The organism is Legionella bononiensis (assembly GCF_016786215.1).
Classification (GTDB): Bacteria; Pseudomonadota; Gammaproteobacteria; order Legionellales; family Legionellaceae; genus Legionella; species Legionella bononiensis.
Genome location: NZ_JADOBG010000022.1, coordinates 173,014 through 288,356 on the forward strand (window position 1 = coordinate 173,014; position 115,343 = coordinate 288,356).

Sequence of the window (115,343 nt, forward strand, 5' to 3'; positions counted from 1 at the left end):
TTTCTCCTGCCAGTAAAATTCCATTGTCTTCTTTTGACGTGACGCAAGAACAGTGGGGATTTCCATTAAATAGGACGCTGTTTCAATATTCAAAGAAAAAGGCAATATATTCCTATCATTAGCAACATACAATGCTTGAGGAATGGAGACAGTATCCATAAAGCCATAATGCAAAGTTAATTCACAAATATTTTTACTTAGACATTTTACTTCAAATTGATTGGCCGAAGAGACGTAAGGGATATTTTCGACAGTAAAATTAACAACGAGAATATGCTCTGGTAACACTTGATTAAATTTCAAAAAATGCAGAAGGCTACCGCCACTTTTATCATAAATATCAGTAATAAAGACTATGGTCTTTCCAGGCAATTTAGTAATACTTTTATAATCAAGTTGTTTTAATACCTTTGATAGCTCATCTTTTTTTATATAATAATGTTCACGCAAATAACGCATTCCACTTTGCCATGTGTACATGATGAATGCACATGCTAACGCAAATGTAATGGGAACCCATCCTCCTGTGAGTAACTTCTGAATATTAGCGCCCAGGAAAGCAAGATCAATAACTCCAAAAAACGAAAACATAAGAATGATAATGAAGGGATTCCATTGCCACTTTTTGATCGCAAAATAAGCAATTAACATACTGGTTAGTATCATGACCAAGTTGACTGCAATTCCATAGGCATGGGCTAGCGCATTCGAATTTTTAAAAGTAAGAATTAAAATCATCGTTCCAATAGCCAGAATAAAATTCATTTGTGGAACATAGATTTGTCCTTTTTGGACATCGGAAGTTTGTTTAATAGGTAAATGAGGATATAAACCTAATAGAACTGCTTGTTTTGTTAATGAGAAGGTAGCAGAAATGACCGCTTGTGAAGCAATGATCGTGGCCATAGTGGCGATAATAAGAAGAGGAACTAAAAACCAATTAGGTGCAATCAAATAAAAAGGATTTACAATGGCTTCAGGATGATTCAGTAAATAAGCCCCTTGACCAAAATAATTAAGTAATAAAGCAGGTAACGCTACCATAAACCAACTGATACGTATGGGATATTTCCCCAAGTGCCCCATGTCGGCATAAAGAGCCTCCCCTCCGGTAACAACCAAAAATACTCCACCTAAATGTGCATACCCCTTCCAGCCATGTTCGCGAAAAAATTCAATGGCATACAAAGGATTAATGGCTTTAAGAACGATGGGATTATGAAGAATTTGCGTCGTGCCCAATAGTGCCAGGATTACAAACCAAATAAAAATAATAGGTCCAAATACAAATCCAATTTTTGCAGTACCATAAGATTGAACAGAGAATAAAGCAATTAAGATAATTAACGTCAGGGGCATGACCCAATTTGATAAAGAAGGGGCAATAACATAAAAACCTTCAATGGCGCTGATAACAGAAATGGCTGGAGTGAGCATGCCATCACCTAGCATTAAACCCGCACCAAAAATACCAATTAAAAAAGTAAACCTCGCTTTGTCGCCAAGAAATTGCTTTAAAAGCGCTAACAATGCCAGAATACCACCTTCACCATCATTGTCTGCACGAAATAAAACAACAAGATATTTTATAGAAATAACAAATATAAGTGACCAGAAAATAAGAGACAAAACACCGAGTACATCTGTTAAATTAATGGGTAGCCCATCCAGCGATTCGCGAATAGCATATAAAGGGCTGGTTCCGATATCGCCATAAACAATACCCAATGCAGCTATAGAAAGAGCAAAACCAGTAGGGCTTTCTATCGTAGACTTTGTATCACTCAATGTAATATCCTTATCTTTCTAGTCGCCATTATTTTCTTCCGTTAAGTTAACCCTCTCTTAACGAGGCTGATCATTTACATTAAACCACATACTATGTATTAAATAAGATAATTAATCAGATATTCAATGATACTATTGTTAATCTCGCAGTAAAGTTTACTGACTTCGGATTAACAGTACAAGCATGGTTGCAACTCTCATCACACATTCTGATACACTGCCCAAAAGGAAATGGCTATAGGCGTGACGTCCGTGCGATCCAATAAAAAGTACAACTGTATGCCATGCATCTGCTTCTGTTAGAACTTTTTCAGCAAGTCACCCTTCGGAGAGCTTGAGCACTACCAAACGAGTTTCAAAAACGATACCTACTGACTTTGTTTCTTCATTTATTTTATTAAAAGATCTTTCCTTCTTCCCTAGAAGTATTCCAAAGTATATCAAAATCAATGTGTCTTTCAGTATGTTTGACAACCGCTTCTTTAATAACATGAATGATTTGTAACTTGGGCTACTGGTCTTAAGTTAATCGAATAGCTTCTCGTAACGAACATCCAACTACATTTTTATTCACAAAATGGGTACTTACGAAGATTTAGCAAAGGCTTATACCCAAGCCTGTGTCAAAGAGGTGTATTTATATAACCGCAAGACGATGTTGAAAAACAGTTTTATGGGGAGCTGTCTGCGCACTGAAAACGCTCCCACATGACGCTGATTTTAATTAAAGTGATTAATCCCGAAAATTTTCAAACTGCAGTGGTAATTCAATATCTGATTTTTTTAATAATGCGATCGTTTCCTGCAGATCATCACGTTTCTTCCCTGTGACCCGTATTTTTTCTCCCTGAATGGATGTTTGAACTTTCGCCTTGCTTTCTTTAATGTATTTTATTATTTCTTTGGCTGTAGGTTGATCGATTCCTTGCTTAAAAGTCATGTTGAGAGAATAAAATTTACCGATATGAACAGGCTCATCTTCGATATCCACTCCAGCAGTAGTCAGATTACGCTTGGTGCAATGATTGCGAAATAAATCTTCCAGCTGCCGTACCTGAAAATCCGATTCTGATCGCAAGGTAACCGTGAGCTCTTTAAGTTCAATTGTTGCCTCAACACCGCGAAAATCAAAACGGGTTCCCACTTCACGGGTAGCATTATCTACAGCATTCCGTAATTCAACTTCATTTATTTCAGAAACAATATCAAATGATGGCATAGCAAATCCATAAAAATCAAAAATCCTAATTTAACAAAAAACCTGTTGCTGTGGAAGGTAAGATTGATGTGCAACTAAAGAACTATTGCTTATTAAATAAAAGAATGTTATCAAATTAATTGGTATAAAAATAACCTAGTTGGTTATAGATATTCTTACCAGGCTGTAAAACAACCTATCATAAACCAGGCAATATCCTTAGGGTTATTTGCTTTCTCAAGGAGTGAGAAGTATGGGAAAGGAAAAGAAGGAACATTTGGCATCATATAGACCAACTCCAAATAAATCTCGATTTTGGCTTCATTCTGAATCGTGTTATACGGAGCAGGAATTAAACTTTCGTGAATGGGTTTTAACGATTCGCGCAAAATCAGGAATACATCCGGATTATTTGGCTAACCCCAGCTCGTGGTTTGCTGAAAAAGACCAGGCATTGGTTAATGTCTATGAACATGCGTGGTTTTATTCCGACTCGTTCAAAACGCGCCACGTATTAACCCGTGATGATTTTCATGTTCAACCCATTGATTCCCAACGACTGCAGTGGCCATCCTTGTATGATCTGATGCAAAATGTAGGGGACTATCTTCTGTTAAGAAATCAGGAACTGCCTTCAGAACATTTAAATCAACCCATGAATTTTGTTCTTCTGGATGTAAACAACATTCTTAAAGGATTAAGTCAAAATACCAACATCCAGCAAGTTCAAGATCAATTAGAGGCTCTCACTCATTACTTACGGACAATTGAAAAAAATATTTCGCCTCTGGAAGGCTCAGATCGTTTGTTTCTGGCTAATTTTCGCGGCGTGATTGATAACAAAATTCACCCTCATTTAACCCATTTAGTAGAATCTCAATTGCTCAGAGAACGACTTGGAGAATTATCAAAAACCATTAAAAAATTGTCTACGGACAGAAATAGAATTTTACATTTCGCGCTCAATATAAATCCCGTTAATCCCCACCCCTATGATTTTAATCTGGAACAAATTGCCGATACCAAGGCTTATCCCACACAGTCTGCAAAAAAATGCGGCAAACAATCTACCGAATTGGTTGCAGAATCAGCACCAGTACTTCACTTAACGATGGAACAATTAAAAAATTGTCCTGATTTTCATTTGATTTCAATGGATGAACATGTTTTAACTCATTATGCCAGCGCCATTTCAGATTTGGATGAACTTGATAGATTTCAAAAAGTAGTCGCTCAAATCATGGATCTATTGGGACAGGCAGGAGAGGTCTATACAATCCATCAATTTAGAGAACAAATGCTCTCTCTGCTCAATCAAATTGATGTTTTTATCGATGAATCTTCCCACCATATTGATGCTATTCTTCAGGATAATACCCAGGCGTATCATAAAGCCATACAGCAAGAACAGGATTTATCTGTATGGAAAAGACTGTTCACGTCCGAACAGGAAAAACTGCAAACTTTTAGAAAAAATCATGATACTTTATCACAATTTCCTTCCAGCAGTTCTGATCTGCTAAAAACAAACAAAGCACTTAAAAGTCAGGTTAACCAGGTACTCTCCCATCTCAATGAACCCAGAATAAAAGACACCTCTTTTGAGATGATTTCAGGACAGGCACAAGAATTGGACAAGCTTATGGGAACAATGCATCAATGGGTTAAAAATCAACATATCAAGCAAGGACGAATCGGTCCCAGTGCTCCTGAATCTCTAACTCTCGCCGCAAAACCTGAAACACCTCCATTAAAATCAATGCCATCCCAAAACACTTATCATCACTACCCTACACTATTCGCACCAACATCATCCACCTTGACCGAACCAATCTGCGATGCAAATTCCCATATGTGTCCAGAACGATATACGCCTCCGGATTATTCTTCAAATTCAATGGCTTATTTAGGATTAATCTCATTGATCCCCATCAGTGTCATTTTATTAATTCTGCTGTATGAATGGCAAAAGCCTAAAGCGGCTCCTGTTTATGGTACCAAAAAAGAATTCAATAAAATCAAGGTCGATATTGATGATTTATTAACCAAAATCAAGGAATATGAGCATATAAATGATACTGACCTGACTGAGGAATACGATATTTATACTGACGAATACATCCAGTTAACCAAGAAGGCTTTATCAGGAACTTTTGATTGTGACAACCTGAAGGAACTGCTGGAAAATCTGCAGCAATTTTATCAGGATCTATGTGAATCATCAGATGAAGATGTATCTGAATCAACCGTTTCCACAATTTAAAACCTTGAGTTTTAAATAAGAATAAGCTCCGATTAAATGGGTTATTGGTCTATGAACAATAACCCAATCAATCAATTGTCCTTCATCTCCTAATCAAGATATCTTGCAGACATTGAGCATATCGTTACCATCATTTGAACTGCTTGAAGATTGCTGAGCTTGTGCGTTTTCAAGTATGCTTAAAAAAACGCCAAAAGCCTGCAATGAGTCAACCCTTGGTGGTTCAGAACTGGACTCAGAGGATTCCTTAGCCGCATCAGAACGTAATCCTTCCACACCTTCAATGACTTTCTTCATTTCTAACAATACGGTTAAGCCCTTATCCTGCATCGCCTGAGTTGAATTACTCTCAGTCTTCACAATTAATTCCTGGATTTCAACCAATCTATCCCCAATCTCCTTTACACGTTTTACTACTTTCCTTTGATCTTTTGTGGGTTTACGTTGGGCGTTGATCATGTTTTCAATCACTTTTTCATTATCAATCAATTCATCTCTCAGTTCAATAAACTCCAATATAAGACGTTGCTGTTCCACAACATCATTTCTAATTTCATCAAATGAACGTACTTCTGAGAAGTTCTGTATTCTGTTTAATGAATTACCTATTAATTCAAAATTCACCTTTGTTAAATCAACGATCGCTCTACGTTGATTACGAGGTAATCTTGGGATTAGCTGAGCAACCCGTTGTTCAATTGCATTTTTATAATAACGAATTTTTGGATCGTCTTGAAGCTGCTGTATCATCTGTTCACCAAGCGTTTCTTCAAGATATTGCGGAGCTCTTTCAGGTTCATTTAAATGAATATGATGTTTTAACATGTCAATCCTTCTCTGATTTGAGCTGATTAACATGGTAATCTCTGTCTTGAGATCAGAAGAACAAGTCGATTTTGCAGCTATCAGACGAAGTACCTGATTCAATTGTTTATAGAACAAATGATTGTTAATAGTAAGACTGGCATTTTGTTCCAATACCTCTCGCAAAGCATGATTAGGATTCAAAAGCAGAATAGCAGCAAATGGCAACCCTGAACTGGCCTCTATATCCATCAGGGAAACCCCATTTTTAACCAGTGTATCAAGGCATGTCAACGCTCTTGGGTCTTTTATTGCATTTCTGAAACAATAATCAACTATAGAGGGGTACACTACGTCCGCAATAGTAATATTTTTTAAATGAATTGGAAAAATTTTATTTTTAAGTAAAAAATCCAATAATTTATCTTTATAGTTTTGTAACGCTAAGATAACTATCTTTTCCGGCAACATCTGATAGAAAGTACTTAATTTAGCTGCTTGCTCATAGTTTTCTCTAATTAACACTCTAAGCAATAAGCCTATGCCCAATTGCTTGATGCTGTTTTGAAGCGCTCTTAAATCATTTAAATCCTTTAGAGTAACCTCATAATGATGCTTGGATTCCAATACCCACTCAAGTCCTAACGCATCCAGGTAGAGTTTCTCTACATTATTCACCAGTAGTTCATCTCGCATAGTTTGACATACAACAGCACGCGAACTTAACTGCTGAATAACAGTTGAAAAACTCTCTTTACGCTCAACCTCTGCAGGCAGAGATTTTTTAGAAGCATGACTTTTAAAATGGGTGACTTGATAACCTGTGCCATTTTTTTCTGCGGTTGATTTACGCTCAATTTTTTCAGTTTTTTCATCTTTTTCACTGGAAGTAGCTTCTGCATCCATCGAGCCGATATTGGTTTCAGTAATGCGTAACCAGTTAATTTTACCCTCTATTGATGAAGGATGATTAGAATAGAGAACTATTTGTTTTAATAATTCGATTTGCTGTTGAAGAGTACTCAGATAAGCTGCTTTATTTAGCTGTATATTTTCAGATAAAACCAGAATCCTGGCTTCCAGCTCATCGTACTCTGCTTCCAATGATTTAAGGACTAAGGCCTGAGATTCTCTTAAATTCGCAACAAGTTCCCGGGTAGCATTGACAGCCAACATAAGAAACGCCGCATCATGTTCCTGACAATTAATTGTTTTAAATTCATTTTCCGCAATAATTTCTGCAAAATAGGGCTGATTAAAATAATAATCCCGTGAATCAAAAAAAACATGTAATCTGTACTGAATGCCTTCTTTTTCAAAATAAGCCGTATAATGATATTGGCTTTTATAATCCAATTTTCCAATAGGTTCTGCATAGACACTAAGATGGTGACCGATTAAACGGTACTCCCCGATAACCAGCTCATCTTCTAAAGGTAATTCGAATAAGTAATAATCAGTGCCTAACCTATGGGTACGCGCCAATAGATTAACATCCTTTGGGAGCTCAAATTGAGCTAAACGTTTTCTGGCATTGATTAAATTATAAAGAGCATTTTTGGACATAGTTGAATCTCGGCGAACTTTGAGATCAAAAATTATACTTTAAGGAGATTGAGTAATCAATAAGGCAGAGATATAAATCATATCCCCAATCAATCAGATTAAAAAATCACACCACTTTATATTTTACATACACTAAACCACTTAATGCGATTAAAGAAAATGCAGCACCAGCGCAAAAAGTATAAGACGCCCCAAGTTTATCCCATAAAAGCCCTGCTATAATACTTGCCAGAAGCAAAGCAACACCGCTCAATAAATTAAAAACTCCATAAGCAGTTCCACGTAAATGCGATGGAGATGTTTCTGCAATCATGGCGGCAAGCAATCCCTGAGTTAACCCCATATGCAATCCCCAAAAACCTGCACCTGTCAACACAAAATACCACTGATTGCCAAGAGCTAATATCAGATCAGCAAAAATTAAAGCAATTAATCCAAAAGTTAATAAATGTACATGCCGCATACGATCCGCCAGCCAACCAACAGGATAGGCAGACAAGGTATAGACCAGATTCATCACAACCAACACCACAGGTACCAGAGCAAAAGTCATCTCTCCCTGCAGAGCGCGTAAAATCAGAAAAGCTTCACTAAAACGAGCCAACGCAATAACCCCGCCTACAATACAAACCCACCAGTAAGCTTCTGGCAACTGTTTTATATAATGTAAACCCACGGGATTGGCCGATTCTCGCTCAGAAGAGGACTGAGCGTCTTCAACGCCGAGTACAATTAATAGAACAGCAATTAAAGCAGGAATTATGGAAAACGCGAAAACTGCTCTGAAATTATTGGCAAACAATAACATCAACCCAAAGGCTAGCAATGGTCCCAATAGAGCACCAACAGTATCCAGAGATTGCCGCAAGCCAAAAGAAGCTCCACGCAAGTGCACTGGAGCCAAATCAGCAACCAATGCATCTCGAGGGGCTCCTCTTATTCCTTTTCCTATTCTATCCATAAAACGAGCGACAAAAACCAATCCTACTGATGATGACAGTGCGAATAATGGCTTGGTCAAAGCGCTTAGACTATAACCCAATAAAACAATGTTCTTCCGTTTACCCAGATAATCGCTGAGTACCCCTGAAAACACCCGAACAATCAATGCAGTGGCTTCAGCAATACCCTCTATAAGTCCTATAGTGACCATACTGGCACCTAATGCAGTCACCATAAATACGGGTAAGAGGCTATGGATAATTTCAGAAGAAATATCCATTAGCATACTGACAAAACCCAATACCCATATTCCCGAGGGAATTTGGGTCAGTGTTCGTAAAGCATAATGCTTTGTCATAAATCAGTCCTTTGAATCAGGGTTGCTTGTTACAATGTGTTAATAAACCAATGAAGACGAGACATCTGATGATAAAAAGGTCACTAGTCGATCCAGTTTATCGTCAATAATCATTGATGTTTTAGATTGACCATCACTTGAACTGGCCGCTGGTTGCCACTCATTTTGAATTACAATATGAGCTGTGGTCATATGTGGCGCGATGTATTGAAATAAACACAACATTTGCTTGGACTTCATTGCTTTGATGTGTTCAGCCGATTTCCCTCGTACAACGCTGTCCCGCTCTTCTTTTCTCGTGTAGTTATCTTTTAATTGTGGCGAATGTAAATAGACTTTTAATTGTTCCGTGTCTCTTTTGAGGTACCGCGAATATTCTCCAGCAAAAATACCCTCAACTATAATGACATCCTGCGGAGGAAATTCAACCTCTCCGCCAGGAACTCGATCACTGGGTTCCATATCATAGGTCGGTCTTGCAATAGTCTTTCCTGATTCCAAAGCGATTAGATGATCGATAATCAATTCCTGCTCCAAAGCTTCCGGAATATCGAAATTCTTAGGTTTATTGGGATCCAATCTGCTTTTAGGAAGATAATAATGATCCAGGCTCAAAGTAGCAACACTGAACCCCCGCTCTTTTATCAAGAGCTCCATTTCGGTTGAAACTGTTGATTTCCCAGATCCCGTTGCTCCAATTACAAAAATAAATTTAGGCACGACAACCCCTTCTGAACAAAAAAAACGCATTATAGTCATGATAAATTAAATTACAATACACCATTCTGAATCTGATACAAACCGTTCAGGGACTGTTGACAATTCATCAAATAAATCCTGACGTCTCGATATGGGTTCGCGGGATCCAAAGATTCAGTATCATTAACAGGCATTATGTGTTCCTCAAGATCAAATCGGATCTCGAGAGCCCATCGCGGGACGTCGAAGTCATTAGTGTCATCACACTCTAAACGTACTGTCTAATTAATAGAAAAAGTGAATTACTCTGATGTGGATAAATTAAATTCATATTTAATCAACAAGATCAAGGGGTAATATGCAATTTACTTAAGTTATTGATAAATAATGCTTAATTTAATTTATAATCAGCCTGACTCAAGCTCAGGTTATCCACAAATTCTGTGCATAACTTTGTGAATAGCCTGTAAAAGTACTTGTATAATCTGGAAATACAGCTCTGCTCTAGGGATAATCAGACTGCGTATCCTGTAAAAATGGCGAGTGAAGAAGATCGACTATAAATTGCTCACAAGTCTCCAATTGCCCCATATCAACGTATTCATTGGCGCGATGAGCCTGCTCTATACTGCCCGGGCCACAGACTATAGTGGGAATTTGTGCTTGCTGAAATAATCCAGCCTCTGTAGCATAAGCAACCTTTAGCACTTTATCGCTTTGACAAATGATTTGTGCAGCCTGGACAATACGTTCTGATGGATTAGTGTCCAAACCTGGTGCTTTTGCTATAGTCTCGAGGTTAACATCAGCGGCTTGCTGCTCCTGTTTCATAACGGGCCTTAATTGCTCATCAACAAAGGAAACAATTTTTTGATGGAGTTCGTCAGGGTTATCTACAGCCAAATTTCTAAATTCAAATATAAAATCACATAAACTGGGTATCGTATTATAGGAGTTACCGCCTTTAATCAGATTGGTAGTCAAGGTGGTATAGGGTACATCGTATGAAGGATCCTGAAATCCCTTATTTTTATACTCTGTAGCAATTCCTCTCAAATAACTGATCATGGTTGCAGCATGCTCAATTGCATTGGAACCTTGATCTGTCAAAGAGGAATGTGCTGCAACACCATGGATCTGGCAGCGGTAGGATTGCTTGCCTTTATGCCCAATAACCGGTTGCATGGATGTGGGCTCGCCAACAATACAGGCATCAGGCTTGTAATTCAGCTCTAATATTTTGTCTATTAAATGAGGAGCACCCAAACAACCGATTTCTTCATCATATGAAAAGGCAAAATGTACAGGAAAAGACAAATTCATATTCATTAATTTCGGAATTAAAGCCATTACAACTGCAATAAATCCTTTCATATCACAAGCACCACGTCCATAAACGCGGTTTTCCTTAATAGTAGCCTGAAATGGATTACTGTCCCAATTTTGTCCATCAACAGGAACAACATCGGTGTGACCAGACAAAACTATTCCACCATTCATCCTGCCGTTCTTACCAGGTAGAGTAGCTAACAAATTGGCTTTGGGTTCTTTGCTGTCGTGGATTAAAACAGGATTAATTTTATAATCACTAAAAGCATTAGCCAAAAACTCAATGAGTGATAAATTCGAATTGCGCGAAGTAGTATCGAAAGCAATCAGTTGAGCTAACCAGTCGAGATGCGTCATAATACTCCTTTTTAAATGGTGACTAATTGATCGGAATGCATTACTTCCGATTTGTTTGGCTCCTGATATGCAAGAGCAGCACATAAACTGATGGACACAGCTGTCATTAAATAATAAGTGAAAATCATAGGATTATGAGTCTTCTCAATTAATGCAGTAATAACAAATGGAGCAAATCCGCCAAAGAGCATCACCGCTAGATTATAGCTAATCGCCAGACAGGTGGATCGTATAAGAACGGGAAACATCTCACTCACTACAGCGGTCATTACACCAAAATAAGCCCCAATAAATACCCCCAAAATACTCTCAACCAGTATCAGGGTACTTAAAGCAGGATGCTGATTAAGCAGAGACAGTAAAGGATAAATAAGGCTAATATACAACAATAAGGATCCGAGTAAGATCGGTTTTTTGCCTATTCTATCCGACAGGGCGCCAAACAAAGGAATGGTGATTATGCTGATTAAAATACCTGTCATCGGCCCCAGATACGCTTCCTTCATTGATAAATGTAAATACAATTTACTAAACGTGGGCATGTAACTGAATAATGTATAAACAGACCCTGTACAGCCAATTACAAGACCTAGCGCAATAACTAATAAACGATTTTGTTGCATAATAATACTCAATAAACTCAATGTCCTGGCAGGTTTCGAAGTCCAAATGATTTGACGCTGCAACCGGCGCCTGAGCAACCATCCAATGGGTAAAATGAACAGGCCAATAGCAAAAGGAAACCGCCATGCATAGTCGTATAAGAACTCTTTAGAGCACGTTACCGTCAGAAAAAAACAAATAGACGATCCTAAGAGCACTGCTAATAATTGCCCCACCATTTGAAAGGAAGTATACAGACCTTTTTTATCTTCAGGCGCCAATTGATTCAGCAGGGAACTGGCTATGCCAAACTCCGCCCCAGTAGCCAATCCCTGAATTAATCGAGCCCCTACAATCAACACAGTAGCCCAAAGTCCTATGTGTGCAAATGACGGAGTGAAGGTAATAAGGATTGTGGCAAATGCCATTAGGTTAAAAACCAACATGAGCGCTTTATGATGCCCCTGTTTGTCAGCCCATAACCCTAATAATACTCCGCCTAAAGGTCTGACAACCAACGCAACACCAGAACTTGCCATAGTTGCTAATAAAGAAGTGATTCGATTTTGATTTGGGAAATAAGCTTGCGCGATAAACAGAAGCATGAAGTTATATATCATGAAATCATACCATTCCATGGCGTTACCAATGCAGATTGCGGCAATGGTTTTTAATGAATTATTTGAATTTGACATGGTTTAAAATCACTGTTTTATTTGTGTATTTATAAATACGACACATCGGATCACTGAAGACGCCAATGTAGAGTACCGTGTTTTTTCTATTATTTAAATGAGATCAAATTAAAGAATTTCATCGTATGAGTTATTAGGAAGACGGGCTTTACAAAAAAAATTGTCGATAATGAAGAAACCATCAGGAGTACACTTAATTTAATTTACCAAATAATACTGATAGGAATTTGGGGTTATGGTTTTTCGATATTGGACATACCATTCATGGACCCTCCGCCTTCGCGGAGGGTGACGGTGATGGCATAGAAAGGGTGACGCAATTTCACGTCACCCTCCGCAATCTCATGTCACCCTCCGCGTAGGCGGAGGGTCCATTCTTTATCATTTTCCTCATAACCGCATTATTCGTCTGCTCGCCACCCCTTTTAATGAGATTTGATGTTATACCAGAATAAAACCTTCCTTTTTTATAATTTACAATGTGCTGATAGGAATATTGGTTTATGATTTTTTAGGTATTGGACTTACCGTTCATGGACCTTCCTACTTCGCGGAGGGTGACGAAGATGGCATGCAGAAGGTGTCAAGTGACAGCCGAGGGTGACGTATAAAAAATGAGAATCGTTAAAAGACAAGCCGCTCCAGGTGTGTGAGTTATGGGGCACGTGTCAACAGACCCGAATGAAGTAACAATTTATTTATAACTTTAATGACCGATTCGAGATAATTTTACTGGTAATTCAATGCTAACTGATTTAAATTATCCCTGTTTTAAAATAATAATATACATGGAATGAGTTACTAAATCATGAAAAAATTAACCCTGCTCTCTTTGTTATCTGCATTATCGTTCAGTTCTGTGATCCATGCCGGAGGTATGGGCGATTCAAATTTCTGCTGTGCTGCGTTTTTTTCCCTTGAAGGCGGATATACCTGGAATACAATAGATGGATATGATTTTGCTATTGTTGGCACTAATACTGTTATCACTTCACAAATTACCAATGATCAATATACTGCCCGTTTAGCAGCAGGCATGCTGAGCATGTTTGATGATCAATTTGGAGCAACTGGAGAGTTAGGTTGGGGATACTATGGAAAAACCACTCTTAACCCCGTAGGATTCGGTGCAGCCGCCCAGGCGCCTGCTAATTTAACCATGAGCCACACAATAAGCGGATTTGATGCTTTATTAGGTATTGCTTACATGCAACCTTATTACAGTTTATCCTTAAAGGCAGGAGCCATGATCCAAAACATGCAGACGCACACTACTGCCGTGTTCTCCCCAGCCTTTGCATTTCCGCTGATCAACAGCTACAGCGAAAAGAACAACCAGACAGCGGTTTTACCAGAAATAAAATTAGGTGCAGCCTATAACTTTAATGAAAATTGGGCTTTGACCGGTTCTTATCTATTCGCCTTAGGCTCAAATCCCAAAACAACCGGGGCGTTTAACCTGAATACCTTGACCGGAAGTTTCAATCTGAACAATCAAAATCCAACACTAAACTCCCTGTTAATCGGTGTCCAATATACCGTTTAACCTGAAATCTAAACGATAATAAAAGGCTCCTTGGAGCCTTTTTTATTGATGAATGATTCAAAACTGCCGAAATCACTGGCTAGAAAAAAAGCAGATATTTATTATAATCAGTAATGAATTGTTGACTGTTACGGTACTGAGTCAATGCCCGGTTAATTTCTTCCAACAAAGTTTGATCCTTTGAGTTTACAGCAACAGCCACTAAAGATTCAAAATGTAAGGGGCTACCAAAATCTTCAATCAAATCTGACGAGTTGTTACTCCAATAAGATGCCGTGTAGGTATCAACAAATGCAAATCCAATTTTACCTCTGTTGAGAGCGTCAATCATTTCATCATCCTGACCATACAGAGAAACAATTGGGTTTTTGATTTTTAATGTATTGATGTGTTGTTGGTAAGATTCATCAGTAATGCCAATTTTTTGATTATATAGAAGATCAATTATAAATGGATTTTTTACATATTTTTTTAATCCAATCACGTGGGTTATATTAATTAAATAAGGAATGGAAAAGTTAACTTTTGAAGCACGCTTATCTGTAATGACCAGATCACTAACGGCGAGATCTACGGTACCATTTTCGACCTCATCCAGCAGTCTATCCCGTTTAAATGCTATCAGTTCACAATCAAATCTCAGGGTTCTGCAAACGTACCGAATCATGGAAACGTCAAATCCATCAAAATGAGTTGGATCTAATTGGATTACAAATGGAGGATCAAAATGAGAAACGCCAATTTTTAATGTTCGTCCATAAGTGCATAATGGCAGCAGAAATAGTAACATTATTATGCAATATTTTCTCACCATCGCATCATCCTTGGTCTTTTGATTTAATTATAGAACATATTAATCAAAAAATACCTGATTCATCAAAACTTTAAATAACAGAGAATTCCTATGTTCGTAAAGTGACACGCCCCGCAATTCCATAAACATTATGAATACAAGAGTACCTTAATACTCGCAATCTTCAACAGTTCTGATTTGACTTTAATGGATCTCAATTTGTATAATGTGCCTCCTTTTAGATCAAAAACACAATCCAAGGTAGTTACAATGCCCTTTACTTATAACAGCATCTTTGATGGTCCTAACGTAATAACTAAAAAAGATTTATGTGAGCTATTAAATCTTGACACCTCAAGACCCAATCTTGCATTCAGTCCTGCCGAAATAAATAAAGCCTATAGAGTTCGGGCCTTAAGATTTCATCCTGATGGCCAACAGGCTCGATATGAGCAACCTATTCCTGTGCCGGTCTGTAATACTCTAATTGGAGACATTAAGTTAGCCAGAGATTACATGCTCGCTGGTGAAGACAATATTCCAGGCAAAGCATTTAAAGACAATCTCGCTCAATTTGAACCATCAGACTGGATAAGTACTCTGACTGATATGCTGAAGGCGACGAAAGATGGATCTGTAACCCTGACGCAAACAGTAAGTTGGCTCTATTTCTTCAGCAGCAGTCTTTTGGTGACCATACCCCTGTCAACCTATTCCGATGGACAATTAAATTTTCGTTATATCAATACTTTTTCGAAACAATTAGCTGCCATTCGACCATTTCTAAAGGATATTGACGGCAGTTCAGTTGCGGTATTTTTACTGATCCTCCGTGATTATATTAGCAGTGCTGAACAAATAAACACGGAAGAAATCCTGGCTCGAATTAAAGAAATATCCCCAGAACTTCTTGATTCCATCGCTGAACAGAAGAAACTGGATGCACTGCTTCTGGCAATTGCTGAAGCCGGTCAGGAATTAAAACTCACCCTTACGGATGAGTTCATCAATCAACTTCAATACATCATTGGTTTTTGGCCACAACTTGTTGCTAACATGCCGACATGGAAAAACATTATGAATGTTTTTTTCATCTCAACACTATTTACCGCAACCAGTTTACCCAAGTTTTTCAATGCATTAAAAGTAATAGCCGAAATAATCATTCAACAAAAAGGCTGGATACCGTTTTTGTTAACCGCCCTGCCCTTGTTGCTATTAAGTGCTTTAATGTTACCCGTTAACCTTGCAGTGCAACTGGCTCTTCCTCTTGCATGGATTAGCTTAAAAGCAACTTATCACATAATAACCAACGGTTTTCTTGTGCTGTTTTCAGGCATTAACCTCTTGTTATCACTGCTGCCAAACAGTAATAACTCCACTACAATGGCAGCATTCTCACTCTTTGAGGGAAGCTTTAATTTAATTGTACGATTAAGCCTTAACATCGCGATTGAAACGCTGGATTCTGTTATTTTTGTATTAAGCAATAAAAGTCCACTAAGTTCACTACAGACAAGCTTGAATACAGGTTTTGATTATATGCTGGATTCTTTACGTCCTGAAATCAAACCGACAGAACAGTTGGAGCATGAAAACGAAACACGTGCTTTAGTGCCATTTGAAGGTCAGACTGAAATTCCAAAAGTGCGAACTCAAGAGCCGGCTCAACAATTTGGGTTCTTTCCTAACAGTAAATTATTCAATGACGAAGACGTATGGCTTAATAATCTGCTTAACGACATTTCAGCAGCAGAGCGTACTGAATCTGAAATGGCCAACAACTTAGCCGTCCAGTAACTTATATTCCCAGCAACTCAACTAAATAGTCCTCCTTTCAGGAGGATTATTTCATGTCAATTCCATGCCTAATTGATTAAATATTCACCTTGTGATAACATGTGTTTTTTTTAATCTTTATGGTCATAAATAAAAATGATAGCACAACATGATACAACTATTATAAATCAAGAAAATGACAAAAAAGCTCTTAGTGACGAGTTAAAGCAATTAATAAACTATGTTCAGTTAAGGGGAAATGAATATCATGCTGCAGATGAACCATTTAAACCATTCATATTGGGCACATCGCTAAACGCAATACAAAAAAGCCTGAATAATCCAGTTTTACAAAGGATCAACTCAGCTCAAACCATCCTGAGATATTTGGTTGAAGTCATTAAATTACAAAGAACGATACAACCCCATCTGACCGAAGTACACAATCCCCTGATTACTAAAATAATTGACAGTGAATTTATTCTGTTGCAAAACGTTATAACAATGACACAAAGTGACAGCAGTTCCCTGCCATTGGATCAGTCCTGGAGAATCTTTGGCAAGATGAGTGAACTCTTTACTCAGTTAACCTCTGAAGAACTGCCAACTACCAAAGCGACTGAAGTTAAAGAAGCGCTCGATAAGGTTCACGCTGACTTATCTTCACGAGATATTCAACAAAAAATTGATAAACAACTTGCGCTTTTAAATTCCCTGCATGCGGATACCGATATTGATTACGATGACTTTATAGAGCTGATAACCTCTATCAAGGAACAGTTAATAACATTAAAACAAGAAGCTCAATCAGCCAATCTTGTTTCATCAATCAATCTGATCTCCGAGGCGTTTCAACAAATCGATATAAAATTAGCCCTGTTTATAAAAAGAGAGCTGGATAATGCCATAGAACAGATACAAAAAAATCCCTGGGCCACCGTATATAAAAAACAACAACTGTACTTCGATATCCTCAAGCCACTGAGTAAACTCCTTGGTGTGTTTACACAATTGGAATTGTCGGAAGCAGACAAACGAAACTATATTCATCATTTACATGCAGGATATGAATTATGTCATGATGACGATTTTTTAAATCTTCTCGAACGATGTGCTGGTTTATTCTACAGCCAGGATGAATCACAATTACGACCAATAACCCTCTTTATTAATCAAACCCGAGAAAGCGTTAATCCTGCTCGTTCAATTCTTAAAAAGAAACGTGTTCATTTTAGTGAGATAGATCAGACAGAGCCTGTTGAGTCCACCAAAGAAACAGCGCAACATATTCCCAAAAAACGCAGGCTGAAAGATTCAGAATCTACCGAACAACCCGATTCACTTATAATAAAATCATTTGTTGATATCCTGACCCCCGTACTTAAACCAGGTGAAATGACCTCCAGAAAATTTACCGCGGCAATGTTCTGCTCTCTTGGTAAAGACATCTGGGCACTCAAGGAATTAAATGCCAGTATCAAAATTACAATAAACTATGAATTGGTACAGCGTGCTCTGAAATTGTGTCCACTTACTGAACAGAATTTATTAAAAAGCCTTCAAGATCAATTATCCAGGTTACGCAATAAGTTTCAAAGACAGCTCGAAGATTTGGATAAATTTAGTTCGACAAGTACCCAATCCTTTACGGATGATGCTTTATCTCAGGATGATTTTAAAAATATTCTATCGGACATTGTGAATCAATTAAAGATTTATACTGAGCCAAAGTTAATTGATGGTGTTGTTGAACTGTTGATCAACAAATGGATGGCAGGCTTAAGAGCGGATGGGTTTATCTTAGCCAGGCATATAGAGCAAATGGAACAAGGAATCCAGGGACGTAGCCAAAGCAGTGTCATAACTTCTGCAGCTCAAACATCAACCCAACCAAGCAGTACCAGGACCTTTAAGTGCCTCAGCGATGCACTTACTCATGCAACTGCAGCTGAATTTAATCAACACCTGACTCACCTAAAAAGCAGAATGACAGATTCTACTACCTATCTGAATTACCTGGTTAACAAAATAAATGGTAGTACCGTATTACACAAAGCTCTGAAAAATGAACAGTTCAACAATAAGGAAAATCTGTTAGCCTACATTAACGAAGTAAAATCTTTATTTGGTGCAGATACACCTTCATTCCACTCATTCCTGGTATCTCAAACATCATCAGGTTTTACCTTTTTACATCAGATTGCAACTCTTGGTAATTTATCTTTACTCAAGTCATTTACTGATCTGCTCAAAAATGAATTAGGGAGCGAAGGTTATGTAAAGGCACTTAGAATATTTACTACCAAAGGATATACTCCATCTTGCCAATCCAGAGTAACACACCATGAAGAGATAAATACTTTTCTTAATAATGAACGTAAAAACTATCCAGTGATTACTCGACGTCATCCTGAACGAGATGCATTTTTTAAACCTCATATTGAAGCAGTGATGACAAATCCGGTTCAAGTTAGAGCGGAGCATTTCGCGAGCTCAATGTAATTAATAATTGCTTTCAGTATGGTATGCAAGAAAGCACAGCTGTAGTACAGCATACCATCGTATCAAAGTACAGGAAACGTCATCCCGAACACCGTGAGAAACTTAAATGAAGAGGCTTTGTAGTTTCACACGATGTTCGGCTTGTTTTGTTCACGGGCCAAAGAGAAGTTATGAAGTATACTTAAAACCGACTTCTCACTCTTTTACGCAACGAAACGACATCATGTAATCCAAAATAATCTGAACAGATTCATCAATGGTCTGTATCGAAGTATCAAGCGTCAATGATCTGGACTCCCAGGGTTCATAATGACGATCAATCACCTCCTGCCAGCTCGGAAGCGTTTGATCAGGAATATCGGATTTCCTGGATTCTATTCTATTTTTATGTTCATTTTGGTTGGAACAAACAAACTCAACTTCAATAAAATCAGCTTTTGCTGCTCGCGCTACTTTTTGCCATTCCTGTCGAGTGATACCCAGTGGATTTACTGAGTCTGCAATGACGCTTATACCCAAACGTAAATTTTCTTCAGCAAGCGCGTAACAGATCAAATACCCTTCTGGTCCAATAAGCTGCCCCTTATCAATAAAGCCTTTCAACACCTGTTCTACTGTATCCACACGCAAATACATGGCGTTTAAATGACTGGCAAGTCGTTTTGAAATAGTAGTTTTTCCTGTTCCAGGAAGCCCGCCTATAATAATCAGCATTAATTTACCTATTTACTTATTGATAATTCATCATCTAATATGATTTGGATAAATCGCTTAAACGTTGTAATTCACCTAGAGTGTACATGAAAAACTATTTTTGTTTACTGTTGTTTCATTTAATTCTATTGGTACTGCTTCCATTAAATCTTTATGCCACAAATCAAGAGACTAACACATCCGATACAAGTCAACCTCCAAGTTTAGGAAATTTTGGCTTACCCTCCTCACAACAACCCAGTCCACTGGTTTCATTTGGACAAAATATAATCAACAAAGGACAACGTCAACTATTTATGGAGCAAACCTATATACAAGCACCAGTACAACACTTTACAACGGGCACCCCTTCTTTTCTCTACGGACTTTATGACACTGCATCACTTTTTATCAGCTTGCCTGTAGCAATGAGTTATAAAGAAGACCTGGATCATTCCTCCGGTGTATCTGATGCATTAATTCAATTAGAATATGCCTTTTGGAATACATCCAATAGTCAATTTACGACACAAGCTACTGTTGTAGCCAATGCCACACTTCCCACGGGCTCGCTGGAGAAATCACCGCCTACAGGTGTCGGCTCTCCTACGTTTTTTTTAGGCAGTACCTACAATTTCACTTCAGTAAACTGGTATGGTTTTGTATCACCAGGGGTCATACTCACCCCAATGCATAATTATTTCAAACCAGGGACACAATATTTTTATCAGACAGGATTAAGCAGAACGCTTCTTAGCGCACCCAATAAATATATTTTTGCGACCTTAGTGGAGTTGAATGGAATAATCACCGAAAAAGCCACACTATTTGGTCAGTCTTTGCCCGATACTGGGGGAAAGATTTTAGGGATTACTCCATCCCTCTGGTTTTCAACGAAACAGTTAACCCTTCAGCTGGGTGTTGGATTACCCTTGGTTCAGCATTTAAATGGAGATCAACCTCAAAACAATTATATTCTTATTGGTAATATAGCCTGGATTTTTAACTCCTGATAACTGATGAACTAAACAGTTTGAGGACCACATTCAACAAGAGTCAAGGCGTATCAAAAACAGGCATATAACACTGCCATAAGGTTATACGAGAGGTTTTTTACTGTTTTTCGCTGGCAATTTAAAGGATTTATCCGCTTTTATTAATTTCTGGATTTCAGCAAAAGGCACAGGCTTGGAAAAAAAGAAACCTTGTATTTCATCACAGCCCATATCCATCAGGAGCTTAACTTGATCTGCGGTTTCTACTCCTTCTGCAACCACGGTGATATTCAAGCTATGAGACAAGGCAATTATCGCGTTTATTATTTTAATACTGTGGACATTATCGGGTAACCCTTCAATAAACGTTTTATCAATTTTAAGAGTTTCGGGACAATAATTTCTTAAATAATCAAATGAACTGTAACCTGTTCCAAAATCATCCAGAGTAATATGAACGTTCAACTGTTGTAATTCATTAATTACTTTTACTGTTTGTACCGTATTGCTCATCAATAACGTTTCAGTCACTTCAAATTCTAGAAATCTTGAATTGATAGAAAATTCTTCCAATAGTCTTTTTATTTTTTCCACCAGATTATACGAACTGCTGAATTGACGTGCCGTTAAATTTATTGCCGTACGTACAGGATGTTCACTTCGTACCATGTCTTTAAACGCTGCGCTTAAAACCCAGTCACTTACTTCAAGGATTAATTCAGATTTCTCACAAACAGGTATAAAATAGTCAGGTAACCGCAATGTACCTGTAGGGTCATGCCAACGAATTAAAGCTTCAACACCGGTAATTTTCCCAGTTTTCAAGGAAATTTGGGGTTGATAATATAACTCCAACTCATTATTTATTATGGCCGCATGCATGGCGCTTTCTATTTCAAGCTGCCGTGCTGGCAGTGTAAGGGTCTCTGAAGTAGCAAATTTAAACTGATGACTTCCATCCTTAGTTGATTCTATGAGTGCCCATATCGCATTGCTTAATAGCTGAGTACTGGTAACACCATGCTCTGGGTATTGGCTGATACCAATATTAGTGGTTAAAAATAGTTCCAGATTATTTTCTCGGAATGGTTTAACAGTGATCTGAAGTAAGGCTCTCACAAAGTCAATAATCGAACTTTGATCTTTTAAAGTATGCGATAAAAAGCCAAAAACTCCTGGCTGTATTATCGCGATCATATCAACAGATGACAATGACGCATCAAAATACTTTTTAGCCAAGTTTTGGAACAATTTGTTACCCACATCATAACCCATTGTATTATTGATAAGCTGAAGGTTATTCACTTGCAATTTAATAACCACAAAAGAAGGAACTTTATGTTCAATAAATTCATCAATTTTTTTCAAAAATGAATGACAATTATAAAGACCTGTCAGAGGATCGTAATTATCAATATGTTTCATCTTATTGATCAGTAAAATATTTTGAATGTATTTACTAAAATTGGCGGTGAATTCCATGAGTATTTTGAATACATCAATATTTAAATTCAATTCTTTTTGATTATAAAAATTCATTACCCCAATATGCTGATCGGATACCAATAAAGGGATTCCTACTATTTCTTTTAATCGCAGGGTTTCACCATCAATCCGTTGATAAGGATGGTTCAAATCGGCAGGATCGATGCTGTATTGAATAGTGTTCTGACCTAAACACCTTATTTGAAATGTTTTTTCTGAATCCTCGCTTAATGATAAAGTTCTTATTGATTTAGGTTTTATAGCTAAATCGTCCTTAAGCCAATTGGCCAAACAGGTTAAAGTATTGTCTTTATCATCCAATAACCAAAATTCCCCTATATCATAACCAATAGCAAGACTGATAGCTTTCAATATGTTCTGAGCAAAAAGGCTAATGTCCTGGGTTTCACTCAAGTTCTTATGCAACTCGGCCAATAGTTGTTGATGCATCATCAGATTGTATTTTGCGGTCACATCTGTAGCAACTCCAAGTATTGCCAACAGATTTCCTTTAGCATCCTTTAAAGGAAAAATCTGATCCGATATTTGCCGAATAACTCCATCAGCCCGCAAAATTTTAATTTCTACTATAACATTTGAAGCACCTTGTTTAATTTGCTCGATAGCATCCAGTATCCTGGGTCTGTCATCAGGTATCACCAGATTTAACCAACTATTCGGCGCCTGATACAATGAGTCAACTGACTGACCACAGATTTTTTCAAAAGCGGGACTAACATAGGTTAATTCATGTGAATCAACAAGCATTCTCCATAAAACAAGATCAATATTTTCAGTAAATTCAGTAAACAACTTTTCTCGTGTTTTCAACTGTTCCTGTAGTTCATTAGAATATTGTTCAAGCCGATCCATGATTAAAATAGCGATAAATACAACAAAAGTAATCAAAACTAAAAAAATGATAATTGCTACGATCATGGTGAAATTTTTACCATAAAGTTGATACTTCACTCCTAAAGCAATTAACTTGATGGTAATGATGGATGCAATAAAAATGAGAGGTAACAAGGTTCTGGCTAATCGCCCTCCAACAGTATCCCCCAATAAAATGAAACTGACCCCAACCGTGGGTCGAGCAAACAATAAAGTGCCGCAGATCAGCAAAAAAGCAATGATGGTATGAATGGCCAGGTTAATACTAGTTACGATCAAGTAATTAGGCTCAACAATAGCAAAATTGTATAAAACACTGAACATGGTTATTGGAAAAATCAGACACATAAAAACCTGGAAACTCCAGTTGGGCAGAACCCTGGAATCAATACACAATATAGCCATGCTTGCAAAAACCAGATTAATGGCTGTACTAAACGCCATGCGCCCCGGAAAATATAAGGGATATATTGGATTCTCAATAAAAAAAAGCTGATCAATACCTAGGTCTTTAGCGAACAAGTACTCATATAAGGTCAATAAAGCGATTATCAACACAAATGTCGCAATACCTTTAGTGATAAAGCGATTGAACACCCCCAAATTTCGGTCACTCAGCAAAAATAATGCGATACCAATTAAAATCATACAGACAGAAGTATTAAATTTCATTGTTATCATATTGGAAACAATACTTTTTAGAATCTGAATGTCAAAAATCCAACCACTTGCACCGATACAACCCAAAATAATGATTCCTAAAGACAAGGTTTTAGTAATTATTTTGCATTGTTGCAATGAAAGTATTATTTTTTGCATACGTAATCCATGACGTCCTTTAATGCAGCAAAACTCCGCCAGTAAAGTATAAAAGGTACTTAAATCATTAATCAGGTTCATTTAATTATAGTATAGAGTTCTGCATTTATTTTTTGAGCCTGGTGGAGTAGCCTGTATTAGACGAAGTCGTAATACAGGATCAATCTCTTCAACAATCCCCTGCTCTTATATATTTGATACAGTTATTTGAATATTCATCGATTGATTAAAACGAATGATTGAGGATAAATGGAAAGCATCGGAGCTTTGTAGAAAACACCCTGTATTACGACTTCGTCTAATACAGGCTACATAGAACACTTGTCAAAAGCCCCTAATTACTTTCTGTTTCAATATTTTGAGAACCGATACCTATAATCTTCCAGCCAGTAGTTGGGATAAAGCGTGCATCAACAGTAAAAACGTAGATGGCATTATTTGGATCGATTGCAAATAATGGCCAACTCGGCTCTCCTTCTGTTGCTAAATACTGATCATAAGTATACTGTTCGGTCAACAAGGTGGTTTTAATTTTCGCCCCTGAATTGATGCGATGGTGTAACAGATCAAAAGTAACATCTTGACCAAAAATAATTCGCCCGCCATGTTTAAAATGGATCTTATCTGCAATTTGCTCTTGTTGCGTATCGGTGGTACGTATTGTAAAGATGCTATCCGATCCAAATTCCTGCCTGTAATGTTTTGCAGCCAGAATATTTAACTCCAACTGTGGCGTCATCACCAGCAAATGCTTTATAGGCATCAAATTGATATTATCTTCTGCATGCATTGAAACAGGATTCCCCCAATAAGTGGTCAACCCGTTCATTTTCGCCGAGCTAATCAGCGACCAATCCTGATCCGCAAGGCAGACATAAATAGTGTTCTCAACCAGCTGCTTTGCAATAGCTTGAGCAACCGAATTAGCACCTATGATTAGAAATCCTTTGGGCTTTGGCTCCGCAACCTTGAGTTTTATAGCCAGAAATTTAGCAGTGATACTTTGAAGCAAAACAGTCCCTACAATAATAAAAAAAGTTAATGGGACCAATAATTGCGATTCCGTATTACCTAAATTCTCTAATTTAAGAGCAAAAATGGCTGAAATAGCTGCGGCAATAATTCCCCGTGGAGCAATCCATGCGATCAAGTGACGCTCATTAAGGGTTAATTTTGAACCCCATGAAGACAGATACACATTAATAGGACGGATGATGAATTGAATAACAGCAAACAAAGCTAAGGCCGGCCATCCTAATGAGATAAAGGTTGCCAGATTGATACGTGCTGCCAAAATGATGAAGAGAAAGGAAATCAATAAAACACTAAGGCTTTCCTTGAAATTTAAAATATCATCCAGTTCAATATTTTTTATATTAGCAAGGCAAATACCCATTAACGTTACAGTAAGCAAACCCGAATCATCAACCAGATAATTTGACACTGCAAAAACGCCACAAACCAAGGTTAGCACAGCAAAATTTTGCAATTGCTCTGGAATCCAATATTTTCTCAAGGCAGTACCAAAAGCAAATCCACTCGAAATCCCTAACCCAACACTGATCAATAAAACTTTGCAGAATACCAGCAAATCCCCCCAAAAACCGGTGTTTATGTTGTCAGAAATAATATATTCAAACACTAAAACAGCCAGCAAAGCGCCAAGAGGGTCAATTAAAATTCCTTCCCATTGCAACACATTAGCTATATTCGCATTAGGCCGCAATATTTTAAGCATAGGAATAATCACTGTAGGACCAGTAACCACCATTATTGCAGCAAATAAAAACGACATGGCCCAGGTAAAATGAAATATAAAATGAGTAGCCAGAGCGATTAGGACCCAGGTTAACATAGCCCCAAATGTAATCAGATTTTGGATGACTCGTTCTAACCCTGGAATATTTTTAAACTTCAGAGTCAAACTGCCTTCAAACAGAATGATTGCCGCAGACAAAGAGATAAATGGATTCAGCATGGCTCCTAATTGTTTATCGGGGTTAAGCCAATTTAAGATGGGACCTTCGATAATACCGCTCACTAATAAAAAAATAATGACAGGAATTTTTAAACGCCAGGCTAACCATTGACACATCAGTCCGGTTATCAGAACCAGGGCAAAGAGCAATAAAGCATGTTCAGCCATTGACGTCTCCGATAAGAATGGAATCCTGATCTATCATTTCATCAATCACCCTTGTTTTGTGCGATTAACAATTCATTGTTCCAATCCACACAAACTCCTGCTTACCACAGCTTGTACCTGAATGTTCTACATCATCGAATCCTATACAACTAACTGCCTCCATCCTCTGCTTGCTTTGTTTTTAATGCCGTCTCATGCACTTTCATCCAGATTAACAATTCATTTAAAGGCATGGGTTGCGCAAAATAATATCCCTGGACGATGTTGCAACCCCATTTATTTAATAAATTCAGCTGTTCATTACTCTCAACGCCTTCTGCAATAGATTTTATACCCAGACCATGCGATAGCTGAATCGTCGTAAGAACGATGGTTGCATCATCTGGATTCAAGTCCATACCTTTGATAAAAGAACGATCTATTTTAAGAAATGAAATAGGCAACTTTTTTAACAAATGAATGGAAGAAAAGCCTATACCAAAATCATCCAGAGCAAATTGAATTCCAAGCTCATGCAAACGGTTCATAGCACTTATTATGTGTTCTATATCATTCATTAATGAGTTTTCGGTGATTTCCAAACAAAGCTCATTGGGTTTTATTTGAAATTTCTTTAACAGAATTTGAATAAAATGGGTAAATGAGGTGTTTTCTATTTGTTTAATTGAAATGTTCATGGCTAAAAACAGATTGGATTTATTTTTTGAAATTTCTCGATACTCTTTAAAGGCCTGTTGCAATAACAATTTGCCCAGATCATAAATAATACCCCGATCCTCAGCGATTAATAATGATTCAACCAGGGAAAAATCTTTTAGATGTTCATCCTCCCATCTTAACAAGGCCTCTATTCCTAACAATTTATGGTTTACTGCGTGTAACATGGGTTGATAATAAATTCGGTATTTTTTCTCTCTGATTGCCTGATGTAACCAATGCTCAATTTCATTGTATTTCACTAATTTTTCATTTGTAGAATCGCTATAAAAAGAATAAGTGTCTTTACCTTTTTGTTTTGATTGATACATTGCAATATCTGCATTCTTAAGCAATGTCTCTGAATCTATGCCATTTTTTGGATATAGTGCTATGCCGATACTTAAAGATGCTTTTACATAATGATCATCAATTTTTATTGGTTTATCAAAAGCAGATAAAATACGTTTCATGATCCGGGTCAAATCATTAACTTTATGAGTCTCTTCGCAAATAAGGCCAAACTCATCACCACCTATTCTCGCAAAATAATCGGAATCGCGAAGATGTGGTGTTATTTTTTCAGGTAAAATGGTTAATAGTTTATCTCCATAGACATGACCCAAGGTATCATTAATCAATTTGAAGTTATCGAGATCCAGAAAACAAATGCCAAATTGCTTTTTTGCTCGTTGAGCACGCGCAATAGCATGCTCTAGAAATTCAAAAAAACTCAATCGATTAGGTAATTTAGTTAGGGGATCAACATGCGCCATATTCATCAACTTTGCTTCATTTTCTAGTCGTTCCGTGATGTCGCTGAAAATAATAGCAGCTCCATTAACCTCGTTATCCACAATAATAGGAATGCAGGTATACTCCACCCAAATGTAACTGTGATCTTTTTTCCAAAAAACAGCCTCTTTTGTTCTTATTACTGATTGCTCTTGAATGGCACGATATACTGTAAGACTTTCTAATGGAGGAGCGTGATCATTGATTATCCTTTCAATAAGAATCCTATAAATGGATTCATCTTTTAGTTCATTGCTGGAATACCCCAGTAACTGTTCAGCCGTCGAATTGATAAAAGCAATTTTGTAATCAAGGGTTATCCATATGACCCCTTCCCCGGTTGCATTGAGCAACAGCTTATTTTTTGCTTGTTCTGTTTGCAGTTGCGTTGTTCTGGCTTCAGCAAGAAATTGAATCAAATAACGTTGGCCGTAAAGAATAAATAAAATCATGTTCATAAACACGCAAAAAAACAGCGTTGTGGTCAAAGATAACCATACATGCCAGGAATATTCCAGATTAATGAAATAGGGTGATGAAGTCGCATTAAATCCCCAATTCTCCCCAGCAAATAAAAAATTAGAGGACATATGAAATAATCGTGATTGATTCATAAGAACTTGTTTATTATAAATTTCATACTCTGTTTCCCTATAGGGATCATCTGGTTTATTGGTAAGGGTAAGATTGGAGTATTTTAAAAAATTATTGAATTTTTGATTAAATAACTCCTGGATATCGATTTGTAACAAAATAAATCCCGCAATTTTATTTTTATTGACGACAGGTGTAACAATATAAACACCGTCCAATCGATTATTTTTGGATGTGATTATTGGAAAAACAAAAGACTTATCTTTAATAATGTGTTGTTCCACTTTATTCAGATTAAGAATTGAAGACAGATCATCTCCTTTTTGAAAAGCTATTCCTGTGCTTAATAATGAAAAAAGTACCTGGTCAGACTCTGATTTTTTACTTAAAGAATCATGATTCCCCGGGTTCATTTTCGTAGCAGGAAATTGATATTTTATATTTAATTCATTGCGATCAACTACTTTAGGAACCCATAAAATGGATTGTATATGTGAATGTTCCTTTACTATTAAAGTTGCCAGGCTCTGAAAGTCTTCATTGCTTAGTTCAGGAACTATTTTAAAAAACAGAGCCATTTCTTTGCCAATTTCCGTCGTTAAATGAAGCTGATCAGCTAAGATAATGAATTTATATTTGGTTAATTCAATAAATTTAGATTGCACTCGCTTATACTCTGCCTGGCTATAAAAAAGATGGGCCAGAAAAACAATACAGAAAGTGAAGCATAAAGGGATTAATATAGGTACTACCCTGCTTCGCCACAATTTTGCCGGTTGGGCAAGGGCTATCAGTATGACGGGTGTAAATATGAGCACTCCTGTGCTGTCCCCCGTCCACCAGGTAACCCAGCTCGTCAGAAAATACTCCGATGAAATGGCTCCTATCAAAAATAAGCCAACATTACTAAACGTTGAATTCACGATGCAGGAAACAGGACCAGTAAGAAGCGCAAAAAGCAAAATATCTTTAGGAAGATGTAATGGATTATCTAACTTGATAAAATATTTTATAAGCCACCACCCAAATAAGGCCTGAATTACTGCTCCCGTTCCTGTGATAACACCTGTAACAAGGACAAACAGATCAATGGCATTTCCAACGTTGTTATAAGTAATATAAATATTGAGAATGAACGAACCAATAAAAATACCAGGCAGCGTTTTTAGACCATAAACAAGAACAAAACCAAGCGCAATTCCAGAAGGAGGCCATATTGCTGTAGCATAGCCTGGAGGCACAGCAAGCATTAACCCAATGTACCCTGTTAGAATATATAAAAACAGGACAGCCAAATTATACTTGACTGAACTGTTTAAAAGAGAAGCTCCGTTCATATCAGTCAGACTCTTTGATATGAATGGTCAGTATACTATTAAATGATATTTCGTTCATGAAGCAAAATACCTGATTTTTATATTGAGATATTAATAGTTTAGCCGATAATTTGATGTACCATATTAAACCAGAGAGAAAGTCATGGCGGGAGGCATCGATTGAACATAGATTTATTGAATCAAGATGAGTTTTATGAACTGACTTATTCTAATCTAAAACTCGATAATAAAGTTATAGAACATAAATTATTTGAACAATGCACATTCAAGCAATCAAGCTTTATAGAAACGAACTTTATATCCTGTAAGTTTGTCGACTGTGAGTTTAGTTCCTGCAATCTGAGTTCTGCTCAATTTAAAAATACCGCTTTGAATGAAATTGTATTTGAAGAATGTAAAATGATTGGCATCAATTGGACTCAAGCTAAATGGCCTTTAATAAAATTATCCAGCCCTATTAAATTTTATAAATCCAATATAAGTCACTCCAGTTTTTTTGAATTGGAATTAAGGGATCTGGTTATTGAAGAGTGTAAAGCACATGATGCCGATTTCAGAGGGTGTGACTTATCCAATGGAGTTTTTATTCTTACCGATTTTCAAGGCAGTCAATTCATGCATACCACACTTTATTCTGCTGATTTTACTGATGCCATTAATTACGCTATAAATCCGATTGAAAATAATATTCGCAAAGGCAAATATTCCATGCCCGATGCGATGAACCTATTAAATTATTTTGAGATTGAACTGCAGGGAAATTAATTTTAGTTTTGGAAACAGGCAATATGATGAAAACGATACGCTCCTTCTTCGCAATTATGCTAGATCCGGCCATAAAAAATGATATGTCTACTTGTCTATCAGCTTTAAAACACGCTGTTCCGGACTCCAATTTAAGATGGGTTAAAATCGAACATCTCCATGTCACCCTGCAATTTTTAAACAGTCTTAAATCAGAATGCGTTCCTCAATTAATAAAAAAAATGCAAAATACACTTAAAAATACCCCTTCATTTCAATTGGAAATCGGGGCATTACAATGGTTTCCAACATCATCACATCCTAAAATCCTCTCATTTACTGTTGGACCCCACTCAATTTTAAATGATCTATCAGCATCAATTGGCCATGAATTAACAGCACTGAACATACCCATTGAAAACAGGCCATTTCGTGCTCATATGACTTTAGGACGATTAGCATCCCATCACCTGCTGGCAGAAACTGTGGATTTGAGCCAGATAAAATTACCACCAATCCCATCAATCACAATCAATGAGTTGTTTTTTATTGAAAGCAAACCTCAAAGCGAAGGAAGTAACTATTCTCCATTGGCACGTTTTAAATTAAGGGAAGAATGACTGAACATAAAGTAACAAATCACCTTAGCCTTTTATGCAGATAACCGGTACCAATCGGGCAACTTTGTTGGCCAGCCCAGACTGATGAGCGGAATCCACCACTTTATCAACATTTTTATAGGCGCCTGGAGCTTCCTCGGCTACTCCCCGAAATGAGCCGCTTCGAATATATATTCCCTGTTCAGCAAGCGTTTTGACTAATTCACTTCCACTCCATTGTTTCATCGCTTGATGGCGACTCATGGCACGTCCGGCACCGTGACAGGCGGAGCTGAATGATTTGTGTTCGGAAGTCTTGGTACCTGTTAACACGTAGGATGCGGTTCCCATGCTTCCACCAATAATCACCGGTTGTCCCACATGAGAAAATACATCGGGTAATTTGGGATGACCTGGCCCCAGTGCCCGTGTTGCTCCTTTCCGATGTACAAACACGCGTTGAGATTGTCCATTAATCTCATGGTACTCTTCTTTACACGTATTATGAGACACATCATAGATCAGATTTACTTTTATCCCTGGTAATACATCTTGAAAAACTTCGCGCATAAAGTGTGTAATGATTTCACGATTAGCCAAGGCACAGTTTATTCCCGCCCGCATGGCACCTAAATAACTCTCCCCAATTCGTGAGTTGATGGGAGCACAGGCCAGCTCTCTGTCAATAAGTCTAATCCCTTGCCGCTCAGAATTGATTAACATGGAGCGCAAATAATCCGTCCCAATCTGATGGCCTAAACCTCGTGATCCGCAATGAATACTGACGACGACATCCCCCTCTGCCAAGCCCAAAGCAGCAGCTGATTTTTGACAATAAATCTGACTGACTTCCTGAAGTTCCAAATAATGGTTTCCAGAGCCTAAAGTTCCCATTTCATTTTTTTGACGTTTTTTCGCCTGATCCGAAACATATTCAGGCATGGCGCCTTCCGTACAGCCATTATCTTCAATACGTTCTAAATCCGCTCGCTCACCATAGCCTTGTTTTATAGCCCATTTCGCACCGCCACGTAGCATATCATCCAATTGTTTTATCGTGAGATGAATACGGCTCCGACTGCCAACACCTGCCGGAATATGGGCATACAATGCATCGGCCAATTCTTCCTTGACTGGTTCCAAATCCGCTCTTTTTAAGCCAGTCGATAAGAGCCGTACCCCGCAAGAAATATCAAAACCAACCCCGCCTGCGCAAACAACACCTCCTAGTTCGGGATCAAAAGCAGCAACCCCGCCTATGGGAAAACCATATCCCCAGTGCGCATCAGGCATAGCATAAACACTTTGAACAATTCCAGGTAAGGTTGCTACATTGGAAAGCTGTTCATAAACCTTCATATCCATATCCACGATTAACTCTTCAGAAGCAAAAATAACAGCCGGCACCAACATGGGACCATGTCTGGGGATTTGCCATTCAAATTCATTAATTTTCTTTAAAAGGGTTAGGTCCATTGGCTTTTTTCTCTAGATTAAATTAATTATTTAAATTAATTAGACATCCACAATACATTGTGCTGTCCATACATCGTGATCATAAAAAACGTTCAGTTCAGTATAAGTTGCTCCTTTCACTTCAACTGCAGGGTGATGTCGCTCCCTGTCAACAACCTCCCCCTTAATAATAGCCTCTAATCCATGATTCTTAATGGTGACTTGAAATTCACAAAATAACATATTATGAATATCCATATAGTATATAACCGTGTTTAACCAATCTACGAAGAGGATTTCAATATCTGGAGCTTGGCACACCACATGAAAAATTGAATCGGGTTTGATTAGATGAGAATCCGTTATCACATGAGTTAAGGCTAGAGCGCCCATTTCAAAAGCATCTGCCAAAGTAGGCCCTATTCCTCTTACCCCAATGTCAGCATCGTGAGTAAAATGCTCCCATCTCTTTTTTACCGTCATAAAACCACCAGCCTCAGAAACAATCTTATGTATCATTCTTCGCAAGCGTGCTCAATTCCCTTTTCGCTTGATTGAGTAATTCTTTCCTTTCTGGAGATAAGTTCTTACCTGCACGATTTATATAAAAATTCAGCATAGACATGGCCGATTGATACACCGTTGCATTTCTACGAGTACTGTTCGATGCAGACTGTATTAATGATGCTGCAATTTTTTGAGGATCATTCCAGGTAAATACCCCCTTTTCCAGATTAAGAGCATGACTTTGTTCTGTAACCTTTTGTGACCATTTTGTATTGTTCATTTAAATTGCCATACTATAAATTTATCCGCTTGATTGTATGGGGTGTCCATCTGCTCGTTTGAGGTACTCTGACTTACTTTGATGTGTTCATATTTTTTTCATAATCACTAATCTATAATTGTAGTATACATCACTGAAAATGAAATTTAGGTCGATTATCCAAAGGTTAAAAATAAGATTTCGCTCATTCAAATCAAATAGTCAGATTTTAAAATTTAAAGAATCACTTCAAATTTTTGAAACTAACCTTTATCCAGGATGCTTTGAATTATGACGAGGGAAACAAACCAACAGGCAGTCGAAGAGCAAGTTCTCTCAATTGTCCGTGAATTCATGACAGATCTTGGTGCTGAACGAGGACGTCAGGCCGTTACCCTTACAGCTTCTCTTGATAGAGACATTGGTATTGATAGTCTCGGAAAAGTCGAGCTCTTTCGCCGTATTGAAAAGGAATTTTCCTTACAACTTCCTGAACGTGCCCTGGTAGATGTTGAATCATTAACTGATCTGACTCAAGTAATCATTGAAAGTTCCCAAACCTTGTCAAAACACAAAGCAAAACACGTTACCGCCCCTCTAGAAATTACAAATATTGATTTAACTTCGGCTAAAACATTAACCGAAGTACTGACTGCTTACGCCACAAAAGAAGCCAAAAGACCTCATCTTTTTTTACAAAATGAACAAGGTGAAGAAGAAATAATCTCGTACTCACAATTACTAAATGAGGCGGATCATATTGCCCAAGGCTTAAATTATAAAGGAATAAAGCAAGGAGATACGGTTGCCATCATGCTTCCAACCAGCGCAGAATTTTTTTATGCATTTTGTGGCGTGTTATTTTCTGGGGCTATACCCGTTCCAATTTATCCACCATTTCGTCCAGACCGCATTGAAGAATATGCAAAACGAGAAGCACGGATTTTACATAATGCTGAAGTCAGAATATTAATTACCTTCTCGGAAGCAGCGCCACTCAGTAAGATTTTGGGTACTTTTGTACCCAGCCTTAAAGAAGTAACCACTATTAACCAACTCAAAATGACTACCGGCTCTATGCCCATGTTGGATTTAGATCCACAAAGCCCGGTTTTAATTCAATACACTTCTGGCAGCACAGGAGATCCTAAAGGGGTTTTGATAAATCATAGCAACATGCTCTCGAATATTAGAGCAATAGGCAAAGCAATACCGGTTGAACCTACTGACGCTGTTGTTAGCTGGTTACCTCTATATCATGATATGGGACTGATGAGCTGGCTTGGATCCATGTATTTTGGCGTTCCGATAACGATACTGTCACCTCTTACGTTTTTAACACGACCTGAGCGTTGGTTATGGGCACTGCATTATCACAGGGCGACTCTTTCAGGCGGTCCCAATTTTGCATATGAGTTATGCGTAAAAAAAATCAAACCAGAAGACATTGAAGGACTGGATCTCAGTTCCTGGAGATTTGCATTTAATGGTGCAGAAGCCATAAATCCCAAAACTATGGAGAGCTTTAGTAAAAAATTCTCGCCATATGGCTTTAATCTTGAATCTTTTGCACCTGTTTATGGATTAGCCGAAGCGACAGTAGGTCTAACCTTTCCACTGAAGAGGCGTAAACCTCTAATTGATAGAGTTCAACGTGACGTTTTTGAACAGACCAATAAAGCGGTTCCTGCATCACAAAACGAAAGAGCACTTGATTTTGTAGGCTGCGGTCTGCCATTAACAGATCATGAAGTTCGTATTGTGGATGCAAATGACAATGAAATCGAAGAGCGTTCAGTTGGTTCTATTCAATTCAAAGGCCCCTCTGCAATGCAGGGCTATTTTAATAACCTTCAAGCCACTCAAAAAGCATATCATCAAGGATGGTGGGATACCGGTGATTTGGGGTATCTGGCCGATAAGGAGCTGTTTATTACAGGTAGAAAAAAAGATCTCATCATCAAAGCGGGCCGGAATCTATATCCAGAAGAAATAGAAGAAATTGTGAATCTCATTCCCAATATTCGTAAAGGCTGCGTTATCGCTTTTGGAGTGAGCGATCAAAGCAGTGGAACAGAACAATTAATTGTAGTCGCAGAGACGAATGAACATAAAAAGGAAACTCAAATTGCTCTTCGTGCGGCAATCATCGACAAGATGGCAATCGAATTAGGTATTGTACCGGATCACATTATTCTTGTTCCACCTAAAACTGTCCCTAAAACATCAAGTGGAAAATTGCAACGCTCAGCGTGTAAACAGGCATTTATTGAAGGAAACCTCGTCAAAAATAGAAGATCAGTACAATGGCAAATGGGCACGTTAGTATTGATGAGTGCCTGTAAAAAAATATATGATATGTTGTGCTTTTCAGGAAAATTGGTTTACACATTCTATCTAGGAATACTCTTCCTGCTGACTCTCTTTCCTGCCTGGCTTGTCGTGTTACTGGCCTCTCATCGAATGGGCGCTCGAGTAACCCGTTGGGGAGCGAGATTGTGGTTCAGATTGGCAATGTGCCCTATCCGCATTGAAGGATCCAGTAATTTAACGGATGATAAACCCAAGATATTTGTATCCAATCATGCTAGTTACACCGATGCATTGCTCTTGTTAGCTGTCCTGCCGCCTGGAGTTGTATTTACTGCTAAAAAGGAACTGCTGAACACGCCAATAATTCGAACGTTTATAAAAAATTTGCGGTATTTAACTGTAGATCGATTGGATTTTATGAAAAGCATAGAAAATAAACACCAGATAGAACAAGTCATTCTGCAAAAAAATTCGGTTGTTATTTTTCCGGAAGGCACGTTTACTTACGCAACTGGATTGCGTCCCTTTAAATTAGGCGCCTTCACTCTGGCGGTTGAAACCCAGACTGACCTGTGCCCAATCGCAATTACAGGTACCCGTATCTTTTTACGAGATGGCAGCTATTTGCTCAAGCCTGTTCCTATTCGCGTTATAATTGGAAAGCCCATTACTCCTGAAGAAAACAGTTGGGAGGAAGTCATTCGTCTTCGCAATCAGGTTCGTATAGAGATTGTAAAGCATTGCGGCGAACCCAATATCGATTTGGTCGTCGCAGGAGTTGAACACGATTCAAATAAATAAGCGAACCCTGTTTAGTGAACCAACATTTCGATCGGCGTCTTTCAAGTCAGATCAATGAGTAAGAATTTTATTCTAAAGTAGGATTTGAACGTATAAAGGAACTGGCTTTGTCATATATTTCCATGAGTAAACCGTCTGTTTGAATTACACTTACTTCACCAGTGCCATCACTCAATAGATGAAGAATCGTTTTAGCGTCCTCAATTTTGTTTTTTCGATCAAATTTTGATTGGTTACTGAAAAAAGAATAGACCTGTCTAAAACCTGTAAAATTATCCTCATATTCGCGCATATAAATATAATCTTTTACAACTAAAATTAACTCTTCTTTAGTTGAGGCCTTTCTTAAATTGGCGTTGATCTCTTGTCGAGTAAGTGGTTTCTGTATGTTATGAGAATGAGCATCTCGAGCTATAGAGAAGATTGGGTCAAATGCCTCATTAATATATTGACGAGCCAACTTTTTTGATTTAAACAGTATATCGCTTTCTCCAGAGCGAGAGGATTGTTTATCCATAAGAGAAGATCCCGTTAAAACATGAGACTCGTCGACTATCACAACTTTGGCGTGAATTGAATTTTCGCTCATGTTTTGAACCAAAGTACCATCAGGTTGGCAAGCCCAACGCAAAGACAATTTCTCACGTACTTCACTCGTTGTAGCTTTGGACAAGAGATAGTTGATGCTGTCAACGTTGGTGCCACCAGCAAACGGTAATTTCTCTGCACTTTCTCCATGATACCGCCCAAGGAGCAATTCAACTTGAACTCCTCTCTTAGCGCAACGTAACAAGGCATTAAGAATGTCCTTGTCATTTAAATTATTTACCATGATTTTGACGGAAGATTTTGAGCTATCTAATAAAGTGAGTAAAGCGCTTTTGTAGGGTGAACGATGACGAATAAAAGGACTTGCTGATGGGGTCTTACTCAATAAAAGACTTCTTTTTCTATCATTTTTCTGGTCATTTTGCTGGTCATTGCGTTCAGGATGGGCATGAACCAGTTTTTCTTTCTTGCCAGAATGACCTAGCCGTACGGTGTCATTATTCCAAAGAGATACAAATTGACTACGAAAACCGCTAACGAGCCCAGCATCTTTACACACAGTAGCGACTTCTACCCAGTTTTGTTTATCGTCCATGGAATTGGCGAAGGTTGGGTCGCCCGTTAAAATAGCAGCGTCCTTGCCATCACATAATACCAATTTAGAGTGGCTGGAGTTAAAGGCTTTATGCTCATGAAATCCAACTTGAACCTCAAAATGCTCGCTATTTAGTTGAAGCAAGTAAGGAGTATCAATTGGAGATTTTCGACCATCACCTTGAATTAATGAAGATAATCCGGTTTTTTTATTAATTATTATTTTAACCTTAATGGGTCTTTGCTCCCTATCCGCTTTAGCTTTCAAATCGGCGAGAGCATCAAGAATTTTCAAACCGGCAACCGAATCATTCTGAAACTTATAGAAACAAAGAAATACTTCCGAATTTGCGGATTTTATCAATTCAGAAATGTTTGAAAACATGGCGTTTCCGCGAACATACGGTCCACTGACAATCTCGGAAGTTTTTTTAGTGGAGTAAGAAAACTCCCCAACAAGCGGATTATCGCGTGCTTTCTCTCGCCGTAGAAGCTCATATATTTTACTTACTATGCTTTTATCAGGCATATTATAACTCGACTCAATACGCTTGCGCCTAACTTCTCAATAAATCCTGAAATTTCGTCATCCTGAACGAAGTGAAGGATCTCCAAATGCAGGCACAGCACCACTTCCAGGAGATCCTTCACTGCGTTCAGGATGACGTTTCCCGAGGCTATTGAGAAGTTACGCTTGCGCTTGGCAAAAATACATCTCTTTGATTAAGTATAATACACAATAGCGAAAATATTTCTTATGCGGTGTTCTATTAAGGTTCCTGATGAACAACAGTTATTAATTAACTGGATTAATATGAAGTAGATGCTTTATTGGATTAAAAAGGCCAGGAACCCGGACTTGATTGCCTAACTCAGGTTAAAGGATTCTTGTACTGTTGCAAATAGGTACGCCCCAGATGATATGAAGCATAATCAGTGATGTGCCCTTCATCTTTAAATACAGGCACGCCATTAATATCGGCCTTACACCGCCCATTGGGGCATAAAACCTTTTGAGGATCAATCAATACCAATTGAGGGTATTTCTGTTCCATTCTCGCAAAAAGTTCATCGAACCACTGCTGATCCTTTGGATTCAGATTAAATTCACATTGCTGGGGATAATACTGGCTTCTTCTTTTTATGTGCTCAAAAAAACATTCATGCGGATTTCTTTGCGTCGCTGCGATGGATTTTATTAATACCGGTTTGGCGCCCGAGGCAACAATTACCTGCAAGGCCTCATCCAGAGCCTTCTCAATACGCTCTTGAGTCAAAGCATGGGAACGTTCGTCACCAACATGATTAATTATTTTATCCCCCAGATAGGCGTACCAATTCTCTCCAATAATGACGTAATTAAAATGATTCTCTCGAATCATAGAATAATACCGGGCTGTTTGATCATGACATACCTGATACACTCCATTTTTAATAAACATGTCGAACTGGTATATTCCTGGTAATGCGAGACAGGCTATTGTTGCATGAGCAAGAACAGACACATTGGCTTCCTGAGCAATGGTATCAAGAAATCGCCAATGATGATTTGAATAAGAATCACCGATTAAAAACCCCGTTTGCTTTCTGGAGTTTTTAGCGCCCAAAACACAATCTCGATTGATTTCAATATTTTTTTGTTGAAGACATCGAGCTCTTTGTTCACTGGAATATTGATTTAAAGTCTCATAAACCATGGACGTTTCAGTAAATCGCTGAGGTAATCCTTCATTTATTTTGATTACATAATCACTGATATGAATTAAGCCAACGGGTAATGCGAACAGAAGCATTGCGCTGTATTTAAAGGGCGTTTTGTTTGCCCTGCCTGCAGGCTTTTCTATAAAGCGCCAGGAAAGATAAGCAACAATAAATACGATACAAAAAGCGGATAATAAAACCAAAGGGGTCTCTTCTATATTGAGATATCGAATCAAAACAAAGACGGGCCAGTGCCAAATATAGAGAGAATAAGAGAGCAATCCAATAAATACTATTGGTCTTATAGAAAGAATCTGACTCCATACAGGTTTAGGCTCACAGTGCCCTGAAGCAATCACTATTCCAGTGGCAAGACACAATATAAAAGCATAGCTATTGGGAAATCCCAAACTAATGTCCTGACGCATAGCTATATAGAATAGTGTGAGAATAGCCACAGTACTCACGACATTAATAACATATTTATTCAATGACCAACGATGCTGACTTAAGGCAACACAGGCACCAATTAAAAATTCAAATATACGACTCACCAATTGATAATAGGTTTTCATTGGCGCTTGTGATGAGTAATATAAGGATAAGACAAAAAATAATAACGTAAGAACATATACAGAACGAACTATCTGGCGTGGGCCACAAATTTTATGCAAAAGAAAAATGACCATCGGGAGAATCAGATAACATTGCCATTCAATGGATAAGGACCAGGTATGCAACAAAGGTAATTGATTACTATCGGGTGAAAAGTAACCAGTAGTGACCTTTTCAAAAAATGAATTGGATAGAAAAACAGAGGTTTTACGCGCGCTTTTACCAAAGTTAATCAAATCATCCGGTAAATAAAACAGCAATGTCATCAGTAGACTGACTGCAATCAAACAAATAAAAACGGGCTGTAAACGCCATAGCCTTCGATTATAAAATGAAATAAAAGAGAACTTGTTGTTTTGTAACGAATCATGAATGATGCTGGTTATCAAAAAACCGGAAATCACAAAAAAAACATCCACGCCGACGAAACCAGAAGGAAACAGGCTCAGGCCACTATGAAAAAATAAAACAAATATAATGGCAATTGCCCTTAACCCATCTACATCTGGACGATATTTCACTCGGAGTCTTCACTTATATTAATTACATGATTTATATCATAAATTGTTTTTTTTGAAGAGAATTTTCAACAAGGGTTTAATTTCCTGAATAGCCTTTCAGCATTTAAACTCTCTCACATCAATCAATTTATTTTTCATTGAAACACTCATTTCAACTGATTGTGCAGGTAAATTGGCATGAACTATCCTGCTCAGTGCTCCAGGAAGAACCCGGTGCAACATAACCGAATATATGGCTGCACAATTCTTCCGGCAAACCTTTTTCTCTGATCAGTTTAGAAATAATCGTTCTGTATTCAAGTATTTCTTTAAAATCGACCAATAATAACACATATTTTTTAAAATCTTGAGTTGCTCTAACGATAACCTGCCCATTGGTACATACCTCAATTTGCTGAGGATAATACCCGTGTAATTGAACGGTTTTCATTGTTTTCAATCTCATATTGAACAAAAATAAATTAACATGAGATGCCAAAATCACTAAATGCTCACTGTCCGGTAAAGGAAATACACCATTAGTCCAAAATCCATTGGTAAACAAGTTATCCGAACATTGGATGTCTCTCCAGCTCCATCGCTCAATACACTCTGTTCCTTTCCAGACCTGAAAATCAAGACCAGAAGCATGATAAGTTAATACTTTACCATCAGGTAACCCTACAAAGGCACTTAAAGAAATACTGGAATTATTGTTCTGCTTTATTGGGTTGATAACCCCTATCACCCTAAAATCCAGGGGGTCATTTCGGATTTTTTTAAACAAAATAACTTTAAAATAATCAGTATTCTCCCCTGTTACAGAACAGGCAAAATGTCCATTAGCCAATTTAACCAAAGGCCCTACCTGATAGTAGGAATGCTCCATGGCAATAGGGTCGCTAACAATATTATCAAAAATCATGGACTGCAAATCATGCATTACTATATGAACTGCACCCTCTTCCTCATTCATTGTGTTCTCGGTTTTGACTGCTGTAATCGCTTTAAACTCCGCCAAACCATGCAATTGAGGATAGATACACCATTGACGATTAAATTGGTTCGCAATTTCAAAATTCACGGTATCCAGAATCAATAAATCATCCGAATTTAAATTTTTTAAAATCAGGTGGTTGTTTGATAATCGTCCAATAAATCCATACGGTTTATCGAGAGATTTGCACCTTTTAGTTCGATTGGTATCAAGATCAAACAAGTACAATAACGTTTGCTTTTTATCCTCCACAATGTCAATAAACAACAGACTCTGATTGGAAATACTATGCATGGAACATGAGTTATTTATACTTTGAAATTCAGTAATTACCTGAATAAGCGGCTTGGTAGAAGAGCATTTTTTAAAAAACATAAAATTAATATCAAACAATTGAATCAACTATTTTTGCACACAATTACTCCTTGAAACATCAATTTAACTCATTAAACTCATAAATTTAATTACATGCCTAATAAACAAGCTTTATTAGCTCCTGAAATCCCCTGTTTCATACTCTGTTTTTCGTGCATCACAACCTGCTTTTGGGAAGAACAGATGAATTCAATTCAAAATAAAGCGAGTAAAAAGAGTGGATTAAGCTAAAAATAAATAAATTAACCAATTTGCATTTTGTTTACACACATTTAAAAAAATAGCACTATACTTATTTTGTAGTACAACAAATAAAATACTAAGGAGGATGCCATGAATACACATTCTATGTGCTTTTCAGGCTTTTTACGTACAGGTCTTATGGTTGGTTTGTTATTTTTAGCTGTGGGTTTTTCTTCCATTGCAAATGCTGCTCAAGGTTGTGGCTACGGATATCATAGAGCAATTTACAATGGAACCTGTGTATTAAATCATCCAGGGGCATTTTCAACTATGGCACCTGCTCATCCCGGATGTTGGAGAAATGCATGGGGTGCGTTGCGTTGCTATAGATAAGCTTTAGATAATGCTAACGTCAGGCTTTTTTCTACTGGAATGAACAATGCCAAGTGAATTAAAGCTCTGACGTTTAATATTCCTCGTGATAAAACCTCTATTCAACACCATCAAGTTGTAAGTTTTTTGTAAAATTCCAGACTATAATGTGCAAACAAACTCCTTGTGTGTTTAAATAATGTACTTTTATGCCTGTTCAATTGAACATTGAACTTAACATTGTATGGAGAATTGACACATGAATTATGTAAAATATCTCAGTTTAGGGTTATTACTTGGTATAACTCTCGACGCAAATGCCTATTATACTCAACAAGGTCAAATATATGACAATGAAGGCAATAAAGTCATAATAAATGGTCTATCCTGGTCCGGCTTTCAAGATACTAATGTATTTCAGGGTCTGCAAAACAATCCTTTTTACAGCATGACAACAGATTCCAATTCAATACGCGCAGGCTTGATGGATTTAATAGTACACCCTGGAGATTATGCTGATTCAGGTGTAGACCAGCAAAACGCGGTTCAATTTAAAACCGTTCGATTACCTATTCAACCAGGTGTTCTTTATGACGATCAATCTGAAGTAGATTTAAATAAAGCGCTTTCAAATAAAGAAAAACCCGAATCAGGAAATGGTTTATTCTGTAAATCATGGCAGGGAAATGGTAACGCATGTGAAAAGGCAGTAAGCCCAAAGCAAGCCTTCTGGATCGTGCTTGAAGAAATGAAAAAGAACAACGTTAAAGTAATGATAGATATGCACCACCGTTATGGATACGGTGATGGTATGCGTGACGGAACGGTTTATGACATGAATCAGTATGCCAAAGATTTAACACTTCTGGCCAACGAAATCAAACAACGTGGTCTGGATAATGTAATCGGTATTGATGTATTTAATGAGCCCTACCAGCTCAACTGGTTCAAAGGTAAAAATAATCAGATCGCGTGGACACAGGTTATCGCAACCGCGGCAAAAACAATTCATCAAACCAACCCCGATCTTTTAATATTTGTTGAAGGCTCAGGAGGTGGTAACGATGATGCGGATAATCCGGTCATTTGTATTGCCAAAAATGAGGTTCCAAGTTCCTCCAATGGCTTTGATCATTGGAATGATCCGGGTAATTGTGGTGATGCGCAGGAAGTAGTCTCATTTAAAGGGAACTGGGGAGAAGATTTTAAGCCTCTGCTCAATAAAGAATTAGCCAAAAAAGGAATAGCTCAATTTGATTCCGATAAATTCACTAATGAATTATATAAGCAAGTTCCTGATCTGAACTCGAATACTGTAGATTGGTTATTGGGTAATGACAAAGCCGGTACGAATGGTCATGTGGTTTTTTCACCTCATGTATACCCCAAAGAAGTAGCTGGTTGGGAAACAGAACCTGGAATTGCGAGTACTCTACGCTTTGACTGGAGTTGGGGCTTCTTGCACAAAGCAGGATTCCCTATCGTATTGGGCGAAGCATCCTGGAAATCCGCTGCTGGAAAAAGCTTCTTCACCCAATCTTTAATGCCTTATCTGGCAGAGAGCGGGATCGGAACCAATAATGTCTATTTTTGGGCAATAGGTTATCTGGGCGATACCGTTAGCGCCATTAATCCTAATTCAGGAGCTTTGGATTTGGATGTACAACAGACTTTGAAGCCCTATTTTAATTAAGCCGTAACAAGATGTCGTCTTTATGAGTGAAGTGAAGGATCTCCAAATGTAGGTACAGAACCACGTACAGGAGATTCTTCATTGCATTCAGGATAACCTTTCCCGGGTTATCAAGAGGGTACCAATTGGTAGACTAACCCTTTAATTCTAAAAAGAATATTTTTACATACAAACACACAAATAAATGATTAAATACGCGCTCTTCATTTTCTAAAAGGAATCAGTATGAGTAGCCGATTTATGTTAATTGCGCCCTTATCATTAGCTTTAAGCAATGTGTTTGCAGGGACTATGGGACCAATTAATGATACTACTGGATTTGGTGGCTTTTACGCCGGTCTGGGTACAGGATTTACAACAGTAATCAGTCATGATGATTATACCATCACTCGACCAGGTTTTGGGACGATACGTCAGGGAACTCATAAAGTAACTAATTCTGCTGTTCTGTTTTCAGGACAGGTTGGTTATGGTCTCATGTTTAACCAAAATACTTATCTAGGCGGTAAGGCTTCTATCTACTACACCCCAATGGAAAACTCCTATCAAATCAGTTATTCCTCAGCCAGAGGCCCTAATCAATTAGCAACAGGTCAAGATTCATTCTTGCGTTCATTCAAACCCATTTACAATATTGATGGCGTTTTAGGATATGAAATGTTTTCTCATTTTATGCCCTTTGTTGAAGCAGGCGTCAGTTTCGCCAATGTGAAACACCAATTTGTTTTCGAAGGTGCTGTAACTAATTTAACAACTGGCGTAGCCAATAATTATGTAGGATTAGCTAATCTGGACAGTTATAAAACGGGTTACAATGTAGGTATCGGTGCCAATTATTTAGCTACTCCAAACTGGATTCTTTCAGGGGAGCTTGTTTATCACGATTTTGGTAAAAACAACTTCAACATTACTAATGTTATTAGTCCAACGAACCTGGCGACTCATTTTAGACAAGAATCCAATCAGGCCGTATCCCTCTTGGCTACAGTTTCGTATTTAATCCCAAGTTAATCTTCGCTCCAGCAAGCATATACCATCAGCTCGCTTCTCCCTTTTTAAGGTAACGGGGCTGGAGATGAGGGTTGCTGTTCAGCAACCAGCAAGCATATACCATCAGCTCCCTTCTCCCTTTTTAAGGGAGAAGGGCTGGGATGAGGATTGCTGTTCAGTAACCAGCAAGCATGTACCATCAGCTCCCTTCTCCTTTTTAAGGGAGAAGGGTTGGGGATGAGGGTTGCTGTTCAGCAAACGTAAGTTGGGTAGAGACCTGACATCGTACCTTTGTTTTCATTTAGATCTCTTGTCGGGTCACGACCCAACCCTCTAGCTTATCCGAAATGATAGTTAACCCCAACTCTCAATACATTTCCTGTAAATTCAGCTTTGGATTTTACAGAAGCCGCAGCAAAAGCCTCCGGGGGATTAAGCGCTACATTTTGAGTAAGCGTCAGATAGCTGTGCGTAGGGCCTAAATTATAATAGATATATTCTGCTTTCACACTCCAGCAGGGAGTTATTAGCCACTCTGCGCCGCCGCCGCCAGCCCAGCCACCTAAAACATCATGTATCGATGCATACCCAGACATCGGTGTAAAATTAGCTTGCGTATTAGTGACTTCATAAGTTGTATTCAATGTTGCGCCACCATAAGCAAATGCACCTGCTCCATAAACCAATACATTAGGATTTAATAAATACCCTAAACGACCTTTAACAAGTCCAAGGTAATCCAATTTCTTGGTAAGAGAGATATTGGCAGTATGAGTAACTCCTACCATTAAAGGGGTTGTTGCTGTACTAATAAAATTAGTGGTACTGCTCGTTGGACTTATGGCATCCAAATCTGCATCAATTCCAATAACCAGTTTATCTAAAATTTGAGCATTATACCCAATTTGCCCCCCTCCTATAAAACTGTCCAATGAGTTATAAATCTCATGAGTGCCGAGGTAAGCAATAGATTCGGACATTAATCTGGAAAATGGATTAAAAGCAGGATTTTCATACGAAGCAATCCCTAAATTCCTGATTACATTGCTAGCGGACCATAGGTATCCCGCATTCGCACCAATATAAAAACCCGTCCAGCCAGAAGGCTCTTCAAATACAGCCCCTCCAGTACCCGCAAAAGAATGTGTTCCATATAAAGCCAAAGATAAGGAAAGAATAGTCCATGTTTTTTTCATTAATAATGTTCCAATCAAATTAAAATGGTTAGGTAGTGTACGTTAGCATGCTCTCTGTCCAGAGAGTGTTCATTACCGATCAAAATTGTGAGTTAATTAAGTGACTGTTGAGTCTAAAATATAAAATAATTTAGATCAATCAGATATCTATCATACTGGCTTATGAGTACAGAGAAATCATCCCAGGATGCTTAAGAAGTATGCGTTAATATTATTTTCTTCTCATGAATAAGCTTACACGCGGCATCAACAACCTGCGCATCATATAGAATACCTCTTCCACGCTTTATTTCAGCAATTGCCACATCAACTCCCAAAGCGGGTCTATATGGTCTGTATGAGGACATGGCCTCCAATACGTCTGCAACGGAAATAACAAGTGTTTCAGGTAGAATTTCGTTCCCTTTTAAACCACGAGGATAACCACTTCCATCCAGTCTTTCATGATGTTGTAAAATAACCTCGGCAACAGGGATGTTAAAATGGATGTCTTTTAAAATATTATAACCGGCCTCAGCATGACCTTTGATTAATTCCATTTCCAAATCAGTCAACTTGCTGGGTTTGGACAGTATCTCAGCAGGAATTGAAATCTTGCCAACATCATGAACCAAGCCAATAAGCTCAAGAGAAGCACAACGGTCAACGGACCAACCCAGCTCCTCACCAATTGCCTTGGCAATTAATCCCACTCTGCGCTCGTGACCTGCAGTATAAGGATCACGCATCTCAACCATATTGGAAACTGCTGTAAAAGTTCCTTTAATTGCTTGTTCCAATTGGCTGATGTAATTACTGATTTGCTCTTTTGCATTTTCAATTTCAGTAATATCCTGCACTAACGAGATATATTCAATCTTACCCTCCCAGTTTATTATTGTTGAGTCAGATCTTAAGGTTATATACACCCCATCCTTTCTCTTGAAAGGAAACTGATAAGAAATACTTGATTTACCCTGATATAAGTCGTTCCATTGACTTTGTATGTACTTTTTGATCGACTCCTCTTCGATTAAATCCAATAAATTTTTTTGTAACAAATCGTCTTTGCTCCAGCCAGTTATAATACAGAATTTTGGATTAACGTATAAAAATCTGCTTTTATCCCCTACATAAACACCAACACCAGTCTGATCGATAATGGCTTGAAAATGTTGCTCACTTTCCTTAAACCGAACTTCAGCACTGGCGGCTTTCTGCTTCGCAAGTATTTGGTTTAAGGCACCAATTAACTGCGAGGCTACAGAATCCAGAAGCGTACGCTCTTCTGGAAGGAAAATATTCTCAGAAACAGGCGGGGGAACAGAGTAATACACCACGATTTTACCCACGTATTCTTTATCAATAAATAAATCTTTATCAATTTGAAAAGAAGTTTTATCTGCGCCAGCATCAGAATAATAATCACCCCATTTACTTTCTATTTTCGTGACGATCAAATCAGGGAATTGAAACGCTTTAGGGATCTCCATTACTGATTTCATCAATATCTCTTCAATCGTTTTATCTGCCATGGAGTCTATTAATTTCGATATAGTGTAAAGACAACTTATTTCCTTAAGCCGTTCCCTTGAAGCAGATAATAATTTGCTGTGCTCTATTTCAAGTTGTTTACGATCGGTGATATTTCGAATCACCTGCACCCATGAGTTTGGAAACATATCTGAACTTATAGGAGCAAGACTGCATTCCAGCCATAAACCATCTATCTCCAACTCTAACATGAACATGTCTTTTCGTATCGGAAGCTGAGAACATACTGGACACTGTTCCGGGTTAATCCTCTTGTCATGGAACACATCATGACTCGATAATCCAACCAGGTCCTCGGCTTTTAAATGACTAAAATGGGCTGCGGCACTATTAGCCTGACTTACAAGAGTATTCGACTGAACAATCATAGTCGGATCTGGAATGTTATCATAAGTACTTGCTGCTCGAGCCAACATGCTAAAAGGCTCTCGTAAAGTTGACACCACCAGGGCAACGTAAATAAACCAGTATGAAAATATCTTAAGCAAATGGCCAATAATGTTTTCCAGGCCAAATAAATCAGTATAGTGAGAAAGGATGATATCAGCGAACATCAAAGTAGTGATCGACATAGACATAAAATACAATAAGTTTCGCGACATCATACTCTTGTTATGCCATAGCACGATCAATGCTATAAATAGAATAGACGCAACGCCCCATTCACTGATAATCTTGAACCAGGTTAGCCCATAATTTTCAATGTAGGTTTGTGGAAAAAAACCAGTAAACACAGCAATGAGAATGCAGCTTGTTAAAAAGCCATAAAAAAGATTAATGATCCAGATTTTAAGTGAATGTCTAAAAAAAAATGGGGCTATGAGAAAAGAAAAAGCTTGTAAGAAACGAGCGGATATCCACAATTGAGTACTCTCATTCCCCCCGCCTCCAGGAATCAAATTCATTCCTTTATAAACGAGGATGTGTGTTAAATCCAGACCGGCACACCAACCAGCAGTAATTGAGATAAATACAACAAATTGATTGTTAGTAAATTGAGTGGTTGTAGTAGCTACCGTCATTGCGGTAAACCCAATAAATACCGAAAAGACTTCTACCACCGTATGAAAAACGGTAAAACTGGTATAGTAATAAATAAGAAGACAAAATGAAGACAACAATACTGGCGGGATGAACGCGCGATAAAGCGTTGTGTGCACGATACTTTGAGGAATATCTGTTCTCAGATTATCCATAAAGTCCTCTGTTCATAACCCTCAATTGATCTAACTCAGGATCAAGCATGGCTTGATCCTGCAGGGAAATTATTATTTCATCTCCAAATTATAGTTCAATTAACCCCAAAAAATGGAACACCGATTAATAATGGAACCTCTAGAAAATCAACATCCATGAATCAATTAAATCGCAAATCCAATCGACCCGATACAGCCTGCTTTTCTCTATACGCCAGGATTAAAAAGCCAATAATTCCTAATGCCAGAGTAACTGGAATGATCCCTATGCCGTATGAGAAAGCACGAGTGACCTGAGTTCCTCCATTGGAATTAATGACGTACCCGATGACTGAATGAAAACCATAACCAAAGCTCATGATGATCATATTGGCAACAGCAGTGGTAAGACCCGCCAGGTTATCAGGTACGTAAGTTGAGGCTTTATAAATTGCCAATATCTGATAAGCGCAACACATGCCCACCAGGATAAAACTCACTGAAATGGTGGTTACCGTTAATACACCCATCACAAGAGCACTGAATGTCAGGCACATTACTGCACCCGCTGCAATAATCGTACCCAAGTAATAACCTGATTTTTCCGCGATCAGACTTAAAACAGGAGAACCGAAACACATCCCTATAAAAATCATGGAAGGAAGATAATTCGCTGTGGATGCATCAAAACCATAAGCCTGTTTCAAAAAACCTGAACCCCATACATCTGAAAAACCTTCAAGAGGCCCAAGCATCAAACCCGAAAAACAACACAATAGAATCACTTTACTGTTAGTAAAGACGGCTTTTATATCGGCTATAACTGATTCCTGATGAGACGCTTCAACATCAGGGACAATAAAATAAGTAATACATGCCAAAACCAGACCAAGAATAACAAACAGCTCCACTACCATCTGATAGCCCAGAGTATTGCACAAATAACTCACTGGGCCACCTCCATAAACCGCACCGATAAGCCCTATCATCACAGAAAGACTCAACATACGTGGAAAGTGCTGTTCCTTAAAGGTCATACGTATTATTTTAAATGTTCCCAGAATAGCCGCTGAAGAACCAATACCGATTAATGCCCGCCCCATCAAGGGATAGATCCAGTGCTCAGCAAATAAGATAGGAAGTAATCCAATAACTGTCAGTAAGATGCATACAGACATTACTTTCCGTGGACCAAAGCGATCAAGCATGATGCCTATGGGTAAATGCATCAAGGAGTAACCTAAATAATAAATTCCCGAAAATTGACCAAATACAGCAGCATCGATATGAAACTGCGTTGTAATATCACCCATCATTATGCTTGGCATTACTCTTAGAACGTATTGATAGGCATAAAATATGGATACAATAATCCATACAAACCAGGCAAGAATTCGTGAATTTGACATAGTTCCTCTCAAGAAAAGCGATTAATGTGAGCATCGTGACCAAACAACTGTCATCAACTGATTCTAACTGATTTCTCTTGAAATTAAATTGCAAATTGTGACTTTTTATATATTATTTTGAATTTTTATTGCACTGAAATGGAAATTATTGATTGTAAATTCTAAAATATAAATTGTATACCTTATTTTTTATTGAAAAAGGCCATCAAATGGATCGTACAGATAAAAAAATTCTGGAACTATTACAAACTGATTCTCAGATCAGCAATCAAGAATTAGCAGATTTGGTAGCTCTTTCGCCGTCCTCCTGCCTTCGCCGTGTTAAATTATTAGAAGCTGATGGCTATATAAAAAAACAGGTCGCTCTCCTCGAGCCAGCCCAGTTAGGTTTACATTTAACCGTCATTGTGCTTGTAGGATTAAATAGTCATCAGCCAGTAATAATGAATGCCTTTGAAGAAACCGTTCGCTTTCTTCCTGAAGTCATACAATGTTATCTCATTACGGGTCAATCAGCAGATTATCTATTAAAAATCATTGTTCCTGATTTACAGGCATATCAATCGTTCTTACTAGGGAAACTATCCGCCATCAACGGGGTTGACACGGTTCACTCCAGTTTTATATTACGAACGATTAGTGACACTACCGCCCTTCCCCTGGATTATCTTGATAAAGGAATCGTTTAATTCACAATCCACAGCGAATTAAACAACAGACACCTCCAATTCACCCCAATATATAAAATATTAATTATCATTATTTGAGTTTTTATGCGTTCTTTAAGTAATCCATAAGGTTAATTCAGTACAATAGTACGTTCTTTTTAACTGTGTAGCCTAATTTAAGTTATTTAATAACAAAATTAATCTGGAATAACAATGTATAATCCAATGATCCACGCCTCAAAAACAGGTAAAACATATCCTTCAACTACAGTTCAATTTTCAGTGATCAATAAAATTCATCCTATTGATTTTAAAGGTATTATTGGAATTTATGTATGCAATTCACAACTATCTATTTACATCGAAACAAAAAATAAGATAAACGCTTATACAATTAATCCCGATAAAAATAACATAGGCCATTGGCACTCAGAGACACTTCCTCGCAACGCCGATACCGCCGATACCTTTGATTTATTAAGAGAAACTTCCGAACATTATGCCGAACTTAGCGAGCCACTCACTAACCTGGAACCTTTTAAAGAAATCATGAACCAGGAAACCCTGGTAGGCTTTAGTACTTTAAAAGATATCAATGAAACCATTCAATTAGCATTATCTGTTCTCAATAACCACATCACTTTTGAGTATAAACCAACACCGTGATAAACCGCTATTGAGTCCCAAATGTACAATTTATTCGGTACAGTTATTTTTCAAGAGAATAGGGAAACGTCATACTGAACTGATATATCCCCACGAAACAGACGCATTATCCTGTCAAATTCCCAGATACCGCGCATTAAGCTCAGTACGTGGGAACAAAAGACAAAATGAAACTCCAATTCTTAATGTTAAAATCAATCATCAAATCGTTTAAAAAACGCTACTTGCTCCTTAAGAACATAAGGATGTGCTTGCACATGGTCAAGTGTGTCACTGATTGATTTAATGTATACCTGATCACTGTGTTGACTAAAAATCTCATAAGCGATTTCAGCGCCATGATATGGGACATCATGATCCCCTTTTGTCCCTATCATCAAAAATGGAGCATTAGGTACAAAATCGTAGTGATTGAAATTGGCTTTCAGAACATCAATATGTTCATCCGTTTGGTTAATAATTCCACTAAAGAATGTGGGTTGCAATATCAGCTGGGGATTCAAGGGCAAAGCCTGAAGAATTTCCGGAACCGTATGATGACCATCCAATAAAACAGGAATTAAGGTATTATAAGGTGGCGCAAAAATTTCATTAAAATCGGTCCAATAATGGCTGTATGTTTGCAAGGTATAAAAGAAATAAGCCAGATATGCTGTTGCGCGAGGACCTGGATCCAGCATGATAAAGCGCATCGTTTCATCCCAATCATATGGAGCTGATCCCGAGGCAACCGCTGTAACAGGGAGATTGGGATATTGGTTTACCAATAACTCAAACATAACATTAGTTGAAAAACCACCTTCAGAATAACCGGCAAGATACAGTTTATCACTTATGGGATAATTTAAGACATGAGCCAGTTCCTTTGCAGCAATCAGCATATTCACGCTGCTGCTGGCAAGGGTTTCCCCCTGAACATAAGGATGAATGGGTAATTCATTATCTCCAAGCCCCAGGTAATCGGGCATGGCAATCAGATAACCCGCGCTGTTACCAAATGCAGCCAGATACATATAATTTTTTTCATTATTACGAGAAGGAACATCATTCCGTTCAAAACGTGTACCATGTTGATAACTGACGATCCCAACCTTTTTTGATGGTGATACCGGCATGGCAACCAAGCCGGAAGCAATAGTCAGGTTTCCATAAGGATCGGGTGTTTTATAATTAATTTTATACAGTTGAAGATTATAGTGGACTTCCAAAGTATCTAAAGGAGGCATTTTATTTAACGCAATCCGTGCTGTATCCTTGGAAAACTCCCCCATGTACACGTAATGTACCAGTGTTTCATTGGACGAAATGGCATAACTATTTAAACTGAAAAAAATAAAACTCAATACATAATAAATACCCTTTAATAAATCGCGTGTCGTCATAATCGTCCCTGTTTCAAAAAAATGAATAGTACACTTTTATCCTGAAGAATCACATAGTTGAACACTTAAAGATGGTCCTCTCAAAAACATCAGAACGTTCTTCATATTGTAATAAGTGAAGGAACTCGGTATGCAGGCACAACGCCACATTCAGGTTAACGTATAATATGAATAAAATGCCATCATCCGAAGTACAGAACATTCAACTCGCCTTAAGGCTTCTTGAAACAATGCTAAAGGTCTCATTTCAAAGAATATCGAGATCCCCCTAGAATCCCTTCTCCCTCCGGGAGAAGGTGCCGACAGGCGGATGAGGGGATCAAACATTATTCATTAAATAGTAAGTGAAGGTCGGGTCGAGACCCGTCAATATCTCTTTGTTTTCATTTAAAACTCATGTTGGGTCGCGGCCCAGCCTTGTTAGGTTTTTAATAGATAATTTTAACGGTTTTAAGACCCCCTCATCCGCCTGTTGGCACCTTCTCCCGGAGGGAGAAGGCCTTTCTACTGGGATATCGACACTCTTTTAGCAATGTGGCAAGCAAACAAATACTGAGCCATTTGGAAGAGAACTTTAAGTACATTTGTAATTACGCTTTTCCAGATTTGCTGAAATACTATGTTACATTACAACAATAGAAACAGGATCATTTTATATTTTTGTTTTTATTCCGCAATCGAATTCCATTATCCTCGATATGGATTACACCCTCTTTATACAGTTGACCAATCGCGCTTTTAAAACTTTTTTTACTGTCTCCGAATGCACGCATAATATCTTGTGACGAACTTTTATCATGCAATGGTAAAAATCCATCGTTTTGCTGCAATTGAGCATGAATTCTCGCTGCCAGTTCACGAATGTTATCATGACCCAATTTTCTTAGAACAACATCAACTTTTCCATCTTCCCGCACCATTTTGATATAACCAGGTATCCTTCGGCCATAATTTAAAGTCTGGAATATATCACCAGAATGGATAAGCCCCCAATGACTGTCATTGATAATGACTTTATTGCCCAAATCAGTAGGCTCAGCAATAAGCAGACTCACTTCATCGCCACGTTTAAAATTAATAGGTGTTTTATCCAGACAATGATCCAGTTTGGAGCTGGCAATGATGCGGCCTTTATTATCCAGTTTAAGTGAAACAATATAGGATTTACCTTGCTCCATAGGGCGTTGCTGTTCAGGTACGGGTACCAATAAATCCTTATCCAATCCCCAATCAAGAAAAGCGCCTACTCGATTGACATCAATTACCTTTAAAAAGGCGCAGTTACCTAATCTGGCGCGCGGCCTCTGAGTAGTAGCAATAATTTTGTCATCGGAGTCAAAATAAATAAACACGTCCAATAAGTCATTGACCTTGGTGTCTTCAGGCACAACCTTGTTCGGCAATAAAATATCCCCCCAATCTTCACCATCAAGATAAAGACCAAACGATACTTCTTTAATAACCTTTAATTTATTAAACTGCCCAACTTTAATCATATTTGACTCACTTTTAAAATAAGCGCCAAGCTTACCATACCATGCCTTACTTAAGTCAAAAAAGCCGCAATTATGTTGCTTTTTAGCCTTTATCCAGGGCAATACCACTAAAATGAATTATAAATAACCGAGAAAACCGAGCCGCGCCCGTAAGGAAGCGGAACATAAACCACATGAATTACCCGGTGCTCTCCTTATTAAGCTGTAATAAGTTCAGTAGTAATCAATATTTTAGAAGTTAACGTGCGATGAACTGGACATTTATTTGCCATCTCCAACAATTTTTGCCGTTGTTCTTCCGTTAAATTCCCTTCTAACTGGATCTGGCGATTTATATGATCAATTTTGGTATTTTTATTCTCACACTCAGCGCAGTCTTCGGCATATATTTTCTCATGCTGTAATGTCACAATAACTTTTTTTAATGGAATCTGTTTTAAATCAGCATACATTCTCAAAGTCATGGAAGTGCAGGCTCCCAATCCCGCAAGTAAAAAATCATATGGGGATGGCCCCGAATCGTTGCCTCCATTTGCAAGGGGTTCATCTGCTTTTAATGTATGTTCACCAATCCTGATTTCCTGAGCATACTTCCCAGTTCCAGATTCCGAGACTATAGTTTCCATGTTGTAGTATCCTTTGTTTATCCATTCAAATTCAAAAACCTGCATCAGACTCACAAAACCCTATACATTATAATGTATCAGGTGTTTCTTGTTTTTTATTCTTCGAAAACACACTCGCCAGTTTACTGGTCAGTACATAAAAAATGGGGGTGAAAATCAAGCCAAAAAAAGTAACACCTATCATGCCGCTAAATACCGCCACACCAAGAGCCTGACGCATTTCAGCCCCTGCTCCCTGTGCTATGACCAAAGGGAATACGCCAAGAATAAATGCAACAGAAGTCATTAAAATAGGCCGTAATCTGAGTTTAGCCGCTTGAATGGCTGCCTTCCAACGATTGACTCCTTTACTTTCAAGTGTTCGGGCAAACTCAACAATCAAAATCGCATTTTTGGAGGCCAGACCAATTAATATAATAAAACCCAGCTGGGTCATAATATTATTTTCCATGCCCAGGATTTTTATCCCTATCATCGAGGAAAACAAACACATGGGGACAATCAGAATCACCGCCAAAGGCAAGGTCAGGCTTTCATACTGAGCAGCCAAAACCAGATACACAAAAACCACTCCTAACAGAAAAGCAATAAGAGCTGTATTGCCCGCTGTCTTTTGTTGATACGCAATTTCGGTCCACTCATAACTAATCCCTTCGGGTAAATACTCATTGGCCAATTGTTCCATCGTATCCAGAGCGTCTCCTGTACTGTAACCAGGTGTTATGTCTCCTAATAAATCAATCGCCGGATACAGATTATATCGAGGTATTCTTGATGGACTCACAATGTTTTTAATTAATGCTACGAAGCCAATTGGAACCATATCATTCTCATTATTGCGAACTTTTATCTGATAGATATCCTCTATTCTTTTACGGTATTCATCTTCAGCCTGAACAATCACTCGATAAGTGCGTCCCAGATAATTGAATTCATTTACAAATACTGAACCCAGATACACTTCAAGTGCTTCAATCACTCGAGCAATGGGCACACCAAGCTGTTCAGCTTTCTCTTTATCTAAATCCAGATAGACTTTTGGTGTACTGTTTTCAAACAATGTAAATACAGAGGTGGTTGCTTTTGCCTGATTCGCTTTCTCAGCCAGGGTCATTACCGCATCATACAATACTTGGGTTCCACGCCCCCCTCTATCCTGGATCATCATTTTGAATCCACCTGCATTACCAATTCCCCGAACAGGAGGAGGCGGTATTACAACGATAAAAGCATCTTTAATCGTACCCAGTTCTTTCCTTAACTGCTCTAATATCTGATTATAACTCAATCCTAGTTTCCTTCGCTCGTCAAAGGGCTTTAATACAGAAAAAATCGCGGCAGAGTTGGATGAATTAATAAAAGTGGCCCCGGAAAATCCGGTAAACGCAACGGCATTTTTAATTCCTGGAATCGCGAGTATTTTATTTATCGCGTCTTTAACTACCGCGTCGGTTCGACTGATGGAAGCTCCAGGAGGTAATTGGATGGAAACGATAAAATAACCCTGATCCTGCTTGGGAATAAATCCTCTTGGCACAGAGCCAAATAACAACACCGTTACCGAAATGAACAGAATATAGATAAACAACATTTGACCGGTGTGATGAATTAATTTAGCGATAAATCGCCCGTAAAATCTGGAAATAGAATCAATGAGACGATTAAATCCATCAAGACATAAACGTACAGGATGTTTCCAAATAACCGGTTCTGATTTCTCTTTATTATGCTGATGCGGCTTAAGCAACAAAGCAGCCAGCGAGGGACTTAAGGTTAGAGAGACAAAAACAGAAATTATCGTTGCTACAGAAATCGTTGATCCAAATTGTTGATAAAATCTTCCGGAAAGCCCATGTAAAAATAAAGTGGGTAAAAAGACAGAAACCAGAACCAGACCAATTGCTACTAAGGCGGAACCGACTTCTGACATGGTTTTATGTGCCGCGTCACGTGGACTCATGCCCGAACTGATGTTGCGTTCCATGTTTTCAATAACGACTATGGCATCATCTACAACAATTCCAATTGCCAGAACCAAACCAAACAACGTTAAATAATTTAACGAAAAACCTATAGCATCCATAACCGCAAAGGTTCCGATCAGAGATATTGGAATCGCAATAATAGGAATAATCGCGGCACGCCAGGATTGTAAAAACAGCAAAATAACAAAAACTACAAATAAAATCGCCTCAAAAATGGTGTGTTTTACAGCAGTGATGGATTCGGCAACAAAATTTGTCGGATTATAAACAATATCATAGACTATTCCTTCCGGAAAAGATTTTGACAACTCCTGCATGGTAGTTAATATCTCATTTGCAGCCTCAATCGCATTGGTTCCTGGACGCTGGAAAACTGGTAATGCAATTGCTGGATTTTTCCCCAAATATCCTTTTGTGGCATACTCCTGTGCCCCTAACTCTACCCTCCCAATGTCTTTTAGGCGAACAAGTCGACCATTCGTTCCAGACTTAATGATGATTTGAGCGAATTGTTCTGGCTTTATCAGACGTCCTTGAGTTTCTATATTATATTCAATACCCAATTGAGATTTCTGCGGTTCTCTATTAAGGGTACCGCTGGCAATCTGCACGTTCTGCGACGTTAAGGCTTTAACGACGTCATTGGCAGTAATATCATAAGAGTTCATCAAATCCGGATTAAGCCAAATCCGCATCGCATATTCACTGGCCCCCACCAAACGGATATCCCCCACTCCGTCGATGCGTTTAATTTTATCTCTGATTTGCAGTACAGCATAATTACCCAAATACGTTTGATCGTACTTTTTATTCAAAGAGTACATATTGATAACCAACAATAAATCCGGAGAGTTTTTTACAGTTTTTATACCAATACGTCGTACCGCTTCTGGCAATCGAGGTTCCGCTATCGCTACCCTGTTTTGAACAAGCACCTGAGCCATATCCAAATCAGTACCCATTTTAAAGGTAATCGTCAATCGCATTTGGCCGTCATCACTTGATTGTGAATCCATATACAGCATGTTTTCCACGCCATTAATTTCCTGCTCTATTGGAGTCGCTACAGTCTCGGCCACTATTTTTGCGTTAGCACCTGGATAAGATGCGGTAACCTGAATAGTTGGAGGAACAACTTGAGGGTATTGTTCTATAGGCAAATTAAAATAGGCCAAAGAGCCGACAATTACGATGATAATTGAGAGCACAGAAGCAAATATGGGTCTTTCTATAAAAAAATGGGGCATTTTCATTAATAAAGTCCCGTCGTATTTTATTGTTTACTCAGACAATTTAATCAGATTCGGCTTCACTTCCTGTTCAGGTACTCGAATTCGTTGAATGCCGCTGATAACAACGTGTTCATCTCCCTTAAGACCAGATTTAATGACATAAAAGCCACTATCACGTAATGTACCTAATTCAACATATACACGCTGTACCTTATTATGTTTATCCACGATGTAGACATAATTCTTTGTTTGATCGGTATTGATTGCTTTATCAGGCAGAAGAAGAGCCTCGTACTCTCCACTCCCCATTAATCGGGCCCTGCCAAAAAAGCCGGGATAAATGATGTTATCAGGATTGGGTATAATGGCTCGTCCAAGTATGGTTCCAGTCCCCTCATCAACCACGTTATCAATAAAATCCATTTTGCCTTTGTGAACAAACTGGGTTTCATCCTGTAATTTGATTAAAATTGTATGGGAATGTGTATCTGCTCTTGGAAGCATCCCGGACTTATCCAGCCTGATGTATTTAAGTAAATCATTTTGACTGGCTTCAAAATAAAAATGAATGGGATCTAGAGATACTATTTTGGTTAAAATGGTATCATTCATTTTCACCAGATTACCAATACTCACATAGTAACGACTAATTTTTCCACCAATTGGTGCAGTAATATGAGTAAATTCAAGATTTAATTTGGCTTCATTAACCCGGGTAGTAGCTACTTGCATCTCTTTATATCGCTGATCAATAGCCTCGGCAGAAATAAAACTGGATGCCTTGAGTTTTAAGGCTCGCTCATATTGCTTTTTAGCCAGATCTTCCTCAGCCACAGCGACTTCCAATGCATATTGAAAAGGTCTGGGATCGATTTCAAATAATACATCCCCTTTTTTAACGATTTGACCGTCCTTGAAATTGATTAAATTTAAATAGCCTGTCACTCGAGATCGAATATCGACCTCCTCTATTGCCTGAAAACGGCCAGTATATTCATCCCAGTCAACAATCTTTTTACTTAAGGGCAAAGCCACATCAACTTCTGCAGGTGCTGATGGAGCCTTGGAAGTTGAGTTATTACAGGAAACTGCCAATAAACCTATTATGGCCAGCAGTACCATTCGCAATCTGCTCATTCAAATCCCTCTGAATTCTTTACTTATATTAATCGTAACCAATATAAATTAAGATTAGCTCAGATTTCATAACTTGGTATGATTTGTAGTTATTTGCAATCATTAACAATCCCCATCTGCAACGAGACTTGATGCATAGCCTAAGTCAAAAACACAGGATCGTTCAAAAATAACAACATGTGATCATTTTTAGTGTTTTCATGTTAAAATAGTTCGGATTTTGTATTAATTGGATAATTGTTATGTTTTTTAACCGATTCAGTATCTTGTTTATCGCCTGCTTTTTCATGCTCTTTCAACAATCAACGCACAGTCATGGACTTATAGAACAACCAGGCTCACGTGAATATTTTTGCGGTAAAGTAACTCAGCCCCATCATATTGAACCAGGCAATACCATTCCTTTTAAAGAATGCCGACCCATTTTGACAAAAGAAGATGGCAGTTACAATCAGGATGTGTACCAGTTTATGAGCGTATTAAGCCATACTCGGGGATATTATCAAAACGACACTCTGCCACAACATGTTTGCGGCTTTAACAACGAAACCTTTAAAGGCAAAGCCTCTCCCTGGGATGCGGCGATTAACTGGCCAACAAATAAAATAAGAACCGGCGAACAAGAATTTGTATGGGATGTTTCGTATGGTCCTCACTTTAGTGATACAGAACATTTTCGCTATTGGATTACCAAACCAGATTATCAATTTAAAGAGAATCAACCCTTACAATGGAGTGACTTGGAAACAGAACCATTTTGTCAATTCACATGGGATGACGAAAATCCAACTCAAGACAAAAATACCATTTGGGCGGATAAAACAAACAATAAATTTCACATGACATGCCAGGTTCCTGAGCGCTCTGGTCGTCATGTGATTTATGCTGAATGGGGCAGAAACCAAAGCACCAATGAACGTTTTCATTCCTGCATTGATGTTGTCTATTAAATACAAGTTTATTTTTTAATCCTTCCCTGCTTATGGATAAGCACTTGTTTCTTTGAACTTCTTCATTGGCGTATAAAGTGCCTTTTTGAACATGAAAAGGATTTATTACTCTATACTCAAATAAAGATTCTCTCACTAAGTTCAGAATTACGTAATAAAACAACCGTCATTCCGAGTGCAACGAGGGATCTCCTGAATGTGGTGCGGTGCCTTTATTTGGAGATCCTTCACTACGTTCAGGATGACGAAAACAGTGTCATATTACAGGAGAACCTTCAATATATTCAGGATCAGGCTTTGACGAGTTATTGAGAAGTTACGAATTTAACATATACTATCTACTCTGAACTTATAGGGAAATTCACTATGTTAACAATTAAGGTAATCATAGGCAGTTTACGAAAAGAATCACTTAATAAAAAACTCATACTCGCTTTAGACAAGTTAAACCACCCTAATCTTGAATTCAAAATTCTGGATATACACCAAATCCCTTTGTATAACCAGGATATTGAATTAAACCCACCTGAATCAGTAACCAATCTAAAAAATGAAATTGCCAATGCTGATGGCATAATAATCGCTACTCCGGAATACAATCGCTCAATACCGGGTGTTTTAAAAAATATTATTGACTGGGGTTCACGACCTTATGGCAAAAATTCCTGGGCTAATAAAGCCGTTGCCATAATAGGAACAAGTCCTGGAAATGTAGGAACCGCAGTTGCTCAATCGCATTTACGCAGCATACTGGTTGGAATCGACATGATCGTCATGGGACAGCCTGAAGTATACATCACATTTAAAGAAGACTTGATTGATGAACACTATAATATTACAAATGAAGGGACTAAAAATTATTTACAAAAATTCCTTGATACGTTCAGCAATTGGGTAGAGTTTCATCACTCAAAATCCTGATAAAATGCAGGACTGTAGCATAACTACAGTCCTTTTCTCGCCGAATCAGTGAATTGTTGTACTGGTAACAGTAACGATTCACATCCCGTCAAAAAAACGTCCAACATAAGTTGCTGTCGGTGAGGTGCCATATGCCATCAATGTTTCAGCTTGTTCATAGGTAATTACCGTTACCAATGGAGCCTGCTGTATAATGGCGTGAACCTGACCCAGATGGACCATACTGTTTACATTATAAGTATTTTCGTAATTTGGCGAACTTGTAGGCGTTACATAAAAATCATTATTTGCACCTAAAGTAAGGTAATTGGTAATTTTATAACTTCCTGTTGTTAAATTATACAAACTACTCCAGTAGGTTGGTGAAGTATTGATTCCAACAGGAACAAAAGCCCCTGCATATAAAGCCGCATTAGCTACATAAGTGGCCTGAACATCCGTATTGGCCTGTGGAGAAGCAGCCAATAAGGCTCTTAAGCGCACATATCGAGAAGGTGGCATTGAATCGCCAGGTAAACCCAGATAACCACTGCCATTCATAAACTCACCATTGACTTCGTAATATTGATTATGCGTTACGAAAATTGATGATACTAAATCGTAATTTTGCTGTTGCCAGGTAATTTCAGGGCTATTTCCCATTACCTGCAGATTTCCCGTGGTAGTAACCTGCATCACACCACCAAGAAATTCAATAACAGCTGATGCCCCTGTTTTATCTTCGATATGAAAATGCAATGGAAATACTTTACGTACCCCAGCTCCTACACGAATAGTTCCCATACTCACTTGCACATTACTCAAATTAGTCAATGCTTCAGCAACACTTCCTGAAGTTCCTAAAACATAATTGATAATATCAAACACACTCAGGGTTGGCATATTGTTGATCTGATGTCGTGGATAGACTGTGATATTAGGTAAATACAATGCCCCTACATAAACTCCGGCCGTATTCAATCCATCCATCAATTGTGTGTCTGATGCAGGTTTACCTATAAATTGATACGTATTTATCCAGGTAGCTGCTTTATTATAAGCATCTAAATCGACATCGATACTACTGGTATTCACATCACCCACCTCACCATAACGAATAGGAAGAGGAAGATCGTCTTCAAAATCCAGAGTACGAAAGCCAATGACATTGGTTATCACATTATTTGTATAAACTGGAACGAAAGCCGAACTGCATGCACTGGCCTGTTGCATTATTAAACCGGCACAAATGCCCCCAATTAGTGTCTTTATCAATTTCATGTACATTCCTTGTTATATACTCATGCAGCTCTTGCGCAGCGAACAAAAAGATCAAGAAATTTATTATCAAGATTATGAATACTGCTGCTTCCAGGGTTAAAATAAAGAGCCCAGGCTGTTCCGGCTGGATTTACGGAAAATTCAGTGGAGCTCCAGTAATAACCTGATAAACATTGAAGCCCTGAGCATTGACTGCTAATTAACTGACCTAAATTATCAACCATGTTAGGTGTTCCTGGGATGCAATTAGCCCAAGGCTCATTTATCGCCGGTCCCATCTCACAAATGGAGGGTAAATACCAGTTCGAATAACAGGTACTTCCCTCAGTACAGGGACTATTTCCAGATGAGTCAATCTGATAATTGGCACAGAGGGACGCAGCAAACGAATTAATTGGCAATTGTTCTGGCGGCCCTTTTAGTGTGGTCACTATAGCTGCAGTATTACAGGCTCCATCATAGGAACCGGAACAAGGTGAAGTGCTGTCATCATAAACTCCGACCGTTACTGCACCAGAGCCATTATCCCATACAAGTCCGCCATGTACGCTTGCGGTATTATTCTGTTTTGCAGCCACTTTAATACCCACACTTTGTGATATCGGTGTCGTATCATCAAGAGCAAAAACAAAGCCTTGTTGATAAAAGTTGTTATAAGTAAGCACAATAATATTTGCAGTAATTGGAGCGCCGCTATCGCCTTGCACAGTCAATACAGAGGGGGTTGGTTCTATAAGTGCTGAACTGGCTGGTGTACTTGGAGTGTCACCCGGAGTAATAGTCAATACACAACTTCCTCCGGCCGGAATAGTACCGCAGGTTGTAGGTGAAATACGTGTGTTTGCTGGTAGCTGAGGTGAAACGGAATAACTCACGTTGGCTATTGCAAAAGATGCGTGGTTCGTAATAATTAACTGTCGAGCCTTTGATGCAGTAAATAATAATCCCTGCTTCGCCAATATCAAGGTTGAAGAGGATAAACTAAGCGATCCAACGGATACCTGCAGTTTTTCGTTAGGTGAAGGCAATGAGCACGATGAATGACTGGAACCGATACAAACAGTCGGCCCCAAATCATGCACACCGGGAGGCAATTGACTGGCATTAATCTTCAAATTAAGTGAACAGGAAGCTCCTGGCCCCAAGGTAAAGGGACTCTGACATGGGTTATTACTGCCTCCGGTATCTTGAGTCATTCCTGCAACAGGTTGTACGGTCAATGTTTTAGTACTGGATAATTTGTTAGTGACTACATACGTCACTTTGGCTGTGCCGTTTATAGATAATCGAACAAAGTTACTCCCAGGCACTGATGGAACAATGGTAAATTTAGGCAGTGAAGCCAAAGCCGTGTTTGTAATTAACAATGAAATGAAGCTAAAGCACCCCATCCAGAACCAGTTATTCTTATTCATTACACCATCCTTAAGCCATGTAAGTAAGATTGAACATCAAAGAATGGGTATAGAGGTTGGAAAGGGATAAACCTCCATTCATTGTTTGCTCCGACGTTGGCCCTAGAGTACTTTGCCCCCAATCCGCAAATTCATAGCCGACTCCAGCAGACCAATGCTCACTCCATTGTTTTTGTATCCCTGCTCCCAAAATATACGACAAACTTGATTTCCTCTGCTCTATGAAGCCGGGGGTAGGCGCGTTTTCAGGAATTTTGGGAGTACTGATGTATGCATAGGAGCGATTAACGGCGATCCCGGCACTGCCGCTGATATAAGGTTGAACACTCCAGGAATCAAGTTGTGCTAACAACTTACCCTTAACTCCGATAGAACCAGTATTTACTTTATAGCTGTAAAAGTAATCATTAAAATTGGCGTCCGCGTTTTCCCAGATGTCGCCATATAATTTTGCATTGCCAGAGGCCCCAATAGCAAAACCAAACTGCCCAAGAATCCAAGCATTAAAGGGGCGCTGCAGACCAATAAACAGGGAACCAGTTGCCAAAGCATTTGTATTTTTATTGGCAGCATAAGTATTTTCAATTTCGGGTTCCAAGACCAATGTCTGAGTTGAACCGGCTCTTGCCCATGATGGCCCTGCGCACAAGGAAATCACCATTGTTTCTGAAAAATTTGAAGCCGATTTTAATGTATTACCCTGACTTCCCGCCATGGTAACCTGGGCATATAATCCAGATAATACTCCCACCAACACTCGATACTTAAATCCTTTTAACACCCGTATTTCCTTACCTTTTCATTTGCAAAAATCGTTATAATTAAAGAAATACCCATTAAAGTCAATAAGTAATAAGTTAAACATCCTGTTTCATAAAATTAGAACTGATGCTCGTTATTTCATCGGAGGTTCTGTCATGTGGAAGAGATAGGAGTGTTAGTACCATCAGGAAACGCTTTTTTAATGGCTATCAATGCATCCTCAACCGAATTTGCATTGCGTATCGCCTCAAACATAACCAATCTGTTATTGACACAGTCAAGTGCTTTTTCCGGATACAGCTCTTTAAGTTCCCTGTTTTTATTTATTCCTATATTTGCGATATGTTGAATTTCTTTAAAATCCTCTTTTTTATCGAGCGCAGCTAAAATGGCAAATAAATTAGGATAATATTGAATTTTAAACGGCATCATAGGTTCAACAAAGTGCTTACTCCTTATGATTAAAGCCAACTCTCTATAAGAATCAACCCCACTGCTTTCAGAACGTACCGAAACTGTATTTGGATTCTGAAAACGCTGATTTTCACTCGGTTGTTCAACAGAGTCGGATAATTCATTCTCATGATTGAACGATTCAAACAGAGGCTCATTTTTAAATATTTGCATCAATTTTTTATCTACGGGTTTTCCATCCAAAACGTCCAATAAGGCGACTACTGCATCGAGTTTCTCCATACGGGAAAATTCCACATTAAAAATGGTGGTATATTCGGGTTCAGTTGCTTTTTTATTGATATATGAGTTCACTGCATCAATAACTATTTGTAGCTCATAGTCCCTAAAAATATAGTGATCTTCCTCATCAAATTCCTCCTTGAAATAATCACGCATTATATGTTCTGCAGTGTCAAACGGTTTCTCCTGTGAGTGTTCCAAATCAGGTTGATTATCGAGTATGTACTGCTCCAGAATTTTTGGATAATTTGCGTCGTTTACTTCTCTCAAAGTAAGAGTTCTCAGCAAATTGATGCATAGAACTTTAATTATTGGAGGACAAGCCATGGTGTTATAGTGTTCCAGATAACTAATAATATCTCTGAATTTGTCCCGCCAGTTATCAGAGTTATTGTCAATCAGACTACGCGACATAGTCAGGATATCTACCCTGCTTTTATCAATAGAAGCACACATCAGAGCTATAGCTATTCGAAAATTCAGGGACAAGATTTGCTTTTTTTCATCCGATGACTCTTTTGGAAAAGACCCAATCTCATTTAAATTCGTTAACATCTGCAAACATCGTGAATCAGGAAGTGCTCCATACTCCAATAATGCCTTTGTTATCTCAAGTTGGCCTTTGGCTATGGCTGTATGCAAAGGGAATGTTCCGTTATTCGGGGATGCGCCAGCATTTAGCAGTATCCTGATCAAATGAACATCGCCACTTTCTACAGCAAGATCCAATGGAAACTCAGGTGAACCTGATGAAGAATGTCCCGAAGGACGATCTGGATTAGCATTGAACTGCAAAAGGGCATTAATTATCAGCACGTCTCTGCTTTTTAAAGCCACGTTCAAAGGCGAACTGTCGTTTTGTTCAAGAACCCGATTAGGATCTGAACCAGATTTTAACAAAAGTGTGACCAGGTCTGACTGTTGAATCTCAACTGCAAATTGAAGAGGAGTAAGTTTCCTCCCGTTAGTGTCAACCAGCTCCAAATCATCTGGGAGAACTCCCTCACCCAATAATCGTTTGATAGTCAATAAATCATTATTTAACAATGCGGTAATAAACTGTTCATCAGGTACAGTATTAATATTCTGTGCTTGTGTGGACTGCTCGTGCTTACTATATGACATATACAATGCGGAGTGAATCAATAATAGTCAAATTATAGCAGATAGAAAATCGAAACAATTTCTACCTGTTTCCAACTCGGCCTAAGTCCCGAAGGAGTAATTGCCTTTAAATCTTAAACAGAACGAACCGAATCAAGCAATGCCCTACCCTTCCTCGATTGTGATTAATTTGACTAACATGGTTCTGATTACGGCATTGAGTTCTCTTCAGGGTATGGCAAGAAATTTATCAATAATACTTATCTGGTTTTGGAAGGACTTTATAATCTCAGTACTAATAAAGGACTGGAATTTACACTCTTATACAACATATAGAACCGCATCCGATTCCCACCTTGGAGCAAATCAAACTCGGTTTGCGATCAGAAAGAACCATCATGGAACATGTGTTTAAGTGATTGAACCAGCAAAGAAAAACCGAGCCGCGACCGTCAGGAAGCGGAACATTTTTCTCCAATTTCAATCAGTGAAACGCGATCTTCCTGGACTGGTATTTAACTAAAAAAGTTAAACCAGATTCTCTCTTTCCTGCTCAATCCAGGCTAAGAATGCCTCGCGATCTGATTTGGACAGACTTGAAAACTTATTTTTAACTGACTCAATAGGTTGTAATTTTTTTCGCAAAGGTTGTGGTATGGCTTCTTTGAGTTTCATTTTCCCTTGAACTACATGCTCATAAACTTCTGGATTATTTACTTTTAACTTCAATAGCTGTCCATCAGTTGATTTGGAGCGAGACGGTAAATAAGTTATTGTATTTTCATGTGCAAGTTCCATGCTGATGGTGTCCTGTTCCGTCAGATCACGATGCAAATCTCTAATTGGAATTTTTTTTTCTTTTGCAAACATTCTGACGCTGGTATCAACCTCATCAAGTACATCACCCCAATAAGCAGCGTGCTGATTTCCTTTGTTCATGGCCGCTCTTAACAACCACAACAGTTCATTATTAGTTATACCAAGGCCATCTGGTGATTGACCAAGAACATACTCGCCAAAATTTTTATAGGAATCCGTTCTTTTTTTCCAAAGTTCATGTTCAATAATTTGCGAAATAACATGAGGCAATTCATGAAATATCAGCCTATTTGACTCGCTGATGTAGTGACTTGCCATTGCGTGTAGCTCATCCTCAGTCAATCCAGGCTTATCCTCTGTCGCCCTGTGTGCTAAATGTTCTGTGAATTGCATTCGTACCTCACTTTGTCGATTTTATAAGTTTCATAAATCACTCTACGAGAACTTCAGGTTCAGTCTATGAGTGAAGACAACTGTTATCTCTTGCCACTGTTTTTTGATTGGCATTCAATAGTTACAACACTTTTGGTGTATCCATAAAAAATTGAGCCTGAACACGAAAAGTCCATGGACTCAACTGTTCTGGTTTTTCTACATGATAAAATGCCTGTGTGGAAAGATTAACATGAATCTCTTTATTTATCCTTAAGACCTTTCCAACGCCACCGCCCACTGGAATTATCCATTGATGATCCCTATGTTGCCAATCCGCGGTAATGATAGGTGATGAAGTTAAATAGAGTCCAGAGGAGAAATTATAATTAATAATGGGTTGAATAATAAATTGATTCGTTCTTTGATTAAATTCGTCTTTATTAGTCCACAATTGAGTCAGCAACAATACACTAACTACTCGCTTCCCTATTTTAACCAACGCTAAAGAAGGGCCAGCCCCCCATTCCCGAACTCCAAGACGTGAATTAGATGCTGTAGGAACTACAATCACCGGACCTACTCCCCATCGGACTTTACTCCGATGTTTCGGTGAAAAATAGACTGATGAGAGCAAATTACTTGTTCCTTGAATCCGTTCCTGTCCATGAACCAATGGAGGCTGAAAAGCTACTGGAACATAGGTACGAGTAATTATATTCCAATTGGAACTCAGATAAAGAGGATGAATGAGAAGAGCATTCACTACAGCCAGGTTCTTGCGATAAACACCAGTAGAAGGTGAATCAATTTCCTGTATGGATAGACTCTTTAATGGAGCCAGAAAATCCTGAACTTCTTTGTTTACAGCGATTTTTTGCGACCCATTATGATGCACACCGGGTTTCAGGTCTTTATTCAGGTTCATATCTTGCGCCACGCAAGGTACATTAAAGATGCAACACAGCGCAAGAAGTAATAAACCAAACCTCGATCCTGAAATTTTGCCAATTTTTAAATAGTGATGCATCACCATATATTTTCATTTTTAGTTGTCGACATTCAAGGTTAACAAAAATTTAGACTCGGTGCATCAGCATCTAGTTACTGTTTTCCATACGATAAACTGGCTATTTATAATTCACAATGAAGTGCAAACGATCATATGATATCATTTAAACTATATTACTTCTATTGAGATAATTCATGCCTATTCGCCAACTTAAAGAAACCGATAAAACACAGGTCCTGGAAATTGATAGAACTGTCTTTGGAGAAAGTGATGGAGGTTGGACAAGTGACGACTTTGATCATTTTTTTCGTTACGGTTCGTGTTTCATCTTTCATGAAGAAGATAAACCTGACGAAATAATAGGATACATTTTTTCCGGGCAAAATAACCACGGAACTTATATAAGCAATATTGCAGTTAAAAGTGGGTATGAAGGACGAGGTATTGGCAGAGAACTAATGAAAGTAGTGATGCTAAAAGAAGCGGAACGTTCTAAAGACAAGACATTTTCAACAGCCTTACAAGTTCGAGCAGATAATGAACGTGCCAAAAATTTCTATGAACGTCTGGGATATAAAGTAACATCAAGTAATGGAACATGGTTACAAATGCAAGCAACAGCATTACCAGCCTTATTCCTGGAAGCCCAAAACCCAACAGCCAGTCTCAGTGATAAACAAAGACAAGCAGTAATCATAAGAAATATTGATGCGCTGGAGAGTAGTGACTTAAAAGTTGCTCTTGAAGGCATGGAACGAAATGACAAAGCACCACAGGAGTTTAATGAATTAATTACTCTCGTGAACTCTCCAGATGAATTAAACTTCATGCAATTAGAACGTGCGTTGTATCTATTTAAAAATGAACGCGTACGCAATTACATCTATGCGTCAATTCGAGAAAAGACAGGAAATCATGTTATCTACCACCTTAATGGCATCGATGATTCTGGAAGAATAAATGAAAAAAATGCCCATTATATTATTGAAAAATTAAGACAGATACCTTCTGACAGTCATTTTGACATGCTGTATGTAGGTGGCGGGCATGGAGACCCGGCTCTTGGTTCAAGTAATTTATCATCCAGGCAACTCCAGGCGATTACCCATGCATTAAATGAAAATAAAACTCATTTTAGCTCGGTTATTTTAGGGAGTTGTTTTAGTACTGCATACAGTGCGCTATATCAACCCCTTTTAGACCGAAATGGAGTCATGATCAGTAACTCACTGGAATGTGGCGGTGATAATAATTTTAGACAATCAATTGAATGGATGAATGGCAGTAGAGATGAGTTTTTTTCTCAAGAAGACATTATGGCATCCGAGCGAGGTATTCGAGAAGCACGCTCAGGCATTAAAAGAATGTTAGAAGCGGTAATCCCAATGGAAGTGCTACGACCCGATGCAGATCTGCTATTTGAACAATACAATGGCATTATAACTCGTATGCAAGCTCTAAAAAATGAAATATCTATCGAGCAAATTAAAATACTCCTCGATGATTTCCCAACTTTGAACAAGCATATTAACACATTAATAGATCAAAAAGTTAATCAACAGACCACTCGGCAAGAAGCTGAGGATGTGGTTTTAAGTACTTTAAAAAACAGAGTATTGCAACCCTATCCAACATCACTTGCAGTAACTGCTGATGGTACTTTAACACTGATCAATTTTAGTCAATTTGATGAAATGCCTCCTAACGCGACATTTGACTATGTGGAAGATTACGGCTCAGTAATACAAACCATCAGACAAGCGGCTGCCTTTCAAGTTAATGAATTAACCGAAGGTTTTGATGGAGTCTCCGCAAAAAAACAGTTTAATGGATATTTCGCTTCGGCTACCTCAAAAACAGCCCAGGCCCAGCACACTCCTCAGGAACAAACTCAGGACGATTTAACAGTTCCAGCTCAGGATGATTTAACAGTTCCCAATATGCAAGCGAACAATGTGCAACGTATTAATCCAAAAGATGAAGATGAATTAAAATCAAGTCAACATAAAAACAGGATTAAAGTATCTATGGATAAAATTAATGAGGTCTTAGATACTCTTGTATCCAGAATTGGCCAAGTTGATCAGCATCATTTTCCTGAGGCAGTAGAAAAAGCACAAAAACTATTGTTGGCATTAAATACTGCTAGAGACAAATACTACGAAGAGATCCTGAAAGTGGATTGTAATTTAGAACAAATTGGAACGCAATTTAAGCACAGTTGTAAAGCAGCAATAGATGCCGCTAAACCTGTATTGTCTAGAGATTTAAGCTGGGGAGAGTATCTCGGTAATCTCATGTTATCATTGGCAAATGCGGTGATTTCGGTAGTGAGCTTCGGACAAATTAATACATTTTTCACTCCTGCCAAATCAAAATCTGAAACCGCTGTTGAGCAAGCAGAAACTGATATTTTAAATGAGGGGAAATCTAAGCTCCCTTAAATATTGGGGATAACAGGAATTCTCCATCGGAATATTCTCATCCTGAACAATACCCCAATCTCCTTTGATACAGGGTGTGTTAACGATTCATCAAATGTATACCAACGTCGCGGGACATTGAAACTATATAGTCAACACACTCTAGAAGGCCGAATGATTTAAATATGCACAAATGAAAATTGACTATTAATAAATCAAAAATATTAGCTCGTAAACAGTTTCGACGTCCCGTGGCTTGTCCACGGGATCCAAGAATCTCTTGTCATTACAGGTTCCCGTGGACAAGCCACGGGACGTCGAGACTACGAGAGGTGTATCTATTTAATTCATTTGGCGCTCTAGTGTTTTGTTTTACTTTTTGTAACTCCCATCAACCAACCCATGCTTACTTCAAGCTCATCGGCGATTTTTTGCAAAGAATGATGATCAAAAGTAGTGACTCCATTTAACAATGCTTCTATTTTAAATTTGGGTAATTTAAAAAGTTTGGAACATACTTGAACGCGCTCAGTCATTAAGGCAGGTACACCAAGTTCATCCAATTCATGGTTCAAACGTTCATTTAGTTTTTTGTTTGTCATGACTGTCTCCTCTGGGCTTTTTTTCAGTTTAAAACACTAAAGCTTAAGGATTGATTAACGAATGAATCTTTAACAAAAATTTATTTTGACGGGACGGCAGACTAAAAATAGCCCAGACCTGTAAATCGGAACTAAAGATAAACGGCTTAAAAAATGTTATAGTTTGGAGCATTTCCATGATCAAACCAAAAGGAAATCATCATGCAAACAATTACCATTTATCACAATCCCAGATGCTCTAAATCAAGACAAACCCTGGAACTACTGCAAAGCAGAGGGCTTGATCCTCGTGTAATTGACTATCTTAAAACGCCGCTTGATGAGTCCCAATTGCACCAATTACGATCTCACTTTACCCTGAATGAGTTCGTGCGAACAAATGAACCCGTATTTAAAGACGCCGGCTTATCACTGGAAAATGAAGATCAAATAATAAAAGCCATGGCAAAGGAGCCCATCTTAATGCAACGACCAATTGTCATATACAAAGGTAAAGCAGTCATTGGACGCCCCCCAGAAAAGGTTTTGGAGTTATTTAAATAGGAGTTAAACATTACTTTTTTAAAGATCCACAAACGCCCATCAGGCGCTGCCTGACTTGATCCCGAATCATCTGTACTACAGAGTAATCAACTCATTTTTCTAGCCAGGGTAATTATCCACTTCTCAGTACAAACCTCCATCTTTGCGAGATAAACAAGGACCTAACTGGAAAAAATAAATTAATTCATATACCCTGTCACCGAATTCAATAAGAATAACAAGGAGAGTTTTTAATGCACCGTTGTTTCAGATTAATTATTAGAAGTTTCTTGTGCTTTATCCTAAATTCGGCTTTATACGCTCAATTACCCCCTGATTACCAAAATCTGACCGCCGAGGAAAAACAGAATTTATTATGGCATGAGATCGTCTTGAGTCATGAGCTGGAACCATTGCCTTCGTTCAGTGGGAACAGTTTTTCAGAAATACTCGAAAAACTGAACGGATTATTTAACTTAAAACCTACTTTTGACTATACCAGTGATGAACTACCCAAAGGCCGAGTGAAAATTATTCATGCTAATGGTTCAGTAGGTAAAGTCGCGCTTATTCCAGCGGCATATCATCCATTTACAGGCATATATCAAACCGGAGGGATAGGTGTAGCCAGGCTGTCTTTGGCAACTGCCCCTTCTGATGACAGTTACGTTCCGGGCATGGCCATTAAATTCTTAATTTCCGAAAATGCTTCTTTAAATTTACAAGTTATGAATTTACTTGAAGGCCAGGAAGGAAATTGGAATTATTTTGCAAAAGATTTTTCAAACCAGATACCTCACCCAACAAGCTGGACTTTAAAGGCGATAGAAAAAATATTTGAATGGACCCGCGAGCCAGCAAATAATCTACCTCTATGGCATTTAGCTGCCTGGACAATCGATGGAAGGTACCAAGGTATTCCAGTATATCCAGAGCGTATCTATTTCAAACCAACCAGTATGGTAAAAAACATAATACCGGAAAATTCACGTGAAGATTTCCGAGTTTCTTTCTTGCAAGTACCTTTTGGTCCACTATATGAAGTATATGGAGACTACCAGGGTAAAGAATATCATATAGGCACTTTAATGTTAGAAAGCTCTTTATTGGCATCAAATTACGGCGATAAAAAATTATTTTTCCAACATCAACGTTAATAATAAATCTATCGAATAAGGACTCATCTCAGATCAACTGACTCCCCAGAGGTCGAACGCTCAGTACGACCTCTACGCATTGAAACAAATGTACAATTCTCTTCAGATAGGTGCGTTTTATTAAATTTCATTACGCACCATCACAGATGCTACACAAACATAAAGAAGCTGTATTCGATATAATTACTGACCATTCTTTTAACTATCCACCCATAGAGGGCGAACTATACATTGGTGTTTCCTCTTCAGATAACGGCTGCTCCTTTGATAAAGGAATAATGGCTTGTACTGCTTCAGGTTTATGACTCCAAAAGCCGAGACTAACCACTTTTTTCATAATATCGATAAATTTCTCAGTGAAGCTATGCAGTTGACCTAATTCGGGCTTATCTAAAATTTTTTCCTTACTTGCAGTTTGAATTCGTTCATGAAATTCTTTAAATTTAGTTTCAACCGAATTTCCAGGCCGAACATCCAAAGTTTGTTCATAATCGTTCATGTCCTTTTTAACTGATATGAATGCATCAACAGCTTCAGACAGAGACTGTATTTTACCTTGACGAATAATAGATTCAGGGGAATCCTCCAGTTTTGCTCCATTTAAAGAACCCCATTTCATTTTACTGTCTTGATATTTTTGTTCATCCAAACTCAGTTTGCTCTTCAATTCCTCTAATTTTATAATTGCATTATCTAAATTAGCTTGAGTTTCTGTCCAGGCATAAGTTTTTTTAAGGACGAATGGGTCTTCTAAATCATCAAAAGGATTATAATTTGTAGAGGCATTTTGGTACGGGTATTTATCACTCATTGGGACACCTGATGCCCTTACTGAGCAAAAATTCCCTACCTTTTTATCACTGACGTCAGATATTCCGGGATTAATCTTTGCTTCGGCCAACTTTTGCTCAACTTCCTGCATTAATTTAATGTATTCTTTTTCCTTGTCTGCTGGAATGTAAACAGTAATTTGTGATCCATTTGAAATTCGCTCTGCCTTTTTTCTTTCATTTTCATTTAAGTCTGGAGCAGACAGCTCGCTGTTTACCCTGTTGAGATTAGTCACTTTAAAGCATGGCACATCATATTTCATTAATAAAGGAGCGAGTAACTCCCATGCTTTGCCAACATCATTTTGATCGATGCTTATATGTATTTTCCATGGGGATTGTTTATCCGCATCAACACCCCAATCAATTGATTTTTTGGTCAGCACACCAAAGTTGGATTCTTCAGTAAATTCATAACCTGTACTACCAACCATCTGTTTTGCAATTTTATTATCACTTGATACATTAATATCATCATACTTTAATGGATTCGTCATAAAACACTCCATCATGCTCCATTACAGTATATTAGATATAGATTAAGGATATATTACGACTTAATTAAGCAAATATTACGCATATTGGAAATTATTAAAACTACCGTATGAATTGGTTTATTTGAATAATGACTAATAGGCTAGTTACGCTCTTACCCTGATTTATTGAGAATATACCCAATAAACACAATCCTGAGAGATCGTTACCTTTATATACGTGTTTTAAACAGGAATCCAGGCAATGAATCTCTTAGCCACCTTGCATAAACGCAAAATTGTGTCTAGATTAAAATTGAAAGCCAAGGATAAATCATGAATAAAAATATCAATCCTAAAATTAGCTTCAAAAACAACATCATTATGCTCGGTTTCGGTAGTATTGGAAAAGCGCTATTACCGCTTTTACTGGACACTTTTGATCTTCATCCCTCTCAAATAACAATCATCACAGACAATGACACATCAAAAGATATAGCCCAGGAATTTGGCGTTAATTTTCAAATACAGACCATAAACTCGGATAACTACCTTACGATTATTGGTAACCAACTTAAAGAAAACGATCTATTGATTGCCGTATCTACAGGAATATCGACTTACAGTCTGATTATGCTCTGTGATCAAAAAGGAGCGCTGTTTATCAATGCTGCGACAGAACTCTGGAAAGAAGAATTCACTTTGAATGATTTATCCCTGGAACACAGAACAAATTATATGTTACGTGAAAAAATCCTTCAGTTGAAAGGAACAACAAAAAAAACAGCACTAATTAATCATGGAGCAAACCCTGGACTGGTTTCACATTTTGTAAAACAAGCTTTATGGAATATAGCAATTGATAATGGGATCTCTGTTTCCATGCCTGTTACAGCATCAGATTGGGCTCATCTGGCCAAGCGTCTTGACATCAAGGTAATTCACGTTGCAGAACAAGACTCTCAAGTCTCCGCGCTCCCTAAATCTCCTAATGAGTTTATCAACACCTGGTCAATTGAAGGTTTAATTTTAGAAGGTATGCAACCCGCTGAAATTGGATGGGGGACACATGAAGCGCATTGGCCAGTTGATGCCCGCGCGCACACCGTAGGTCCTCGTTGCTCTATCTATCTGACGCGTCCAAGCGCAAGTACCTTTGTTCGTTCATGGACACCATCCATAGGCGCGTTTCAGGGATTCATGATTACTCACCCCGAGACAACGTCAATCAGTCATTATTTAACTGTTCATGATGGGGAACAAGTGCTTTACAGACCAACAGTTCATTATGCGTATAACCCCTGCCCTGACGCTCGACTTTCTCTTGATGAATTACGGGGTAATGAATGGCAGAACCCTCCTAAACGTCGTCTCCTTTTAAATGAAATAATCGACGGAGGAGATGAGCTTGGCGTGCTGCTCATGGGTAATCAAAAAGGAGCGTATTGGTTTGGCTCTTCACTGAGCATTCACGAAGTACGACAATTGGCTCCTTATAATAATGCAACAAGCTTACAGGTTACCGCAGGTATGATTTCCGCAATAACCTGGATGATTGAACATCCCAATGAAGGGCTTCTTGAACCCGAAGAAATCGATCATCAATTTATTTTAAATAGCGCAAGTCGTTATCTAGGGACACTCGCAGGGTACTATACCGATTGGACTCCTTTAAAAAACAGAGGGAATTTATACCCGGAAGATGTTGATTTAAATGATCCCTGGCAATTCAAAAATATACGCGTTGGTTAATCAGGATGATCTTATAGAATAGTACGACTGCAATCGACTGACATTTTGCTCTGAGGAATCCTGGCATTTAATTCCCCATAGGGTTGATAGTAAAATCATCTGGGCAAAAGTACGTCATTCCCGCGCAGGCGGGAATCCATGTATCACATTGGCACCTGTTTGTGTTTGCTTAATGGATCCCCGCTTTCGAGAGAATGACGTAATTTCAATCAGTGTGAATTAACCAAGGCCTATAAGATGAATAAATAAATGTCCGAATACCTCAGCATTGAGCTATCCAGATACTATTCATAGGCAGTTGATGAAATCGTTCCGCGACGTGTTAACACATCCTTGTGTTATCTTGGAGATAAATATCGTTCTTTCCCAAATCTTGAGTCAAAATCAATTGCACTGGAAAGCATCTCATCAATTAACTTGGGCATTTCTTCTGATAAGTAAATTCTGGTTGCATTAAAATGGTGAATGAACAATGATTCTCCGACACTTTTTCGCAAAGAGGTTTCTATTTTAGCGCCACTCGGAGATCGAGGTAATGGGGTATTTATTCTGTGTAAATGTGCTTCATAAGATTTAGAAAGCAGACTTAATTTTTCATAATATACAGTACTGATTTCGATCGCCCTTTCTAAACCGGTTAATCCGAGTCTACGGGCACTTTCAATTAATCGAACAGCAGACTCACATGTTTCTAAATTGATTGTTTCAGAATGAGTTTCTACATAAAGTAAACAGCATGCGAGTAAATACCTGCATTTCGCCTTAAGACTATTGATAAAAAAACTTTTATCAGTCGATTCAACATCAATTAAAAGTTGTTTCAGATGATTTATGGCATTTTGAGCAACTTCGATAGAGCGATTTGTAAGTAATTGTTTTTTAATTTTACTGTATGCTTCAGAAAGTTCGGCAGGTGTGCCTTTTTGGCTTTCCATAAAAAGAGCGTGTTTCAATTTTAAATCGATGATACTCGGAGTAGAAGGAGTAGAAGGAGTAGAAGGAGTAGAAGAGGCTGCTTGTGATTGGGTTGAAATACTATGAAAATTGAGCACTGATGTTGATCTTTTCATGAAGTTTCCTACACATATAAAAAGTACGAATATTATACAGTAATATGCTTTTAAATAAAACATGATGGCAATATTAAATTCATTTTAAATTGTATGTGCTTGAAAATTATCAATAAATTCGGTAACCGTCAGCTTGTACCTAGCGCACGATGAGGGTTCCAATAGATATTGAAAAATACATGGATTTCTTAGGGGCTGTTGACAATTACTCTATAACCCCTACGTGGCGCGGCTTGTCGGTGCCATCCAGCAAATCTCTGGATACCGCGGACAAGCCGCGGTACGTCGGCCTTCACGGATAATTAACACAATGAATGGTCAACAGAACCTATATCGAACTGTTTTTATTTATTAACTCACGAGGTGTCTCTACTTCCGTTCATAGATCCTTATATTCCAGGCGCAACGGTCTCGAACTCGATGTTCTTATCGTCTTTCTCGGATTTAAAAGACAATCTATTGCTCAAGGCGCTTTTAATATGCTCATTAAAATCCGGCCTCTCTTGCCAATCTTCGGGAACAAGACTTTTAACATCATCAAACGATATTGCTGCATCAATTAAATACCGGAACAAAGGTAATTCGCTTTTGTCAAAAAATTGATAGCTCTGTTTCTTTCCAGGATTAACCAGATGAGAATATATTTTCAAATATTGTCCAACGAATGAGTGTTCTATAGCAGGAAAGGGTTGATTGGCTATAAGATGCTTGGTTACGCTTTTACCTCCAACGGTCATTCGCAAAAACTCCAACCGATGTTCCTCAGGTAACAGAATTAATATATCTTTTAACGATTGAATACGATATACAGCATGATCCAGTATCGTTTTCCCCTGACTGTCTTTCATTTTTACCGCGTCAATCCTCTGATCCTGGGGAAGTTTCTCTAATACAGTTCTTAACAATTTAGGGGCATTGGGGGTACTGCATAAATAAGGAATTAGTATTCTATATGCTTCACCCCTTTGATCATCAGTTAAGCAATCCCAAATAAGCTCTAATGATTCCGGATATAAAGCAGCGTATTGCAATACAGTTTGCCCTCTTGCATTCCTCATTGTCAGAGCCACAAATAGTTGATCAGGGGTTAATAAATTCACTATGACCTTGAGAGCCGCTGGGTTCTTTAAGGCTAAATACAATACTGTTTCGCCCTTTTGATTCGATGCATTAACTGCTACAGCCCTTGAGTTCGGCGACAGAGGAGTCAGCATGGCAGGCAGAGACCATGGTTTGTCTGCTGATTTATGAAGTGGGGTATCACCCACTTTATTAGATGCCGTAACCACTTGCAGTATTTGATGATCTTCCCTGTATCTTTGCAAAATGAACGTCAGAGATTGCGAATCATCCACAGCGCAATGCAGTACGGTATCACCGTCTTGATTGGGTTCACTTATTGCGTCATACCATGCGATATCGGAATAGTAAGGCGATAAAAATTCTAAATAATCAGCGTTATGTGCCGCTTCATGGAGTACTGTATTGCCTTTCGCATTTTTATGTTGCATATCAACCCCTTCCTGTTCCAAACCTTTGGACAGAATGCCAACATTGTGGCAGCGACTTGATTGTACACAAGCTAAAAGAGGCGTGTTTCTCTGAATATCACAGGTTAAATTAAGGATTGCTCCTTGAGTCAGCAAATAGTCAAAGATCTGAATATATCCCAACTCTGCGGCCCAAAACAATGCCGTTTTCTTTTCAGCATCGTGGTTTTCAATTTTAGCGCCCTTTTCTGCCAGAGTTTTGACCATCTCCAGATCATTATTTTTGGTTGCCGCAATCAGGGGGGTAACCCCGGATTTATGTTTTATCTCCAGGTTCGCGCCACGTTCTATAAGCAGCATAGCGATATCTCGACCTATCTCAATATCCAATCCATATAAAACATTGTCCAAAGTTAACATTAACGCCGTGTAATCGAGAGAATTTTCTTGAATATCCAGATCAATGCCTTGATCAATGACGTGTCGAATTGTGTCAATAGGGTTATTTACGGTGTTTAGGTTATTTACTATAGTGTATATGATTACATGAAGCGCACTTCGTCCCACTTCATTTACAGCATTGATATAAGCCCCGTGTTGAATAGCACTAAAATCGATATACGGATCGCGTTGAATATAGCGATAATTTAGATTATTCAGTTCATTTATATATTTGCGATTAGCATCTACCAGAGCATGGAATTCTTCGATTCGTTCCCCTGCAGCAGCAAGTAGCAATTGAAAAAATGGATTTTTATTGTTGTCTCGGCCAACATGAATCATCAATGCCACAATACGTTGTAAACGTTTATTATCTTTTAGATTCTCAGTTTGACAGAACAAATCATCAAGATAAGGTCCCATTTCACTAGCAATCATCGATTTCAACTCATTAGACTGAACAGCGCCAATCAGAAGAAAAGGCATTTCTTTATGTGCCAGCACATATTGTTCGTCTTCAGAATAAGCGTGCTGACGATGATCCAGGGGATGAATAACAGCAGCAGGAACATTATAAAATGCCGGACAATAACCCTCAGCATCCACATGCCCTGTATGCACATAAGGAACATCATATTGAGTGCACAGCATATGCCCCAAATAACGGAACATATCCTTGATCAGGTTAACATCAACTCTGGGGAACACCGCTATTGTATTCAAACACAAAGAGCCATCATCACCTCGCCATGCCCAGGCATGAGCAATAATCGAGTCTTCAAGTTTTGGTGTGTCTCCATCCTGATGGTATAACACATAAAATCCTCCATTAGGAGAGCTTATGCCATGCTCAGCGGAATCGGTTATGCCATCAAACCGGTCGTAATGAAAAGATGCGGTAATGTTATCAAGACAGGCAGCATAGGCAGCTCCTTCTTCACTGAGCGTATCGAGTTTTTTAAGATAATAACCGGGATAACCAATCTGTTGACCATCAATAAACAGTTCAGGGATGTTCTGACCTCCTGCTCGTTTTAATGAGAAGAATCGGGTAATTTGTTCTTCTTTTCGAATGCCATGGCGTGTCAATATAGCACGTGCGTCATCAGCTTTATTGGAAGTTAACGCGCAAGATTTATCAAAAAACATAAACTGAAGTCCTTTACAATTAAAGAGCGGTAACGATATGCCAAAATATTTAACGAAGCAACATGCTGAATAGGTGAACAGATTAAGCGTCAATAGCGCTACATAGATTCTCAATAAACCTGAGAGTGAGGGGATTTAATAGTATTTATATAGACAGGAACATGTTCCAATGCATGGTGAAAGCCCATGTTAATGCGATCACCACAGTCATTCTTTTAAAACAGAACTTAGAGCTTCTTCATGTACAGAACTTCCTCTAACAAAGCCCCACCCTCATAAAACTCTTCCATTTTGGTTGTGCCAGTAACCTGAAAACCTAAGGATTCATAAAATTTTCGTGCTTGATAATTATCCGATAATACCCAGAGGTAAATGGTTTTATATCCAGAGGATGATAACTCGGATAATGCAGCCCGACAGAGTTTAGTGCCTAATCCCAAACGCCAATAATCAGGATGCAAATAAATGGCACTGATTTCTCCCTTTACCCCGCCGCCATGATCATCCCTGAATGCGCAAATACTGGCAAATCCAACAATTTTATTATGGACTTCAATAACTAATACTTTTACCTTTTGTTTTATAAGGTCTGACCATTGTTGGGTTCGCTCTTCAATTGATAGCTCCTGCAATATGGATTCTGGAATAAATTCTTTATACATTTCCTGCCAGGAACGAATATGATTTTCCGCTATCGCTTTTGCATCTTCTAATGTAGCCATCCTGATAGCAGACGCTAGATTGTTCTTCTTCATAATCAATACTATAAAATTGGAATCACTCAATTTATCATTAATTATCACTATTTATATAAACTTTTCTTCATAAACCGCTTTGCGTCATCTTAATTGAACGATTTTAATACTATCTATGTGCTCAATTAACTGTTCCGCTTCCTTACGGTCGCGGCTCGGTTTTCTTGTACCAATTTTTATTTGTCATGAATCGATGTTGTTCAGAGCTTGCGCTCCTCGTCAAAGGAATCTATTCTTTTAGTATATTTTTCTTTATTTTTTAAAGCGACCTGGAATCGGAACCTGATGATTTCATCAAGAAATTACAATAAATGTTCACCCAACCGGTATCTAATATGTATGAAGAATTTCCATTTGAACATTATTATGCGTTCGTGTGTACAGACAGCGAAAATTCCAATGTCACAAGAGAATTGGGACGAGAGGCGCATGTAGCCCGATTAAACAAATTAAGGGAAGAAGGAAGGCTTTTATTGGCCGGACCTTTGTTAGATGCTCAACATCAGGGAGTCCCAAAAGGAGGATTAATCATCGCACAATTCAACTCACTTCCAGAGGCGGAGGAATGGCTGAAAGAAGAACCTTATCTAAAAGTAAATGCCTATCAGGATGTTACAATCTTTGCCTATAAAAACGTGTTTATTAATTCTGTCCAGGGAATACATCATGACCAGTAAAACCATAATCCTTGTAAAACTGAGCATCTCTTCAGAGAAAGAAGCAGAATTTAATGAATTTTATCATCACATCTACATACCCAAGTTAATGAGGGTGGTTCCAGAACTAGAAACGGCACGACGTTATCAGGAGCATAATGTACAAGGTACACTTCGCTATTATAACAAACAGTTTTTAACCATCTATGAGTGTTCTCCCAATATAGATGCTGAGATTATCCTTGAGGCAATAAGACAACGCCCGGGTCGTGAACAAGAAAAAAAAGAATGGGAACAATTTAAAACCAATGGATTAAATCATTTGGAAAGTGCCTGTATCTACACACAACGTTATCAACATCCACGTGGAACAGGTATGGATCAATTTGGAAGCCGCCCTTTTTTCATGGTCAGTGTTGAAGTAAAACCAGATCAAATGGCTGTTTTTGATGATTGGTATGAACACCACTATTTGCTTAAGAATCTCGCTGATGTTCCCACTTGGACAGGATGTTGCCGATACAGCAGCCAGGGAAGAACACCTTCCAGACAGCTTACCCTGTATGAAGCTCATGATTTAACTACCCTGCAACAGAGCCTTGAATTGATGCGCGCACCCTATCGACTGAAAGAAAATGCCTCTTGGAAGCAATGGGACACTGGAGATAATCCTGTAATTACCTGGGAAGATGCCACCAGTTTCAAACCTATTTTTCGTTTTCCTGACTGAATAAAGCATCATGGGACGTGTTGATTAATCCTACTTAAATTCCTACTCTTCACTGGTTATACGTCATCCTCGCGAAAGCGGGGATCCATGCAACGAATTAGCACCATGCCATATTGTTGCATGGATCCCCGCTTTCGCGAGGATGACGACCTTATAGAAATTGCAAATTTAGATTAGTCAATGCGCATTTTAAACACCTGAGTAGTGCTCAAGAACAAGTAGCAGTACGTCGACATCGAACTGTTCAACCAACCTTATTCCGGTAATGGTATGTACTCTTGATCATCGCCAGGGATTTTCCCAAATGCCCCCTCCTTCCAATCCATTTTAGCCTGTTCAATTCGTTCTTTGTTACTGGATACAAAATTCCACCAAAGATAACGGGGCTCTTCGAGAGCTGAGCCTCCAAGAATAATGACCCTGGAATTCGAAATGGCCTTTATTTTAACCTCAAAGCCAGGTTTAAGAATGAGCATTCTATTGCTACTGTAGCTCGTGCCATCAATCCTGATCTCACCGCTTAAAATATAAAGCGCCCGTTCCTCAATAGTTCCTGGAATACTTATTTGGCCGGATGCCTTAAGTTCGCATTCGACAAACAAAGCATCAGTTTGAGTAACCACCGGTGATTTTAATCCCATCCATTCCCCAGCAATAACCCGTAAATTAATGTCTTTGTTGTCATAATAAGTCGGAATGGTATTACTGGAATAATGGTTAAACGAAGGCTCCATTTCTTCCTTGTTCAAAGGTAAAGCCAACCAACATTGTATTCCCCAAAAGTGCTGTGGATGCAGACGATCTTTTTGAGGAGATCGCTCTGAATGAGCGATTCCCCTTCCTGCCGTCATCAGATTGACTTCACCCGGAACAATCACTTGATGCGTTCCCAATGTATCTCTGTGTTCAAGAACGCCAGAACACAAATAAGTCATGGTGGATAAACCAATATGGGGATGCGGGCGCACATCAATCCCTTTTCCAGTAAGAAATTCTCCAGGTCCCATTTGATCCCAGAAAATAAAAGGTCCGACGGTTCGTTTTTCTCTGGAAGGTAAAACGCGCCCTACCTCAAATCCACCAAGATCAACAGAGCGCGGAATAATCTCAAGATCTATGTGTTGCGGGCTTTTTTTAGTGTCGCACAGAGGTGTCTTTGTTTTGAAATAACTCATAATAGATATCCTTTGATCCTCTTTGTGCGTCATGCTAAAAAACATCTACAGCATCTCAATTGTTTCATTTCAGCACAAATTATATTTAAGTGTATGAATAACTCAGACCATTTGCCAATTTCTCGATCCATTCGAACGAATCACCTAACTCATCTGGATACTGTCACCATTGGAATCAGTGCAGATCGAATACTTAATGATGGATTTATATTGTTAAAGACGGCGTTTCTTCAACGTGGTTAACCTGCGACGTAGCCAAATCATTAACCTGACTCAAAGGCTTAAAGACACTAGCATGTTCAACGAAATAATCAAATGCTTTAATATAAAGCTTATTTTCATCAGGTACGAAACACACCGCATAAGGTTGGCCTTTTCGTAAATCCGGTTTAATTTTTTGAACTGAATTGATAGTGACGCCTTCGGGTAAGATGTTCTTTAGACGAGTTAGATTAAAGTAGCTGGCATTATCCACAACAACAATGTCTATCGTGGAGTCTTTTTGCAATCCTAAATCAGGATTGGTGTATTTGGGTTGCAAATCGAGATAAGCGACTTTGGGAATGCTTGAGATAAACATATTGTCACTTCCACCTGTTACTGAGGAAGGGGAAACATGAAGCATAATATATTGGTTACGGCTATCATGAATTATAACTGTATGACAATTGGTAATTCTAGTAGATAATAGTCGAATGGGGTACTGTTCAGAGTGTCCTGTTTTAACAGGATAACCAACTCGTTTTCTACCAGTTTTATAATATGGATGAAGCAGTTGGGTTACTAGTTCTGTTTTTGGATTATATTGAGCTGCCTTATCAGTACCAAGAGAAATATAACCGGGTTGAATTTGATACTCTGTATCCTGCCTGCTAATTGCTTGCTCTAGAGGACGAGTACTAAAATGCTTATGAGATATCATCGCATCCACATCAAGACGATCACAAATAGTTTTTTGCGCTTTAAATAATTTCATTGGGTATTTAAAATAGTGATCAGTGTCCTTCCACCAGTTAAATTGTTCCAAATTACCTTCAAGACCAGTGATTAATGAGATTCTAAAATAATATTGCATAGCATCTATGAACAGTTCTCTAGTATTGAAGCGCAGATTCGCAGGAAAAAAAACCAAAAATTGATTCAATTGTTCTTGAGTCGTTATTTGATTGTACTCTTTTACTTTCAATTGAACCGCGTAATCAACCAAACTTTTGATGGCTTGATATATAGGCGGATATTCAGTAATTTTTTGTATGGGGGAACTTGCATTCACTCGATTTAAAAATTTTTTTTTCTCAGCAATATCATAAAGTTTTAAAATAAATTCACGTAATAAAGGCAACTCATCAGTGCATTGCTGAATGTGTTCTAATTCAGCCAACAAAATATTCTTTTGAGGAAGAGACGTTTGTTTTTCAATATATTTTGTGACTAAATCATACATTTTTTTACTTCCTTTGAATAAGGGAAAAACAGAAGAGCATCTAGAAATGGTGCATTATCGAGCTTCACTATAAATCACTCAGGATGGGTATTTTATCGTTAAATTACCTTTTTGACTTATTACTAAACAAATCATGACTAATAAATAAATTGTTAAGCTCATATTTGTGCATTAATATTAACATTAGATAAATACTTAAATCTATTGAGATGATGATGAATGATGTTCCTGAAAAAAATTCCCATAAAACCAGAGCTGTAAAAAAGAAGGTAAATCAACTCGAGCAGGACGATCACCAAACCTCAAAATCACAAACACCTCAAAAAAAACACTCTGTAAAACCCGCTTATTTTAAAAACATCAGTGGCTATATTCTTGTCTTGATTGCTACTCTAGGAGTTATATTGACCTCGCCACTGGCTATTTTCAGTGGACTTTTTGGCTTGATCTATGGAGCATTCACTCATAATAATCTTTTAACATCAGGTTTGAGAGGAGCAAAAATTGGCTCTCTGGGTACTGTATATGCGTTCAATCTAGGCCTGGATTTGACTCAGGCAACCGTAGAAACAGAAGATTCGACTACGCCGCAAATCCCTCTATTAATGAACGAAGCAGAGAAGTCCGAATCCGACAGCAATCAGAAACCCATTATTAAGGCATTAGATAATACAGGAACAACTCGTACGTTCAAAACAGGAACAACAGATGTTCAAGATACATTTTTCGCAAAACAACAAGTCAAACCCCAATCAAATCTATTCAAAACTACAGTATCCCATCAGTTCAATAACCCTGAAGACGTTAAAGCGTTCACGGTCACTATAAACCAACTGATAAAGAAGGATGAATCAAATGCTGTTCGCAAAAAAAGAGAGGATGTACCCAAAGTAAAGGAGCCCTATATCGTAAAACTGATTGAAGTAATTAAAAATCCTAAAAGTTCAGATCATGAGTTTTGGGATAGACTGAATCAAATGAGCGATACAGATATTCAAGTATTTGTGGGTAAATTAAGCCCCCTCAAAGGCAAAGGACCTCACAGTTTAAGTGAACTTGATTTTTTATGGCGGCAATTTAATGGTGTTGAATTTGAACCATCGAAAAGAGAAAATAAAAGAAACAAATTTGCGTTGGTGCTTGAGTCTCTCTCCGAAACTCAATTAACAGCGTCTTTTGATTCTCCTGAATTTTTAGGTTTGTTAAACAAAGACGCATACATAGAGGCAGCAGCCAATACCTTAAATCGTAATCAATTGAACGTGTTCGCTTCGGATAATAAAAAACACGACATGCTCAACTCCATGATAAAAAAACTCAGGCCGGATCCTTATTTATTAGGGAAACTTGTTTCAATTATTCCTCATGCCACAGGGAAAGTGAAAACAGCGTTAATAGATCAGATTACCCATTTAGCTCATCCAGCTTCATTTAAAATTGAACTGACCAAATTGGCCGAACATTATATTGCCATGAATACACAACACACTATCCATCATACAGTGCCAGCCGCATCAGTTACCAGGGAGACTGCTCCTTCCAAATGGGCAACGGTCAAAGCTCCGGTTAAGCCGGTATATGCTACTCCGACTGTAGTACTACAAAAAGAGTGGACCGATGAAGCGTTTGCAGCATTCATTCATGATTTAAATGCTACAACTTATCTTATTAATGAGAATAAGCTCATTGAAGATTTGAATACTTTGCCCGCCCATCGAGTTAAAATGATTGCAGAGCGAGCCGCTTCACCAGACTGTAACAATCTGCTCACTCATTTTTGGCGGATCGAAGCAAAGCCGCTAAATCATAAGTCTGACATTGACAACAGAGAACAGCGTCTGAAGATCATCTTACAACACATCACTGAAGATCAATTAATTCAGTCCATCAATGAAAACAAATTTTGGGAAATTTTTAGAAACGTTCAAGAACCATTTTGCAAAATGGCAGCCGGGATATTAACGCCCAAACAATTTGAAACCATTAGTTCTAATTCACCGATCGAAAGACATTCTGATTTTGCAGTACTTATTTCTCAACTGACCAAGGACAGTCCAGCCGAAAAAGAGCGATTTCACCAAATTATTGAGGCGATATTGCCACACACTACTCCGTGGTTAGTTTTAGTGTTGGAACGGCAAATAAAAAGTTTAATTGCAGGAGAGAAACCGCTGTATGAGCGTTTTAACGCAGAATTAAAGCAAAACCTGACTGCATCATTAGAACGACTTGAAGTGAAATTAAAATATCAGAAGGATAACACTTTAAACAAAACAGCAATTGCCCAGCTTCTGGTCGAACCTCATGAACACCAGAATACCTCTCCACGTTTAAGCTCTTAAGGACAAGAAAAAATATTTTTCATTTACCAAATTACCCATGTACTATGTATGTTAAATTAAAAAATGAAACCCACTCAGGACTGATATGGATTGGAATCCCGAAAATTATACTAAGGGAAACTATTTTCAAAATGAAACAAGCGAAGACTTCAGAAAGAGCTTTGAAGTAAAGCCCTTTGGGAGAATTTTAGATGTCGGCTGTGGTGATGGACAATACAGTCGCTTCCTGGCCGATCATTTAAAAAATGGGCACATGATTGGAATCGACAGTTCTGCGGAAATGATCAAGCATGCGAATCACCATTGGGCCTGCAAGACGCTCACTTTTGAACAACACAATATCGAACACTATCAACCAGCAAAGCAATTTGATTTCATTCTTTCTTTTTGGTGTTTGCATTGGACAGACATCAGCCTATCCTTTCCCAATATGTATCATGCTTTGACTGAAGGCGGTAGAATATATGCCTTGTTTTCCTCTTTCTCCAGCAACAGCATCTATAAAACCTGTTATGAATTAGCCAGCCAACATCGCTATCAATTTCTAACGGAACGATACATTAACTCCAGCAATGAATATCAAAATTATTTTTATCATGTTCTAAATACATTAATAAAACTTCCGTTTAAACGATTGAAACTGAATTTAAAAACGACTTATGTTTATTTTCCTGATATCAGTTATTTTAAAAATTTACTGTTAACCCTTCCCTTCATAAAAACGTTTCCACCCAATGAAGTAGACGCTATTATTGAAGATCTCTTAGAAGTGTTCCAGAAACACTGTAATCGCCACTACGGGGGGAAATTATATTATGAAACCCGCCCCATTTATTTAGAAGCGATAAAATAACCATCCGGGGATAAAATGGATTTTAAAATAATGATTGATCCTGAGTTAAACATACCCATGATAGTTAACTCAACTACTGCTAAAAATATCAATCCTGACGCGTTATCTGAGCTTATTCATCAGCATCGACCAGAATTTTTAAAACAACTTGCTGAATACGGAGCTCTTTTATTTAGAGGCTTTGCCTGCCAGGACGTTGACAGTTTTTCAAAAGCTATTGACGCATGCAACCTGGGTATTCGTTGCAGCACTAAAGATTATGAAATCGCACGAACCATATTAGCCAATGAAATATATACCTCCAGCGATCTCCCTGCTCATATTTTTTTGCCCCTTCATCATGAAAAACCGAGAACAAAAAACCCACCAAACCATATCTATTTTTGTTGCAATACTCCAGCTCCGGAAGGTGGGGCAACGCTTCTTGGAAATGCGGGAGCCATTTGGCTGGATATACCAGAAGCGATTCAAAAAAAAATAATGAACTTTGGCATAGTGTACAAGCAATTTTTTCATGGCAAATCGATCAAACAATACCTGATACAATCGATTTTAAACGCCAGCAGTGCCCGAACCTGGATGAACTATTTTGGCACAGAAGAGAAAAAGCAGATTGAAGAACGATTAAAAAATGAGGGTTTGCAATGGAAATGGGTTCATGGTGGTACTGATTTAATTGTCCTCAACTATTTACCTGGAGCGGTACCCCATCCTGTTACCAATCAAACGCTTTGGTTCAATTCAGCAGGTTATTTAAATTTTTATTCCAATTTACTCTATGGTGAATTAAACGCGTTACCGACATACCAATATCTGGTGAATCGGTATCTGATCGCTAAAGACATAGTACCTATAGTATGTCATTACGGTAATAATACCCCTTTTTCTCCCACTGAAATCAATCAAATCAATCAAGTAATTCAACAGCATACCTACCCAATTTATTGGCAGGCGGGAGACTTTATGATCGTTGATAACTTTACCTTTATGCATGGAAAAGAAGCTCACACAGGCGATAGACTATTGTATGCATGTATGACTAAAGCTTAATCGATTACCACGCAAGAAATCCCCTCTATTTCTGAGCCAGTATCAAAGTACAATCATAAAGGGGCTGCTGTTTTTGGGTATTGGGTATTATGATCTTAAAACCTATATCCTCCAACATGGCATGGTATTCCTCTGGCGTTTTCATAATATGTACGGCAAAAGCATCAAAAAAAATGTACCGGTATTCTGCAACAAGGCAAGCCGGATCCGCTTCATCCTTGTAAAATTCGCAAATAGCTACCAACCCTTTCTCAGGTAATGCCTTATAAGCCATTCGCAACAATTTTCTGCATAAAGTTTCATCCCAATCAAACAATATCCGCGAAAACAAAATCAAATCAAATCCTAATGGAAAAGTGTCTTCTTCAATAAAATTTCCCTCTATTACACTCACTTGCCCTCTTAACCGATTCTCTTCAATAGTGTTCCTTGCTAACTCGGCTGAAAGAGGCAAATTGTATACTGAAGCGTGCAAATGAGGATAAGCTTTTACAAAAGCACAGGCCATAGTCCCATCTCCACCCCCGACATCAAGTAGTTTGGTCACCTTGCGGAAATCAATATGATCTAATATACAACGAAGAGGTTGATCTGCTGTATGAGTCATCCAACCCTCAACCTTTTTAACTTCCTCTTCGGTTTTAGGAGGCCAGAACACCTGTTTCCTGATAGGGCCAAAACGTAATACTTCAGTTAAATTTTCATCGGCGATTTCGCTCCAGGATGCAAAAAACATACTCATCCAGTCTTTTCTCTCTCCTTGCAAAAGAGGAATAAACTCATCCGGTAATCGGTATGCCACTTGAGCATCAGCTGTTGTTATTTTTACTAAAAACTGCTCGTCACAAAGAAGATGAAGCCATTTAACCGCCCTTTTGGGCATTAGTCCCAATTGCTCAATAATGTCACGCTCTAAAACACAACTCTGTTGTTCAAACAATGAAAACATGTTGAGCCTAAACATTGCTTCTACCAGTTTAAGTCGTGCGCCCTTAGCGATGAGTGAGAAATAATTCAAATAAAAATCGGCATTATATGTTTTGGGTTCCATTGAAGACTGGGTCTCCTCACGAGACATTCTGCTGTCGCTTTGGGATAACCACTTTTTTAGCCGTGAGATAATCATATAATTCTTAATCGTTCAGTTGGAATAAGGAATATAGAAAATACAAATATTCCACAAATAGTTAAATTAAAACCCCATAAAAGACACATCAATCAATTTAGATAACTCTGTTATTTTTGAGCCAATATCAATGAGGTATAAGAAAACCCAATTTTTGGTTGCGTGTTGGGTATGACTACAGTAAAACCGATCTCCTCTAATATAGCTCGATAACAGGCTGCTGTTTTCATCACATGGGGGGCAAAGTCATCATGAAACAGATAACGATATTCAGATGCGAGACAGCGATCACGATTCTCTTCCTTATAAAATTCACAAATACCTACAAGACCATTTTCAGGTAAACATTGATAGGCCATTCGTAACAATTTTCTATCGACTTTCTCATTCCAGTCAAATAAAACACGGGTAAATAAAATAAGATCAAACCCTAATGGAAAGGCATCATCCTTAATAAAATCGCCCTCATATACGCTGACTCTATCACTTAAACCTTGCGAATCGATATTTTGTCTTGCCAGTTCTGCTGCTTTAGGTAGATTGTAGACTGTAACCTCAATATGAGGATGTACACGAGCAAACTCGCAGGCCATGGTTCCATCACCTCCGCCCACATCCAATACTCTGCTCACCTTACTAAAATCGATTTGCGTCAATATATTCTGTACAGGTTGATCTGCTGTTTTTGCCATCCAGTGTTCAAGCCAGTATGTTTCTTCATCTGTTTTGGGAGGCCAGGATACAGGGACTTTCACTTTACCAAAGCGAAGCACATCAGTTAAATTTTCTTCCGCCCCTACCCTCCAGGTACCAAAAAAGAAACGAATACCCCACCATAAATCACTATTCATAAAGAAGACAAATTCTTTCGGTAATTTATAGGCTGTCTGATAATCTTTGGTTGTAGTTTTAATTAAAAAATGTTCCGAACTCAGCAAATGCAACCATTTCTTTGCTCTAATCGGCATTAACTGCAATTGATCAATAATTTCCTGTTCAGAAACACACTCCTGATGTTCAAACAAGGAAAATATATTGAGATTAAACATTGCCTCCACCAACTTTAGTCGGGCGCCACTGGCAATAAGCGTGAAATAATTATTATAAAAATCGGCATTAGGCCTTGGAGTTACAGGTGCTGTAGATGGAGAAACAGGTTGTTCAATAAAGTCCTGGTCTTCTCCTTTGGTAAACCATGCTGTGATCCATGACTTTATCATAGGTTCATTAATAAATAGTGCGATAATTCAGGATATTAAAAAATATCCTGTTTCGCAATCCACGATTTTAAAATATTCATGGGCGTCCTTTAGTTCTGTATTCTAATTTGAACGCAAGTGCTAAATTCAGGCACACAACTGCTCTCTTCCCCCTTTTTTAAGGGAGAAGGGTTGGGGATGAGGGGTTCTAAACAACTACACAATCCACTTTCACGCTAACCCTCCCTTCTCCCTTTTAAGGGAGAAGGGCTGGGGATGAGGAGTTCTAAACAACTACACAATCCACTTTCACGCTAACCCTCCCTTCTCCCTTTTAAGGGAGAAGGGTTGGGGATGAGGGTTTCTTATCAACTGGCCCCCCTCAAGCAAACTTAAAATACGCTCCATTACACCTTGAATATTGCTAAAGACTTCATTATTCCAGACACGCATCACTCGATAACCAACTGCTTCCAAATCCTTGGTGCGTTGGTGATCATATGCTTCAGCAGCCATATGTTGACCACCATCTACTTCAATTATTAATTTGCTCTCTCGACAAACAAAATCCGCAATATATTGACCAATAACCTGTTCGCGTACAAATTTATAACCACCCAATCTTCTGTTTCGAAGATAGTACCACATACGGTTTTCTGCATTCGTTTGGTTTTTTCTTCGGTTCCTTGCGAGTTCTTGCATCATGTTCCTGATATTTTATTTAGATTCCATTAAGAGGTTTGTTGTGCTGCATTAGTATATCAAATTTATTTATATTATTTAAAACCCTCATCCCCGGCCCTTCTCCCTTAAAAGGGAGAAGGGAGAGTTGCGTTCAAATGATTTGAGTGATACCGGCACACAACCCTCCATTCTCCCTTTTAAGGGAGAAGGGCTGGGGATGAGGGTTTCTAAACAACTGCACAATCCATTTACACACTAACTCTCCCTTCTCCCTTTAAGGGAGAAGGGCTGGGGATGAGGGGTTCTAAACAACTGCACAATCCATTTACACACTAAACCTCTCCTCTCACTTTTAAGAGAAAAGGATCATTTTGTGCTTGAATTTATTTCTCAACACTTAAAAATATTCTTATAAATCAATAACACGTTCATTTCCTCATCTATGCCTTGATGGTTTATAATTGATATGAGAATATCTATTTTTTCTTTAGAATTAATACAATCAACACGCACAGACGATGATAGGGATTGATCGTCCTTACGACTTATTATTTCTGTCAGTACCGCCTCTACGGCCATGCAATATAGAGTGTTCAGGCATTACAGGGAGCAAAAGGTGTTAAAAAAACAGCGACATGACAAATCTATTGACATGAATGAGCCGTTGGCAATTATTGGGATGAATTGCCAGTTTCCTGGTGTTGACTCAGATATAGAGAATGTTAAGGCATTTTATAACCTGTTACTGCATGGACAAAGCCCAATTAAAGAAGTTCCTGAAAATCGCTGGAATCATGATCAGTATTATGACCCCGACAGAAAAAAAGCGGACAAAATAGTCAGTCGATTAGGCGGTTTTTTAAACAATGCTCAGATGTTTGATTCAGATTTCTTTAAAATATCCCCAGCTGAAGCCAAACAAATTGACCCCCAGCACCGACTGTTTTTAGAAGTAGCCATTCGAGCATTAAACCACGCCAACATCACCCATGAATCCCTGGATGGCAGTAAGACTGGAGTGTATTGCGGCATTTCCTCTCAGGATTACAGTCACCTCAACTATAAAGATAACATCCAGTTTAATGAATACACGCAGATTGGCGCTGCAAATAGCGCCGCCCCGGGAAGACTCTGTCACTTTTTAAATCTTAGAGGACCCAGCATGACTGTCGATACAGCATGTTCTTCCTCCTTATCAGCGCTTTATGTTGCCGCAACCGATCTTCACACGCACCAATGCAACATGGCGATCGTTGGTGGTGTTCATCTCAACCTTTGCCCCGAAAATTTTATAGGTTTGACTAAAGCCAATATGCTGTCAGCAACAGGGCATTGCAGCAGTTTTGATATTAAAGCAGATGGTTTTGTCCGCAGTGAAGGTTGTGCTGTAGTAATTGTTAAACGGTTGAGTGACGCACTAAAGGACAACGACACCATCCTGGCTCAGATAAAAAGCATCGTCATGAATCACGATGGTGACGAAGGCAGTCTTGTTGCGCCGAATATTAATGCGCAAATTGCCATGCATCAGGCAGTCCTGGAACAAGCGAACCTCAGCGCACAGGACATCGATTATATTGAAACCCATGGCACAGGTACCGTGATTGGCGATTCCGTCGAATTTAATGCCATTCAACACATACACCGAGGCCATCATTCAATCGAAAAACCGCTCATCCTTGGCGCATTAAAAAGCAATATAGGTCATACGATTTCATCATCAGGGATTGCTTCTTTGATAAAAGTTATCTGCGCTCTGAACAATGAAACCATACCTCCCAATTTATATTATTCAACACCCAATTCAACCATTTCTCCGGAAGCAATACCAGCGTTGATCCCCACTCAGCCAATCGATTATTTGAAAAGTGAAAATAAAAAAAGATATGCTCAGGTTTCTAATTTCGGATTTAGCGGAACTAATGTAAGCCTCATTGTTGAAGAACCGCCCATCCAGGAACATCATGTCTCTCCAATCAACAACGACACTGCAGCATGTTTTTTGCTTTCTGCTGGTAGCTCTGAATCTTTAAAAATGATGCTGGCAGATTTTGTGACTTATTTGAAACAGACTTCTGCCAACCTGAGCGATATGTACCATACCCTAATCAACTGTCGTGATCATTACAAATACCGCTGCGCCATCATCGCGAAAGATAAAGAATCTTTAATCCAAAAAATAGAATCTGAAGATTATGAAATCAAAAAGGTCACTGTACAACATGATATTAAAAAATTAACGCCTACTGATGAACACCTTGTTGAAGAGTATCTGGCTGGTACTAATGTACGGATTGATATCAACGAAGCTCCATTTAACAAAATAGATTTGCCCCTCTATCATTTTAATAGAAAACCCTACTGGCACGAACCAAGAAATAACTCAGATAATTCCCACTGGCTGGATGGATTTTACCAAAAATCCAAAACGGAACAGGAAGAGGTCATTAAAGAAAAAATTGCTGCTCTAATATCCAGTCTGATTAATAAAGAGAACATAGACGAATATCAGGATTTTGATTCATTAGGTCTTACCACTGATTCATTGGAAACCCTGGATCATCTCATTCAGGATTCGTTTGCTCCTCGATATAAAGTCCCATCCACTTTAACGTCTCTCCAGTTAAATCTGGTGAAACTGGCTCGTCATCTTCGCTCCATCCTGGTGCCAGACACAGTAGAACGACAACCGTCCATCAATGTGCTCAATATTGAGCCTATTGCCATTATAGGCATGAGCTGTCGTTTTCCAAAGGCTGAAAATATTGATGCATTTTTATCCTTATTAGAGCAAGGGGAAAGCGGCATGACCGATATTCCTCTGGAACGATGGGATAACGATAAATTTTATGACCCGGATTTAAATGCCTTAGGCAAACTGTACATCAAACAATTGGGGTTCATCGATAATATTAAAAATTTTGATGCCGATTTTTTCAATGTCAGCCCTAGAGAAGCCAAGTTCATGTCGCCTCAGCTCCGAGTGTTTATGGAGATATGCTACCATGCATTAGAAAACGCGAATTTGTCTCTGGATTCAATTAAAGACAGCAATACCGGAGTGTTTGTTGGCGTTGGTACGAATGAATATCCACGCGTCCTTATTGGTAATGGTCTCAAATTAGAGGATCTGAGTATTTACCTTGCAACCGGAAACGTTTTGAATGCCTTGGCTGGCCGTGTTGCTTACGCTTTTGATTTTCATGGTCCCATCCAGGTCATCGACACAGCCTGCTCTTCATCCATGACGGCGATCCACAATGCCTGTCTGAGCCTGCAATCGGGTGATTGCGACATGGCTTTGGCTGGTGGCGTGAACACCTTGCTTGCCCCTGAGTCGAACATTACCTTATCTAAAGCCAGGATGTTATCCCCTGAAAGCCGATGTAAAACATTTAGTGAAGATGCCGATGGTTATGCCCGAAGTGAGGGCTGTGGAGCGATTGTATTAAAACGGTTAAGTACCGCATTAAAAGATAAGGACAATATCCTTGCTGTAATCAAAGGGACTTCTATTAATAGTGATGGCAAGAGCGGTGGCTTCACTGTACCCAATGGCACAGCACAAGAAGAGCTGATTCGCAGCGCCCTGGCCAAATCGAAGCTGTCTCCTGGAGATATTGATTATATCGAAGCGCATGGAACAGGTACCCCGTTAGCTGATCCAATAGAAGCCAATACACTGAATAAAATATTCAGTGAAAGCCATAGCAAGGAGAAACCACTTTATATCAGTTCAGTAAAAACCAATATTGGCCACTGTGAAAGTGCGTCTGGTGTGGCTGGCATGATCAAAGCAATTTTAAGCCTGAAAACCCATAAATTATTCAAACATCTCAACTTTAAAAAACTAAATCCGGAAATCGAATTAAAAAATGCAGTTATTCCATTAAAAACGATTGATTGGCCTGAATACCCCCGATTAAGATGTGCCGGAGTCAGCTCCTTTGGGTTTAGCGGTGCCAACGCGCATATAATCCTGCAAGAAGCACCTGAACAACGAAAAGAAACCCTCCCCCTTACTCAACAGGAGTTCTTGCTTGTTTTATCAGCAAAAAGCAAACATTCGCTGGAATTATTGCTTTCAAGTTATCAAAAATATTTAACGAACACTGAAGAACGGTTTGCTGATATTTGTTTTACCGCAGCAACGTGCCGCAGTCATTTTCTATACCGTGTTGCAATTAAAGCAAGTTCAGCTAAAGAAGCTGCAGCTCAAATTGAAAACAATCAATACACCATCCATTCACCAAAAAAATTACACGAATCAGCCCAACAGCCACTTACTTTAGATCAACTGCAAACGGCCTATCAGGACGGTTTCATTCTAAACTGGACTGAGTTTTACACGTCTTTAAATAGTCCATTTGAGAAGGTTACATTACCTTTATATGAATTTGACCGAAAAGAATATTGGACAAAATCCAAAGACAAATTGAACGACATTCCAATTCCTGACAATTGGTGTTTCCAAATGCAATGGCAAATTCAACCCTGTGATAAAAATAATCGGAAAATCCAGGGTAGTAATTGGCTCCTGGTTGGGGCAAAGCATTTGGAATCTGATTTTAAAGCGAAGGGATTAAACATTTTCGTTGAGGATGATGGCGTTGCCCTGGACACAATGTATGGGATAATTTTTGCAGCAGGTCTGGATTCGACTGAGTCAGAATCTGGTGATTTCAAAATCGATTTCCAAAAAAGCATCACTAAAAAACTGTTGAATTTAATAAAAGATTTAAATAAACGAGGGCTTACTCCCCATTTATTTGTTCTTACAACCAATGCTATAGCTGAACTTCCTTTAGGCACACTCAATCTGAGCAATAGCCCCCTCATTGGATTTTGCAAAACCCTTGGTCTTGAATTACCCCAGTTCCATACCACCCTTATCGATTTGGAGCTATCAGACACAACCAACCTGACCAATCAGGTACTTGATGAGATAAACCACAACCACGGGCAATTCCATGAACACATGATTGCTTATCGTGATGGTGTCAGGATGGTCTCTCGATTAAAACAAACACCGTTAATTGACGAAAAGATTTTGATATCAGGCAAGGGTCACTACCTCATTACAGGAGGTGGTGGAGGATTGGGTCTAGTAACCGCACAGGCGCTGCTTTCAGCTGGAGCAAGAGAGGTAATTATCATCTCCAGAACGGTTGATAAGCCTGAATTAAAAGCCGCTATAAAAAAAATTCTAATCGACTTCCCAGAGCAAACCATCCGCACACGAAGCGTGGATGTCAGCAATAAAGAGCAACTGCAAAAACTCATAATGGAGCTCAATGCAGACCATTTGTTAAAAGGTATTATTCATGCTGCGGGAGCCGCGATTAAAGCCCCGTTAATTGATCATAAAGACGAAGATGTTGATTATTTATTTTCAGCAAAAGTAAAAGGAGCATGGCATTTACATGAATTAAGCCAACACTGTGATTTGGATTTTTTTGTTGTTTATTCCTCCATTTCATCAGTATTCGGTAGTAATAAAGAATCCGTATACAGCGCGACCAACAGTTTTCTAGATCTGCTGATTGCCGAACGTCAACGCCAGGGCCTTGTTGGTACAGCCATTCAATGGGGGCCTTGGGGTGAAGTTGGAATGGCCAATAAACGGTCTCGTGATCAAGGTCTGAAAGATGCGTTAATCACTAATGAACAAGGTCATTCATTCATTAAAGTCTTACTCAGTGGCCAACTGTCGCATGCAAGCATCATCTCTCCAGACTATCTCAAATTCATGCTGGATTTTGTTCCCAAGCCCTTGCCCGGATTTTATCAAGTGCTCTCTGAAGATCTGCTTTTAGATGATCGCGGCATGACGAATCAATCCATCAATAAAGACCTGTCCCAGTGGTTAAGTCATTACCTCAATATTAACAAAGAGAATCGATTTAAAGCCTGCAGAGAAATGTTGTCAGGAATCTGCAAAGACATTCTGGAACTGTCTGCAGCTGATGATTTGGATGAAGATGAAGGATTTTTTGAAATAGGTTTGGATTCGCTCATGATTGCCGAGATGGCAAACGAACTAAAGAAAAAACTAGAGCCAGCCATGAAAATCATGGTCAATATAGGCTTTAATCATCCTTCGATTAATAAATTGGCCCGTCATATTGAATCCGAGTTGGATACACATTTAATCCAAAAACAGGCCGATCAGCCATCACTGCAAAAAAGCGAAGAAGCCATCGCCATTATAGGGATGAGCTGTGCCCTACCTAATGCTCCCGATATCATGGCCTTCGAGAATCTGCTCGAACAAGGGCTAAGCGGCATTAAGGATATTCCGAGTGAGCGTTGGGATAACAGCAAATATTATGATCCTGATATGGATGCCCCCGGAAAATCCTACGTCACTAAAATGGGCTTTATCGAACACATCAAAGATTTTGATGCGAATTTTTTCGGCATTAGTCCCCGTGAAGCAAAATTGATGGAACCGCAACAACGCCTATTTTTAGAGCATTGTTATAAAGCTTTAGAACATGCAAACTACCCTCCAGATTCATTGCGCGGCAGTTTAACTGGGGTTTTTGCCGGCGTTGGACCTAATGAATACTATGCATTATTGGAAAAATCAGGCTTTTCCAATGAAGAGCTGAGCGCTTATTCGATTACCGGAAATGTATTGAATTTAATTCCAGGTCGAGTCGCCTATTTCTTTGATTTTAAAGGACCGTCTTTAAGTATAGATACTGCATGTTCTTCTTCTCTGGTCGCACTTCATTATGCTTGCCAAAGTTTAAAAAATCATGAAACGGATTACGCACTGGCAGGTGGAGTCAACGTCCTCTTGATGCCTGAATCCAACGTAACCCTCTGTAAGGCCAAAGCTTTAGCTCCTGATGGTCAATGTAAAACCTTTGATGAAAAAGCAGACGGATATGCCCGAGCTGAAGGTTGTGGTGTCGTGTTTCTCAAAAGAGTGTCCGATGCGATACGTGATAAAGATTCCATTTTAGCCGTTATCAAAGCCACAGCAGTCAATAATGACGGGAAATCAGCAGGTTTAACTGTTCCTAACGGCACAAGCCAGGAAGAAGTGATGAAAACGGCTTTGAGCCAAAGCAATTTATCAAGCGAAGACATCAGCTATATTGAGGCGCATGGTACAGGAACACCTCTGGGCGATCCCATAGAAGTTCATGCCATTAACCAGGTATATGGTGCCCATCACAACCCGGAAAATCCTCTCTATCTGGGTACAGTTAAAACCAATATCGGGCATCTTGAAAGCAGCTCTGGCATTGCCGGCATAATTAAGACCATTATTAGTTTACAAAAGAAACGAATTTATAAAATACTCAATTTCAATCATTTAAATCCCAATATTACCTTAAATAATACCCGTATAGCCTTGCACAATATGGATTGGAATAGTGATTCAAAACTCAGATGCGCCGGGATCAATGCCTTCGGCTTTAGCGGTACAAACGCACATGTTATTCTTCAGGAATTTCCTCAACAGGACACTAGAAGACCTTCCCATCAAGGCCAGCCCCATGTACTTGTTTTATCAGCAAAATCCAGTACGGCATTAACTCATTTATCAAAAGCGTATCAACACTATCTGGAAGCAACTAAAGAAGATTTTGGCGACATTTGTTTCACGGCAGCAACGTGCCGCGATCATTATCCTTATCGTCTGACTCTGGTTGCTAAAAGTAGCACTGAAGCCGCCCAGTTGCTTAATACAGACCAGGTTGCCCTGTCGTCTGATCCAAACAAGATATTCGAACTCTCAAATTATTCAGCCCTTAATACTTTATTAATAAAATACTTAAAAGGTGTGCCTGTAGACTGGAAACTCTATTATAAATCCAGTGGCATTGAATTTAATCACGTTGTATTGCCTAATTACACCTTTGACCGCATGGAGTTCTGGCCAGATAAAAAAAGTGAATACTTGCCCCCTGCAGACGTGATACACCCCCTTTTAGGGCAGATGCTCTCCATGCCAGGAAATGAATTCTTATTTAATAATAAGCTGGATTTAAATAACTTAAGTTATATAAAACAACACAAAGTATTTGATAAAGTAGTTGTTCCGGCAACGGCCTATCTTGAAACCGGATTAGCCGCAGCTAAGGAACTCTTCAAGAGTAACGCTTTGTGTGTTGAACACGTTCATATAGAACGTCCCTTATATCCCCGACAGGGTCAGGATGTTCAGCTGTTGGTAAAACCAGGCCATAATGGACGATACAAAATCACCATTTTCGCAAAACAAGATTCAAACTGGCAGAAATATGCTGAAATGGAATGTTATGCAAAACCCATTGCTCCCCCAGAATATAGAGATATTGACGATCTTAAGTCATCCTTTGAACAAAAGATGGATCTGTCGCAGATTTATGAACACTTTAAAAATCGATCATTATTCTATGGCGAAGAATTTCAAGTGCTTCAAGAAGGTCATGTAGGTTCAGACAGCATACTTGCCAAAGTAACGCTAACCAAAGCAACTCAAACGGCACATTATCATTATCATCCCGTATTACTTGACGGCGCAATACAAAGCATTGTTCTGCTCAGTATGAATCCACTGGAACATGCGACTTATGTGCCCTACTCCATAGCTCATATGTCCACCATCAAAGAAGCGCCTCGAAGCGTTTGGGTACATTTGACCAAACGAAGTACTGAACACGCGAACGATCTGTGTTTCGATTTAAAAATGTATGATGACTCAGGTTTATTAATTGCTTATATCGAAGGGATTAAATTAAGAAAGGTCACATCCAGCCAGTTTATTTCCTATGAATCCTTGTTACACCATCTTTATCAGATCCAATGGAATCCAGTTGATAAAAAACAACCAGGCCAACAGAAAGTACCCGAGCTATTGGTTATTTCAAACAATCCGGAACATGCTAAAAAACGATTAGGAGCACTCCATTATCAACTGATTAAAGAAGTCAAATCCTTGGTAGAAACAGAACATAAACACATAGTATTTATCTATGATCAAAGTCAATTTAATGAATTGGTTCAGTGCTGCAAAATGCTCTTTAAGTCCCGCCCCGAGAGCTTTACTCTAGTTACCGAGCATGCTTATGCCTTACACGAGAACGATCCAGTAAATCCCTATCATACCATGGCAGTTTCTTTCTGGAACAGTTTTAGAAATGAATTAAATTTGAATCAAAATTATACAGTTGATTGTGACGCCGCAAGTACCCTGGAAGAATCGCTCAATTATTTATTTGTTGCCAATAATTCTGAAACACAGTGCGCGATAAGAGACACAATCTATATACCCAGATTGAAGAAAAAAAATCTGCACCTAAACCCTGAGCAACAAAAACCGCTATTTGATTCTCAGGCCAATTATCTGATCATTGGTGGAACAGGTGGATTAGCAGAACCATTAATTCAATACCTGATGAACAGAGGGGTGCGACACATCCATCTGACCAGTCGTTCAGAACCATCAGCCCCGATTACATCTTTAATAGAACATGCGGAACAAAAACAGGTGCACATAAAGCATCATCAAATAAATGCCAGTAATTATCAACACATGGAACACTTGATAAAAACCCTTAATCAAGATTCCATGCCACTTAAAGGGGTATTCCATCTGGCTGGAGTCGTTCAGGATGGCTTGATCGTCAATTTGACTGAGGAAAAAATTCAAAGTGTATTAAACGCCAAAATGGATAGTGCTCTGATTCTGCATCAGCTTACCCAAAAGGTAGCTCTGGATTTGTTTGTTCTGTTTTCATCATCAGCGTCCCTGCTCGGAGCTAAAGGACAATCAAATTATGCAGCCGCAAATGGATTTCTGGATGGATTAGCGAATCTGCGCCATCATGAAGGTTTACCCGCAATTGCAATTAACTGGGGACCTTTTCAAAATACAGGAATGACATCAAACCTGACTCAAGGCATGCAACAACAGGGCTTTATGCCACTAGAGAAAGACAACATCGAGTTACTTGATGTGTTATTAACAAATCATTTATCTCAAATTGCTCCATGCCCTATTGATTGGGATATCTATTTCAAGCATTCTCCCAAACAAGCCTTGTTTGCGGATCTTGCCAAGGGTACTGCGGCACCAGACCATCACTTTTTAAATTCGTTAAAACAAGGTACTAAAGAAGAGTCCATTACTAAGCTGAGTCAAGCTTTATGTCACATCACCGCAAATGTTCTGGCTTTGGATAACGCAAATCAAATCACAGCAAAAGACAATTTATTCTCTATGGGTATGGATTCACTCATGTCCCTGGAAATAAGAAACCGGATTCATGATCTGTTGCGCTATCCCAAACTGAGTTTACCCATAGAGTACTTCATTAATAGTCCAACGATTGAAAAGATTGCCACCGAAATTGCCAACGAATTATATCCTATGCTCCTCACTGAAACGAATTATTCCGTTCCAGTGCCCTTAACAGAACACACCGTTCCTTTATGTGATTTTCAGTACATCTTTTGGGTAATGAATAAACTGGATTACAGTTTTAACATAGGCATGCAGCTGCAAATACATGGTCCACTGAATAAAGACTATCTGGCACAAGCTTTTGATTTTGTAGTACAGCAACACAGCGCATTTTGGATTAAATTTAACAAGGATGAACCCATCCAGACCTTGGAAAGACGCGGGCACTTTCAATTAACTTATCATGACATCTCATTAAATAATGAACGAAATGTACTTCACATGGAATTCTATAAAAATTTAATGCGCCTTATTCCTTTATCAGAACAACCCTTAATCAGAGTATGCCTTTATAAAATTAATAACGATCTGCATGAATTGCATCTGTTAATACCACACATTATTGTAGATGATGCCTCTTGTGAATTAGTATTCAGTCAATTTAAAAACAGTTATGAGCAACTTGCCCAGGGCAAAAAACTGATTCCAACTCCGGAAAAGGAATCCTTTTTTAATTATGTGAAGCACAACAATCATCATTATGAAAAAAATCTGACTACTAAAATAGATTTTTGGAAACAGTATAATCAAGGATTTGAATTGTTAAGTTTTGGACATCGAAATCATCTGCCCGATGCTGCCATACAATCACAGTTTTTGTGTCACTACCCTATTCCAAATCAAATGTTGGACCAATTTTTTGAGTGGCATAAAAAACACAATATTAACGTAACCACTGGCTTAATTGCCGCCTGTCAAATTGCTTTTTACAAAATCAGCCACCAAAATAAAATACCCGTAATTTTGATTCGCAGCGGTAGGGAAGGCAGTCGATACAAATCCGTTGTGGGTTTATTTTCCGAATACAAACGTATCAACCTGACTCTGAACGAACAGTATCGCTTTATTGATTGCATTAAGGCAATTGAAGAACAAATCCTGAAAACAGCCCCCTATCAAAAATGTTCCCATTTCATCAAAGACGCAGGATTTAAAAACTCTAAATTAACCTTTAGCCAATATATTTCATATGCGTTAAACAAGCTGTTCCTGACGAAACAATTTAAAGAAAGCAAAGTAAACTCTCTGGTAATCAATTATTATCTCAAATATCTCAGCAGGACAAAAACGTTTAAGAACAGTCTGTTGATTAAAGATAAAATCAATCAAATATTTAATATGAATTTGCCTCTCCAAAAACCAGACAGACTAAGAGTACTCATCAGCATTACTCCCAGTTTATTTGCTAAAGAGCAACAGAACATGAGTTTTGCCCATCTGAACTACTCATATCCCAGCCACTTTAGCTGCATGGATCGCCCCATCAGTAATAAAACCTTATGGGTTTATTTTTCCAAGAATCAACATGGGGAATATCAACTTTCTATAAACGGGCCATTAACAAAAGAATGTAAAGATCAAATAAGTATTGAGCTTAATAAAATTATTGCCCATTTTCTTAAAGATGAAAAACATACTGTCGAAGAATTAATCAAAATTCCTTTTGACAAAGACATTGGGGATATTTAATACGGAACTTGCGAAAAACCCAAATGTCGAGGCAAAAGGAGTCTGTGTTACGTCTCAATCAACCCGAACATTTCGTCATCCTGAACGCAGTGAAGGATCTCCAAAAGCAGGCACCCTGCCGATTTCAGGAGATCTCTCACTTCGTTCGAGATGACGTATTCCGATTTGATTAAAAAATCCCTTTAGCGAAGACATTGGGGATTTTTAACATGGGACTTACGAATAACCCAAAGGTCGAGGCAAAAGGAGTTTGTGTTACTTCTCAATCAACCCGAACATTTCGTCATCCTGAACGTAGTGAAGGATCTCCAAAAGCAGGCACCCTGCCGATTTCAGGAGATCTCTCACTTCGTTTGAGATGACGTATTCCGATTTGATTAAAAATTACTTTTAACGAAGAGATTGGGGATTGTTTGGAAGTCCTGATTCTAACAGGTTACCTAAGTGCTCTATCATGTACTCATGCATGTTTTTTTTATGATACTGAGTATCAAACATGAAACGCCTTGGTGCGGAATGAGAAGATGGATTAGTATTTGTCTTGATGCTTCTGTCTAAAGTGAATTCATGAGATTCTACATCATCAGCCAACTGGCGTTGTTCTTCTATTGAAAGTGGTTTACCGTTCTTTTGCTTTTGTTTGATTCCTTCTAAATGCTCAGCCATCAGTGAAGCGATTGAGGAAAAACTGTCATGAACCAGATCATCGTCATCGTAGTGATCTGGATTTTGATGATTACGCGCTACTGAATACAGTTTATACGCTGATGGAATTCTATCCCAGGCACTACCCGCATCGATATGCCATCCCGCCATCCATATTAACGGAGCTATAAAAAGATACGTCAGGCCTACAAGCAAATAGCTGAGCCAATTAAGAGGGTTCCATGGATTGCAATTACCTTTAGGCATGACATAACCTACAATTAATCGAATAAGCGAGCGGTAGGAGCGTTCATTATATAACTGTACTTTATATCCTTTATCATGCATCTCTGCTGCGGAAAGTGTAGCGATAGCCGCTCCCAGACTCATACCTTCAAAAGCAATATGTTCGGGCTTTACTCCAGACTCCAGCAATCGCCGAGCTTGTGCCAGGACATCTTGAACCATATGGCCTTGAGTCCAGATCATGCCTTTGCTGTAATCAATTCCCCGATAATTAAATCCAACTACGGTACAACCAATGTTTGTAGCAGTAGTATAAAAATCTTTTAACCAATACATGTAATTTTGGTTACGTGCCATACAAACAATAACAAACTTTCGTTCCGCCATAGGCTTCGATTGTTCCTCGTTGTTCGATACCTCGACAGATTCCAGAATGGCATTATTGGAAATTTCTAAAGTAAAAAAATCCATGTTGATTTTTCGAGGTCGTTCAAAAAAATCGTGATCGTATTTATGACGTACCTGTTCTTTGAAATACTGAGCCAGGTGATCATCCAGCCGTTCCATTCCCTTAATATGGATGTCTTCAATGGCAAATTGTTTGTTAGTGCATTTATCATAAGTGGACTTTCCCTGGATAAGGCGTCCAATTTCCTCGATAATGAAATCAACATAGGCTTTATGAGCATGATTATTAAAAGATAATTGTCGTTTTCCTAAAGAACTAAGTTGAGGAATTACATCATAGTAACTTCTGGGGTTTTTATCAGACCGCCCGGGAAGAACATTAACAACGACCGCCCCTTTCTCAGTTCGATCCTCAGAAAAAAACTGTACATGAATTGGTTTTTGCAGCCTGACTTCATCTGGACCTAATGCAATATTGATGATAATTCGTCTTAGGATGAAGGTTAAAATCCAATTTAACTTCATAACCAGTTCTCTGATATACTCTGACCAGAATCCTCGTTCAGGTTCATCAAGAATATAATAGCCAGGAACACGAGTTCTCATTTGAATTCACCGTTTAACAGTAACAAGCTTTAAATTAAGCGTTTTATTAAGTTGGTGTCAATGCAAGCAATCACAAATCAATTTCAGAACAGGTCGATTACTCTAAAGTTAAAAACAATAAACACTAACGAAACTCTAAAAATTAGAGTCTTAATCTTTCCTTAATAATGGTAATGTAGACTATTTATACAAAAAATGCGGAGTAAAATAATGAGTCATCAATTAATCAGTGAACAGGTTGATATTTATCAATTTCCTGATGTTTGTTATCCAGCCAAAGAAAATACACAAATAACCATTGGTGATCTTCATGGAAATTCCATGAAATTAATGTTCATGCTTGTTAAGCAAGGTATAACAACCAATGTTACCAAAGAACAATACGATAAACTTACAGCCCTCTATAACAAAAATGTTGTTGATTTAACAAAACAAGATATTGAAGAATTTAATAAGATCATTGCTGGAATTACATTTAATAAGACGGCAATAACGCTTATTGGCGATGAGCTGGCAGATCGCGGAAGCAATGATTATTTTACCCTTAAAATTCTGGAGAAACTGAAAGAACAACAGGTTCCAGTTAAAATAATAATATCAAACCACAGTATAGAGTTTCTTCAAGCATGCGAAAAATATGAAACAACGAAACACTTTCGTCCACCGATGTTAATGGATGGGCATGCTGATTCATTAGTAAATTTGAATACTCTTGTAGAAAAGGGGATTGTTTCTGCAGAAGAAGTCTTAAAATTAGCGCAAAACGCCTATAAGCCCAATATAAAAGCAATTTCCTACTCGTTAAATGAAGACAGTTCAGAAATTACTCTATATAGCCATTCAGGGATCGGTTTAAATATTTTAAGAGGACTTGCTGATCAATTTAACGTTCCTTATAAAGACTCTTCAGCAGTAGAGTTAGCTAAAACCATTGATAAGATCAATCAGAAATTTCAAGAACATGTGCAACAGGGCACTGTTCATACACTATGCCCACCTGACGCAATGTATGCAGGTTATACTGGTTATACTGACTTAACTAAAACACCTTTAGTTTGTGCAATGTGGAACAGGCTCTATAAAATCATGGAACGCCCAGCTAATCACAAAGGTTATCGTCTGGTCTATGTCCATGGACATGATCCAAAAGATCCAGATCAAGATCAAGAACACGTGCGTAATCTGGATGCAAATAATAATCTAGGTAAATTGATATACATGAATCAGGGTACTTATGAAGTTCTATGCACAGACATCTATTCTAAAGATCTAGCGGAACAAATAGAAAATAACGATAAGCAACACGATTTTGTTGAACAAGTCGAATTAGTACTACCTAAAACTGAACAAGTCGATGCAGGTCAGTTCGATGCACAACAAAGTCATGTAGATCAAAACGAATTATTAAAACCGACTACTATTTCATTAGATCAATTAAAACAATCGTTTGATGAACAATTGGAACAAATCAAGAAGAAAGAAAAAGTCTTAAGACAGGACGGTTATACTGATGCCGCGGATGCTGCAAAAAAATTGCATCAAAAAATAACCGACAGTTTCAATAAAACACTTCCCAATAATGCAGAGCAGTTTAAAAAAGAGTGTAAAGACGCAATAGATGAAGCTCTTCCTCAATTGGAAAACCATCGAGGTTGGAAACTTGCTTTAAACTATCTGATGCTTACGGCTACTGGTATTGGAGTTCTCGTTGTTTTAGCTGATATGGGCCATAAGCTTGTTACAGGAAAACACCTCTCTTTCTTCAAAACAGATACAGCCCAAAAAGTAAGTGATTTAGAAAAAATGGTAGACGAAGTTCCAGAGTCTCCAAAACTTCAATAATCTCTAGTTTGGAAGGTGACGCATATTCTGCTCCAGGATGCACACCTCTGCAGGTTGAATGTGAACATTTTACTGAACATTTCAGAATAAGTGTTCACATTACCCACTGAATTGAACCCAATAGAAATCTTCACTAATGTTTGTATGAATATCAAAATGAAAAGTTATTCTACTATCAATTCATCATCACACCCAGCATGTAACAGCCCCTCTTCCAGAAGTCTGATTCGTTACGTGGTGACTTCTTTTTGGATGGTTAAATGGACATTATTCTCCCAATAGATTCAACTGTCGAATTTTGGTCACAGTGTGTTGATGAGCAAACTCAACTCAACACTATGAGTAAATCCCAATCATCGATTAAACCAGTTTAATAAATAAGAAAACCAAGAGTCTATTCACAGAGATATCCACAGAAAATGTGGATAAGTGAACCATCATTAACTCAATAAAAAATCCGCTTCACCCTATATACAATAAGGAATTTCGGGTGAATTTGAGTATGAGTTGAATAAATACATTAATGAAATCAGAAATAAATATCCACAAGAAGAGTACTGCCAAATTGGATATTCGGAGTACCATGTTAACAACAAAAAAATTAAAAAAACAGTCTTGACTAAAACAATTTAACTATATTTTTTTATAATATTTGGGGAGTGTTTGGAATTCAGCCCTGCCGCCTACCAACTGAGCTTGATGCTTCGAATTAGTCTGAAGCTTAAGTTGAACCACTATAATAAATGTTTTTTGAATTCAGATCTGAACCAGTCGTGCTGAAGATTGAGTAATCCCCCATAATATATAACACCGAATCCGAAGTGCAACACTGAATAAAAATCACTCCATATCATGGACGATTAAAGGGAGCAGGAATATCATGTTCCTGTTCAACAGAGTTGTTATTGTTGGTTCTATTTTTGTAAAAATCTAAAGCACCTTTTCGAACCATATGAACGAGGATGCTTCCTTGATCTGTAACAGCAACTTTATTGATTTCTTCCCCACCTAAATAAGCATCGGAAAAATCCAGCAGATTTCTAAAATACTCTTTTGAAGTACCCAATGCCTTTAACATATCAAAGGCAGTATATCCAGCCTTGTTTTTAAGCTCGCTAAATACATTCCAAATACCCAGTTCATCCGCCCTGTTTTTTAATTCATTCAATAATTCTTCTTGTCCTGTGATTGAAGCGATATGAAATACACTATTTCCTCTGGGAGTTGGCTGCATCAATTCCTCTGCAGAATAGTAAGGAAGCACCATTTTAACGGCCTCAATATCCCCAGCTTTAACCAATAACATCAAAGGTGAGTTTACCGGCATACCTCTAGCTGCTATTTCAGATGTTATTTCACCGCGAGGATGATTAGGAGTTGTTAATAAATATTGAGCGGATTGAGAAGTTTGAGCTAATTGACAGAGTTTACTTAATACCGACATGATTTCTTTATGACCTACTCGGTGATACTCTTGTGCTTTAGTAAAAACTCGCTCTGCCAAAAAACCAGTCAAGGGAGTATTACCCATCTCGTCATTGGAATAAGGATTCGATTCGAAGGCTTGCACCATGTGATCCGCTTGCCCCCTGCCTTTGGAACATGATACCCCGTAACTTAATTCATTATGTTTGTATAAAGAAGGAGCATTGCCAATGAAATAGGACGCATCCATATTATCAAGATCGTCCTCATTGTGCTCATCATCCACAAATATACTTCGTAAACCGTCTATAAAGGAGAACAAAGTATATGTCACAGGAGCCCAAAGAAATTTCAAGCTTAATACATAAGTTAAATAAGACTCATTATTTCGAGGAAGATCAAAAAATCGATGCCAAAAACTTCTACGCTCTGCTGCCATTAAATACTCCTTGTGGTATCTAATGATTATTATACGCTTAAAAGTTTAAGGAAATATTAAAAAGACTATGATTTGAAACTGAACAAATTAATGCATCACTTATTTGACTACCCACAGTATTATTTATCTTGGTCATAAAGCTCTATCAAAATATGTAAATAAATTTTAAAATGCAACCGGAACAAGTAACCGCTTAATAACACAGAGAATTTCGTCATTCAGAGCGAAGCGAAGGATCTCCACATACTGGAACAGCGCCACGCCAGGGAGATCCCTCTTTGCATTCGGGATGACGTTTCCCTAGGTTATTAAGACGTTACAGAAAAACCAAGCTTGATAAAACCACTTCATCTTTTTCAAGTACGTTTTCTTTCCAATTAATTTAACCCTTAATTTTAATTTATGGAGTATTGATTATGCCTTCAACACCCCCAGGTTCACCAAAACCAGAAAGAAGTAATGAACAAACATCTCCACCGAGAAATCCGAACACTCTTTTTGGACATACTCCCCATATATATCGCTGCGCGCACAACCATATCCATATGATAGATATGGTAGACGGAGAACTAATATTCTTAACCTTCACACAGTTCCCCGAACTCACTCCGTTTGTTATGCTAGCATCAATTATTCAAGACCTAGATCTAAGTGATGAAGATACTGAAGATTATTACAGAGAAGAAGATGCTGATGAAGTAACAGCTGAATCATCTACCAATGAAAAACAAACTGAACCCTCCGACCCTCTTCCTGCACCATTGACTAAAGAAGAACAAGAGCTAGAGGAAGATCAAGAAGAAGATGTATTACGATCATTCAGATCGATGAGTATGTAATAGTGCATTCCGCGGTCTTTGCCGCGGATTTCATCACATTGATTGTATTCTGCGATTGAATAATGAATCCGATAAGAAAAATCATCCATATCGATATGGACTGCTTTTATGCCGCAATTGAAATGCGTGACTTCCCTGAACTTGCGGATAAGCCTATAGCGGTAGGAGGAGAAGCGGTACGTCGTGGAGTAATAGCAACCTGTAATTATTCCGCTCGCCAATTCGGGGTGCGATCCGCAATGCCAACAGCTCATGCCCTAAAACTGTGTCGCCAATTAATCTTGCGCCCTGTACGTATGGATGTCTATCAAAAAGAAAGCCAATACATCAGAGCTCTATTTGCAGAGTACACTGATCTTGTTGAGCCCTTATCTTTAGATGAAGCATATCTTGACGTCACCCATTCCACGAAATGCCAGGGAAGCGCAACCTGGATAGCGCAGGAACTACGCGACCGAATTTATCAAACACGACAACTTACTGCGAGCGCAGGAATAGCTCCTAATAAAAGCCTGGCAAAAATCGCCAGTGATTGGCATAAACCGAATGGTCAAATGGTGATCAGACCAGAGGATATCCCTGACTTTATTGCTCAGTTACCAGTCCGTAAATTATTCGGCGTAGGCCCCCGAATGGAAGAACGACTTAACGCGCTCAACATTAAAACCTGCTCTGATTTGCAGCACTATTCCATCGAATTTCTTTCAAAAAAATTCGGCACCATAGGCCAGAGACTTTATGAACTCGCTCGAGGTATAGATAATCGCCCCGTAAATCCTGATCGTAATCGAAAGTCCATCAGTGTTGAAGAAACGTATCCAACAGACTTACCCGATAGTAAGGCCTGTGTCGCAGCCATACCAGAACTGATTAAACGCCTTGAAGTGCGTATACAGCGTACTGGTACAATTTCTAACATTCATACCCTCTTCGTAAAATTGAAATTTAATGACTTTCAACAAACAACTGTTGAGCGGGTAAGCCATACCATTGATATGGAAATTTTACATCAAATGGTACATGAAGGTTTTTCCAGAAAAAGCATGCCCGTTCGATTACTAGGCATAGGAATCAAGCTCAAACAAGAACCGGTGCATGACCCGATGCAATTGCCACTACTTGATTTTTAACGTGTTCTCTTCAATAGATCACGGACACTGTTTAATTTGGTTAATGATGGTTAATGGTGTAAGAATCTGAGGCAATACAACCGGCTCACCTGATTGCGGGTAATAGACATAGAGAGGTACACCCGCACGATTAAATTGTTGCAAATACTGTAAAATGGCATCGTTTTTATTGGTCCAGTCTGCCTTTATTACGATAATATGCTCTTTATTAAAGAAACTTTGTACTTCATTAGTGTCTATCGCAATTTTTTCATTTATTTTGCAAGTTATGCACCAGGCGGCAGTCGCATAAACAAATACTTTATGATGATCCTTAATCAGACTCTCCAGCTTTTCAGAAGAGTAATCGGAAGGCTCATTAATCTGGTGTTTCTGAGCTAATTCTTGTTGTATCCAATACATTGGGTATACAACCAGAGCCAGACTGACCAACAGGGCTATTAAGCGTAAGGTTCCGTGTTGAATAGAGCGCAAAAACCAAAAAAACAATGCCAGAAAACACAAACTGACCAATATCATAATAACACTGTCATAGCTCATTTGAAGGCCTGCTACCCATAATAACCAAATAACCGACAGCAACATGGGAAATCCGAGGAATTGTTTCAATTGTTCCATCCAGACACCTGGCTTTGGCAAAATAATCTTGTCTTTTGGAAGGGTGCACAATAATAAATAAGGCAAGGCAAATCCAAATCCAAGAGACAAAAAGATCAAGACAGTAATCCAGCTTCCCTGACTTATGGCCACACCAACCGCCGTGGCCATAAATGGAGCGGAGCATGGCGTGGTTACCACCGCGGCCAAAACCCCCGTTCCAAAGGCATAGAGCAATTCATGTGTTTTTTGCCATTTAAGATTGGTACTTAGTGAAAATGGAATATCAAAAAGTCCAAATAAATTAAACGTAATAAGCGTAAACAAAAAAATCAGCAGGATTAAAACGGCTGGGGACTGCATTTGGAACCCCCAACCCACTTCATTACCCAGGCTTTGCAACAACAGTGTTATCAAAGCAATGATAAAAAAGAAAAACATGACGCCCAGGGTATAAAAAATCCCTTGCATGCGTTTGTTTTTAAATGAACGAAGAGTCAATATTTTGAGTGATAAAATGGGAAACACACAAGGCATCAAGTTTAAAATCAATCCGCCCAGAAATGCAAAAAGTACAATGGTACCAATCCAATAACTGTCACTCGGAGCAGTTTCTAACTGGTCTGTCTGATTACTGGCATCGATTTTAGCGAGAAGCTGTGAGTTGGTTACTGTTTTGGAAAGTGATATGGCATTTTGGTTGTTCACTAAAGTCAGCTGCAGCGGCTTTTTAAGTAAGGTTTTCAGAGTCTGATTCGATGCAGAAGCTTCATTTTTTTGGGCTTGTATTATAAAAAATCCATTTTGTTCATTCAGTTGTGTTAATTTAGGAACATTAAACAGTAACTCGTCTGGACCCTCAACAAACAATTGTGCGTCTTTTATACCTTTTGCAGACCAGACATTAACCCGCAAATCAGCAGTTGTATCATCCTGATGCGTTACAATCAAATCGTGCATTACCAGATTACTGGTGTTTCCTGATTTTGGGACGGATTGGATCGCCTTATCGATTAATTTTGCCTTTGGCGTTATCGAAGCATCACCTGGTGGCAAAGTCAAATTTAGCTGCGCCTGTTGAGGGACACAGGCAGTGGGATTACATAATAAATAATCCAGTTTCAAATGTAATACCAAGGTTTTTGTAGCATCTTTCGGAATTATTTTAACGGGGAAGGTCACTTCATTAAGATAGACATTGGCAATAAAATCAAAACTTTTTATACGAGTTGGCCATGGCCACAATACCTCTGCCTTATCCAGATTCTGACTGCCATCCCAAGAAAATTTAGCACCGTATCCCACCTCGCCAGGTGTACGCCAAAATGTCTCCCAACCTTTAGGCAGTTTGACTTGTACGCCAACAAGCAACTCATGTCCTTCTCGTATGCTGTCACTATTGCTGATCAGTGAACTATTTGCTGTCGGGATTTTGAGTGCATAAACAGAGTTTACGCAGATCAACAATCCGAAAAACAGAATAAATAATACAGTTGAAATTTTAGCTGATCGATTCATATAAATATTCGTACATTTTTATCTAAAGTCTAGACTATAGTGCAGAGATTTATATGTTTTAATTAGACAATAAGCTGACAGTTTATCGCTTTAACACAATTCTCCAGGGTTGAAAATAAGTCCAAATGTCCGCTTTTTTATAAGCCGTGCGTAACTGCATTCGTTTAAACCAATCAATTAATTCAGTAGATTGAACCAATTGATACTCCCCTATCATTTTTAAACGACCAAATAAAACTACGGTAACAATATCCACTGAACTGATTTTATCACCGAACAGAAACGTTTCGGGCGTAGGTAATTTTTCGAGAAAACCACGCACATTATTACGTTCAACCTCTAATTTATCAGCAAGATTTCCTTCAGTGAAATAAGCCAGACGCTGTTGATTCAGATTGATTTTTGCTTCAAGATCCGTCTTATCTGACGAGGTTGGCAGTTGCGCTTCCAGTGAGTGTATCGCATTACGAATCATTCTAAGTGCGATAAATCTAAGTGGCGCGATACTGCTCAATGCTTTACCAAAAGTAAGTCGCTCAATAGTAATTGAATAGTGATCTCGAACGAGTTGCTCAATTCTTGCAGCTTTATCGGCGTCAGCATCCATCCATTGATCACCAGCCCGAGAAGCAGCGAATTTTAAAATATCCTGACTGTCCGCCCAGATCTGATCCTTATCAACCAGAGCCGGCACCGTCATGGCAGGGTTTATCTTCATATACCAGGAGGACAATTGCTCCTTAGCCAAATGAATATCCATGCGTCTAAGTTCAAAAGGCAAACCCGCTTCGAGTAATGCATAACGACCTATCATCGAATAATATGAAGAAGAAGCACTATATAAAATCATAATCCATCCCTGAATCTAACAATTATTTAATAACAGAGTATCACTGCTGACTGACTTTTGGGAATACGATAACTCTTCGCAACTCATCAAATGCCAAAATAGAGTGTAACGCCAAGAAAACTCAAAATACATGCTACTCTAGTTGAACAAATGAACATCACCAGACATGCTTTTTAATAAACACTGTGTCCGCATATGTTT

General features: G+C 38.5%; 75 protein-coding genes and 1 pseudogene (1 of these 76 running past the window's edge). 29 read left to right on the plus strand and 47 right to left on the minus strand.

Annotated elements, in window-relative coordinates; genetic code table 11:
• The 3 genes and pseudogenes from IZU94_RS14545 to IZU94_RS14555 all read right to left on the minus strand — a co-directional run.
• Positions 1–1,788, minus strand: the 5' portion of a protein-coding gene (locus IZU94_RS14545) for a potassium transporter Kup (protein ID WP_238400456.1). It extends 105 nt beyond the left edge of the window; 1,788 of the gene's 1,893 nt are visible here — the first part of the coding sequence; it begins with the start codon at positions 1,786–1,788; the stop codon falls past the left edge of the window.
• A 156-nt stretch (positions 1,789–1,944) separates the two neighbouring features.
• Positions 1,945–2,091: pseudogene (locus IZU94_RS18465) on the minus strand (universal stress protein); the annotation flags it as partial.
• Positions 2,092–2,521: 430 nt separating this feature from the next.
• Entirely contained in the window at positions 2,522–3,007 is a 486-nt protein-coding gene (locus tag IZU94_RS14555) for a YajQ family cyclic di-GMP-binding protein (RefSeq protein WP_203112126.1), read from the minus strand.
• A 232-nt stretch (positions 3,008–3,239) separates the two neighbouring features.
• Between IZU94_RS14555 and IZU94_RS14560 the strand changes: the two genes are divergently transcribed.
• Positions 3,240–5,249, plus strand: a complete 2,010-nt coding sequence (locus IZU94_RS14560) for a hypothetical protein (protein WP_304601807.1) — start codon at positions 3,240–3,242, stop codon at positions 5,247–5,249.
• A gap of 93 nt (positions 5,250–5,342) precedes the next feature.
• Here the strand turns inward: IZU94_RS14560 and IZU94_RS14565 are convergent, their stop codons facing one another.
• From IZU94_RS14565 to IZU94_RS14585, 5 genes are all read right to left on the minus strand, one after another.
• Positions 5,343–7,619: a hypothetical protein gene (locus IZU94_RS14565; RefSeq protein ID WP_203112138.1), complete on the minus strand. Its 2,277-nt coding sequence runs from the start codon at positions 7,617–7,619 to the stop codon at positions 5,343–5,345.
• A gap of 106 nt (positions 7,620–7,725) precedes the next feature.
• Positions 7,726–8,919 carry an MFS transporter gene (locus IZU94_RS14570; protein WP_238400457.1) on the minus strand — a complete coding sequence of 398 codons (1,194 nt, stop codon included), beginning with the start codon at positions 8,917–8,919 and terminating at the stop codon, positions 7,726–7,728.
• A gap of 39 nt (positions 8,920–8,958) precedes the next feature.
• Positions 8,959–9,639: a nucleoside/nucleotide kinase family protein gene (locus tag IZU94_RS14575; protein WP_203112141.1), complete on the minus strand. Its 681-nt coding sequence runs from the start codon at positions 9,637–9,639 to the stop codon at positions 8,959–8,961.
• Positions 9,640–10,122: 483 nt separating this feature from the next.
• Positions 10,123–11,304, minus strand: coding sequence for an acetylornithine deacetylase (gene argE, locus IZU94_RS14580; RefSeq protein ID WP_203112142.1), 1,182 nt, complete (start codon positions 11,302–11,304; stop codon positions 10,123–10,125).
• Between the two features lie 11 nt (positions 11,305–11,315).
• Positions 11,316–12,602, minus strand: a complete 1,287-nt coding sequence (locus tag IZU94_RS14585; RefSeq protein WP_203112144.1) for an MFS transporter — start codon at positions 12,600–12,602, stop codon at positions 11,316–11,318.
• A gap of 808 nt (positions 12,603–13,410) precedes the next feature.
• On the opposite strand from IZU94_RS14585, the gene IZU94_RS14590 reads away from it, so the two are divergent.
• Positions 13,411–14,148, plus strand: coding sequence for a hypothetical protein (locus tag IZU94_RS14590; RefSeq protein WP_203112146.1), 738 nt, complete (start codon positions 13,411–13,413; stop codon positions 14,146–14,148).
• 79 nt (positions 14,149–14,227) lie between these two features.
• Here IZU94_RS14590 and IZU94_RS14595 read toward each other — a convergent pair whose 3' ends face one another.
• Positions 14,228–14,938, minus strand: coding sequence for a transporter substrate-binding domain-containing protein (locus IZU94_RS14595; protein ID WP_203112148.1), 711 nt, complete (start codon positions 14,936–14,938; stop codon positions 14,228–14,230).
• 273 nt (positions 14,939–15,211) lie between these two features.
• Here IZU94_RS14595 and IZU94_RS14600 point away from each other — a divergent pair, with 273 nt between their 5' ends.
• Together IZU94_RS14600 and IZU94_RS14605 are read left to right on the plus strand one after the other, a co-directional pair.
• The gene (locus tag IZU94_RS14600; RefSeq protein WP_203112150.1) at positions 15,212–16,741 is read left to right on the plus strand and encodes a J domain-containing protein; all 1,530 of its coding nucleotides are present in this window, start codon (positions 15,212–15,214) and stop codon (positions 16,739–16,741) included.
• A 135-nt stretch (positions 16,742–16,876) separates the two neighbouring features.
• Positions 16,877–19,222, plus strand: coding sequence for a hypothetical protein (locus tag IZU94_RS14605; RefSeq protein ID WP_203112153.1), 2,346 nt, complete (start codon positions 16,877–16,879; stop codon positions 19,220–19,222).
• Positions 19,223–19,417: 195 nt separating this feature from the next.
• On the opposite strand, the gene IZU94_RS14610 is transcribed toward IZU94_RS14605, so the two are convergent.
• Positions 19,418–19,936, minus strand: a complete 519-nt coding sequence (locus IZU94_RS14610; RefSeq protein ID WP_203112155.1) for a P-loop nucleotide/nucleoside kinase family protein — start codon at positions 19,934–19,936, stop codon at positions 19,418–19,420.
• A gap of 86 nt (positions 19,937–20,022) precedes the next feature.
• Here IZU94_RS14610 and IZU94_RS14615 point away from each other — a divergent pair, with 86 nt between their 5' ends.
• A complete protein-coding gene (locus tag IZU94_RS14615; protein ID WP_203112158.1) occupies positions 20,023–20,928 on the plus strand; it encodes a hypothetical protein in 906 nt (301 codons plus the stop codon).
• A gap of 84 nt (positions 20,929–21,012) precedes the next feature.
• Here the strand turns inward: IZU94_RS14615 and IZU94_RS14620 are convergent, their stop codons facing one another.
• The 3 genes from IZU94_RS14620 to IZU94_RS14630 all read right to left on the minus strand — a co-directional run bounded on the left by IZU94_RS14620 (position 21,013) and on the right by IZU94_RS14630 (position 29,676).
• Positions 21,013–24,189 (minus strand): bifunctional diguanylate cyclase/phosphodiesterase, encoded by a 3,177-nt coding sequence (locus tag IZU94_RS14620; protein WP_203112163.1) that lies wholly within the window; start codon positions 24,187–24,189, stop codon positions 21,013–21,015.
• A 253-nt stretch (positions 24,190–24,442) separates the two neighbouring features.
• The gene (locus tag IZU94_RS14625) at positions 24,443–26,254 is read right to left on the minus strand and encodes a cation:proton antiporter (RefSeq protein WP_203112166.1); all 1,812 of its coding nucleotides are present in this window, start codon (positions 26,252–26,254) and stop codon (positions 24,443–24,445) included.
• Positions 26,255–26,403: 149 nt separating this feature from the next.
• Positions 26,404–29,676: a bifunctional diguanylate cyclase/phosphodiesterase gene (locus IZU94_RS14630; RefSeq protein ID WP_203112167.1), complete on the minus strand. Its 3,273-nt coding sequence runs from the start codon at positions 29,674–29,676 to the stop codon at positions 26,404–26,406.
• 159 nt (positions 29,677–29,835) lie between these two features.
• Here IZU94_RS14630 and IZU94_RS14635 point away from each other — a divergent pair, with 159 nt between their 5' ends.
• Positions 29,836–30,441 (plus strand): pentapeptide repeat-containing protein, encoded by a 606-nt coding sequence (locus tag IZU94_RS14635; RefSeq protein WP_238400459.1) that lies wholly within the window; start codon positions 29,836–29,838, stop codon positions 30,439–30,441.
• Between the two features lie 23 nt (positions 30,442–30,464).
• Complete coding sequence (thpR, locus tag IZU94_RS14640; protein WP_203112170.1) at positions 30,465–31,040, plus strand: RNA 2',3'-cyclic phosphodiesterase; 576 nt, start codon at positions 30,465–30,467, stop codon at positions 31,038–31,040.
• 24 nt (positions 31,041–31,064) lie between these two features.
• On the opposite strand, the gene IZU94_RS14645 is transcribed toward thpR, so the two are convergent.
• From IZU94_RS14645 to IZU94_RS14655, 3 genes are read right to left on the minus strand one after another with little or no spacing between them, the layout of a single operon-like run.
• The gene (locus IZU94_RS14645; protein WP_203112172.1) at positions 31,065–32,495 is read right to left on the minus strand and encodes an RtcB family protein; all 1,431 of its coding nucleotides are present in this window, start codon (positions 32,493–32,495) and stop codon (positions 31,065–31,067) included.
• A 39-nt stretch (positions 32,496–32,534) separates the two neighbouring features.
• Positions 32,535–32,993 carry an archease gene (locus IZU94_RS14650; RefSeq protein WP_238400714.1) on the minus strand — a complete coding sequence of 153 codons (459 nt, stop codon included), beginning with the start codon at positions 32,991–32,993 and terminating at the stop codon, positions 32,535–32,537.
• The gene (locus tag IZU94_RS14655) at positions 32,983–33,261 is read right to left on the minus strand and encodes a DUF3175 domain-containing protein (RefSeq protein ID WP_203112175.1); all 279 of its coding nucleotides are present in this window, start codon (positions 33,259–33,261) and stop codon (positions 32,983–32,985) included. The genes IZU94_RS14650 and IZU94_RS14655 overlap by 11 nt, the downstream gene beginning before the upstream one ends.
• Before the next feature lie 270 nt (positions 33,262–33,531).
• On the opposite strand from IZU94_RS14655, the gene IZU94_RS14660 reads away from it, so the two are divergent.
• Entirely contained in the window at positions 33,532–36,354 is a 2,823-nt protein-coding gene (locus IZU94_RS14660) for an AMP-binding protein (protein WP_238400460.1), read from the plus strand.
• A gap of 67 nt (positions 36,355–36,421) precedes the next feature.
• Here the strand turns inward: IZU94_RS14660 and IZU94_RS14665 are convergent, their stop codons facing one another.
• The 3 genes from IZU94_RS14665 to IZU94_RS14675 all read right to left on the minus strand — a co-directional run bounded on the left by IZU94_RS14665 (position 36,422) and on the right by IZU94_RS14675 (position 41,685).
• A complete protein-coding gene (locus IZU94_RS14665; RefSeq protein WP_203112178.1) occupies positions 36,422–38,026 on the minus strand; it encodes a phospholipase D-like domain-containing protein in 1,605 nt (534 codons plus the stop codon).
• 343 nt (positions 38,027–38,369) lie between these two features.
• Positions 38,370–40,334, minus strand: a complete 1,965-nt coding sequence (locus IZU94_RS14670; protein ID WP_203112181.1) for an acyltransferase family protein — start codon at positions 40,332–40,334, stop codon at positions 38,370–38,372.
• 151 nt (positions 40,335–40,485) lie between these two features.
• Entirely contained in the window at positions 40,486–41,685 is a 1,200-nt protein-coding gene (locus IZU94_RS14675; RefSeq protein ID WP_203112184.1) for a hypothetical protein, read from the minus strand.
• Between the two features lie 333 nt (positions 41,686–42,018).
• On the opposite strand from IZU94_RS14675, the gene IZU94_RS14680 reads away from it, so the two are divergent.
• The 3 genes from IZU94_RS14680 (at position 42,019) to IZU94_RS14690 (ending at position 44,944) form a co-directional block, all read left to right on the plus strand.
• Positions 42,019–42,261, plus strand: a complete 243-nt coding sequence (locus tag IZU94_RS14680) for a GCG_CRPN prefix-to-repeats domain-containing protein (RefSeq protein WP_203112187.1) — start codon at positions 42,019–42,021, stop codon at positions 42,259–42,261.
• 238 nt (positions 42,262–42,499) lie between these two features.
• Positions 42,500–43,933 (plus strand): cellulase family glycosylhydrolase, encoded by a 1,434-nt coding sequence (locus IZU94_RS14685; protein ID WP_203112190.1) that lies wholly within the window; start codon positions 42,500–42,502, stop codon positions 43,931–43,933.
• 225 nt (positions 43,934–44,158) lie between these two features.
• Positions 44,159–44,944 (plus strand): outer membrane protein, encoded by a 786-nt coding sequence (locus IZU94_RS14690; RefSeq protein WP_203112192.1) that lies wholly within the window; start codon positions 44,159–44,161, stop codon positions 44,942–44,944.
• Positions 44,945–45,261: 317 nt separating this feature from the next.
• On the opposite strand, the gene IZU94_RS14695 is transcribed toward IZU94_RS14690, so the two are convergent.
• From IZU94_RS14695 to IZU94_RS14705, 3 genes are all read right to left on the minus strand, one after another.
• A complete protein-coding gene (locus tag IZU94_RS14695; RefSeq protein WP_203112195.1) occupies positions 45,262–46,119 on the minus strand; it encodes an outer membrane protein in 858 nt (285 codons plus the stop codon).
• Between the two features lie 191 nt (positions 46,120–46,310).
• Positions 46,311–48,848 carry an MASE3 domain-containing protein gene (locus IZU94_RS14700; RefSeq protein ID WP_203112198.1) on the minus strand — a complete coding sequence of 846 codons (2,538 nt, stop codon included), beginning with the start codon at positions 48,846–48,848 and terminating at the stop codon, positions 46,311–46,313.
• A gap of 161 nt (positions 48,849–49,009) precedes the next feature.
• Complete coding sequence (locus tag IZU94_RS14705) at positions 49,010–50,236, minus strand: MFS transporter (RefSeq protein WP_203112201.1); 1,227 nt, start codon at positions 50,234–50,236, stop codon at positions 49,010–49,012.
• A gap of 209 nt (positions 50,237–50,445) precedes the next feature.
• Between IZU94_RS14705 and IZU94_RS14710 the strand changes: the two genes are divergently transcribed.
• Positions 50,446–50,925, plus strand: a complete 480-nt coding sequence (locus IZU94_RS14710) for an Lrp/AsnC family transcriptional regulator (RefSeq protein ID WP_203112205.1) — start codon at positions 50,446–50,448, stop codon at positions 50,923–50,925.
• Positions 50,926–51,117: 192 nt separating this feature from the next.
• Entirely contained in the window at positions 51,118–51,570 is a 453-nt protein-coding gene (locus tag IZU94_RS14715; RefSeq protein WP_203112208.1) for a hypothetical protein, read from the plus strand.
• A gap of 194 nt (positions 51,571–51,764) precedes the next feature.
• Here the strand turns inward: IZU94_RS14715 and IZU94_RS14720 are convergent, their stop codons facing one another.
• The 5 genes from IZU94_RS14720 to IZU94_RS14740 form a co-directional block, all read right to left on the minus strand.
• Positions 51,765–52,952, minus strand: coding sequence for an alpha/beta hydrolase family protein (locus tag IZU94_RS14720; RefSeq protein ID WP_238400461.1), 1,188 nt, complete (start codon positions 52,950–52,952; stop codon positions 51,765–51,767).
• A 647-nt stretch (positions 52,953–53,599) separates the two neighbouring features.
• Positions 53,600–54,448, minus strand: a complete 849-nt coding sequence (locus IZU94_RS14725; protein ID WP_203112211.1) for a CvfB family protein — start codon at positions 54,446–54,448, stop codon at positions 53,600–53,602.
• A gap of 197 nt (positions 54,449–54,645) precedes the next feature.
• A complete protein-coding gene (locus IZU94_RS14730; RefSeq protein ID WP_238400501.1) occupies positions 54,646–55,074 on the minus strand; it encodes an OsmC family protein in 429 nt (142 codons plus the stop codon).
• 67 nt (positions 55,075–55,141) lie between these two features.
• The gene (locus IZU94_RS14735) at positions 55,142–58,312 is read right to left on the minus strand and encodes an efflux RND transporter permease subunit (protein WP_203112217.1); all 3,171 of its coding nucleotides are present in this window, start codon (positions 58,310–58,312) and stop codon (positions 55,142–55,144) included.
• 27 nt (positions 58,313–58,339) lie between these two features.
• Positions 58,340–59,428: an efflux RND transporter periplasmic adaptor subunit gene (locus IZU94_RS14740; protein ID WP_238400502.1), complete on the minus strand. Its 1,089-nt coding sequence runs from the start codon at positions 59,426–59,428 to the stop codon at positions 58,340–58,342.
• Between the two features lie 242 nt (positions 59,429–59,670).
• Here IZU94_RS14740 and IZU94_RS14745 point away from each other — a divergent pair, with 242 nt between their 5' ends.
• Together IZU94_RS14745 and IZU94_RS14750 are read left to right on the plus strand one after the other, a co-directional pair.
• Complete coding sequence (locus tag IZU94_RS14745) at positions 59,671–60,378, plus strand: lytic polysaccharide monooxygenase (protein WP_203112220.1); 708 nt, start codon at positions 59,671–59,673, stop codon at positions 60,376–60,378.
• A 366-nt stretch (positions 60,379–60,744) separates the two neighbouring features.
• Positions 60,745–61,299 (plus strand): NADPH-dependent FMN reductase, encoded by a 555-nt coding sequence (locus IZU94_RS14750; RefSeq protein ID WP_203112223.1) that lies wholly within the window; start codon positions 60,745–60,747, stop codon positions 61,297–61,299.
• A 78-nt stretch (positions 61,300–61,377) separates the two neighbouring features.
• On the opposite strand, the gene IZU94_RS14755 is transcribed toward IZU94_RS14750, so the two are convergent.
• The 6 genes from IZU94_RS14755 to IZU94_RS14780 form a co-directional block, all read right to left on the minus strand.
• Positions 61,378–62,559, minus strand: coding sequence for a linear amide C-N hydrolase (locus IZU94_RS14755; RefSeq protein ID WP_203112226.1), 1,182 nt, complete (start codon positions 62,557–62,559; stop codon positions 61,378–61,380).
• A gap of 20 nt (positions 62,560–62,579) precedes the next feature.
• Positions 62,580–63,974, minus strand: a complete 1,395-nt coding sequence (locus tag IZU94_RS14760) for an Lcl C-terminal domain-containing protein (protein WP_203112229.1) — start codon at positions 63,972–63,974, stop codon at positions 62,580–62,582.
• A 10-nt stretch (positions 63,975–63,984) separates the two neighbouring features.
• The gene (locus IZU94_RS14765; RefSeq protein WP_203112232.1) at positions 63,985–64,755 is read right to left on the minus strand and encodes an outer membrane protein; all 771 of its coding nucleotides are present in this window, start codon (positions 64,753–64,755) and stop codon (positions 63,985–63,987) included.
• 134 nt (positions 64,756–64,889) lie between these two features.
• Positions 64,890–66,557 carry an ankyrin repeat domain-containing protein gene (locus tag IZU94_RS14770; protein ID WP_203112235.1) on the minus strand — a complete coding sequence of 556 codons (1,668 nt, stop codon included), beginning with the start codon at positions 66,555–66,557 and terminating at the stop codon, positions 64,890–64,892.
• 507 nt (positions 66,558–67,064) lie between these two features.
• Complete coding sequence (locus IZU94_RS14775; RefSeq protein WP_203112237.1) at positions 67,065–67,748, minus strand: hypothetical protein; 684 nt, start codon at positions 67,746–67,748, stop codon at positions 67,065–67,067.
• Positions 67,749–67,869: 121 nt separating this feature from the next.
• On the minus strand, positions 67,870–68,763 hold the full coding sequence (locus IZU94_RS14780) for a hypothetical protein (RefSeq protein ID WP_203112239.1): 894 nt from the start codon (positions 68,761–68,763) through the stop codon (positions 67,870–67,872).
• 170 nt (positions 68,764–68,933) lie between these two features.
• Between IZU94_RS14780 and IZU94_RS14785 the strand changes: the two genes are divergently transcribed.
• Positions 68,934–71,183 carry a GNAT family N-acetyltransferase gene (locus IZU94_RS14785; protein WP_203112241.1) on the plus strand — a complete coding sequence of 750 codons (2,250 nt, stop codon included), beginning with the start codon at positions 68,934–68,936 and terminating at the stop codon, positions 71,181–71,183.
• Positions 71,184–71,521: 338 nt separating this feature from the next.
• Here the strand turns inward: IZU94_RS14785 and IZU94_RS14790 are convergent, their stop codons facing one another.
• Positions 71,522–71,764 (minus strand): hypothetical protein, encoded by a 243-nt coding sequence (locus IZU94_RS14790; protein ID WP_203112243.1) that lies wholly within the window; start codon positions 71,762–71,764, stop codon positions 71,522–71,524.
• A gap of 201 nt (positions 71,765–71,965) precedes the next feature.
• Here IZU94_RS14790 and arsC point away from each other — a divergent pair, with 201 nt between their 5' ends.
• Together arsC and IZU94_RS14800 are read left to right on the plus strand one after the other, a co-directional pair.
• The gene (gene arsC, locus IZU94_RS14795) at positions 71,966–72,307 is read left to right on the plus strand and encodes an arsenate reductase (glutaredoxin) (RefSeq protein WP_203112245.1); all 342 of its coding nucleotides are present in this window, start codon (positions 71,966–71,968) and stop codon (positions 72,305–72,307) included.
• 233 nt (positions 72,308–72,540) lie between these two features.
• Entirely contained in the window at positions 72,541–73,443 is a 903-nt protein-coding gene (locus tag IZU94_RS14800; protein ID WP_203112247.1) for a hypothetical protein, read from the plus strand.
• Between the two features lie 202 nt (positions 73,444–73,645).
• Here the strand turns inward: IZU94_RS14800 and IZU94_RS14805 are convergent, their stop codons facing one another.
• Complete coding sequence (locus tag IZU94_RS14805) at positions 73,646–74,770, minus strand: hypothetical protein (protein WP_203112249.1); 1,125 nt, start codon at positions 74,768–74,770, stop codon at positions 73,646–73,648.
• Between the two features lie 312 nt (positions 74,771–75,082).
• Between IZU94_RS14805 and IZU94_RS14810 the strand changes: the two genes are divergently transcribed.
• A complete protein-coding gene (locus IZU94_RS14810; RefSeq protein WP_203112253.1) occupies positions 75,083–76,498 on the plus strand; it encodes a saccharopine dehydrogenase C-terminal domain-containing protein in 1,416 nt (471 codons plus the stop codon).
• A 338-nt stretch (positions 76,499–76,836) separates the two neighbouring features.
• On the opposite strand, the gene IZU94_RS14815 is transcribed toward IZU94_RS14810, so the two are convergent.
• The 3 genes from IZU94_RS14815 to IZU94_RS14825 form a co-directional block, all read right to left on the minus strand.
• Positions 76,837–77,568 (minus strand): hypothetical protein, encoded by a 732-nt coding sequence (locus IZU94_RS14815; protein WP_203112255.1) that lies wholly within the window; start codon positions 77,566–77,568, stop codon positions 76,837–76,839.
• A 389-nt stretch (positions 77,569–77,957) separates the two neighbouring features.
• Positions 77,958–80,648 carry an ankyrin repeat domain-containing protein gene (locus IZU94_RS14820; protein WP_203112257.1) on the minus strand — a complete coding sequence of 897 codons (2,691 nt, stop codon included), beginning with the start codon at positions 80,646–80,648 and terminating at the stop codon, positions 77,958–77,960.
• Positions 80,649–80,875: 227 nt separating this feature from the next.
• A complete protein-coding gene (locus IZU94_RS14825; protein WP_238400503.1) occupies positions 80,876–81,403 on the minus strand; it encodes a GNAT family N-acetyltransferase in 528 nt (175 codons plus the stop codon).
• A gap of 335 nt (positions 81,404–81,738) precedes the next feature.
• Here IZU94_RS14825 and IZU94_RS14830 point away from each other — a divergent pair, with 335 nt between their 5' ends.
• Positions 81,739–82,080 carry a YciI family protein gene (locus tag IZU94_RS14830; RefSeq protein ID WP_203112259.1) on the plus strand — a complete coding sequence of 114 codons (342 nt, stop codon included), beginning with the start codon at positions 81,739–81,741 and terminating at the stop codon, positions 82,078–82,080.
• Positions 82,070–82,789: a hypothetical protein gene (locus IZU94_RS14835; protein ID WP_203112261.1), complete on the plus strand. Its 720-nt coding sequence runs from the start codon at positions 82,070–82,072 to the stop codon at positions 82,787–82,789. The genes IZU94_RS14830 and IZU94_RS14835 overlap by 11 nt, the downstream gene beginning before the upstream one ends.
• A 254-nt stretch (positions 82,790–83,043) precedes the next feature.
• On the opposite strand, the gene IZU94_RS14840 is transcribed toward IZU94_RS14835, so the two are convergent.
• Together IZU94_RS14840 and IZU94_RS14845 are read right to left on the minus strand one after the other, a co-directional pair.
• Positions 83,044–83,964, minus strand: a complete 921-nt coding sequence (locus IZU94_RS14840) for a pirin family protein (RefSeq protein ID WP_203112263.1) — start codon at positions 83,962–83,964, stop codon at positions 83,044–83,046.
• 205 nt (positions 83,965–84,169) lie between these two features.
• Positions 84,170–85,408 (minus strand): hypothetical protein, encoded by a 1,239-nt coding sequence (locus IZU94_RS14845; protein ID WP_203112266.1) that lies wholly within the window; start codon positions 85,406–85,408, stop codon positions 84,170–84,172.
• Positions 85,409–85,617: 209 nt separating this feature from the next.
• Here IZU94_RS14845 and IZU94_RS14850 point away from each other — a divergent pair, with 209 nt between their 5' ends.
• The 3 genes from IZU94_RS14850 (at position 85,618) to IZU94_RS14860 (ending at position 89,653) form a co-directional block, all read left to right on the plus strand.
• Positions 85,618–87,750, plus strand: a complete 2,133-nt coding sequence (locus IZU94_RS14850) for a hypothetical protein (protein WP_238400715.1) — start codon at positions 85,618–85,620, stop codon at positions 87,748–87,750.
• Between the two features lie 85 nt (positions 87,751–87,835).
• A complete protein-coding gene (locus tag IZU94_RS14855; protein WP_203112269.1) occupies positions 87,836–88,603 on the plus strand; it encodes a class I SAM-dependent methyltransferase in 768 nt (255 codons plus the stop codon).
• A gap of 15 nt (positions 88,604–88,618) precedes the next feature.
• Positions 88,619–89,653, plus strand: coding sequence for a TauD/TfdA family dioxygenase (locus IZU94_RS14860; RefSeq protein WP_203112279.1), 1,035 nt, complete (start codon positions 88,619–88,621; stop codon positions 89,651–89,653).
• Between the two features lie 25 nt (positions 89,654–89,678).
• Here IZU94_RS14860 and IZU94_RS14865 read toward each other — a convergent pair whose 3' ends face one another.
• The 3 genes from IZU94_RS14865 to IZU94_RS14875 all read right to left on the minus strand — a co-directional run bounded on the left by IZU94_RS14865 (position 89,679) and on the right by IZU94_RS14875 (position 92,683).
• Entirely contained in the window at positions 89,679–90,779 is a 1,101-nt protein-coding gene (locus IZU94_RS14865; RefSeq protein WP_203112282.1) for a methyltransferase, read from the minus strand.
• 110 nt (positions 90,780–90,889) lie between these two features.
• The gene (locus IZU94_RS14870; protein WP_203112285.1) at positions 90,890–91,999 is read right to left on the minus strand and encodes a methyltransferase; all 1,110 of its coding nucleotides are present in this window, start codon (positions 91,997–91,999) and stop codon (positions 90,890–90,892) included.
• A 288-nt stretch (positions 92,000–92,287) separates the two neighbouring features.
• Positions 92,288–92,683, minus strand: a complete 396-nt coding sequence (locus IZU94_RS14875; RefSeq protein ID WP_203112288.1) for an endonuclease domain-containing protein — start codon at positions 92,681–92,683, stop codon at positions 92,288–92,290.
• Between the two features lie 631 nt (positions 92,684–93,314).
• Here IZU94_RS14875 and IZU94_RS14880 point away from each other — a divergent pair.
• Entirely contained in the window at positions 93,315–104,597 is an 11,283-nt protein-coding gene (locus IZU94_RS14880) for an SDR family NAD(P)-dependent oxidoreductase (RefSeq protein WP_238400530.1), read from the plus strand.
• 209 nt (positions 104,598–104,806) lie between these two features.
• Positions 104,807–104,959 carry a hypothetical protein gene (locus tag IZU94_RS14885; RefSeq protein ID WP_203112301.1) on the plus strand — a complete coding sequence of 51 codons (153 nt, stop codon included), beginning with the start codon at positions 104,807–104,809 and terminating at the stop codon, positions 104,957–104,959.
• A 28-nt stretch (positions 104,960–104,987) separates the two neighbouring features.
• On the opposite strand, the gene IZU94_RS14890 is transcribed toward IZU94_RS14885, so the two are convergent.
• Positions 104,988–106,502 (minus strand): alpha/beta hydrolase, encoded by a 1,515-nt coding sequence (locus tag IZU94_RS14890; protein ID WP_203112304.1) that lies wholly within the window; start codon positions 106,500–106,502, stop codon positions 104,988–104,990.
• A 210-nt stretch (positions 106,503–106,712) separates the two neighbouring features.
• Here IZU94_RS14890 and wip point away from each other — a divergent pair, with 210 nt between their 5' ends.
• Complete coding sequence (wip, locus tag IZU94_RS14895) at positions 106,713–108,344, plus strand: Dot/Icm T4SS effector Wip (RefSeq protein WP_203112307.1); 1,632 nt, start codon at positions 106,713–106,715, stop codon at positions 108,342–108,344.
• A gap of 850 nt (positions 108,345–109,194) precedes the next feature.
• Here the strand turns inward: wip and IZU94_RS14900 are convergent.
• Entirely contained in the window at positions 109,195–110,208 is a 1,014-nt protein-coding gene (locus IZU94_RS14900) for a hypothetical protein (protein WP_203112309.1), read from the minus strand.
• 416 nt (positions 110,209–110,624) lie between these two features.
• Between IZU94_RS14900 and IZU94_RS14905 the strand changes: the two genes are divergently transcribed.
• Positions 110,625–111,047, plus strand: a complete 423-nt coding sequence (locus IZU94_RS14905; protein WP_203112311.1) for a hypothetical protein — start codon at positions 110,625–110,627, stop codon at positions 111,045–111,047.
• A gap of 62 nt (positions 111,048–111,109) precedes the next feature.
• A complete protein-coding gene (gene dinB, locus IZU94_RS14910) occupies positions 111,110–112,177 on the plus strand; it encodes a DNA polymerase IV (RefSeq protein WP_203112320.1) in 1,068 nt (355 codons plus the stop codon).
• A gap of 18 nt (positions 112,178–112,195) precedes the next feature.
• Here the strand turns inward: dinB and IZU94_RS14915 are convergent, their stop codons facing one another.
• Together IZU94_RS14915 and IZU94_RS14920 are read right to left on the minus strand one after the other, a co-directional pair.
• Entirely contained in the window at positions 112,196–114,292 is a 2,097-nt protein-coding gene (locus IZU94_RS14915) for a protein-disulfide reductase DsbD family protein (RefSeq protein ID WP_203112323.1), read from the minus strand.
• Positions 114,293–114,374: 82 nt separating this feature from the next.
• On the minus strand, positions 114,375–115,142 hold the full coding sequence (locus IZU94_RS14920; RefSeq protein WP_203112326.1) for a glutathione S-transferase family protein: 768 nt from the start codon (positions 115,140–115,142) through the stop codon (positions 114,375–114,377).
• Between the last annotated feature and the right edge of the window lie 201 nt (positions 115,143–115,343).

Coding starts and splice junctions, on each gene's coding strand:
- IZU94_RS14555 (WP_203112126.1), bottom strand. CDS start 3,007: ATGCCATCATTTGATATTGTTTCTGAAATAAATGAAGTTGAATTACGG.
- IZU94_RS14560 (WP_304601807.1), top strand. CDS start 3,240: ATGGGAAAGGAAAAGAAGGAACATTTGGCATCATATAGACCAACTCCA.
- IZU94_RS14565 (WP_203112138.1), bottom strand. CDS start 7,619: ATGTCCAAAAATGCTCTTTATAATTTAATCAATGCCAGAAAACGTTTA.
- IZU94_RS14570 (WP_238400457.1), bottom strand. CDS start 8,919: ATGACAAAGCATTATGCTTTACGAACACTGACCCAAATTCCCTCGGGA.
- argE (WP_203112142.1), bottom strand. CDS start 11,304: ATGACGCATCTCGACTGGTTAGCTCAACTGATTGCTTTCGATACTACT.
- IZU94_RS14585 (WP_203112144.1), bottom strand. CDS start 12,602: ATGTCAAATTCAAATAATTCATTAAAAACCATTGCCGCAATCTGCATT.
- IZU94_RS14590 (WP_203112146.1), top strand. CDS start 13,411: ATGAAAAAATTAACCCTGCTCTCTTTGTTATCTGCATTATCGTTCAGT.
- IZU94_RS14595 (WP_203112148.1), bottom strand. CDS start 14,938: ATGTTACTATTTCTGCTGCCATTATGCACTTATGGACGAACATTAAAA.
- IZU94_RS14600 (WP_203112150.1), top strand. CDS start 15,212: ATGCCCTTTACTTATAACAGCATCTTTGATGGTCCTAACGTAATAACT.
- IZU94_RS14605 (WP_203112153.1), top strand. CDS start 16,877: ATGATAGCACAACATGATACAACTATTATAAATCAAGAAAATGACAAA.
- IZU94_RS14610 (WP_203112155.1), bottom strand. CDS start 19,936: ATGCTGATTATTATAGGCGGGCTTCCTGGAACAGGAAAAACTACTATT.
- IZU94_RS14615 (WP_203112158.1), top strand. CDS start 20,023: ATGAAAAACTATTTTTGTTTACTGTTGTTTCATTTAATTCTATTGGTA.
- IZU94_RS14620 (WP_203112163.1), bottom strand. CDS start 24,189: ATGAACCTGATTAATGATTTAAGTACCTTTTATACTTTACTGGCGGAG.
- IZU94_RS14625 (WP_203112166.1), bottom strand. CDS start 26,254: ATGGCTGAACATGCTTTATTGCTCTTTGCCCTGGTTCTGATAACCGGA.
- IZU94_RS14630 (WP_203112167.1), bottom strand. CDS start 29,676: ATGAACGGAGCTTCTCTTTTAAACAGTTCAGTCAAGTATAATTTGGCT.
- thpR (WP_203112170.1), top strand. CDS start 30,465: ATGATGAAAACGATACGCTCCTTCTTCGCAATTATGCTAGATCCGGCC.
- IZU94_RS14645 (WP_203112172.1), bottom strand. CDS start 32,495: ATGGACCTAACCCTTTTAAAGAAAATTAATGAATTTGAATGGCAAATC.
- IZU94_RS14650 (WP_238400714.1), bottom strand. CDS start 32,993: ATGATACATAAGATTGTTTCTGAGGCTGGTGGTTTTATGACGGTAAAA.
- IZU94_RS14655 (WP_203112175.1), bottom strand. CDS start 33,261: ATGAACAATACAAAATGGTCACAAAAGGTTACAGAACAAAGTCATGCT.
- IZU94_RS14660 (WP_238400460.1), top strand. CDS start 33,532: ATGACGAGGGAAACAAACCAACAGGCAGTCGAAGAGCAAGTTCTCTCA.
- IZU94_RS14665 (WP_203112178.1), bottom strand. CDS start 38,026: ATGCCTGATAAAAGCATAGTAAGTAAAATATATGAGCTTCTACGGCGA.
- IZU94_RS14675 (WP_203112184.1), bottom strand. CDS start 41,685: ATGTTTTTTAAAAAATGCTCTTCTACCAAGCCGCTTATTCAGGTAATT.
- IZU94_RS14680 (WP_203112187.1), top strand. CDS start 42,019: ATGAATACACATTCTATGTGCTTTTCAGGCTTTTTACGTACAGGTCTT.
- IZU94_RS14685 (WP_203112190.1), top strand. CDS start 42,500: ATGAATTATGTAAAATATCTCAGTTTAGGGTTATTACTTGGTATAACT.
- IZU94_RS14690 (WP_203112192.1), top strand. CDS start 44,159: ATGAGTAGCCGATTTATGTTAATTGCGCCCTTATCATTAGCTTTAAGC.
- IZU94_RS14695 (WP_203112195.1), bottom strand. CDS start 46,119: ATGAAAAAAACATGGACTATTCTTTCCTTATCTTTGGCTTTATATGGA.
- IZU94_RS14700 (WP_203112198.1), bottom strand. CDS start 48,848: ATGGATAATCTGAGAACAGATATTCCTCAAAGTATCGTGCACACAACG.
- IZU94_RS14705 (WP_203112201.1), bottom strand. CDS start 50,236: ATGTCAAATTCACGAATTCTTGCCTGGTTTGTATGGATTATTGTATCC.
- IZU94_RS14710 (WP_203112205.1), top strand. CDS start 50,446: ATGGATCGTACAGATAAAAAAATTCTGGAACTATTACAAACTGATTCT.
- IZU94_RS14715 (WP_203112208.1), top strand. CDS start 51,118: ATGTATAATCCAATGATCCACGCCTCAAAAACAGGTAAAACATATCCT.
- IZU94_RS14720 (WP_238400461.1), bottom strand. CDS start 52,952: ATGACGACACGCGATTTATTAAAGGGTATTTATTATGTATTGAGTTTT.
- IZU94_RS14725 (WP_203112211.1), bottom strand. CDS start 54,448: ATGATTAAAGTTGGGCAGTTTAATAAATTAAAGGTTATTAAAGAAGTA.
- IZU94_RS14730 (WP_238400501.1), bottom strand. CDS start 55,074: ATGGAAACTATAGTCTCGGAATCTGGAACTGGGAAGTATGCTCAGGAA.
- IZU94_RS14735 (WP_203112217.1), bottom strand. CDS start 58,312: ATGAAAATGCCCCATTTTTTTATAGAAAGACCCATATTTGCTTCTGTG.
- IZU94_RS14740 (WP_238400502.1), bottom strand. CDS start 59,428: ATGAGCAGATTGCGAATGGTACTGCTGGCCATAATAGGTTTATTGGCA.
- IZU94_RS14745 (WP_203112220.1), top strand. CDS start 59,671: ATGTTTTTTAACCGATTCAGTATCTTGTTTATCGCCTGCTTTTTCATG.
- IZU94_RS14750 (WP_203112223.1), top strand. CDS start 60,745: ATGTTAACAATTAAGGTAATCATAGGCAGTTTACGAAAAGAATCACTT.
- IZU94_RS14755 (WP_203112226.1), bottom strand. CDS start 62,559: ATGAAATTGATAAAGACACTAATTGGGGGCATTTGTGCCGGTTTAATA.
- IZU94_RS14760 (WP_203112229.1), bottom strand. CDS start 63,974: ATGAATAAGAATAACTGGTTCTGGATGGGGTGCTTTAGCTTCATTTCA.
- IZU94_RS14770 (WP_203112235.1), bottom strand. CDS start 66,557: ATGTCATATAGTAAGCACGAGCAGTCCACACAAGCACAGAATATTAAT.
- IZU94_RS14775 (WP_203112237.1), bottom strand. CDS start 67,748: ATGCAATTCACAGAACATTTAGCACACAGGGCGACAGAGGATAAGCCT.
- IZU94_RS14780 (WP_203112239.1), bottom strand. CDS start 68,763: ATGGTGATGCATCACTATTTAAAAATTGGCAAAATTTCAGGATCGAGG.
- IZU94_RS14785 (WP_203112241.1), top strand. CDS start 68,934: ATGCCTATTCGCCAACTTAAAGAAACCGATAAAACACAGGTCCTGGAA.
- IZU94_RS14790 (WP_203112243.1), bottom strand. CDS start 71,764: ATGACAAACAAAAAACTAAATGAACGTTTGAACCATGAATTGGATGAA.
- arsC (WP_203112245.1), top strand. CDS start 71,966: ATGCAAACAATTACCATTTATCACAATCCCAGATGCTCTAAATCAAGA.
- IZU94_RS14800 (WP_203112247.1), top strand. CDS start 72,541: ATGCACCGTTGTTTCAGATTAATTATTAGAAGTTTCTTGTGCTTTATC.
- IZU94_RS14805 (WP_203112249.1), bottom strand. CDS start 74,770: ATGACGAATCCATTAAAGTATGATGATATTAATGTATCAAGTGATAAT.
- IZU94_RS14810 (WP_203112253.1), top strand. CDS start 75,083: ATGAATAAAAATATCAATCCTAAAATTAGCTTCAAAAACAACATCATT.
- IZU94_RS14815 (WP_203112255.1), bottom strand. CDS start 77,568: ATGAAAAGATCAACATCAGTGCTCAATTTTCATAGTATTTCAACCCAA.
- IZU94_RS14820 (WP_203112257.1), bottom strand. CDS start 80,648: ATGTTTTTTGATAAATCTTGCGCGTTAACTTCCAATAAAGCTGATGAC.
- IZU94_RS14825 (WP_238400503.1), bottom strand. CDS start 81,403: ATGAAGAAGAACAATCTAGCGTCTGCTATCAGGATGGCTACATTAGAA.
- IZU94_RS14830 (WP_203112259.1), top strand. CDS start 81,739: ATGTATGAAGAATTTCCATTTGAACATTATTATGCGTTCGTGTGTACA.
- IZU94_RS14835 (WP_203112261.1), top strand. CDS start 82,070: ATGACCAGTAAAACCATAATCCTTGTAAAACTGAGCATCTCTTCAGAG.
- IZU94_RS14840 (WP_203112263.1), bottom strand. CDS start 83,964: ATGAGTTATTTCAAAACAAAGACACCTCTGTGCGACACTAAAAAAAGC.
- IZU94_RS14845 (WP_203112266.1), bottom strand. CDS start 85,408: ATGTATGATTTAGTCACAAAATATATTGAAAAACAAACGTCTCTTCCT.
- IZU94_RS14850 (WP_238400715.1), top strand. CDS start 85,618: ATGATGATGAATGATGTTCCTGAAAAAAATTCCCATAAAACCAGAGCT.
- IZU94_RS14855 (WP_203112269.1), top strand. CDS start 87,836: ATGGATTGGAATCCCGAAAATTATACTAAGGGAAACTATTTTCAAAAT.
- IZU94_RS14860 (WP_203112279.1), top strand. CDS start 88,619: ATGGATTTTAAAATAATGATTGATCCTGAGTTAAACATACCCATGATA.
- IZU94_RS14865 (WP_203112282.1), bottom strand. CDS start 90,779: ATGATTATCTCACGGCTAAAAAAGTGGTTATCCCAAAGCGACAGCAGA.
- IZU94_RS14870 (WP_203112285.1), bottom strand. CDS start 91,999: ATGATAAAGTCATGGATCACAGCATGGTTTACCAAAGGAGAAGACCAG.
- IZU94_RS14875 (WP_203112288.1), bottom strand. CDS start 92,683: ATGATGCAAGAACTCGCAAGGAACCGAAGAAAAAACCAAACGAATGCA.
- IZU94_RS14880 (WP_238400530.1), top strand. CDS start 93,315: ATGAATGAGCCGTTGGCAATTATTGGGATGAATTGCCAGTTTCCTGGT.
- IZU94_RS14885 (WP_203112301.1), top strand. CDS start 104,807: ATGGGACTTACGAATAACCCAAAGGTCGAGGCAAAAGGAGTTTGTGTT.
- IZU94_RS14890 (WP_203112304.1), bottom strand. CDS start 106,502: ATGAGAACTCGTGTTCCTGGCTATTATATTCTTGATGAACCTGAACGA.
- wip (WP_203112307.1), top strand. CDS start 106,713: ATGAGTCATCAATTAATCAGTGAACAGGTTGATATTTATCAATTTCCT.
- IZU94_RS14900 (WP_203112309.1), bottom strand. CDS start 110,208: ATGGCAGCAGAGCGTAGAAGTTTTTGGCATCGATTTTTTGATCTTCCT.
- IZU94_RS14905 (WP_203112311.1), top strand. CDS start 110,625: ATGCCTTCAACACCCCCAGGTTCACCAAAACCAGAAAGAAGTAATGAA.
- dinB (WP_203112320.1), top strand. CDS start 111,110: ATGAATCCGATAAGAAAAATCATCCATATCGATATGGACTGCTTTTAT.
- IZU94_RS14915 (WP_203112323.1), bottom strand. CDS start 114,292: ATGAATCGATCAGCTAAAATTTCAACTGTATTATTTATTCTGTTTTTC.
- IZU94_RS14920 (WP_203112326.1), bottom strand. CDS start 115,142: ATGATTTTATATAGTGCTTCTTCTTCATATTATTCGATGATAGGTCGT.